111 protein-coding genes (2 of these 111 cut by a window edge) are annotated in these 111829 nt (G+C 68.9%); 44 read left to right on the forward strand and 67 right to left on the reverse strand.

Annotated features, from left to right (window positions below):
• The 5 genes from OHA61_RS12955 to OHA61_RS12975 form a co-directional block, all read right to left on the reverse strand.
• Positions 1 to 396, reverse strand: partial view of an ABC transporter permease gene (locus OHA61_RS12955; RefSeq protein WP_406303193.1) — the 5' portion only. It extends 555 nt beyond the left edge of the window; 396 of the gene's 951 nt are visible here — the first part of the coding sequence; the start codon lies at positions 394 to 396; its stop codon lies off the left edge, out of view.
• The gene (locus OHA61_RS12960; RefSeq protein WP_406307336.1) at positions 389 to 1321 is read right to left on the reverse strand and encodes an ABC transporter permease; all 933 of its coding nucleotides are present in this window, start codon (positions 1319 to 1321) and stop codon (positions 389 to 391) included. Before OHA61_RS12960 ends, OHA61_RS12955 begins: the two co-directional genes overlap by 8 nt.
• Before the next feature lie 171 nt (positions 1322 to 1492).
• Entirely contained in the window at positions 1493 to 3133 is a 1641-nt protein-coding gene (locus tag OHA61_RS12965) for an ABC transporter substrate-binding protein (protein ID WP_406303194.1), read from the reverse strand.
• A gap of 398 nt (positions 3134 to 3531) precedes the next feature.
• Entirely contained in the window at positions 3532 to 5406 is a 1875-nt protein-coding gene (gene typA / locus OHA61_RS12970) for a translational GTPase TypA (RefSeq protein ID WP_406303195.1), read from the reverse strand.
• Positions 5407 to 5691: 285 nt separating this feature from the next.
• Positions 5692 to 8061: an ABC transporter substrate-binding protein gene (locus tag OHA61_RS12975; RefSeq protein ID WP_406303196.1), complete on the reverse strand. Its 2370-nt coding sequence runs from the start codon at positions 8059 to 8061 to the stop codon at positions 5692 to 5694.
• A 322-nt stretch (positions 8062 to 8383) separates the two neighbouring features.
• On the opposite strand from OHA61_RS12975, the gene OHA61_RS12980 reads away from it, so the two are divergent.
• The 5 genes from OHA61_RS12980 to OHA61_RS13000 are packed head-to-tail and all read left to right on the forward strand — an operon-like array spanning position 8384 to position 12608.
• A complete protein-coding gene (locus tag OHA61_RS12980) occupies positions 8384 to 8623 on the forward strand; it encodes a hypothetical protein (protein ID WP_142213889.1) in 240 nt (79 codons plus the stop codon).
• A 9-nt stretch (positions 8624 to 8632) separates the two neighbouring features.
• A complete protein-coding gene (locus OHA61_RS12985; protein WP_406303197.1) occupies positions 8633 to 9454 on the forward strand; it encodes a hypothetical protein in 822 nt (273 codons plus the stop codon).
• Between the two features lie 18 nt (positions 9455 to 9472).
• Positions 9473 to 11401 (forward strand): fumarate reductase/succinate dehydrogenase flavoprotein subunit, encoded by a 1929-nt coding sequence (locus OHA61_RS12990; protein WP_406303198.1) that lies wholly within the window; start codon positions 9473 to 9475, stop codon positions 11399 to 11401.
• Positions 11398 to 12174: a succinate dehydrogenase/fumarate reductase iron-sulfur subunit gene (locus OHA61_RS12995; RefSeq protein WP_406303199.1), complete on the forward strand. Its 777-nt coding sequence runs from the start codon at positions 11398 to 11400 to the stop codon at positions 12172 to 12174. The genes OHA61_RS12990 and OHA61_RS12995 overlap by 4 nt, the downstream gene beginning before the upstream one ends.
• Positions 12175 to 12221: 47 nt before the next feature.
• Positions 12222 to 12608, forward strand: coding sequence for a hypothetical protein (locus tag OHA61_RS13000; RefSeq protein WP_406303200.1), 387 nt, complete (start codon positions 12222 to 12224; stop codon positions 12606 to 12608).
• A gap of 13 nt (positions 12609 to 12621) precedes the next feature.
• Here the strand turns inward: OHA61_RS13000 and OHA61_RS13005 are convergent, their stop codons facing one another.
• The 5 genes from OHA61_RS13005 to OHA61_RS13025 all read right to left on the reverse strand — a co-directional run bounded on the left by OHA61_RS13005 (position 12622) and on the right by OHA61_RS13025 (position 17580).
• Complete coding sequence (locus OHA61_RS13005; protein ID WP_406303201.1) at positions 12622 to 15183, reverse strand: SpoIIE family protein phosphatase; 2562 nt, start codon at positions 15181 to 15183, stop codon at positions 12622 to 12624.
• A gap of 169 nt (positions 15184 to 15352) precedes the next feature.
• Positions 15353 to 15769, reverse strand: coding sequence for an ATP-binding protein (locus OHA61_RS13010; protein ID WP_324986329.1), 417 nt, complete (start codon positions 15767 to 15769; stop codon positions 15353 to 15355).
• A 134-nt stretch (positions 15770 to 15903) separates the two neighbouring features.
• Positions 15904 to 16335 (reverse strand): (deoxy)nucleoside triphosphate pyrophosphohydrolase, encoded by a 432-nt coding sequence (locus OHA61_RS13015; RefSeq protein WP_406303202.1) that lies wholly within the window; start codon positions 16333 to 16335, stop codon positions 15904 to 15906.
• A gap of 35 nt (positions 16336 to 16370) precedes the next feature.
• Positions 16371 to 16550 (reverse strand): SPOR domain-containing protein, encoded by a 180-nt coding sequence (locus OHA61_RS13020; RefSeq protein ID WP_324986323.1) that lies wholly within the window; start codon positions 16548 to 16550, stop codon positions 16371 to 16373.
• A gap of 277 nt (positions 16551 to 16827) precedes the next feature.
• Entirely contained in the window at positions 16828 to 17580 is a 753-nt protein-coding gene (locus tag OHA61_RS13025; protein WP_361907783.1) for a GntR family transcriptional regulator, read from the reverse strand.
• 183 nt (positions 17581 to 17763) lie between these two features.
• Between OHA61_RS13025 and OHA61_RS13030 the strand changes: the two genes are divergently transcribed.
• A complete protein-coding gene (locus OHA61_RS13030; RefSeq protein WP_406307337.1) occupies positions 17764 to 19095 on the forward strand; it encodes a glycoside hydrolase family 18 protein in 1332 nt (443 codons plus the stop codon).
• 34 nt (positions 19096 to 19129) lie between these two features.
• Here OHA61_RS13030 and OHA61_RS13035 read toward each other — a convergent pair whose 3' ends face one another.
• Together OHA61_RS13035 and OHA61_RS13040 are read right to left on the reverse strand one after the other, a co-directional pair.
• Positions 19130 to 19825 (reverse strand): septum formation family protein, encoded by a 696-nt coding sequence (locus tag OHA61_RS13035; protein ID WP_406307338.1) that lies wholly within the window; start codon positions 19823 to 19825, stop codon positions 19130 to 19132.
• A 727-nt stretch (positions 19826 to 20552) separates the two neighbouring features.
• Entirely contained in the window at positions 20553 to 22136 is a 1584-nt protein-coding gene (locus tag OHA61_RS13040) for a S8 family peptidase (protein WP_406303203.1), read from the reverse strand.
• A 190-nt stretch (positions 22137 to 22326) separates the two neighbouring features.
• On the opposite strand from OHA61_RS13040, the gene OHA61_RS13045 reads away from it, so the two are divergent.
• Positions 22327 to 23430 carry a pyridoxal-phosphate dependent enzyme gene (locus OHA61_RS13045; RefSeq protein ID WP_406303204.1) on the forward strand — a complete coding sequence of 368 codons (1104 nt, stop codon included), beginning with the start codon at positions 22327 to 22329 and terminating at the stop codon, positions 23428 to 23430.
• Here OHA61_RS13045 and OHA61_RS13050 read toward each other — a convergent pair.
• On the reverse strand, positions 23415 to 23900 hold the full coding sequence (locus OHA61_RS13050; protein WP_406303205.1) for a cupin domain-containing protein: 486 nt from the start codon (positions 23898 to 23900) through the stop codon (positions 23415 to 23417). The genes OHA61_RS13045 and OHA61_RS13050 overlap by 16 nt on opposite strands.
• Before the next feature lie 55 nt (positions 23901 to 23955).
• On the opposite strand from OHA61_RS13050, the gene OHA61_RS13055 reads away from it, so the two are divergent.
• On the forward strand, positions 23956 to 24639 hold the full coding sequence (locus OHA61_RS13055) for a hypothetical protein (protein ID WP_406303206.1): 684 nt from the start codon (positions 23956 to 23958) through the stop codon (positions 24637 to 24639).
• Positions 24640 to 24651: 12 nt separating this feature from the next.
• On the opposite strand, the gene OHA61_RS13060 is transcribed toward OHA61_RS13055, so the two are convergent.
• On the reverse strand, positions 24652 to 25818 hold the full coding sequence (locus OHA61_RS13060) for a thiolase family protein (RefSeq protein ID WP_406303207.1): 1167 nt from the start codon (positions 25816 to 25818) through the stop codon (positions 24652 to 24654).
• Positions 25819 to 25928: 110 nt separating this feature from the next.
• Positions 25929 to 26888 carry a helix-turn-helix domain-containing protein gene (locus OHA61_RS13065; RefSeq protein ID WP_361907793.1) on the reverse strand — a complete coding sequence of 320 codons (960 nt, stop codon included), beginning with the start codon at positions 26886 to 26888 and terminating at the stop codon, positions 25929 to 25931.
• A gap of 118 nt (positions 26889 to 27006) precedes the next feature.
• On the opposite strand from OHA61_RS13065, the gene OHA61_RS13070 reads away from it, so the two are divergent.
• The 4 genes from OHA61_RS13070 (at position 27007) to OHA61_RS13085 (ending at position 28878) form a co-directional block, all read left to right on the forward strand.
• Entirely contained in the window at positions 27007 to 27303 is a 297-nt protein-coding gene (locus OHA61_RS13070) for a putative quinol monooxygenase (protein ID WP_406303208.1), read from the forward strand.
• A 157-nt stretch (positions 27304 to 27460) separates the two neighbouring features.
• A complete protein-coding gene (locus tag OHA61_RS13075; protein ID WP_406303209.1) occupies positions 27461 to 28000 on the forward strand; it encodes a PaaI family thioesterase in 540 nt (179 codons plus the stop codon).
• An 18-nt stretch (positions 28001 to 28018) separates the two neighbouring features.
• Positions 28019 to 28345, forward strand: coding sequence for a DUF4326 domain-containing protein (locus OHA61_RS13080; RefSeq protein WP_324987509.1), 327 nt, complete (start codon positions 28019 to 28021; stop codon positions 28343 to 28345).
• An 83-nt stretch (positions 28346 to 28428) separates the two neighbouring features.
• Positions 28429 to 28878 carry an SRPBCC family protein gene (locus OHA61_RS13085; RefSeq protein ID WP_324987513.1) on the forward strand — a complete coding sequence of 150 codons (450 nt, stop codon included), beginning with the start codon at positions 28429 to 28431 and terminating at the stop codon, positions 28876 to 28878.
• Positions 28879 to 28979: 101 nt separating this feature from the next.
• On the opposite strand, the gene OHA61_RS13090 is transcribed toward OHA61_RS13085, so the two are convergent.
• The 4 genes from OHA61_RS13090 to ychF form a co-directional block, all read right to left on the reverse strand.
• Positions 28980 to 29234 (reverse strand): Txe/YoeB family addiction module toxin, encoded by a 255-nt coding sequence (locus OHA61_RS13090; protein ID WP_324987517.1) that lies wholly within the window; start codon positions 29232 to 29234, stop codon positions 28980 to 28982.
• Positions 29231 to 29512 (reverse strand): type II toxin-antitoxin system Phd/YefM family antitoxin, encoded by a 282-nt coding sequence (locus tag OHA61_RS13095; RefSeq protein WP_406303210.1) that lies wholly within the window; start codon positions 29510 to 29512, stop codon positions 29231 to 29233. Before OHA61_RS13095 ends, OHA61_RS13090 begins: the two co-directional genes overlap by 4 nt.
• 101 nt (positions 29513 to 29613) lie before the next feature.
• Positions 29614 to 31086 (reverse strand): ATP-binding protein, encoded by a 1473-nt coding sequence (locus tag OHA61_RS13100; RefSeq protein WP_406303211.1) that lies wholly within the window; start codon positions 31084 to 31086, stop codon positions 29614 to 29616.
• Between the two features lie 185 nt (positions 31087 to 31271).
• Positions 31272 to 32360 carry a redox-regulated ATPase YchF gene (gene ychF, locus OHA61_RS13105; protein ID WP_406303212.1) on the reverse strand — a complete coding sequence of 363 codons (1089 nt, stop codon included), beginning with the start codon at positions 32358 to 32360 and terminating at the stop codon, positions 31272 to 31274.
• A gap of 177 nt (positions 32361 to 32537) precedes the next feature.
• On the opposite strand from ychF, the gene OHA61_RS13110 reads away from it, so the two are divergent.
• Positions 32538 to 33119, forward strand: a complete 582-nt coding sequence (locus OHA61_RS13110) for a DUF6542 domain-containing protein (protein WP_406303213.1) — start codon at positions 32538 to 32540, stop codon at positions 33117 to 33119.
• Between the two features lie 50 nt (positions 33120 to 33169).
• On the opposite strand, the gene ppgK is transcribed toward OHA61_RS13110, so the two are convergent.
• Positions 33170 to 33910 (reverse strand): polyphosphate--glucose phosphotransferase, encoded by a 741-nt coding sequence (ppgK, locus tag OHA61_RS13115; RefSeq protein WP_406303214.1) that lies wholly within the window; start codon positions 33908 to 33910, stop codon positions 33170 to 33172.
• A 30-nt stretch (positions 33911 to 33940) separates the two neighbouring features.
• Positions 33941 to 34948 carry a 4-hydroxy-3-methylbut-2-enyl diphosphate reductase gene (locus OHA61_RS13120; protein ID WP_406303215.1) on the reverse strand — a complete coding sequence of 336 codons (1008 nt, stop codon included), beginning with the start codon at positions 34946 to 34948 and terminating at the stop codon, positions 33941 to 33943.
• A gap of 105 nt (positions 34949 to 35053) precedes the next feature.
• Here OHA61_RS13120 and xseA point away from each other — a divergent pair, with 105 nt between their 5' ends.
• From xseA to OHA61_RS13135, 3 genes are all read left to right on the forward strand, one after another.
• Positions 35054 to 36262: an exodeoxyribonuclease VII large subunit gene (xseA, locus tag OHA61_RS13125; RefSeq protein WP_324987538.1), complete on the forward strand. Its 1209-nt coding sequence runs from the start codon at positions 35054 to 35056 to the stop codon at positions 36260 to 36262.
• Positions 36263 to 36291: 29 nt separating this feature from the next.
• A complete protein-coding gene (locus OHA61_RS13130) occupies positions 36292 to 36534 on the forward strand; it encodes an exodeoxyribonuclease VII small subunit (protein WP_361907813.1) in 243 nt (80 codons plus the stop codon).
• 131 nt (positions 36535 to 36665) lie between these two features.
• Positions 36666 to 37256, forward strand: a complete 591-nt coding sequence (locus tag OHA61_RS13135) for a malonic semialdehyde reductase (protein ID WP_406303216.1) — start codon at positions 36666 to 36668, stop codon at positions 37254 to 37256.
• Between the two features lie 62 nt (positions 37257 to 37318).
• Here OHA61_RS13135 and OHA61_RS13140 read toward each other — a convergent pair whose 3' ends face one another.
• Positions 37319 to 37834, reverse strand: a complete 516-nt coding sequence (locus tag OHA61_RS13140; RefSeq protein WP_406307339.1) for a DUF4245 domain-containing protein — start codon at positions 37832 to 37834, stop codon at positions 37319 to 37321.
• A gap of 132 nt (positions 37835 to 37966) precedes the next feature.
• Between OHA61_RS13140 and glpX the strand changes: the two genes are divergently transcribed.
• The gene (gene glpX / locus OHA61_RS13145) at positions 37967 to 38998 is read left to right on the forward strand and encodes a class II fructose-bisphosphatase (protein ID WP_324987550.1); all 1032 of its coding nucleotides are present in this window, start codon (positions 37967 to 37969) and stop codon (positions 38996 to 38998) included.
• A gap of 104 nt (positions 38999 to 39102) precedes the next feature.
• Here the strand turns inward: glpX and OHA61_RS13150 are convergent, their stop codons facing one another.
• Both OHA61_RS13150 and OHA61_RS13155 read right to left on the reverse strand, forming a co-directional pair.
• On the reverse strand, positions 39103 to 39456 hold the full coding sequence (locus OHA61_RS13150) for a WhiB family transcriptional regulator (RefSeq protein WP_324987552.1): 354 nt from the start codon (positions 39454 to 39456) through the stop codon (positions 39103 to 39105).
• A gap of 152 nt (positions 39457 to 39608) precedes the next feature.
• A complete protein-coding gene (locus OHA61_RS13155; RefSeq protein ID WP_406303217.1) occupies positions 39609 to 40268 on the reverse strand; it encodes a DUF1707 domain-containing protein in 660 nt (219 codons plus the stop codon).
• A gap of 228 nt (positions 40269 to 40496) precedes the next feature.
• Here OHA61_RS13155 and OHA61_RS13160 point away from each other — a divergent pair, with 228 nt between their 5' ends.
• Positions 40497 to 42173: a fumarate hydratase gene (locus tag OHA61_RS13160; protein ID WP_406303218.1), complete on the forward strand. Its 1677-nt coding sequence runs from the start codon at positions 40497 to 40499 to the stop codon at positions 42171 to 42173.
• Between the two features lie 162 nt (positions 42174 to 42335).
• On the opposite strand, the gene OHA61_RS13165 is transcribed toward OHA61_RS13160, so the two are convergent.
• Positions 42336 to 43853, reverse strand: coding sequence for a ricin-type beta-trefoil lectin domain protein (locus tag OHA61_RS13165; RefSeq protein ID WP_406303219.1), 1518 nt, complete (start codon positions 43851 to 43853; stop codon positions 42336 to 42338).
• 106 nt (positions 43854 to 43959) lie between these two features.
• Here OHA61_RS13165 and OHA61_RS13170 point away from each other — a divergent pair, with 106 nt between their 5' ends.
• The 4 genes from OHA61_RS13170 (at position 43960) to OHA61_RS13185 (ending at position 49864) form a co-directional block, all read left to right on the forward strand.
• Complete coding sequence (locus OHA61_RS13170; protein WP_406303220.1) at positions 43960 to 45354, forward strand: class II fumarate hydratase; 1395 nt, start codon at positions 43960 to 43962, stop codon at positions 45352 to 45354.
• A 58-nt stretch (positions 45355 to 45412) separates the two neighbouring features.
• A complete protein-coding gene (locus OHA61_RS13175; RefSeq protein ID WP_406303221.1) occupies positions 45413 to 46090 on the forward strand; it encodes a DUF402 domain-containing protein in 678 nt (225 codons plus the stop codon).
• A 351-nt stretch (positions 46091 to 46441) separates the two neighbouring features.
• Positions 46442 to 48292, forward strand: coding sequence for a SpoIIE family protein phosphatase (locus tag OHA61_RS13180; RefSeq protein ID WP_324987566.1), 1851 nt, complete (start codon positions 46442 to 46444; stop codon positions 48290 to 48292).
• 87 nt (positions 48293 to 48379) lie between these two features.
• The gene (locus tag OHA61_RS13185) at positions 48380 to 49864 is read left to right on the forward strand and encodes a catalase (protein ID WP_406303222.1); all 1485 of its coding nucleotides are present in this window, start codon (positions 48380 to 48382) and stop codon (positions 49862 to 49864) included.
• A gap of 67 nt (positions 49865 to 49931) precedes the next feature.
• Here OHA61_RS13185 and OHA61_RS13190 read toward each other — a convergent pair whose 3' ends face one another.
• On the reverse strand, positions 49932 to 52151 hold the full coding sequence (locus OHA61_RS13190) for a transglycosylase domain-containing protein (RefSeq protein WP_406303223.1): 2220 nt from the start codon (positions 52149 to 52151) through the stop codon (positions 49932 to 49934).
• A 249-nt stretch (positions 52152 to 52400) separates the two neighbouring features.
• Between OHA61_RS13190 and OHA61_RS13195 the strand changes: the two genes are divergently transcribed.
• Positions 52401 to 53336, forward strand: a complete 936-nt coding sequence (locus tag OHA61_RS13195) for an SPFH domain-containing protein (protein WP_361907835.1) — start codon at positions 52401 to 52403, stop codon at positions 53334 to 53336.
• Positions 53333 to 53557, forward strand: a complete 225-nt coding sequence (locus OHA61_RS13200) for a hypothetical protein (RefSeq protein ID WP_324987574.1) — start codon at positions 53333 to 53335, stop codon at positions 53555 to 53557. The genes OHA61_RS13195 and OHA61_RS13200 overlap by 4 nt, the downstream gene beginning before the upstream one ends.
• A 151-nt stretch (positions 53558 to 53708) precedes the next feature.
• Here the strand turns inward: OHA61_RS13200 and OHA61_RS13205 are convergent, their stop codons facing one another.
• The 4 genes from OHA61_RS13205 to OHA61_RS13220 all read right to left on the reverse strand — a co-directional run bounded on the left by OHA61_RS13205 (position 53709) and on the right by OHA61_RS13220 (position 56670).
• Entirely contained in the window at positions 53709 to 54140 is a 432-nt protein-coding gene (locus tag OHA61_RS13205; protein WP_324987576.1) for a hypothetical protein, read from the reverse strand.
• Positions 54141 to 54145: 5 nt separating this feature from the next.
• Entirely contained in the window at positions 54146 to 54520 is a 375-nt protein-coding gene (locus OHA61_RS13210; protein ID WP_266487018.1) for a roadblock/LC7 domain-containing protein, read from the reverse strand.
• Between the two features lie 41 nt (positions 54521 to 54561).
• On the reverse strand, positions 54562 to 55497 hold the full coding sequence (locus tag OHA61_RS13215) for a MarR family transcriptional regulator (RefSeq protein WP_406303224.1): 936 nt from the start codon (positions 55495 to 55497) through the stop codon (positions 54562 to 54564).
• 222 nt (positions 55498 to 55719) lie between these two features.
• Positions 55720 to 56670 (reverse strand): hydrogen peroxide-inducible genes activator, encoded by a 951-nt coding sequence (locus tag OHA61_RS13220; RefSeq protein WP_406303225.1) that lies wholly within the window; start codon positions 56668 to 56670, stop codon positions 55720 to 55722.
• Positions 56671 to 56820: 150 nt separating this feature from the next.
• On the opposite strand from OHA61_RS13220, the gene OHA61_RS13225 reads away from it, so the two are divergent.
• Both OHA61_RS13225 and OHA61_RS13230 read left to right on the forward strand, forming a co-directional pair.
• The gene (locus OHA61_RS13225) at positions 56821 to 57375 is read left to right on the forward strand and encodes a peroxiredoxin (protein WP_324987583.1); all 555 of its coding nucleotides are present in this window, start codon (positions 56821 to 56823) and stop codon (positions 57373 to 57375) included.
• 5 nt (positions 57376 to 57380) lie between these two features.
• Positions 57381 to 57914, forward strand: coding sequence for an alkyl hydroperoxide reductase (locus OHA61_RS13230; RefSeq protein ID WP_406307340.1), 534 nt, complete (start codon positions 57381 to 57383; stop codon positions 57912 to 57914).
• Positions 57915 to 57981: 67 nt separating this feature from the next.
• On the opposite strand, the gene OHA61_RS13235 is transcribed toward OHA61_RS13230, so the two are convergent.
• The 6 genes from OHA61_RS13235 to OHA61_RS13260 all read right to left on the reverse strand — a co-directional run bounded on the left by OHA61_RS13235 (position 57982) and on the right by OHA61_RS13260 (position 67809).
• Entirely contained in the window at positions 57982 to 59256 is a 1275-nt protein-coding gene (locus OHA61_RS13235) for a hypothetical protein (protein WP_406303226.1), read from the reverse strand.
• A gap of 14 nt (positions 59257 to 59270) precedes the next feature.
• On the reverse strand, positions 59271 to 62636 hold the full coding sequence (locus OHA61_RS13240; RefSeq protein ID WP_406303227.1) for a PQQ-binding-like beta-propeller repeat protein: 3366 nt from the start codon (positions 62634 to 62636) through the stop codon (positions 59271 to 59273).
• A gap of 211 nt (positions 62637 to 62847) precedes the next feature.
• Positions 62848 to 64212 carry an AI-2E family transporter gene (locus OHA61_RS13245; protein WP_406303228.1) on the reverse strand — a complete coding sequence of 455 codons (1365 nt, stop codon included), beginning with the start codon at positions 64210 to 64212 and terminating at the stop codon, positions 62848 to 62850.
• A 117-nt stretch (positions 64213 to 64329) separates the two neighbouring features.
• A complete protein-coding gene (locus OHA61_RS13250) occupies positions 64330 to 65022 on the reverse strand; it encodes a transglycosylase SLT domain-containing protein (RefSeq protein WP_361910039.1) in 693 nt (230 codons plus the stop codon).
• Positions 65023 to 65428: 406 nt separating this feature from the next.
• Positions 65429 to 66751, reverse strand: a complete 1323-nt coding sequence (locus OHA61_RS13255; RefSeq protein ID WP_406303229.1) for a PhoH family protein — start codon at positions 66749 to 66751, stop codon at positions 65429 to 65431.
• A 296-nt stretch (positions 66752 to 67047) separates the two neighbouring features.
• Positions 67048 to 67809 carry an isoprenyl transferase gene (locus OHA61_RS13260; protein WP_266487006.1) on the reverse strand — a complete coding sequence of 254 codons (762 nt, stop codon included), beginning with the start codon at positions 67807 to 67809 and terminating at the stop codon, positions 67048 to 67050.
• A 237-nt stretch (positions 67810 to 68046) separates the two neighbouring features.
• Between OHA61_RS13260 and mgrA the strand changes: the two genes are divergently transcribed.
• Positions 68047 to 69084, forward strand: coding sequence for an L-glyceraldehyde 3-phosphate reductase (gene mgrA, locus OHA61_RS13265; protein ID WP_324987603.1), 1038 nt, complete (start codon positions 68047 to 68049; stop codon positions 69082 to 69084).
• A 277-nt stretch (positions 69085 to 69361) separates the two neighbouring features.
• Here mgrA and OHA61_RS13270 read toward each other — a convergent pair whose 3' ends face one another.
• Positions 69362 to 69715: a helix-turn-helix domain-containing protein gene (locus OHA61_RS13270; RefSeq protein WP_361910045.1), complete on the reverse strand. Its 354-nt coding sequence runs from the start codon at positions 69713 to 69715 to the stop codon at positions 69362 to 69364.
• A gap of 137 nt (positions 69716 to 69852) precedes the next feature.
• Here OHA61_RS13270 and OHA61_RS13275 point away from each other — a divergent pair, with 137 nt between their 5' ends.
• Entirely contained in the window at positions 69853 to 71007 is a 1155-nt protein-coding gene (locus OHA61_RS13275) for a winged helix DNA-binding domain-containing protein (protein WP_406303230.1), read from the forward strand.
• 27 nt (positions 71008 to 71034) lie between these two features.
• Here OHA61_RS13275 and OHA61_RS13280 read toward each other — a convergent pair whose 3' ends face one another.
• Both OHA61_RS13280 and OHA61_RS13285 read right to left on the reverse strand, forming a co-directional pair.
• On the reverse strand, positions 71035 to 71430 hold the full coding sequence (locus tag OHA61_RS13280) for a cupin domain-containing protein (RefSeq protein WP_266487002.1): 396 nt from the start codon (positions 71428 to 71430) through the stop codon (positions 71035 to 71037).
• Between the two features lie 58 nt (positions 71431 to 71488).
• Positions 71489 to 72298, reverse strand: coding sequence for a prepilin peptidase (locus OHA61_RS13285; protein WP_406303231.1), 810 nt, complete (start codon positions 72296 to 72298; stop codon positions 71489 to 71491).
• Between the two features lie 104 nt (positions 72299 to 72402).
• On the opposite strand from OHA61_RS13285, the gene OHA61_RS13290 reads away from it, so the two are divergent.
• Positions 72403 to 72762, forward strand: a complete 360-nt coding sequence (locus OHA61_RS13290) for a DUF192 domain-containing protein (RefSeq protein WP_389371608.1) — start codon at positions 72403 to 72405, stop codon at positions 72760 to 72762.
• Here OHA61_RS13290 and OHA61_RS13295 read toward each other — a convergent pair.
• The 19 genes from OHA61_RS13295 to OHA61_RS13385 form a co-directional block, all read right to left on the reverse strand.
• A complete protein-coding gene (locus tag OHA61_RS13295) occupies positions 72755 to 73507 on the reverse strand; it encodes a hypothetical protein (protein ID WP_406303232.1) in 753 nt (250 codons plus the stop codon). The genes OHA61_RS13290 and OHA61_RS13295 overlap by 8 nt on opposite strands.
• Positions 73508 to 73602: 95 nt before the next feature.
• The gene (locus tag OHA61_RS13300) at positions 73603 to 74628 is read right to left on the reverse strand and encodes a phosphotransferase family protein (protein WP_406303233.1); all 1026 of its coding nucleotides are present in this window, start codon (positions 74626 to 74628) and stop codon (positions 73603 to 73605) included.
• Complete coding sequence (locus tag OHA61_RS13305) at positions 74625 to 75512, reverse strand: hypothetical protein (RefSeq protein WP_406303234.1); 888 nt, start codon at positions 75510 to 75512, stop codon at positions 74625 to 74627. Before OHA61_RS13305 ends, OHA61_RS13300 begins: the two co-directional genes overlap by 4 nt.
• A 60-nt stretch (positions 75513 to 75572) precedes the next feature.
• Complete coding sequence (locus OHA61_RS13310) at positions 75573 to 76091, reverse strand: hypothetical protein (RefSeq protein WP_406303235.1); 519 nt, start codon at positions 76089 to 76091, stop codon at positions 75573 to 75575.
• Positions 76092 to 76178: 87 nt separating this feature from the next.
• On the reverse strand, positions 76179 to 77786 hold the full coding sequence (locus OHA61_RS13315; RefSeq protein WP_406303236.1) for a polymorphic toxin-type HINT domain-containing protein: 1608 nt from the start codon (positions 77784 to 77786) through the stop codon (positions 76179 to 76181).
• Between the two features lie 148 nt (positions 77787 to 77934).
• Entirely contained in the window at positions 77935 to 78561 is a 627-nt protein-coding gene (locus OHA61_RS13320) for an OmpA family protein (protein ID WP_406303237.1), read from the reverse strand.
• A gap of 3 nt (positions 78562 to 78564) precedes the next feature.
• On the reverse strand, positions 78565 to 79179 hold the full coding sequence (locus OHA61_RS13325; RefSeq protein ID WP_361910073.1) for a hypothetical protein: 615 nt from the start codon (positions 79177 to 79179) through the stop codon (positions 78565 to 78567).
• 31 nt (positions 79180 to 79210) lie between these two features.
• Entirely contained in the window at positions 79211 to 79729 is a 519-nt protein-coding gene (locus tag OHA61_RS13330; RefSeq protein ID WP_406303238.1) for a hypothetical protein, read from the reverse strand.
• Between the two features lie 62 nt (positions 79730 to 79791).
• On the reverse strand, positions 79792 to 80037 hold the full coding sequence (locus tag OHA61_RS13335; protein WP_266486991.1) for a hypothetical protein: 246 nt from the start codon (positions 80035 to 80037) through the stop codon (positions 79792 to 79794).
• A 233-nt stretch (positions 80038 to 80270) separates the two neighbouring features.
• Positions 80271 to 81350: a response regulator gene (locus tag OHA61_RS13340; RefSeq protein ID WP_406303239.1), complete on the reverse strand. Its 1080-nt coding sequence runs from the start codon at positions 81348 to 81350 to the stop codon at positions 80271 to 80273.
• A gap of 14 nt (positions 81351 to 81364) precedes the next feature.
• Complete coding sequence (locus OHA61_RS13345) at positions 81365 to 82711, reverse strand: sensor histidine kinase (RefSeq protein WP_406307341.1); 1347 nt, start codon at positions 82709 to 82711, stop codon at positions 81365 to 81367.
• A 70-nt stretch (positions 82712 to 82781) separates the two neighbouring features.
• Positions 82782 to 83657, reverse strand: a complete 876-nt coding sequence (locus tag OHA61_RS13350; RefSeq protein ID WP_406303240.1) for a DUF5936 domain-containing protein — start codon at positions 83655 to 83657, stop codon at positions 82782 to 82784.
• 8 nt (positions 83658 to 83665) lie between these two features.
• On the reverse strand, positions 83666 to 84604 hold the full coding sequence (locus OHA61_RS13355) for a type II secretion system F family protein (protein ID WP_406303241.1): 939 nt from the start codon (positions 84602 to 84604) through the stop codon (positions 83666 to 83668).
• Positions 84605 to 84621: 17 nt separating this feature from the next.
• Positions 84622 to 85959 carry a CpaF family protein gene (locus OHA61_RS13360; protein WP_406303242.1) on the reverse strand — a complete coding sequence of 446 codons (1338 nt, stop codon included), beginning with the start codon at positions 85957 to 85959 and terminating at the stop codon, positions 84622 to 84624.
• A gap of 29 nt (positions 85960 to 85988) precedes the next feature.
• Positions 85989 to 86351 (reverse strand): TadE/TadG family type IV pilus assembly protein, encoded by a 363-nt coding sequence (locus OHA61_RS13365; RefSeq protein ID WP_406303243.1) that lies wholly within the window; start codon positions 86349 to 86351, stop codon positions 85989 to 85991.
• 4 nt (positions 86352 to 86355) lie between these two features.
• Complete coding sequence (locus OHA61_RS13370; protein ID WP_406303244.1) at positions 86356 to 86769, reverse strand: TadE family protein; 414 nt, start codon at positions 86767 to 86769, stop codon at positions 86356 to 86358.
• Positions 86766 to 88061 (reverse strand): CpaE family protein, encoded by a 1296-nt coding sequence (locus tag OHA61_RS13375; protein ID WP_406303245.1) that lies wholly within the window; start codon positions 88059 to 88061, stop codon positions 86766 to 86768. The genes OHA61_RS13370 and OHA61_RS13375 overlap by 4 nt, the downstream gene beginning before the upstream one ends.
• Positions 88062 to 88068: 7 nt before the next feature.
• Entirely contained in the window at positions 88069 to 88782 is a 714-nt protein-coding gene (gene cpaB, locus OHA61_RS13380; RefSeq protein WP_361910099.1) for a Flp pilus assembly protein CpaB, read from the reverse strand.
• Positions 88783 to 88902: 120 nt separating this feature from the next.
• Positions 88903 to 89781, reverse strand: a complete 879-nt coding sequence (locus tag OHA61_RS13385) for a hypothetical protein (RefSeq protein WP_406303246.1) — start codon at positions 89779 to 89781, stop codon at positions 88903 to 88905.
• Between the two features lie 332 nt (positions 89782 to 90113).
• On the opposite strand from OHA61_RS13385, the gene OHA61_RS13390 reads away from it, so the two are divergent.
• The 6 genes from OHA61_RS13390 to OHA61_RS13415 all read left to right on the forward strand — a co-directional run bounded on the left by OHA61_RS13390 (position 90114) and on the right by OHA61_RS13415 (position 97524).
• Entirely contained in the window at positions 90114 to 91646 is a 1533-nt protein-coding gene (locus tag OHA61_RS13390) for a hypothetical protein (protein WP_406303247.1), read from the forward strand.
• A 28-nt stretch (positions 91647 to 91674) separates the two neighbouring features.
• The gene (locus OHA61_RS13395; RefSeq protein ID WP_406303248.1) at positions 91675 to 92223 is read left to right on the forward strand and encodes a hypothetical protein; all 549 of its coding nucleotides are present in this window, start codon (positions 91675 to 91677) and stop codon (positions 92221 to 92223) included.
• Positions 92220 to 92657, forward strand: coding sequence for a hypothetical protein (locus OHA61_RS13400; protein WP_406303249.1), 438 nt, complete (start codon positions 92220 to 92222; stop codon positions 92655 to 92657). The genes OHA61_RS13395 and OHA61_RS13400 overlap by 4 nt, the downstream gene beginning before the upstream one ends.
• Positions 92658 to 92895: 238 nt before the next feature.
• Complete coding sequence (locus OHA61_RS13405; RefSeq protein WP_406307342.1) at positions 92896 to 94521, forward strand: chitinase; 1626 nt, start codon at positions 92896 to 92898, stop codon at positions 94519 to 94521.
• Positions 94522 to 94592: 71 nt separating this feature from the next.
• Positions 94593 to 95888 carry a PQQ-binding-like beta-propeller repeat protein gene (locus OHA61_RS13410; protein WP_406303250.1) on the forward strand — a complete coding sequence of 432 codons (1296 nt, stop codon included), beginning with the start codon at positions 94593 to 94595 and terminating at the stop codon, positions 95886 to 95888.
• A 307-nt stretch (positions 95889 to 96195) separates the two neighbouring features.
• Positions 96196 to 97524, forward strand: a complete 1329-nt coding sequence (locus OHA61_RS13415; RefSeq protein ID WP_406303251.1) for a M14 family metallopeptidase — start codon at positions 96196 to 96198, stop codon at positions 97522 to 97524.
• Between the two features lie 55 nt (positions 97525 to 97579).
• Here OHA61_RS13415 and OHA61_RS13420 read toward each other — a convergent pair whose 3' ends face one another.
• The 4 genes from OHA61_RS13420 to OHA61_RS13435 form a co-directional block, all read right to left on the reverse strand.
• On the reverse strand, positions 97580 to 99052 hold the full coding sequence (locus tag OHA61_RS13420; RefSeq protein WP_361917360.1) for a gluconate:H+ symporter: 1473 nt from the start codon (positions 99050 to 99052) through the stop codon (positions 97580 to 97582).
• A gap of 111 nt (positions 99053 to 99163) precedes the next feature.
• Positions 99164 to 99574, reverse strand: a complete 411-nt coding sequence (locus tag OHA61_RS13425; protein ID WP_406303252.1) for a RidA family protein — start codon at positions 99572 to 99574, stop codon at positions 99164 to 99166.
• Positions 99571 to 100350 (reverse strand): IclR family transcriptional regulator, encoded by a 780-nt coding sequence (locus OHA61_RS13430; protein ID WP_406303253.1) that lies wholly within the window; start codon positions 100348 to 100350, stop codon positions 99571 to 99573. The genes OHA61_RS13425 and OHA61_RS13430 overlap by 4 nt, the downstream gene beginning before the upstream one ends.
• On the reverse strand, positions 100347 to 101417 hold the full coding sequence (locus tag OHA61_RS13435; protein WP_406307344.1) for a sugar kinase: 1071 nt from the start codon (positions 101415 to 101417) through the stop codon (positions 100347 to 100349). Before OHA61_RS13435 ends, OHA61_RS13430 begins: the two co-directional genes overlap by 4 nt.
• A gap of 146 nt (positions 101418 to 101563) precedes the next feature.
• On the opposite strand from OHA61_RS13435, the gene OHA61_RS13440 reads away from it, so the two are divergent.
• Complete coding sequence (locus tag OHA61_RS13440) at positions 101564 to 102844, forward strand: amino acid deaminase (protein ID WP_406303254.1); 1281 nt, start codon at positions 101564 to 101566, stop codon at positions 102842 to 102844.
• Between the two features lie 8 nt (positions 102845 to 102852).
• Positions 102853 to 104457 (forward strand): amidohydrolase family protein, encoded by a 1605-nt coding sequence (locus OHA61_RS13445; RefSeq protein ID WP_406303255.1) that lies wholly within the window; start codon positions 102853 to 102855, stop codon positions 104455 to 104457.
• 3 nt (positions 104458 to 104460) lie between these two features.
• Here the strand turns inward: OHA61_RS13445 and OHA61_RS13450 are convergent, their stop codons facing one another.
• Together OHA61_RS13450 and OHA61_RS13455 are read right to left on the reverse strand one after the other, a co-directional pair.
• On the reverse strand, positions 104461 to 105090 hold the full coding sequence (locus OHA61_RS13450) for an alpha-ketoglutarate-dependent dioxygenase AlkB (protein WP_406303256.1): 630 nt from the start codon (positions 105088 to 105090) through the stop codon (positions 104461 to 104463).
• A 67-nt stretch (positions 105091 to 105157) separates the two neighbouring features.
• Positions 105158 to 106036: a serine protease gene (locus tag OHA61_RS13455; protein ID WP_389371579.1), complete on the reverse strand. Its 879-nt coding sequence runs from the start codon at positions 106034 to 106036 to the stop codon at positions 105158 to 105160.
• 221 nt (positions 106037 to 106257) lie between these two features.
• Between OHA61_RS13455 and OHA61_RS13460 the strand changes: the two genes are divergently transcribed.
• Complete coding sequence (locus OHA61_RS13460; RefSeq protein ID WP_324977818.1) at positions 106258 to 106497, forward strand: chaplin; 240 nt, start codon at positions 106258 to 106260, stop codon at positions 106495 to 106497.
• Between the two features lie 79 nt (positions 106498 to 106576).
• Here OHA61_RS13460 and OHA61_RS13465 read toward each other — a convergent pair whose 3' ends face one another.
• A complete protein-coding gene (locus tag OHA61_RS13465) occupies positions 106577 to 107077 on the reverse strand; it encodes a DUF5949 family protein (protein WP_406303257.1) in 501 nt (166 codons plus the stop codon).
• 201 nt (positions 107078 to 107278) lie between these two features.
• Between OHA61_RS13465 and OHA61_RS13470 the strand changes: the two genes are divergently transcribed.
• On the forward strand, positions 107279 to 107578 hold the full coding sequence (locus OHA61_RS13470) for a hypothetical protein (protein ID WP_406303258.1): 300 nt from the start codon (positions 107279 to 107281) through the stop codon (positions 107576 to 107578).
• A gap of 142 nt (positions 107579 to 107720) precedes the next feature.
• Positions 107721 to 108011, forward strand: coding sequence for a hypothetical protein (locus OHA61_RS13475; protein WP_406303259.1), 291 nt, complete (start codon positions 107721 to 107723; stop codon positions 108009 to 108011).
• A 61-nt stretch (positions 108012 to 108072) separates the two neighbouring features.
• Here OHA61_RS13475 and OHA61_RS13480 read toward each other — a convergent pair whose 3' ends face one another.
• Entirely contained in the window at positions 108073 to 108312 is a 240-nt protein-coding gene (locus OHA61_RS13480) for a chaplin (protein WP_324977810.1), read from the reverse strand.
• A gap of 233 nt (positions 108313 to 108545) precedes the next feature.
• On the opposite strand from OHA61_RS13480, the gene OHA61_RS13485 reads away from it, so the two are divergent.
• A complete protein-coding gene (locus OHA61_RS13485; RefSeq protein WP_324977808.1) occupies positions 108546 to 108956 on the forward strand; it encodes a rodlin in 411 nt (136 codons plus the stop codon).
• A gap of 87 nt (positions 108957 to 109043) precedes the next feature.
• On the opposite strand, the gene OHA61_RS13490 is transcribed toward OHA61_RS13485, so the two are convergent.
• Positions 109044 to 109679 carry a vitamin K epoxide reductase family protein gene (locus tag OHA61_RS13490; protein ID WP_406307345.1) on the reverse strand — a complete coding sequence of 212 codons (636 nt, stop codon included), beginning with the start codon at positions 109677 to 109679 and terminating at the stop codon, positions 109044 to 109046.
• A 424-nt stretch (positions 109680 to 110103) separates the two neighbouring features.
• On the opposite strand from OHA61_RS13490, the gene OHA61_RS13495 reads away from it, so the two are divergent.
• From OHA61_RS13495 to OHA61_RS13505, 3 genes are all read left to right on the forward strand, one after another.
• A complete protein-coding gene (locus tag OHA61_RS13495) occupies positions 110104 to 110514 on the forward strand; it encodes a rodlin (RefSeq protein ID WP_361914457.1) in 411 nt (136 codons plus the stop codon).
• A 320-nt stretch (positions 110515 to 110834) separates the two neighbouring features.
• Positions 110835 to 111068: a chaplin gene (locus OHA61_RS13500; RefSeq protein ID WP_406303260.1), complete on the forward strand. Its 234-nt coding sequence runs from the start codon at positions 110835 to 110837 to the stop codon at positions 111066 to 111068.
• A 243-nt stretch (positions 111069 to 111311) separates the two neighbouring features.
• Positions 111312 to 111829, forward strand: partial view of a DUF4360 domain-containing protein gene (locus OHA61_RS13505; RefSeq protein ID WP_324976462.1) — the 5' portion only. It continues 133 nt past the right edge of the window; only the first 518 of its 651 coding nucleotides appear in the window; its start codon is at positions 111312 to 111314; its stop codon lies off the right edge, out of view.

Below are 111829 nucleotides of genomic sequence, written 5' to 3' on the forward strand. Positions count from 1 at the left end.
GCCGAAGATGGTGACGATCAGGGTGACGCAGATGCCGACGATGACCGAGGCACGGGTGCCGTAGATCAGGCGGGCGTACACCGAGCGTCCCTGGCCGTCGTAGCCGAGCCAGCCCTCCGAGCCGACGCTGCCGAGCTCCGGCTTGCCGAGGTAGTGGTGCACCAGGTCGCCGACGGTGGGCGAGGAACTGGTGAACCAGCCCGGGAAGGCCGTGATGACCAGCAGGAAGAAGATCAGAACCGATGACACCAGGAAGTAGGGGTTACGGCGCAGATCCGCCCAGGCGTCTCCCCACAGGCTGCGTGCCTTCTCCGGCTTCTGGGGCGCGGGGGCGGCGGAGGGCGGCGCGATGGCGTCCTCGGTCGCGACAGCCGCGGTCTTGGTCACGTCAGGCATAACGGATCCTCGGGTCCAGGACCGCGTACAGCAGGTCGATGAGCAGGCTGGTGACGAGGTAGACGAGCACCAGGATGGTGACGAGGCCGACCAGGGTGGTGCCCTCACGTCGGCTGATCGACTCGTAGATGACGCCGCCGATGCCCTTGACGTTGAAGATGCCTTCGGTGACGACCGCACCGCCCATCAGGGCGCCGATGTCGGTGCCGAGGAAGGTGACGACGGGGATCATCGAGTTGCGCATCAGGTGGACACCGATGATCCGGCGCTTGGGCAGACCCTTGGCCACGGCAGTGCGCATGTAGTCGGCGCGCAGGTTCTCCGCCATCGAGGTGCGGGTGAGCCGGGCGACGTAGGCGAGCGAGAGTCCGCCGAGCACGATGGCCGGCGCGATCAGCTCGGACCACTTCTGCTCGTTGCTCACGTTCGGCGATATCCAGCCCAGCTCGAAGGCGAAGACCAACTTGATGATGAAGCCGAGGACGAAGACCGGAATCGAGATGATCAGCAGAGTGAAGATCAGGATCCCGTTGTCGGCGAGGCGGCCGGCTCGCAGACCGGCGATGACGCCGAGGCCGATGCCGAAGATGAGCTCGAAGGCGAAAGCCAGCGCCGCGAGTTGCAGGGTGATGGGGAACGCGTCGCCCAGCACCTCGGTGACCGGCCGCCCGTTGCGGATCTGGTTACCGAAGTCCAAGTGCAGGACGATATTGGTCATGTAGTTCCAGTACTGCTCCCAGATTGGGAGATCCAGCCCCAGTTCGTGTCTCTTCGCGGCGAGAGTCGCCGGGTCGACGCCCTTGTCGCCGAACAGCCCCGCCACGGGGTCGCCCGGGAGGCTGTAGACCATGAAGAAGATGAGAAAGGTTGTCCCGAGAAAGACCGGGATCATCTGGAGCAGTCGTCGTGCGACATAGCGCCCCATCATGCCTCCGTTGAGATGTGACAGCAGCAGCCGACGAGCCCTCCCACGGCATTCGCACCCCAGTGGGTACACGAATGCCGTGGAAGGGCCCCCCAGCCGCTGCGTAAGAGCCAAGGTGTGGGACTGAGCTGTCGTCAGCCCCGCACCGGCCTGCGGACTACGCTTGGGCGATTACTTCTTGACCTCGACGCCGGTCAGGATGGGGTCACCGTCCTGGCCGTACTTCACGCCGGAGACCTTCTCTGAGTAGCCCGCGTTGACCTTGTAGTACCAGAGCGGGATCGACGGCATGTAGTTGACCAGGTCCTTCTCGATGGCCTGGAACTGCTTCACCGAGTCGTCGAGCGTCGCGGCGCCGTCAGCGGTCGCGATCTTGGCGTCGAGCGCCTTGTTGGAGAATCCGCCCTGGTTGCCCGCCGCGCCCGTACGGAACAGGTCGCTGATGAAGTTGGAGTTGACGGGGTAGTCAAGCACCCAGCCGGAGCGGTAGATCGACTTGACCTGCTGGCTCTTACGAGCGGTCAGGTCGGCCTGGAAGTCCGGCTTGCTGTCACCGGTGCACTTGACGCCGGTCGCCTGGGTGATGCTGTTGCAGACCGCGTCGACCCACTCCTTGTGGCCGCCGTCCGCGTTGAACTGGATGAAGATCTCGTTCTTCGGGACGCCGCCGCCGGCCTTGATGAGCTCCTTGGCCTTGGCGGGGTCGAACTTGGTGACGTCGCCCGCGGCGTTCTCCTGGTAGCCCACGACGCCCTTGGCGACCCAGCCGGTGGCCGGCTCACGGGTACCCTGCAGCACCGTCTTGGTGATGGTGTTGCGGTCGATGGCCATGGACAGACCCTGGATGACCTTCGGGTCGACCGCCTTCGGCTTCTTCCACTGGTCCGCGTAGAACGCGATGGCCAGCGTCTGGATCGCCGAGTACGCCTGGTCGACGGCGCGGTCGCCGAGGTCCTGGCGGTAGACCGGGAGGTCCTTCGGGCCGATCTGGCGCAGGACGTCCACGTTGCCGGACTTCAGGTCCTCGTACGCGGCCTCGAGGGTGGTGTAGTTCTTGAAGACCACACCGCCGTTCTTCGCCTTGTTCGAGCCCTTGTAGGCGTCGTACCGGACGATCTTGATCTGCTTCTTGTGGTCCCAGCTCTCGAACTTGTAGGGACCGTTGCCGACCGGCTTCTCGCCCGCGGCCTTGGGGTCCTTGTAGAAGGACGCCGGCAGCGGCGCGAAGACGATGTAGGCAAGCTTGTGACCGAAGGCCGGAACCGCGGTCTTCAGCTCGATGGTGAAGGTGCTGTCGTCGACGACCTTCAGGCCTTCCATGGCCTGGGCGGTCGGCTTCGCGCCTTCCTTCTCCGGGTGCAGGGCGTCGAAGCCCTTGATGTCCGCGAACCAGGAAGACAGACCCTGGGCGTTGGTGATGTTGGCGTTCCAGTTCCACGCGTCCACGTAGGACTTGGCGGTCACCGGGGTGCCGTCGTGGAAGGTCCAGCCCTTCTTGAGCTTGACGGTCCACTTCTTGGAGTCGGTGGTCTCCACCGACTCGGCGTTGATCATCTCCAGCGAGCCGTCAGCCTTGTAGTCGACCAGAGTCGAGAACAGGCCGGCCATGACCGCGGAGCCGTTGGACTCCATCGTGTCACCGGTGTGCAGGAGCTTCTCCGGCTCACCCAGCTCGATCGAGAAGATCCCGTTCGGGTCAACTCCACCCTTGGCGCTGGAACCACTGTCCTTGTCTCCGCCACCACAGGCGGTTGCTGCCAGGGCGACGACTATTGCACCCGCTACCCACTTGGCGCTCTTGGCACCGCGCATGGGTTCCTCCTCATGAGTCCACTTGTCACTACAAGAGGGGCACGTTCTACGCGCGCTGACACCCCTGACAGCGTGAACGTCAAGTGCCCCGAGTGTGCTCGTGAGTCGGCACTCCCCACAGCGCCTGACCCGTTGACCCGAGCTCAATGGAGCCAACTATTGAGTACGCCCGAGCCATTAACCACACTTTATGGGTCTCGTTTTGACAACATCGCCCGACCCCGAGTGCCCGAAATCCGGACAAACTGAGCACAGACAGACACACGCGAAACGGACCCTTAACACACGTTCCGGAGATCAGCGTCCGTTATCCGGACGATCGAGCCGGAAAATGGAGTTGACGAACGACTCGGCCCCCTCCCTGACGGCGAGGGGGCCGAGTCGTTTGTGACGAAGCGTCAGTTGCGCTTGGCGCGCGAGGCCGTGCGGCCGCGCTCCTTCTGGTCCAGGACGACCTTGCGAATGCGTACGGTCTCCGGGGTCACCTCGATGCACTCGTCCTCGCGGCAGAACTCCAGGGACTGCTCCAGCGACAGCTTCCGGGCCGGCACCACGTTCTCGGTGGTGTCCGCAGAGGCGGCACGCATGTTGGTGAGCTTCTTCTCCTTGGTGATGTTCACGTCCATGTCGTCAGCACGTGAGTTCTCACCGATGATCATGCCCTCGTAGACCTCGGTACCGGCCTCGGTGAAGATGACACCGCGCTCCTGGAGGTTGACCATGGCGAACGGCGTCACCGAACCGGAGCGGTCCGCCACCAGCGAACCGTTGTGACGGGTGCGCAACTCGCCGAACCACGCCTCGTGGCCCTCGAAGATGGAGTGCGCGATGCCGGTGCCACGGGTCTGGGTCAGGAACTCCGTACGGAAGCCGATCAGGCCGCGCGACGGGACGATCCACTCCATGCGGATCCAGCCCGAGCCGTGGTTGGTCATCGTCTCCATGCGGCCCTTGCGGGTCGCCATCAGCTGGGTGATGGCACCGAGGTGCTCCTCGGGAGAGTCGATCGTCATGCGCTCGATCGGCTCGTGCGTCTTGCCGTTGATCTCCTTGGTGACCACCTCGGGCTTGCCGACGGTCAGCTCGAAGCCCTCACGGCGCATCTGCTCGACCAGGATGGCGAGCGCGAGCTCACCACGGCCCTGGACCTCCCAGGCGTCGGGGCGCTCGGTGTCCAGGACGCGGAGCGAGACGTTGCCGATGAGCTCCCTGTCCAGGCGGTCCTTCACCTGGCGGGCGGTGACCTTGTGGCCCTTGCCGCCCTTGCCGACCAGCGGCGAGGTGTTCGTACCGATGGTCATGGAGATGGCGGGCTCGTCGACCGTGATCAGCGGGAGCGCGATCGGGTTCTCGGGGTCGGCCAGAGTCTCGCCGATCATGATGTCCGGGAATCCGGCGACCGCGCAGATGTCGCCCGGGCCCGCCTTCTCGGCCGGCTTACGGGTGAGCGCCTCGGTCATCAACAGCTCGGTGATGCGGACGTTGGACATGCTGCCGTCGCGCTTGATCCAGGCGACGGTCTGGCCCTTGCGCAGCTCGCCCTGCTCGACGCGGCACAGCGCGATACGGCCGAGGAAGTTGTCGGCGTCCAGGTTGGTGACATGGGCCTGGAGCGGCGCGGCCTCGTCGTACTCGGGGGCCGGGACGTGCTCCAGGATGGCGTTGAAGAACGGCTGCAGGCTGTCGCTGTCGGCCGGGACGGTGCCGTCCTCCGGCTTGGTCAGCGAGGCGACGCCGTCACGGGCGCAGGCGTAGACGATCGGGAACTCGATCTGCTCCTCGTCGGCGTCCAGGTCCAGGAACAGGTCGTAGGTCTCGTTGACGACCTCGTCGATCCGCGAGTCCGGGCGGTCCGTCTTGTTGATGCAGAGGATGACGGGCATCCGGGCCTGCAGCGCCTTGCGGAGCACGAAGCGGGTCTGCGGAAGCGGGCCCTCGGAGGCATCGACGAGCAGGACGACCGCGTCGACCATCGACAGACCGCGCTCCACCTCGCCGCCGAAGTCGGCGTGGCCGGGGGTGTCGATGATGTTGATCGTGATCGGGGCCCCGCCGGCCTTGGGGTGGTACTTCACGGCGGTGTTCTTCGCCAGGATCGTGATGCCCTTCTCACGCTCCAGGTCGTTCGAGTCCATCATGCGGTCGTCGAGGTGCTCGGCATCGTGCGCGGCGAAGGCGCCGGCCTGCTTCAGCATGGCGTCGACCAGGGTGGTCTTGCCGTGGTCGACGTGGGCGACGATGGCAACGTTACGGATGTCGTGGCGCGTGGGCATGCTGGCTGGGGCTTCTCTCGATCGTGGGATCAGGCGTTTGATGGTCGTAGCCTCGTCCGCCCGCCGGGCGGACACGCCTCGGCTGGTCCCATGGTACGGGGCCGCCGCGCCGGGGGCTTCCCGGGCCGATCGGGAGAAGGTTCCTGCGTCAGTCGGAGCTCTGTGGGGAGCGGTGAAACCGGGATCTGAAAGCCTGGGTCAAAGGGTGAGACGATCCTGCCCGCCGGCGGCGCCGGCGGGCAAGGAAATTGAGCCAGTTCTGAGGTTGGGGGCTGCTGCTTACCGCTACTTCTTGGTGTTCTTCGGTGCCCCGGCCGTCGGCATCTTGAATCCGATGTCCTGGTAACGGGGAGCGGCGAAGCCGAAGGCCCCGGCGTTGGCCACCAGCGGCCTGGCCGCGACGAGCTCGGGCCGCTGATAGAGCGGAATCGATCCGGCCGCCGCCCAGATCCGGGCGTCGGCCCTGCGCATCAGGTCACGGGCCGTGACCTCGTCCAGCTCGGCGGCCGCCTGGTCGAAGAGCTGGTCGATGTAGTCGGAGCCGACACGGGTGTAGTTCTGCTCCACCAGCAGCGAGCCGTCGGTGGCGGGCTCGGGCTTGGCGTAGATCGGGCGGGCGTCGGTGGCCGGGTAGGCGGTGGCGGGCCAGGAGTACAGCGCCATGTCGTAGTCGCCCGAGGCGATGTGGTCCTTGAAGTAGCTGTCGTCGGAGACCTTGGTGATCTCGCTGTGCACGCCGATACGGTCCAGCATCCGCGCGATCTTGTCTCCGACGGTGCGCAGCGCCTCGGAGCCGGGGCCCGAGGGGAGGACGAAGCGCAGGTTGAGCGGCTTGCCGTTCTTGCCGACGGTGGTGCCTGCGCGGGCGGGGGCGGCGGTGCCGCGCGGGGCGTACGCACCGGCGACCGCGCCCTTGCCCTCCTGGGCGCTCGTCCTGGACCCGGCGGCGTCGTCGTCCAGTGGTTCGGCCCGGCGCTGGACGGCCATGCCCTGGTCGGCGGCGGGCGCGGGGGCGAGGATGTGCGTACCGGCCGAGCCGCTCTCGGGGCCGTGACCGGCGCTGCCGGGCTTGTTGTCGCCGATGATGTACAGCCCCTCGTTCGAGGCGACGTCCTCTTCCTTCTTCTTCGCGGCCGCTTCGTTGGCGGCTTCCTTGGGCGCCTGGTTGGGCCCGGCCTTGGGCGAGGCCTTGAGTGAGGCCTCACCGGGGGCCACGGTGGCGGGGGGCTTCTTCCGGTCGGTTTCGTCCTCGCCGCCCGCCTTGGCCGGGGCGGGCTTCATGCGCGCCCCGGCGGGCGTCCAGCCGGCGTCGGCCAGCAGCGCCTGCGCCTCCGCGGTGTTCTGGTCGCCGAGCGCGCCGCTGTTGTCGCTGTACGCCCGCTGCCCGGCCAGCGCCAGATGACTCCCGGGCGGGGTGGCGGGCAGGCCGAGCGGAGTCAGCACAGCCTCGGCCAGCTCCTCGCGGTCCAGTGCGCGGGCCACGGCCCGGCGTACCCGGTCGTCGGCGAGCGGTCCGGACTCGCCGTTCAGCGCGAGCTGGGTGTAGGCGGGCTCCAGCGACTTGCGCACGACATAGCCGCGCAGGGCCTTCTGCTCGGTGGCGTACTCGCTGATCGACTCGGCTGTCTGCTCGCGGGCAACCCGGGCGGCCTCGGCCTGCTGCTGGTTCGAGCCGTTGGCCTGTGCCCAGGACTTGAGCGCCCCGGACGGAGTGACGGCGGCGCCGGGCCCCTGGCTGAGCTGCTGGCCGGCCGCACCCTTGTTCTTCCGGGCCTGGGCGATGCGGTCCGCCGTGGCGCGGTCGATCTCGGCGAGATCGAGGCTGCCGGCGGCGAGGGCCGCGGCGCGCTTGTCGCGCGGCACGGCGGTCAGCACCAGCTGCTCCAGCTTGGCCCGAGACCCCCACCAGCGCGGGTTGCGTACGAGCGTGGCCGTGCCCGCCTTCGGGTCGAGGCCCTTGAGCTGGAAGGGGCCGGCCGTCGTCCTGAGCGCCATGCGTGCGCCGTCATTGAAGGAGGCCGGGGTCCCGGTCACTTCCTTGGGGTAGAGCGGCGTGAAGAGGGACTTCCAGTCCGCGTACGGCTTCTTGAAGGTGATCTTGACTTCGAGATCGTCGGCGCCACGTTCGATCTTCTCGATCCGCTCGTAGCCGGCGTTGCGGGCCGTCCAGTACGCCGAGTTCTTGCCGCTCAGCGCTCGCCACTGAGAGACGAAGTCGGCCGCGCCGATCTCGCGGCCGTCGCTCCACACCGCCTGCTGGTTGAGCTTGAAGAGGACGACCTGCTTGGGCTCGCGCTTGACGATCTTCGCGGACTCGACGAAGTCGGGATTGCGCTGCGGCCGTCCGCGCCGGTCGAGGGTGAACAGGGCGGGGAGCACGGCACCGGCGATACGGGTCGTGGCGGCGTCCGCGTCGGCCTGGAAGGTGTTGAGCGTGGTGGGCATCGCGTCGATGGCCCAGCGCAGGGTGCCGCCTTCGGCGATCAGGTCACGCCCGGTGGGCGCGATGTCCTGGGCCGCGGCCCTTGCCTCGTCCGTATCGCCGGAGCCGCAGCCCGACAGGACGGGCAGAGCGAGCACCCCACTGGTGAGAAGCGCGACGGAACGGAGCGTCCGGGAGCATGTCCTCCCGCGTGGCGCGTCGACCTCGGGCATGGCTTGTACCTCATCGTCCTGTTTTGCGGAATTTAGGGATGATCACACCGATTCCCGTCCACTGAAGTGGACGAGGCCGGGCAGTCGGTGGCGACACGGCGCGGGTCGCCTCAAGGTCACCCGTGCGGCCTAAGGGGGAATCGGACACGGCACTACCAAAGGGGACAAAATGAGGGGAGTGAGATTCGAGCCACAAGGGGCGCGCTGACACCCCATGCGCCGGGAATCCCCGTACGTCCCCTTCACAAGCGGGGATGTGACGCGCGACACTCGCAGGCGCATGAACGAAGCCACCGCACCCTGCGGAAGTGAGGGCGTAGTCATGTCCCAGCAGGAAGATCTGACGGCGATCCAGCAGCGCCTCGACGAGCTCGTCCAGCGTGTCGGCGATCTGGAACGGACCGTCGATCAGCTGCGTGGCGCCGGCCCGGCCGCGTCCGCCGAGTCGAAGACACCGGAGCGCCCCGAGCTGGTCACCATCCCCGACGTGCCGTACAACCACGCCCTGTGGACGGACTCGGACGACGAGGGCCTGGGCGTCCAGGACCGGCACGCCCCCTAGGAGATCTCGTTGGCCACAGGCACTGAACCACCACAAGTCAATACAGGCGTGCACGGCGCGACGCGCGCCGCCATCAGCCCGCGACATCTGCGGACCGACCGCTGGTGGCTGGCGCCCGCGCTGACCGCCGCCGGGCTGCTCGCCTTCATCGTCTACTCGACTTGGCGCGCGTTCGCCAACGCCGACTACTACGCGGCGCCGTATGTCTCGCCGTTCTACTCCCCCTGTCTGGCGGAGAACTGCGAGACGATGCGGGGCGGCCCCAACTGGGAGATCTTCGGCAGCTGGTGGGGCCTGTCCCCCGCGCTGCTGATCCTGATCTTCCCGCTGGGCTTCCGGCTGACCTGCTACTACTACCGCAAGGCCTACTACCGGGGCTTCTGGGCCTCACCGCCGGCCTGCGCGGTCGCCGAACCGCACAAGAAGTACACCGGCGAGACCCGCTTCCCGCTCATCCTGCAGAACATCCACCGGTACTTCTTCTACGCGGCGCTGCCGGTCGCCGGGATCCTCACGTACGACACCGTGCTCGCCTTCCGCGACGAGCACTACGCGTGGGGACACATGGGTCTGGGCACGGTCGTCCTCCTGATCAACATCGCGCTGATCTGGGCGTACACCCTCTCGTGCCACTCCTGCCGGCACATCATCGGCGGCCGGCTGAAGCACTTCTCCAAACACCCGGTGCGCTATCGCCTGTGGGGCTGGGTCGGCAGGCTCAACGAGCGGCACGCGCTCCTCGCGTGGGCATCGCTGATCAGCGTCGCGCTCGCCGACTTCTACGTCTATCTCGTCGCGTCCGGTGCCTTCGACGATCCGAGGTTCTTCTGATGGGTGGGGCGTTCTGACATGACGCAACTCGAACGGCAGCAGTGGGACGTCGTGGTGGTGGGCGCGGGCGGCGCGGGCCTGCGCGCCGCCATCGAGGCACGCGAGCGGGGCGCCCGCACGGCGGTGATCTGCAAGTCCCTCTTCGGCAAGGCCCACACCGTGATGGCCGAGGGCGGTATCGCCGCCTCCATGGGCAATGTGAACGCCGGGGACAACTGGCAGGTGCACTTCCGCGACACCATGCGCGGCGGAAAGTTCCTCAACCAGTGGCGGATGGCGGAGCTGCACGCGCGCGAAGCGCCCGACCGGGTGTGGGAGCTGGAGACCTGGGGCGCACTCTTCGACCGCACGGCCGACGGAAAGATCTCCCAGCGCAACTTCGGCGGGCACGAGTACCCGCGCCTCGCGCACGTCGGCGACCGGACGGGCCTTGAGCTGATCCGTACCCTCCAGCAGAAGATCGTCTCGCTGCAGCAGGAGGACAAGGCCGAATTCGGGGACTACGAAGCCCGGTTGAAGGTCTTCCAGGAGTGCACGGTCACCCGCGTCCTCAAGGACGGCGACCGCGTGAGCGGCACCTTCTGCTACGAGCGGGAGTCCGGGCGCTTCTTCGTCCTGGAGGCCCCTTCGGTGGTGCTCGCCACCGGCGGGATCGGCAAGTCCTTCAAGGTGACGTCGAACTCCTGGGAGTACACCGGCGACGGGCACGCGCTGGCACTGCTCGCGGGCGCTCCGCTGCTCAACATGGAGTTCGTGCAGTTCCATCCGACCGGGATGGTCTGGCCGCCGTCGGTGAAGGGCATTCTCGTCACCGAGTCGGTGCGCGGCGACGGCGGGGTGCTGCGCAACTCCGAGGGCAAGCGGTTCATGTTCGACTACGTGCCCGACGTCTTCAAGGAGAAGTACGCGCAGTCGGAGGAGGAGGGCGACCGCTGGTACGAGGACCCGGACAACAACCGCCGTCCTCCTGAACTGCTGCCGCGCGACGAGGTGGCCCGTGCCATCAACTCCGAGGTGAAGGCGGGCCGCGGCTCCCCGCACGGCGGCGTGTTCCTGGATGTCTCCACCCGGATGCCGGCCGAGGTCATCAGGCGCCGACTGCCCTCGATGTACCACCAGTTCAAGGAGCTGGCGGATGTCGACATCACGGCCGAGGCCATGGAGGTCGGACCGACCTGCCACTACGTGATGGGCGGCATCGCCGTCGAGTCCGACACCGCGGCGGCGGTCGGGGTGCCCGGCCTGTTCGCGGCGGGCGAGGTCGCGGGCGGAATGCACGGCTCCAACCGGCTCGGCGGCAATTCCCTGTCCGACCTGCTGGTCTTCGGCCGGCGGGCGGGGCTGCACGCGGCCGGGTACGCCGAGGGGCTCAGCGTCCGCCCGGCCGTCGACGAGGCGCAGATCGACGCCGCGGCGGCGGAGGCACTGCGTCCGTTCAGCGCCGAAGGCCCCGACGAGGGCGCACAGCCGGAGAATCCGTACACCCTCCACCAGGAACTCCAGCAGACGATGAACGACCTGGTCGGCATCATCCGGCGCGAGGCGGAGATGGCGCAGGCGCTGGACAAGCTGGCGGATCTGCGGGTACGGGCACGGCGCGCCGGGGTCGAGGGCCACCGGCAGTTCAACCCCGGCTGGCACCTCTCGCTGGACCTGCGGAACATGCTGCTGGTCAGCGAGTGCATCGCGCGGGCGGCACTGGAGAGGACCGAGAGCCGCGGCGGGCACACGCGCGAGGACTGCCCGGCGATGGAGCGCGAGTGGCGGCGGATCAATCTGCTGTGCCGACTCCTCGACCCCACCGGCGGGCTCGCGGCCACCGATCCGGTGAGCGGCCAGATCGCGCTCGTACGCAAGACGACCGAGCCCATCCGTCCCGACCTGCTCGCCCTCTTCGAGAAGGAGGAGCTGGTCAAGTACCTCGCCGAAGAGGAGCTCTACGAGTGAGCAGCTACACAGCGGCCTTCAAGGTCTGGCGGGGCGACCAGGACGGCGGGGGTCTTGAGGACTTCGCCGTCGAGGTGAACGACGGCGAGGTCGTCCTCGACATCATCCACCGCCTCCAGGCCACTCAGGCGTCCGATCTCGCCGTCCGCTGGAACTGCAAGGCGGGCAAGTGCGGTTCGTGCAGCGCGGAGATCAACGGGCGGCCGCGGCTGATGTGCATGACGCGAATGTCGGTCTTCTCGCGCGAGGAGACGATCACGGTGACGCCGTTGCGGGCGTTCCCGGTGGTGCGGGACCTGGTGACGGATGTGTCCTTCAACTACGCGAAGGCACGGGAGATCCCCTCCTTCGAGCCGCCGCCGGGGGTGAAGGCGGGTGAGTACCGCATGCAGCAGATGGACGTGGACCGCTCGCAGGAGTTCCGCAAGTGCATCGAGTGCTTCCTGTGCCAGGACACCTGCCATGTGGTGCGCGACCACGAGGAGAACAAGACGGCGTTCGCCGGTCCGCGCTTTCTGATGCGGGTGGCGGAGCTGGACATGCACCCGCTGGACGCGGCGGCCGAGGCGGGCCTGGACCGCAAGAAGACGGCCCAGGACGAGCACGGGCTGGGCTACTGCAACATCACGAAGTGCTGTACGGAGGTGTGCCCCGAGGGCATCAAGATCACCGACAATGCGCTGATCCCGCTGAAGGAGCGGGCGGTGGACCGGAAGTACGACCCGCTGGTGTGGCTGGGCAACAAGATCACGCGGCGCGGGGCGGCTGACTAGCTCCTGTCCGGTCGCGGAGGCCCATAGGGCGGCATAGCCTCCCAAATGTGACGCGAATAGCCGCCCGGGCCCTCGTGGCCGTGCCGACGGCGGCGTGGTGGCTGGTGGTGCCCGCCGCTCGCTGCGCGCTCGCCGACGATCCGGTCGGCTCCGGCGAGGGGTGGAACACCGGGGCCGGCACGTGGGCCGCGGATCTGGTGCTGCCCATCGCGCTCGCCGCCGCGGCCGGTGCGATCGCCGCGTACAGCTCCGCCAAGCGCCGGAGACGGACCGCGACGCGCACCACACCTCAGGGCGGCCAGGAGGGCTGGGGCCCGCCGCGGCAGGCGCGCGAGAAGCCGGCGGCCGAACCCGACGCCGAGAGCCTCGACGCCGAGACCGGACGGACGCGCTGGTGGTCCTGGCCGCGTCGGCGCAGGCGCAGGACCCGGTGACGGTGGGGCCCTGTCAGAACATGCTCAGCAGCTGTTCGACCGTGGGCTCCGCCGTCGAGTCCCCGTCGGGCAGGGCGAGTTCGAACCAGACCGTCTTGCCGCGCGGCGTCCGGCGCGAGCCCCAGGCCGCGCTCAGCAGCCCGACCAGCTGCAGTCCGCGGCCGCCCTCGTCGGTGTCGCGTGCCCGTCGCCGTCTCGGCTGCACCAGGCCCGCGTCCCACACCTCGCAGACGAGGGTGCGGTCACGCAGCAGCCGCAGCCGTATCTCGCCCTCGCCGTACCGCAGTGCGTTGGTGACCAGCTCGCTCACCAGCAGCTCGACCGTGTCCACGAGCGCCTCGAGGTCCCAGGTGACCAGCTGGGCACGGGCAAGCTCCCGGGCCCGGCCGACCGAGCGGGGCTCCCGGGGCAGCCGCCAGTCGCCGACGGCGTCGACGGGCAGCCCCTGGATCCGGGCCATCAGCAGAGCGATGTCGTCCTCGCCGTGCCGGGTGTCGAGCGTGTTCAGCACATGGTCACAGACGTCTTCGAGGGGGCGTACCGGATCGGTGAGCGCGGCGCGGAAGGCGCGCAGCCCCTCGTCGAGGGGGTGGTCGCGGGATTCGACGAGCCCGTCGGTGTAGAGGGCGAGGAGCGCGTCCTCCGCGAGCTCGACCTCGACCTCCTCGAAGGGCTCGCCGCCCACGCCGAGGGGCATCCCCGGCGGCACGTCGAGCAGCAGTGCCTCCTCGCCCGGTTCGACGAGGACGGGCGGCAGATGACCGGCGTTGGCGAAGGTGCAGCGCCTGGTGACCGGGTCGTAGACGGCGTAGACGCAGGTCGCGAGATAGACCTCGGAGAGGTCTGCGTCGCGGGACTTGTGGGCGACGCGCGAGGCCTGCTGGGCGCCACTGGGGGTGCCGAGCCCGCGGGCGATCTCGTCGAGCGCGGAAAGCACTTCGGCCGGCTCCAGGTCGAGCAGCGCCAAGGTCCGTACGGCCGTGCGCAGTTCACCCATGGCGACCGCGGCCCGCAGTCCGCGGCCCATCACGTCGCCCACGACCAGGGCGGTGCGGTGGCCGGGCAGTTCGATGACGTCGAACCAGTCGCCGCCGACCTCGGTGGCCGTGTTGCCCGGGAGATAGCGGCACGCGATGTCCAGGCCCGCGGCCTCGGGGTCGCCGGGCGGCAGGAGGCTGCGCTGGAGGATCAGTGCCCGCTCGTGCTCCCTGCGATAGAGCCGTGCGTTGTCCATACAGACCGCGGCCCGGGCGGCGAGTTCGACGGCGAGCGCCAAGTCCCGCTCCCCGAAGGGCTCGCTCCCCTTCGTACGGGAGAACTGCACCAGGCCGACGACGGTGTCGTGCGCGACCATCGGAACGGCGAGGGTGGACTGTACGAGGCTGCCGTCCTCGCCCGGGATCGACTGGACGCGGGCGGCGCGCAAGGCCTTGGCGCAGGGCGAGTTGAAGGCATAGCGGTGGACCGCGCCGACGGCGATGGGGGCGCTGCCCTCCGGGCTGCAGCCCGGGGTGGCCAACAGCGGCGCGTCGGACACGGCGCTGGCGAAGGCGACCCGGCGCAACTCGGCGCTCCCGCCGCCGTATCCCTCGGAGTGGGGGGACCCCCATCTGCCGGGAGGCGCCTCGTCGCCGCTCAGGAGCCCTTGGCACAGGTCGACGGAGGCGAGGTCGCAGAAGCCGGGGACGGCGACGTCGAGCAGTTCGCGGGCCGTGGTCTCCAGGTCGAGGGAATTGCCGATGCGGGCGCTCGCCTCGTTGAGGAGGGCGAGATTACGGCGGGCGTTTGCGGCCTCGCGGGCGGCGATATGACGGCGGGTGACATCGGTGCCGATTCCGGCGACTCCGATGGGCCGCCCGGATCCGCTGTGCACGCGGTAGAGGTTGATCGACCAGTGCCTGCGGTCCGTGCTGCCGGGTGCCGCGCCGACGATCTGGAGGTCGATGGCGGATTCGCCGGTCTCCAGCACGCGGCGCAGCGAGGCGGTCATCCGGTCGGCCTCGGCGCGGGAGAGATAGTCGTGGACGGTGCGTCCGCGGTGATCGTCGGACGTGCCGCCGAAGACGGTCGCGAAGCGCTGGTTGGTGCGCTGCACTGTGAGATCCGTACCGAACAGGAGGAACCCAAACGGAGATTGGCCGAAAATCGCCTGCGAAGCCGCAAGATCGGTCTCGATCCGGCGCAGTGCTCGGACGTCGACGACGATACAGAGCGCAGCCCTGTCGCCGCTCTCCGTCTCGCTCGGCATCACATAGACCTCGGCGATGCCGTGCGCGCCCCCCGCCCCCGGCATCCGGAACGGGACGAGGCCCGTCCACTCCTTGCCGTCGAGTATCTCGGCCACATGCCGGTGGCCGCGCGGGCGCAACTCGGCGGGCATGAAGACCTCGACCGGGTCCTTTCCCCTGACCTCGTCTGCGGTGATGCCGAAGAGGTCGATCGCACGCCGACTCCACTGGTCGACCAGCCCGTCGGGGCCGATCGAGAAAGAAGCGACCTTTATGTAGTCATAGATCGAGCCAGGCGGGCTGCTCTGCCACACGACAGTGCTCGCCGTCTCAGGTATTTCGCTCACGCGACCGTCCCCTCCAGCTCACCGCACCGGACCGGTCATGACCGCAGTATTCAGCACTACGGGCCAGACCGGCACGGCGTTCACGATCACAGCACGGTCTCGTTCATTTTCGGCCTACTCCCGGCCAGGTCGGAACCGTGCGTGGCGTGATCGTCGTCCCCCCACTCTTCTAACCAGTCAGCGGGAGCTCGAACCACACCGTCTTGCCCGTTCTCCCGCGCCTTGTGCCCCACCTACGAGCGGAACCAGCCACCAGCTGAAGCCCGCGCCCGCCCTCGTCGTCGGGCAGTGCGCTGCGCTCGGTGGGCGGATCCGGAAGGGGATCGGAGACTTCGACCAGCAGCGACGGGGAGGAGTCGCCCGGTTCGGGCCCGACCAGACGGACCCCGATGGGGCCCGATGCGTACCGCAGGGAATTGGTAACCAGCTCGCTGACCAGCAACACGGTCACATCGCCGATCACCGAATCAAGTTCCCAGGCTCGCAGGGTGTCGCGTACTGCGTGCCGGGCGGCGCGCACGGAGTCGGGCTCCGCAGGGAAGGTCCATTCGACGCATTGACCCTCGGTGTCGATCACGCCGCTCACTTCCCCAGACCGGCAGCAGCCCAGCAGACCCACGTCCTATTTCGGGGGGTTAATCAGCACATACCCGATATTCGGTGGGAGGTATCCCGGTCGGTACGGCAAGGGGCGGACCGTGGTACGAACGGCGTAGGGCCTCAGTCGCGGGAGCCGTCCCGCTCGCTTCCGCCCGGCTCGCCCGCGCGCAGGCGTCGTGCGGCCTCGGCCACGGCGGGCCGGTCCGGGTCGAGCCAGTCGACGGCATCGGTCTCATGGGGGGCGAGCCAGCGCAGCTCGTCATGGTCCTCCAGCGGCCGGGGCTCCCCGGAGAGCAGCCGGGCGGTCCACACCTGGAGGACATAGCCGGGTTTGAGCGGCCACTCTCCCGGGATCCGCTCCAGCGGCTGGGTCTCGACGCCCAGCTCCTCACGCAGCTCGCGCACCAGCGCCTGCTCGGGGCTCTCCCCCGGCTCCAGCTTGCCGCCGGGCAGCTCCCAGCGGCCGGCGAGCTCCTCGGGTGCGCTGCGGCGTGCGGCCAGCAGCCGCCCCTTGTCGCACAGGGCGCCGGCCACCACAACACGATCCTTCATGCGCCGGAGCGTACTGTGCTCCGGCGGATACCGGTCTAGTGCGTCGTCTGGCCTATGCGCTCGACCCAGTAGAGCTGCTTGTGTCCGCGGCCGTCGAGGGTGTCCGCGATCTCCTGGGCCTCGTCCCGGGTCGCGTACTGTCCGACGCGGTAGCGATTGCCGTTGTCGTCCTGCCGAATGACGAGCCAGGGGAGCAGAGCGGGGCTGTCGTTCATCGCGCCCCTCCCCGGGCCGGCCTGCAGGTCTGTAAGGATCGCCAGGAAACCGCAATACGCATATGCCCGAGCCTACGCCTGACCTTTACTCAGCGGATACGCATTTACACAAAGAGATATGAAAGAGGGCGCACCCGGCTGGATACGCCCCCTGCTGGCCGATTCCGGGCCCCCACTGAGCCCGTCCATGCCCTGCGACACCGCGTCATGCCTCGCGACCGGCATCGTCGGCACCGGCACCAGCACCGGACCGGCCGCCGGGCCACGGACCCCTGGGTCACTTCACCGGAAGGTGGTACGCCATCCGGTAGCGGTCCGCCGGGACGACGAGGTCCGCCGTCTCGACCGCACGCCCCGACGCGTAGTACGTCCGCTCGACGACCATCACGACATGGCCCGGTACGCCGCCGAGCGCCAGGAGCTCCTCCGCAAGCCCCGGCCGGGCGCCGACCTCCTCCGCCACGTTGTCCACAACAACGTCGATGGCGGCCATGCGCTCGACGACTCCGCAGCCGCCGAGCGGACCCTCCTCGGGCAGCATCACCGGTGTGCGGCCGGTGACTTCGAGCGGCTCCCAGGAGGTGGAGAGCATCATCGCCTCGCCCGCGTCGCGGAACACATAGCGCGTACGCATCACCCGGTCACCGAGCGGGATGCCGAGGCGGGCGGCGATCTCGGGGCCCGCCGCCTCCTGTTCGCTGCTGGATTCCCAGGTGCCCCGGATACCCTCCTCGGCCTGTTCCTGACGAAAGGGATTGGCTCCGGACGGCGGGCGATAGCCGGAGCGGGCGATCCGGCGGGGGACCGGCCGCTCGCGCACATACGTACCGGAGCCCGAGCGGCCCTCGACCAGACCCTCCGCCATCAGGACCTTGCGCGCCTCCAGGGCGACGGTGTCCGAGACTCCGTACTCCTCACGGATACGAGCCTGCGAGGGAAGCCGGGTGTGCGGCGGCAGCGAGCCGTTGACGATCTTCTGGCGAAGGTCGCTCGCAACGCGCAGATAGGCGGGCTGCTCACCGAATGTCACTGGCCACTCCCAACAGGTTGACAGACAGCAACAGCCTGGCAACCGTCGGTTGATGCCGCAAGCATGGGCCAGAGTTTCACTCGAAGTGATGAGCCGGGTTTGGGCAGGCACTTGCCGCAGGCGTGAACGTCAATTCCGCGCCCACCCTTGACCTCAATGGTCCAGACCAATACGTTCCTGGCCATGCGTCGAAACTGCCGAAGATCCCTTGCCAGGGCGGCCGTTGCCGCCTGCTCCCTCTCCCTCCTCGCCGCGCTCGCGCCCAGCGCCTGGGCCCACGGGAACCACCACGAGCCGTACAAGCGCGTCGGCTACTTCACCCAATGGGGAGTCTACGGCCGGGACTTCCAGGTCAAGGACATGGACACCAGCGGCCAGGCCGCCAAGCTCACCCACATCAACTACGCCTTCGGCAATGTGAGTTCCAACGGCACATGCTTCACCGGCAACGTCCCCGGCGAGGCGGACGCCTGGGCCGACTACGCCCGCCCGCTGGACGCCGCCGACTCGGTGGACGGTGTCGCCGACACCGCGGAGCAGCCGCTCGCGGGCAACTTCAACCAGCTGCGCGAGCTCAAGGCCAAGCATCCCGGTCTCAAAGTGCTGATCTCGCTGGGCGGCTGGAGCTGGTCCACCCACTTCTCCGACGCGGCCCGCACTCCCGCCTCCCGCAAGGCGTTCGTCTCCTCCTGCATCGACCTCTACATCAAGGGCAATCTGCCCGTCGACGGATCGCGCGGTGGAGCCGGCGCGGCGGCCGGGCTCTTCGACGGCGTCGACCTCGACTGGGAGTGGCCCGGCTCGGCGGGCGACACGGACACCGTCTACCGGCCGGAGGACAAGCAGAACTTCACGGCCCTCGTGCACGAATTCCGTACCCAGCTCGACGCGTACGCGACTTCGCAGCGCGGCAAGCGCAAGCACTACGAGCTGTCCGCCTTCGTGCCGACCGCACCCGCCAAGATCGACGCCGGGTTCGAAGTACGCAAGATCATGTGCGACCTGGACTTCGTGAACCTCCAGGGTTACGACTTCCATGTCTCGGGCGAGAAGACGACTGCGCAGCAGTCCGCCCTGTACGCACGCGGCGACTTCAGCGTCGACCAGACCGTCCGCGAGTGGCTGCGCCGGGGCGCGCCCGCCCGCAAGCTGGTGATGGGCATGCCCTTCTACGGTCAGGGCTGGACGGGGGTGACCGGCGGCGGCGACGGCCTGGGCCAGCCGGCGACGGCGCCCGCGCCGGCGACCTGGGCAGCGGGCTACGAGGATTACAAGGCCCTCAAGAAGCTCGCCGAATCGGGCACGTACACCCTCCACCGCGACCGGCGGAACGGGCACGCGTGGCTCTTCGACGGCACCACCCTGTGGACGTACGACGACCCGCAGGTGCTGCGGACCAAGACCTCGTACATCCGTGAACGGGGCCTGGGCGGGGCGATGTTCTGGTCGCTGGACGGGGACACCGCGGACGGCGAGCTGATGACCGCCGTCGACCGCGAGCTCTCACGCCGCTAGCCCGGACGAGTCCGGTGCCTGTGCCCCCAGCGGCTCAGGCGCCGGACTCCTGTGCCGACGGCGTGCTCCCGGACCCGGCCCGCAGCGAGCCGGTGAGCTTGCCGTCGACCGCGGCGTAGGAGCAGGTCACCGTGTGGTCGCCCAGGCGCCAGCTCTGCTTGCTCGGCATGTAGTAGTACATCGACGCGTTGTCGGGCACGGCGGAAGGGTCCGCCACGTAGGCATCGTTCAGCTCCGTACAGCGCTTCTCGGCGATCGGCTCGACCGCGGCCTCACCGGGCCAGGCCCCGGACTGCTCCAGCTTGAACGAGCCGGTCACCTCGCCGTCGTGCGGCTTGGCGCAGTCGACGACCCTGACGCTCGCGGTCTCCTGCTCCAGCTCGGTGCCGGGGACGTTGAAACAGTCCCCCTTGCGCAGATCGAGCGTGCTGCGGGACCGGGCGGCCTCGTTGACGCCCTCCTTGAAACCGTCGAGGGCGTCGCCGATCCCCCCGGTGAGGAGACCTGCCAGCACCAGCGCGGTACTGATTCCGGAGAGGATGCTGCCCGCGATGGCCATGCCCTTGCCGCGGTGGCCGTTCCGCTTGATCTGGGAGAGGGCGATGAGGCCGAGGATCAGTCCGAGCGGGGGTATGCAGCACACTATCCCGACGACGAGGGATGTGATGGCGAGCCCGTTGACGGGGGGATTCGGGGGTCTGGCGGGGGCGTAGGGGGACGGGGGGTACATGGCCACGGGTGGGGCTCCTCGTGCGGGTCTCAGGGTGTGGTGCGAATGGGCGCGGATCTTATGCGACGGGCGGGGGGCGGGGGTTCGGGGGGTGCGGGTGCGGTGGGGCGCGGAGTCCGCTGCGCGGGGCCTGTTCCCCACCCCGCCCCTTCCCGAACTGGGGGCTGCGCCCCCAGCCCCCGGGCTCCAGCGGCTCCGCCGCGGAGAAATGACGCGGGTCCAGGGCCGCCCCTGACCCCAGGGAAAGGCGACGCGGGGCCGACACGCCCCCACACCCCGGCTCCGGCGGCTTCGCCGAGGAGCGAAGTGCGGGAGCGGCACGTTCGGCACCGCACCTCTCGGCGGGCCCGCGCACCGCAGACCGTGAAGCGTTGGTGGTTGCTGCCCAGTGGGTGCCTTCGCGGGCGAACCCCCGCGTACCGCACCTCGGCCTGGGGAGGGGCCGTGCAGGGTCGTCCCCGCAGGCGATTGGCGGCCAACACCGGGTGATCAATGCGGACCCCTGTATGCCGCCGACGCCGAGGAGTCGAGCCCGGAGGGGCCCCGGAACCCGCACCCCGCGGCACCGGCGTACCCCGCGGCACCGGCGCACCCCGGACCGCCAGGCCTGCACCCCACGGCCGCCCGCACCGCGGACGCCAAAGCCCGCGCCGCGGCCCCCGCGCCAACCCCCGCAAAACGAAAGGGGCGGTCGCCTTCGCGGCCGCCCCTCCCTGCTACCCGGTGATCAGAACTGCAGCGCCCACGCGTCGATCTTGCCGACGTCGTACGCCGCGTTGTCGCTCACACGCAGCTTCCACGTGCCGTTCGCGACCTCCGACGACGCGTTCACCGTGTACGTCGTGATCACGTTGTCCGAGCTGCCGCCCGCACCGTACGCCTTCAGGTTGTAGACCGAACCGTCCGGCGCGACCAGGTCGATGCGCAGGTCGCCGATGTACGTGTGCTTGATGTCCACCGGCACGCTCAGGCTCGCCGGCGCGTTGCCGGTGACCCCGCTGACCGTGACCGGCGACTCCACCGTGGAGTTGTCGCTGATCGTGTAGCCCGCGGTGTTCTCGAACTTCGGCCCCGGCGGCTGCGTCGAGCCGCCGCCCACGTACAGCAGGCGGTTCGGCGAGCCCGTGCCCGGGTTGCCCACCACGCCGGCCGTCGCGGCCGTGGTCAGCGCCGAGGAGACCTGCGCCGGGGTCGCCGTCTTGTTCGCCGCGAGGTACAGCGCGGCCGCGCCGGTGACGTGCGGGGTCGCCATCGACGTGCCGGAGATCGTGTTCGTCGCCGTGTCGCTGGAGTTCCAGGCCGACGTGATCGACGAGCCCGGAGCGAAGATGTCCAGGATGCTGCCGTAGTTGGAGAAGCTGGAGCGCGCGTCCGAGCTGGTCGTGGAGCCGACCGTGATGGCCTCGGCCACGCGCGCGGGCGAGTAGTTGGAGGCGTTGGCACCGTCGTTGCCCGCGGCGACCGCGTACGTGACGCCGGAGGCGATCGAGTTGCGTACCGCCGTGTCGAGCGCGGTGTCGACCCCGCCGCCGAGGCTCATGTTGGCGACGGCCGGCTTGACTGCGTGCTGCGTCACCCAGTCGATACCCGCGACGACCTGCTCGGTCGTGCCCGAGCCGGAGTTGTCGAGCACGCGGACGCCGACGATCTTGGCCTTCTTGGCCACGCCGTAGGACGAGCCGGCGACGTTCGCGGCCACGTGGGTGCCGTGGCCGTTGCCGTCCTGCGCGGTGTTGTCGTTGTCGATGGCGTCATAGCCGTACGACGCCCGGCCGCCGAAGTCGGTGTGGGTGATCCGTACGCCGGTGTCGATGATGTACGCGGTCACCCCCTCGCCCGCGGTGTCCGGGTAGGTGTAGCTCTGGTTCAGGGGCAGGGCCTTCTGGTCGATCCGGTCCAGGCCCCAGGAAGGCGGGTTCGGCTGCGTACCGGTCGCCTTGAAGACGCGGTTCTGCACGACGGAGGCGACAGCCGGGTCGGCGGCGAACTTCTTGGCCTGCGCCTCGGAGAGCTGGACGGAGTACCCGTTCAGCGCCGCGTCGTACGTCTTCCTGATCTTCGCGCCGTACTCCGCCGCGAGCGCCTTGCCGGCCTTGGAGCCCGCGTCGGGCGCCGATTCGTCGAGCGTGACGATGTAGCTGCCCGCGATCACTCCGGGCGCGCCCGCGTTCTGGATGACGCCTACGGGAGCCGGCTCGGCTCCGGTGGCTGCGGTGGCCGTGAGGGCGGATGCCACGCCCAGCGAGAGCGCGGCGGCGGCTATGACGCCGCCCGTGGCGAGTCTTCGACGCGAATTACGCATCACAGACATGTGGGGGTCCTCCTCATTGGTGGTGCGTTACCGTGGGGGAAATCGACAGGTGCATGACAAGATGTAACGACTGAATTTCCCCTGCCCTTGTCTCGCCTGCCGAGCCAAAGGTTGGCCGATCCATAGGAATCACACAAGGGTCCGGGACGGTGCGTAACACTGCGCCACACAACTGCCATGCTGGCGACCCATGAGCTCGTACAAATGCCCCGGCTGCGGCACCCGCTCCCCCGTCGAGACGGCCAACTGGCGCTGCCCGAACTGCCGCAGCCCCTGGGACCTCGACTTCACGCCATCGGCGATCATCCTCAAGTCCCTCCCCACCAGGGTCAATTCACTGTGGCGTTACGAGGAGGCACTGCCGCTCGCCGCACCGGCTGTTTCGCTCGGCGAGGGCCGCACCCCGCTGGTCGCACTCACCGAAACCGTCTCCGCCAAGCTCGACTTCCTGATGCCGACGCTCTCCTTCAAGGACCGGGGCGCGGTGATGCTGGCGGAGCTGGCCCGCCGTCTCGCACCCCGCCGGGTGATCGCCGACAGCAGCGGCAACGCGGGCACCGCGATCGCCGCGTACTGCGCACGCGCCGGTCTGGAATGCACGGTGTACGTCCCCGAGGACACCTCCGCCAAGAAGGTCGAGCAGATCGGGGCGCACGGTGCGCACCTCCAACTCGTCCCCGGTGACCGCGAGTCCACGGCGGAGGCGGCCCGCGCGGCAGCGGATGAACCCGGCACGTTCTATGCGAGCCACGTCTACAACCCGTACTTCCTGCACGGCACGAAGACGTACGTCTACGAGCTGTGGGAGGACCTCGGCGGTACGCTCCCGGACGCGATCGTCGTCCCCGTCGGCAATGGCACGTTGCTGCTGGGCGCCGACCTCGCCATCGGCGAACTCCACGCACACGGCCTGATCTCCGAGCGGCCGACCCTCATCGCCGTCCAGGCCGAGGCCGTCTCCCCCCTGGCCGCCGCCTTCCACGCCGGAGCCGACACGCTCCCCGACGAGCCCGCGGCGACCGCCCCGACACTCGCCGAAGGCATCGCGATCCCCCGCCCGCCGCGGGCGAGGCAGATCCTGCGGGCCGTCCGCGCGTCCGGCGGCACCTTCCTCACGGTGACGGAGGACCAGATCCGGGCCGCGCAGCTGGACCTCGCCGCCCGCGGACTGTTCGTCGAGTCCACGGGCGTCGCGTGCTGGGCGGCCGCGGGCACCTGGAGCGAGGGCACGGCCGTCGTCCCGCTCTGCGGCGCGGGCCTGAAGACGGGACTCGCGCCTCAGTCGGTCCAGTAGGTGTCGTGCTTGATGAAGAACTCCGCCTGCCGCTCGGGCGACCACTCGGTGGCGACCTCGGCGACCTTCTCGAAGTACTCCTCGCGCGGAGCGCCCGGCGTGAAGAGCAGCAGCATCGAGGCGAGCGCGTCCGAGTCGTTGCGGAAGGCGTGCAGACCGCCCTGGGGCACGTGGAGGAAGTCGCCCGCGGTGGCGTCGATCCAGCTCTCGCCGTTGTAGAGCCGCACCGTCCCCTCGATGATGAAGAACGACTCCGAGATCGACTTGTGGAAGTGCGTCTTCGGGCCGCCCGCCCGGGGCGCCATGTCCATCCGGTAGAGCCCGAACTCCCCGCCCGTGGAGGCGCCGGTGGCCAGGTAGTGCGTCGTGCTCCCGGTGCGCGAGCGCAGATCCGGTTCGGTGGCGACGGACCGGAACTCCGCGCTGATCTCGCCCTTGCCCTCGATGTATTTCGGGTCGGGGTACGACATGTCCCTCTCCTCCTCCTCGAGCCCCCGCCTGGGGACCGGATCAGCTTAGGGAGCCATGGGGTTGGATGAGGGCGTGAGTGTTCTCGATGTCGCCCGACAGCTGCCCGCCGTCCCCGTCCTGCGGGACCTGTGTCGCTCGATCGCCATGCTGGAGGCGATCCTCAGCCCCGAGTGGGAGCACCGGTTCTACTCCTTCGACGCGCGCTGGTCCGCGACCGAGGAGATGGCTTCGATGCGGAACGGCTCGGGCGACGAGTACGCCATCGTCTTCTCGCCCGCCGGCGCGTTCGTCCGGGGCTTCGCCCACGAGTCCCTGATGAGCCCGTACGCCTCCGACGGACCATGGCCCGGAGTGCTGGACGATGTCCCGGAGGTCTTCCGGGCCTGCGTCCAGGAACCCGCGTTCACCGACGAGGACGGCATGCCCGTCGCGACGGCCTGCCTGTGGCGCGAGCCTGCCGACGAGGGCTGGCGGACGGGGACGATCGACTTCCCGGAGGACTACGAATATGCGGACGGCGCCGGGGAGTTGTTCGCGATACTGACGGCCGGGACCCCTTCGGCGTACCAGGGGTTCGCCGAGGACTACTACGAGGTCCCGGTCGACCTGGCTGCCGTACGCCATGTGTACGCGCTGCGCCCGCTGACCCCGGAAGTGGTCGCGGCGCTCAATCCCCACCTCACACCGGCCGAACTCGGCGGGGACATCGTCTCGATCGGCTACCCGCAGCAGCCCTGACAAGCGCGCCCGTCAAAGCCGTTCGATGATGGTCGCGTTGGCCATTCCTCCCGCCTCGCACATCGTCTGCAGCCCGTACCGCCCGCCCCGGTCCTCCAGGTTGTGCAGCAGTGTCGTCATGATGCGCGCCCCGCTGCCGCCGAGCGGATGCCCGATCGCGATCGCGCCGCCGCGCACATTCAGCCTGTCCGCCTCCACACCGGTCTCCCGCTGCCAGGCCAGCACGACCGAGGCGAAGGCCTCGTTCACCTCGAACACGTCGATGTCACCGATCCCCAGCCCTGCCCTGGCAAGCACCTTCCCGGTCGCCGGCATGATCGCCGTCAGCATCAGCAGCGGATCGTCGCCGACCACGGCGAAGGAGTGGAAGCGGGCCCGCGGGCGCAGCCCCAGCCGCTCCGCCACATCCGCGCCCATGATCAGCAGCGCCGCCGCGCCGTCGTTGACGGGCGAGCTGTTGCCCGCGGTGATCTGCCAGCCGATCTCGGGGAACCGCCGCTCCATGGCCGGGTCGTAGTACGCCGGCTTGAGCCCGCCCAGCGCCTGGGCCGAGGTTTCCGGCCGTACGGACTCGTCCCGCTGCCCGGTCCAGGCGACCTCGCGGTCGAACTCCCCGCGCTCCCACGCGCCCGCCGCCCTGCGGTGCGACTGAAGCGCGAAGGCGTCGAGTTCCTCCCGGGAGAGCTTCCAGCGGGCCGCGATCAGCTCCGCGCTGATCCCCTGCCCGACCAGACCTCCGGGATACCTCTCGCTCAGCCTCGGCCCGAAGGGGTCACTGCCGGGGAGCAGGTTGGACGCCATCGGCACCCGGGACATCGACTCCACCCCGCACGCGATCGCGATGTCGTACGCCCCGCTGATCACTCCTTGCGCCGCGATGTGCGCGGCCTGCTGGGACGAACCGCACTGCCGGTCCACGGTCACGCCCGGCACGCTCTCGGGGAAGCCGGCGGCCAGCACTGCATTGCGGGTGATGTTGAACGACTGGTCACCGACCTGCGTGACGCAGCCGCCGATGACGTCGTCGACGAGTGCGGGATCGATCCCGGCCCGCTCCACCAGCGCCACGAGCGTGCGGGCCAGCAGGTCCACGGGCAGCTCGTCGTGCAGCGCCCCTGACGGCTTGCCCTTGCCGACCGGCGTACGAACCGCCTCGACGATCACCGCGTCCCGGACCACGACAGCCTCCCCAAGCGCTACGAGTTTGAAATTCAAACCCTCCTGCCTCAAGCCTGCCCCGACGGAGGTGGGTTGTCAATTCCAACCGAGGAGTGCGCCCGGTGGGGGCATCAGCGGCCTCGCAGGGCGCCCGCCGTACTGCCCGTGCGCTCGCGCAGCAGGATCCGCAGCGTGTTCGCATGCTCGTAGCCGACCTTGCCGGCGATCGACTCCAGGGAGAGGTCGGTGGTCCGCAGCAGGTGCGAGGCCTGTTCGACGCGCAGGTCCTGGACGAATCGCACGGGAGAGGTGCCCAGTACGCGGCGCACGGTGCGCTGAAGAGTGCGTTCGCTGACGCCGAGCGAGCGCGCCGCGTCGACGACGCTGACCGGCTCGTCCAGATGCTGCCTGGCCCAGCGCTCGAAGGCGGCGACAAGCGGATCGCTCTGGGCCAGCGCGCTCGGAATGGTGTACGCGGACTGCGAGGGGCGCTTGTCGACGACCAGGTAGCGGGCGACGAGGTCGGCCAGGGCCGGACTGCTCATCCGTACGATCGCCAGCGCCAGGTCGACGTGTCCGAAGGCCGCTCCCGCCGTCGTCACCCCGTCCGACGTGGTGACCATCATGGTCTCGTCGATCGTCACGGCCGGATAGCGCTGACGGAAGACCGGCGCCAGCCACCAGCTCGTCGTCGCCTTCCGGCCGTCGAGCACGCCCGACTCGGCCAGCAGGAAGGTTCCCGTACAGGCCGAGGCGAGGGGGGTGCCGCGCTCACGGGTCTCGGCGACCAGGTCCCGTACCGGCGCCGACGCGGAGCCGGAGACGTGGGCGAGCAGCGCGTCCGGCCGCCGCTCGGCGAGCGCGGGCACCAGGAGGAGGTCGGCGCGCTTGGCCTCGGCGGCGGGTTCGGTGGTGACGATGTGCCCCGCGCCGGTGCGCACACGGCGGCGGAAACCGACGGTCTTGACCTGCCACGCGGGCGGCGGGTGGGAAATCTCGCCGCGCATGGCGTTCGCCCCTTGGAGCACGTCGAGGATCGCCGAGAGTCCGGAGTCGAAGACCCCGTCGTAGACCAGCACCGATACATCCATGGCGGAAACCGTATCCGATGCGTCGCTTACGACACTGGGGCGGCGGGAGTGACCGGCATACGTTTGATGGTGTCCCCGACGACGAGGACACCGAAGCCGACCTACGGAGTGACTCACGATGAACATCGGTCTGCTGGCCCGCATCGAGGCCAAGCCCGAGTACGCCGACAAGGTGGAGGCCCTGCTGAAGGACGCGCTCCAGCTCGCCCGCGAGGAGGAGCACACGGTCACCTGGTTCGCCTTCCGGGAGAGCGCCACGACCTTCGGCGTCTTCGACACCTTCGAGACCGAGGAGGGACGGACCGGTCATCTGCAGGGCCGGATCGCGGCGGCGCTGATGCAGGCGGCGGAGACGATGCTGAGCTCCGCCCCCGACATCCGCCCTGTGGACCTGCTCGCGGTCAAGCTTCCCTGACCAGCCCGTACACCCGGTCCGGCGGGCACGGTCCGCCTGTCCGCCGTCCCTCGGCGCCGGGGCGGGACCGCCCCGGCGCCGGACGAGTTCCATGCCCCGAGATTCCCTCCGAGATCCCCTTGCGATCCCCCTGAGATCCCCCTGAGGAGACGTCATCATGACGCGGCTCACGAGCGTGCCCGCCACGGGCGACACCAGCGCGACTCGCTCGCGCACCCACACCTGGGAGCCGCCGAGGAACCTCGCGGAGGCCGGCAACCGCTCCGGCCTGGAGCTCCTCCGTCTCATCCTCGACGGCGAGGTCCCACAGGCCCCCTTCAGCAGCACCGTGGGATTCCGGCTCGTGGAGGCCACCGAGGGCCGCGCGGTCTTCGAGGGCGAGCCCGGACAGCATCTGCTGAACCCGATGGGCAGCGTCCACGGCGGTTTCCTGGCCACGCTGCTCGACTCGGCGCTCGGCAGCGCGGTGATGGCAACCCTCCCGGCGGGGCGCGGCTACTCCACCATCCAGCTGGGAGTGAACCTGGTCCGCCCGGTGTACGCGGACACCCAGCCGCTGCGCTGCGAAGGCACCGTCATCCACGCCGGCCGCACCACCGCGACCGCCGAGGCGCGGGTGACCGGCAAAGACGACGGCAAGCTGTACGCCCACGGCACGACGACCTGCGCGGTCTTCGCGTTGCCGGGCGGCGCCTGAAGCCGGAGGATCCACCCCATGGACCGCACGACAGTCGTCAACCTCAAGGGCCACCGCGACGACCCCGAGTACGCGGACGTGGTCTATGTGGGCCGCGCGATGCACCGCGGCGGCTGGCACCTCGACGCCTCTCCCCTGGCCAGTCCCTTCCGCCCGGGGCCGGACGGCACCCGCGAGGAGGTGGTCGAGAAGTACCGCGCGTATCTGCTCTCGCGCCCCGACCTGCTGGCCCGGCTCCCCGCCCTGCGCGGGCACCGCCTGGGCTGCTGGTGCGTCCCGGAACGCTGCCACGCGGAGGTGCTGGCGGAACTGGCCGATGCGACGGAGCCGGGCGGCGGTCACTGACTGAGCGGGGGCCCGGGTTCGCGTTCTGGTGCGGGGGTCACCGGGGTGGGATATTTGGGGCAGAAGCTCATACAGGAGGCGAAATGTCCACCATCAAGGAGAGCGTAGACATCGCCCGTCCACCCGAGGATGTCTACTCCTACGTGACTGACCCCTCCCACCTCACCGAGTGGCAGGAAAGCGCCGTATCCGTCCAGCCGCTCGGCGACGCCCCGATGGGCGTGGGGTCCCGGATGGTCGTGACCCGGCGCGTCGGGCGCCGGACGTTCCCGATGACCATGGAGGTGACCGAGTTCGACCCTCCCCGCAGCTGGCACATCCACGGTGTTGACGGGCCCGTCAGGGGCGACGTCCACGGCACGATCGAGCCCCTCGGCGACGGCGACCGGTCACGCCTGACGCTCGACCTCGACTTCGAGGCCCACGGGATGGGCAAGCTGCTGGTGCCACTGGTCGTGCGTCCGCAGGCACGGAAGGAGATGCCGAAGAACGAGCAGAAGCTCAAGGGCCTGCTCGAAAGCGGAGCCGCGTAGGGCCCCATGGGCATCCACGGACCCAAGGACATGACAAAGGGGGCGGGCCCGACGGACCCGCCCCCTTCGCGCGCGTCACACCTTGCCGACGCGCTCAGCGATCAGTAGTGATAGCGGGCGGCAAGGATGACGATCTCCTTGTCCGTGACCAAGTAGACGAGGCGGTGCTCGTCGTCGATCCGCCGCGACCAAGCGCCGGACAGGTGGTACTTCAGCGGCTCAGGCTTGCCGATCCCCGAGAAGGGGTCGCGCCTGACGTCCTCGATGAGCTTGTTGATCCGCGCCAACATCTTGCGGTCGTTCTTGAGCCAGGACGTGTAGTCCTCCCAGCCATGATCCTCGAAGACAAGCCTCACGCGGCACCCGCACCGGCGTCCGCCGAGTCGGGATCTACAAGCTCGCGCTCCGCCACATTGATGTTGGCCAGTGCATTCTCATACGCCTTGAGCAGCCGACGGGCATTCGCCGGCGACCGCAGGAGATAGGAGCCTTCACGCAGAGCGGCGTAGTCCTCGGCCGAGACGAGGACAGCGTTCCCGTGCTTGGAAACGATCTCGATTGCTTCGTGATCGTCGTTGACCTTCTTGATCAGCGGAAAGAGAGCCTTGCGGGCTTCGCTCGCGGTTATTGACATGACCTGACCCCCTTCGGCAAGTGGTACTGAATAACGTACCACTCTGGGGGTGAGCGTAGCGGATAGCTGAGAACCCAGCCCCAATCCAGTACGGCAGGAAGTCATCCAACGACGCCCACGTTGCTGCTCCGCGACTGTCGGGGCTGCCATGCCCGTACGAGGTCTTCCGGCCCCCAGTGCGCGGTGAGCGGCAGATCATCGGCCACCCCGCAACGGGAGACCGCGACCAGTGGAGTATCCGGGGCGGTGCCGGGAACGGCGAGCATGTCGCGTACCAGGGCGTCGTACTCATGACGGCCGAAGGGCTGGGCCTCAAGCCACTTGACCGACCCGACGAAGTGCACCTGCCGAGCCACCGGCTCACGGTCTGTACCGATGAGGTCGATCTCAGGGTTGTTCTGACGGTTCCACCAACCACCGACAGCCTCGGTCTCGGGCCACTCGTCGCTGGGCATCAGACGCAGCAAGGACTCGCGGATCAGCGGCTCGACCGCTCGTCCGCGCCAAGTGGTCCACGACCGCTCGATACGTTCCAGCGCCAAGTCACCGCGGCCACGCTCGATGAGCGGGATCGCGCGTGCCAGGAAGGCCAGCCAGAACCGCAGATACGGGTCGGCGATCCGGTAACGCTTGTTCTTGGTGTCCGGCTTGACGGACAGCGGGAGATCAGCGGCCAGGACTCGCTTCGCCTGCAGCGTGGCCAGTAGCGGGGAGAGCGTGCCCGACGGCAGTGCGCCGGCGCCGCCCGCCTGGGCTGCGATGGTGCTGAATGTGCGCTCACCGCTGCCAACCGCTTCCAGTACCGCCCGTGAGTGCGAAGCCTCGGGGAATTCACTCAGCAGGGACAACTCACCGGCCACCAGCAAGGGCGAGAGGGGATTGGCGACCGACGCCTGCAAGAAGGCCGTGCGATTCATACCCGGCCGCCACGACTGCACGATCTCGGGGAATCCGCCAGTGATCAACTGGGCGTCGACGGCCGCCGCGGCGTCGAGTTCGGTCATGGCCTGCACGTCGGCCAGGTTCAGGGGACGGACGGTCATTTTCGCCGCACGGCCGAAAAACGGGCGCCCATACGACTGCAGCGCCTCCATCACCGATGTATCGCTGCCAACCAACAACAGAAGTACGGGCTTGGAAGACAGGTGCCGGTCCCAGACAGTTTGGAGTGCGCCCTCGAATTCCTGATCCTGCTCGACCAGCCAGGGCACCTCGTCAATCACCGCAATGCTGGGAGAGTCATCGGGTACCGCAAGCGCAAGCGAGCGCAGGGCCTGGTTCCAGTCCTGCGGCTGAAGGCCGGCGACCCGCTCCACCCCTGGCAACAGCGACTGCGCGAGGGTCGCGGCAAAGTCGGCACGTTCCGTCACAGGGTTTCGCCCCCGGCTGGCCTGGAACACCACGTACGGCGCTCCCGAGCGATCGCAGAACTCCTGGACCAGCCGTGACTTCCCCACTCGGCGACGGCCCGTCATGATCACAGCCCGCCCTCGTGTGGCGCCAACACCCTCTGCCACTGTCCGGTACTGCTCGGCCAGCAGTTCAAGATCCCCGACCCGACCTTGGAACTCCACGACACGCTCCCGAAAGTAACGTAGATGAATTATTACGTAGATTGAACCTTACTTCACTTCAGGCGGCCTAGTGGATGGCGCGCAAGGGCGGGCGGGTAGGAAAAACGCAGGGGCCCGACTCCGAAAAGTCGGGCCCTACTGACCAGCAGATGTGCCAGGCCGCCAACGTGGCGGTACGTCACCCGCTACACGTTGAAGCGGAACTCCACCACGTCGCCGTCCTGCATCACGTAGTCCTTGCCTTCCATCCGCGCCTTGCCCTTCGCGCGGGCCTCCGCGACCGAGCCCGTCTCCACCAGGTCGGCGAAGGAGATCACCTCGGCCTTGATGAAGCCCTTCTGGAAGTCGGTGTGGATCACACCGGCCGCCTCGGGAGCGGTCGCGCCCTTCTTGATCGTCCAGGCGCGGGTCTCCTTCGGACCCGCCGTCAGATACGTCTGGAGGCCCAGGGTGTCGAAGCCGACACGGCCCAGCGTCGCCAGGCCCGGCTCTTCCTGGCCCATCGACTGGAGCAGTTCCAGCGCCTCGTCGTCATCGAGCTCGATCAGCTCGGACTCGATCTTGGCGTTCAGGAAGATCGCCTCGGCGGGGGCGACCAGCGCGCGCTGCTCGTTCTTGAAGTCCTCGTCGACCAGCTCGTCCTCGTCGACGTTGAAGACGTAGAGGAAGGGCTTGGTGGTCAGCAGGTGCAGCTCGTGCAGCAGGCGGCCCCTCTCCGTGCCGGCGGTGATGCCCGCGGCGAAGAGCGTCGTGCCGGCCTCGAGGATCTTCTGCGCCTCCTCGACCGCGGCCAGGACCGCGACCTTGTCCTTCTGGAGGCGGGACTCCTTCGTCAGGCGCGGCAGCGCCTTCTCGACCGACTGGAGGTCCGCCAGGATCAGCTCGGTGTTGATCGTCTCGATGTCGCCCTTGGGCGAGACCTTGCCGTCGACGTGGACGACGTTCTCGTCCTTGAAGGCGCGGATGACCTGGCAGATCGCGTCGGACTCACGGATGTTCGCGAGGAACTTGTTGCCCAGGCCCTCGCCCTCGCTCGCGCCGCGCACGATGCCCGCGATGTCGACGAAGTCCACGGTCGCCGGGAGGATCCGCTGCGAGCCGAAAATCTCGGCCAGCTTGGCGAGGCGGGCGTCCGGGACGCCGACGACGCCGATGTTCGGCTCGATCGTGGCGAACGGGTAGTTGGCCGCCAGCACGTCGTTCTTGGTCAGGGCGTTGAACAGGGTCGACTTGCCGACATTCGGCAGGCCGACGATTCCGATCGAGAGCGACACGTTGGCGACTTCCTGGAGTGAGGACTGGCTGTCGACCCGGAGGTGGGCCGATCCCCCAGTTTACGGGCGGGTGGGGCCGGGCAGCGACGGTGGCCGGGAGTCGAACTCAACGCCAAGGTCACCCAAAGGGCGTGTCTCATGCCTGATTCCTCCCTGCATGCGACCTACGTTGTTCGGGTGGAGCAGCACAGGACAAGTCACCCTCGGGGCCGACAGCGACCGCAGCCCCCTCTTTCCCCGCAGAGCCCCCTCGCCCCGCAGGGCGCGCTGGCCGATGGCCCCGCCGTGTACCGGGTCGCCACCCGGCCCGCGCGGACCACGCCCCCCGTCGTGCTCGCCCTGCGCAGACTGCCCAATCCCCGGCTGACCGGCATCGGCGGCGGGCTCTTCGGGGCCGCGGCGATGTTTGTGCTCGGCTGCCTGGACGAGCTGCTGTTCGGCGGTGCCGCGGTGGTGTACGGGCTGTTGTTCCTGCCGGTCAGCGCGCTCACCGCGCTGTGGGTGCGGGACGCCGACCTGGTCACCGCGCCGATCAGCGTCCCGATCGCCTTCGCGGTCGGGGTCGTGCCGATCTCCGGCGGGACCGGGGGCATCGGCGGGCAGACGATGGCCGTGATCACCTCGCTCGCGGTGCACGCCGGATGGCTGTACGGCGGGACGCTGGTCGCCGGCCTCATCACGTGCGTACGGAAGGTACGGATGATGAGCCGCCGCCGACGGCACAACAACCGCCCCGGGAGCCCACCCCGCCGCCGGTGATCCGTTCCGGCGTTCGTGGTGCACCCAGGACGGCGGTCCGGGCTCCGGCCCTACCCTCCGGCCGCCGCCATCGCCGCGCCCACGATGCCCGCGTTGTTCTGCAGTTCCGCCGGGACGATCTCCGCCCTGATCCCCTTGATCAGCGGCACGAACTTGTCCGCCTTGCGGCTCACCCCGCCGCCGATGATGAACAGCTCCGGCGAGAACAGCATCTCCACATGCTGCAGATACTTCTGCACCCGGTGCGCCCAGTGGTGCCAGCTCAGGCCCTCGTCGTCCTTGGCCTTCGTCGACGCGTTCTTCTCCGCGTCGTGGCCGTGCAGCTCCAGGTGGCCCAGCTCGGTGTTGGGGACCAGCCGGCCGTCGATGAAGACCGCGCTGCCGATGCCCGTACCGAACGTCAGCAGCATCACCGTGCCCTCGCGGCCGCTGCCTGCGCCGAAGGTCATCTCCGCAATGCCCGCCGCGTCGGCGTCGTTGAGGATCGTCACCGGAAGGCCGCCGAGTCGGTCGCCCAGCAGCTGGGAGGCGTCCACGTCGACCCACCCCTTGTCGACGTTGGCCGCGGTGCGGGTGACTCCGCTCGTGACGACGCCGGGGAAAGTGATGCCGACCGGGCCCGACCAGCCGAAATGGCTCACCACCTCGGCGACGCCGCCCGCCACCGCGTCGGGTGTCGACGGGTGTGGGGTCAGAACTTTGTGGCGCTCCTGCGCCAGGTTGCCGCGCTCAAGGTCCACGGGTGCGCCCTTGATGCCGGATCCGCCGATGTCCACTCCGAACACGTTCATGGACACAACGTTACGGGCAGCCGCTGACAGTCACTCCCCGGACGCCTGCCCGGACGGCCGGCCCGACAGTTCCGCCGCCTCCGCGCGCAGGTCCCTGCGCAGCTCCTTCGGCAGCGAGAAGGTGATCGACTCCTCCGCCGCCTTGACGATCTCGACATCCTCGAAGCCGCGCTGCGACAGCCACTCCAGGACTCCCTCGACCAGCACCTCGGGCACCGAGGCACCGGAGGTGAGGCCGACCGTGGAGACGCCCTCCAGCCAGGCCTCGTCGATCTCGTCGGCGAAGTCCACCAGATGCGCGGCGCGCGCGCCCGCGCCCAGCGCCACCTCGACCAGCCGGACGGAGTTCGAGGAGTTCTTGGAGCCGACCACGATGACCAGGTCCGCCTCCGCGCCCATCTGCTTGACGGCGATCTGGCGGTTCTGCGTGGCGTAGCAGATGTCGTCGCTCGGAGGCGAGATCAGCTGCGGGAACTTCGTCTTGAGGGCGTCGACCGTCTCCATCGTCTCGTCGACCGAGAGCGTGGTCTGGGAGAGCCAGACGACCTTCGACTCGTCCCGTACGGAGACGTTCGCGACGTCCTCGGGGCCGTCCACAAGCGTGATGTGCTCGGGCGCCTCGCCGGAGGTGCCGATGACTTCCTCGTGGCCGTCGTGGCCGATCAGGAGGATGTCGTAGTCCTCGTTTGCGAAGCGGACGGCTTCCTTGTGGACCTTGGTCACCAGCGGGCAGGTCGCGTCGATGGTCGCGAGCCTGCGCTGTGCCGCCTCCTCGTGGACGACCGGCGCCACGCCGTGCGCGGAGAACATGACGATCGACCCCTCGGGGACCTGCGCCGTCTCCTCGACGAAGATCGCGCCCTTCTTCTCCAGGGTCTGTACGACGTACTTGTTGTGGACGATCTCGTGGCGGACGTAGATCGGCGACCCGTACTGCTCAAGGGCCTTCTCGACGGCGATCACGGCACGGTCCACGCCCGCGCAGTAGCCACGGGGAGCGGCGAGCAGGACGCGTCGGGCGGGAGTCGTAGCAGTCATGCCCACCATCGTAAGGCCGCGTCGGAGAGGCAAGAGATCACCCTCCGCGGCACGACCGGGCCTGGGGCGGCGGGGTTGTCGTACGCGGCCGATACGCTCGCCCGTATGGCTCTCAACACGTCCGCGGAAGCTCCTCTGCCGGTCGGCGAGGTGTCACGGCTCATCGGCGGGTGGATCGACCGGCTCGGCGCGGTCTGGGTGGAAGGGCAGATCACCCAGCTCTCGCGGCGCCCCGGCGCCGGCGTCGTCTTCATGACGCTGCGCGATCCCTCGTACGACATCTCGGTGGGCGTCACCTGCTTCCGGCAGGTCTTCGACGCGGTCGCCGACGTGGTGTCGGAGGGTGCGCGCGTCGTGGTGTACGCCAAGCCGGAGTGGTACGCGCCGCGGGGGCAGCTGTCGCTGCGTGCCGTGGAGATAAGGCCGGTCGGGATCGGTGAACTGCTGGCGCGCCTGGAGCAGTTGAAGCGGACCCTGGGCGCGGAGGGGCTGTTCGCCCTCGACCGCAAGAAGGCACTGCCGTTCCTGCCGCACCGGGTGGGTCTGGTGTGCGGTCGGGCGTCCGCGGCCGAGCGTGACGTGCTGGAGGTGGCGCGGCGCAGATGGCCCGCCGTCCGCTTCGAGGTGCGCAATGTCGCGGTGCAGGGTGTGCACGCGGTGGCCCAGGTCGTCCAGGCGGTCAAGGAGCTGGACGAGCTCCGGGACGTGGACGTGATCATCGTGGCGCGGGGCGGCGGCAGCGTGGAGGATCTGCTGCCGTTCTCGGACGAGCAGCTGGTGCGGGCGGTGTCCGAGTGCCGCACACCGGTGGTGTCGGCGATCGGGCACGAGCCGGACTCGCCGCTGCTCGACCTGGTGGCGGACCTGCGGGCCTCCACGCCGACGGACGCGGCGAAGAAGGTCGTCCCGGACGTGGGCGAGGAGATGGACCGGGTGCGCCAGCTGCGCGACCGCGCGCTGCGCACGGTGCGGGGGCTGATCGACCGCGAGGAGCGCGGTCTCGCCCATGCGCTGGCCCGCCCGTCGATGGAGCATCCGCACCGGATGGTGGACCAGCGCGAGGCGGAGGTCGACGCTCTGGTCGCCCGCAGCCGCCGGGTGCTGGGGCATCTCCTGGACCGCGCGGACTCGGAGTTGTCGCACACCCGGGCGCGGGTGCTCTCGCTGTCCCCGGCGGCGACGCTGGAGCGGGGGTACGCGGTGCTGCAGCGCGCGGACGGCGCGGTGGTCCGCTCGCCGGACGAGGTCGCGGCGGGCGACGAGCTGAGGGCGCGGGTCGCCGAGGGCGAGTTCGCGGTACGGGTGTCCGAGTGAGTACGAACGGGGCGAATAGGGTGGGCGGCATGGCAGCCAAGACGGAAGAGAGCACGCTCGGCTACGAGCAGGCGCGGGACGAGCTCATCGAGGTCGTACGCCGCCTGGAGGCGGGTGGCACGACGCTCGAGGAGTCGCTGGCGCTGTGGGAGCGCGGCGAGGAGCTGGCGAAGGTGTGCCGCCACTGGCTGGAGGGCGCCCGCGCGCGGCTCGACGCGGCACTGTCCGAGGGTGAGGCCCCGGGCGCGGCGGCCGGTGACACCGAGGACTGAGCAGGTCAGGGGCCGCCCGGACCGGCCTGTGGTGTGAGTCGGGTCACTGTCGGGCTGTAGTTGAAATTTAATCTACTGGGGTGCGGTTACACCGCCCGTAAACATCTGCACGCCCCGGAAGGTTCACCCCCATGACGCTCGTCCTTGACTCCGCCGCCCAGGACCTCCTGTTCCGCGATGCCCGCACCGCCAACACGTTCACCGACGAGCCGGTGACCGAGGAGCAGGTCCAGGCGATCTACGACCTCGTGAAGTACGGCCCGACCGCGTTCAACCAGAGCCCGCTGCGCGTCGTCCTCGTCCGCTCCGAGGACGCCCGCGAGCGTCTGGTCCAGCACATGTCCGAGGGCAACCGGGCGAAGACCGCGTCCGCCCCGCTGGTCGCGATCCTGGTCGCCGACAACGAGTTCCACGAGGAGCTTCCGGTCCTGTTCCCGCACTTCCCGCAGGCCAAGGACATGTTCTTCGCGGAGCGCCCGGTCCGCGAGCGGGCCGCCGGCTTCAACGCCGCGCTGCAGGCCGCGTACTTCATCGTCGGCGTCCGTGCCGCGGGTCTGGCCGCCGGCCCGATGACCGGCTTCGACTTCGCGGGCGTCCAGAAGGAGTTCCTGGACGATGACCACACCCCGCTGATGATCGTCAACATCGGCAGGCCGGGCGAGGACACCTCGCACCCGCGCTCGCCGCGCCTGGCGTACGACGAGGTCGTCACCACCGTCTGAGCCGCCGCACGCAAAGGCCGCCGCACCCCGTTCCGGGTGCGGCGGCCTTTGCGTGACGTCCGTCAGGTCTTCTTGGACTCCAGCGCGGCGGCGAAGTGTGCCAGCTGCTCGTAGGACGCCGTGCCCGTCACGACCGTCGTCGAGCCCTTGTCCTCGCGCACCAGCGCGTCGTACTTCGGGCCCTCCCAGCGCTGCCATTGCACGCCCGCGATCTGCTGGGTGCGGCCCGTCTTCGTGGCCTGCTGGCTGACCTGCGGGATGTACTTCCCGGCGGGGGCCGTGGACTGCTCCACCGCGACGTACTCGCCGTCCGGGTCCAGGAAGCCGAGGTGCCAGGCATTGCCGTCGGCTCCCCTGTACGAGACGGAGGTCGGCTTCCACTCCTTGGCCAGGCCCTCCGGGGCCGCCACCGGATACGGCGCCGCGCGCCGTGCCGTCAGCAGCTCGACGCGGTAGTCGACCGCCTTGACCGGGTCCGCCTTCTCGTCGTGCGGAATGAATACATAGATCACTGCGACGACGGCGCCGATCACCGCCATCGACAGCACCATGTCGCGCACCGTCTGTCTGCCTCGCATACCTGCCACGCCCCCATCGTCGCATCAAGGGTGCGTGCTCAAACGTGGCCCCCTCTGCTCAATTTGTCGACGTACGGATAGAGTCGCATCACCCTCTTTTCCGGCCGTCGTCGTACAGAAAGGTGCGCTCCGATGACCGAGCACAATCTGCCGCCTCAGCTCGAGGTCTCGCCCGAAGCCCCCGACCGCAACCTCGCCCTGGAGCTCGTCCGCGTCACCGAGGCCGCTGCCATGGCCGCCGGCCGTTGGGTGGGGCGCGGGGACAAGAACGGCGCGGACGGCGCGGCCGTCAGGGCCATGCGGACCCTCGTCTCCACCGTTTCGATGAACGGCGTCGTCGTCATCGGCGAGGGCGAGAAGGACGAAGCCCCGATGCTGTTCAACGGCGAGCGGATCGGCGACGGCACCGGCGCCGAGGTCGACATCGCCGTGGACCCGATCGACGGCACCACCCTGAACGCCAAGGGCATGCCCAACGCCATCGCCGTCCTGGCGGCCGCCGACCGCGGCACCATGTTCGACCCGTCCGCGGTCTTCTACATGGACAAGCTCGTCGTCGGCCCGGAAGCGGCCGACTTCGTCGACATCACCGCCCCGCCGTCGGTCAACATCCGCCGGGTCGCCAAGGCCAAGAGCATGTCCCCCGAGGACGTCACCGTCGTCATCCTGGACCGCCCCCGCCACGAGGGCATCGTCAAGGAGATCCGCGAGACCGGCGCCCGGATCAAGTTCATCTCGGACGGCGATGTCGCGGGCTCGATCATGGCCGTACGCGAAGGCACCGGCGTCGACCTGCTGATGGGCATCGGCGGCACGCCCGAGGGCATCATCTCCGCCTGCGCCATAAAGTGCCTCGGCGGCACGATCCAGGGCAAGCTCTGGCCCAAGGACGACGCCGAGCGGCAGCGCGCGCTCGACGCCGGTCACGACCTGGACCGGGTGCTGCACACGAACGACCTGGTCAGCGGCGAGAACGTGTTCTTCGTCGCCACCGGCATCACGGACGGCGAGCTGCTGCGCGGCGTGCACTACCGCGCGGAGACCGCGACGACGTCCTCGCTCGTGATGCGCTCGAAGTCCGGCACGATCCGGAAGATCGACTCGACGCACCGGCTCTCCAAGCTGCGTGCGTACAGCGCGATCGACTTCGACCGCGCGAAGTAGCGCGAAGCAGTACGCGCGGCAGAGCGGCACACACGGAAGGGGCGCCCCATGTGCGGTGGGGCGCCCCTTCCCGTAGGTGCGCGTCTCCGGCGGTGTCGCCCGGATCAGGCCGCCGACGCCGGCTTCTTGAGCTCGACCTCGCGCCGCCTGCGCCGGGCCAGCACCACACGGCGCTCGGCGGCCGTCAGCCCGCCCCACACTCCGTACGGCTCGGGCTGGAGCAGCGCGTGCTCCCGGCACTCGACCATCACCGGACAGCGGGCGCAGACCCGCTTCGCAGCCTCCTCGCGCGACAGCCGCGCGGCCGTCGGCTCCTTCGACGGGGCGAAGAACAGTCCGGCCTCGTCCCGGCGGCACACCGCCTCCGCGTGCCAGGGTCCGGCCTGATCTTCCCGAGCGGGAATCCGCTGGGGCGGAAGGGCGGCCACCTGCAAGGACTGATGCGGCAGTTGCAGCACGGTCTACTCCTGACGACGGCTTCGCGAGCGAGAGACGATGCAGCACTCCCTACCCGCTGTACGCACTCCTATTCACTGAGTGGCACTGAGTTGCGGGGTACGGAATTGCGGGATGGGCGCTCGCGGCCAAAAAGCGCTCCGGGGCGGAGCCGTCAGCCGAGGTGTTTGCGCAGGCGGTCATGGAGATCGGCGATGAACCGGCCCCGCTTCGGCTTGGCTTCGACATTGCCGAAAACCGAATACCCGTTGACGACCACGACCGGGGCCTCGGGGTCGGCGGCCTCCAGGGTGAGGACGTCGAAGTTGCCGAAGAATCCGGTGCCACTGCCGCGCAGCGAGATGTTCTCGGGCACTCGGATCTCGACATTGCCAAAAATGGCGGTCGCGTTGATCACGGTCAGCCGCTGCCCGAACAGCGCCTCGGTGAGATCGATTTCGACACTGCCGAAGAGCGAGAAGGCGTTGGTCCGGCGGCCGACGCGCCAGCGGCCCTTGCGGGTGGAGCTGGAGAAGACGGCGACCAGGTTCTCGGCCGGTCCGGCGGGCTCGTCGGGTCCGTAGGCGTACGCGGGCGATTCGGGGCGCTCACGGGTCGCGGGCAAGTCCCGTACGAGTGGCTCCAGTTCACCGAGAGTCTTGGCGCGGTAGACGGCGTCGATCCGCTCGGAGTGCTCCTCGGCGTCCAGCCGGCCCTCCGCCAGGGCATCCCTGAGGATGTCCGCGATCCGGTCGCGGTCGGCATCGGAGGCACGGATGGCGTCGCCGGGCTCGGCGGGGGCGACGGGCTTCTGGGAGTGCTTGTCGAGGTCCACGGATTCAGCGTAGCGAAACGCGATAGATCGCGACTAGGGGATGTCCGGGGTCGGGCGCGCCGCCTGCCGCCGGAGTTGTGGCCCCGGATCCCGGCCAGGCCCGTTGCGCGTCCGGGGCGCGGCAAGGCGCCGGGTGAGCCTTACCTCACAGACCGCGGCAGCGAACCGCGTTCTACGCTGGAGGGCGCGCTGCCAATGGAGGCCGCGTCGCTGTCTGCCGAGTGAGGAATGGCCGTAATGCCAGAGTTTGCGTACTCCGATCTGCTCCCGCTGGGAGAGGACGCCACGCCGTACCGGCTCGTGACCGCCGAGGGAGTCTCCACCTTCGAGGCCGACGGCCGTACGTTCCTCAAGGTCGAGCCGGAGGCGCTGCGCACGCTCGCCGCCGAGGCCATGCACGACATCTCGCACTATCTACGGCCCGCCCACCTCGCGCAGCTGCGCCGCATCATCGACGACCCGGAGGCCTCCTCCAACGACAAGTTCGTCGCGCTCGACCTGCTCAAGAACGCCAACATCGCCGCCGCGGGCGTGCTCCCGATGTGCCAGGACACCGGCACGGCGATCGTGATGGGCAAGCGGGGGCAGAACGTCCTGACGCAGGGCGGCGACGAGGAAGCCCTCTCCCACGGCATCTACGACGCGTACACCAAGCTCAACCTGCGCTACTCGCAGATGGCTCCGCTCACCATGTGGGAGGAGAAGAACACCGGCTCCAACCTCCCCGCCCAGATCGAGCTGTACGCCGCCGACGGCGGCGCGTACAAGTTCCTCTTCATGGCAAAGGGCGGCGGCTCCGCCAACAAGTCCTTCCTCTACCAGGAGACCAAGGCGGTCCTGAACGAGGCCTCCATGATGAAGTTCCTGGAGGAGAAGATCCGCTCGCTGGGCACGGCCGCGTGCCCGCCGTACCACCTGGCCATCGTCGTCGGCGGTACGAGCGCCGAGTTCGCCCTGAAGACCGCGAAGTACGCCTCCGCGCACTACCTCGACGAGCTGCCCGCCGAGGGCTCGCCCACCGGTCACGGCTTCCGCGACAAGGCGCTGGAGGAGAAGGTCTTCGAGCTCACCCAGAAGATCGGCATCGGCGCGCAGTTCGGCGGCAAGTACTTCTGCCACGACGTGCGCGTGGTCCGGCTGCCGCGGCACGGTGCCTCGCTGCCCGTCGCGATCGCCGTCTCCTGCTCGGCCGACCGCCAGGCCACCGCGAAGATCACCGCGGAGGGTGTGTTCCTGGAGCAGCTGGAGACCGACCCGGCGCGCTTCCTCCCCGACACGACGGACGAGCACCTCGACGAGGCGGGGGACGTCGTGAAGATCGACCTCAACCGGCCGATGGACGAGGTGCTCGCCGAGCTCACCAAGTACCCGGTCAAGACCCGGCTCTCGCTGACCGGCCCGCTGGTCGTGGCGCGCGACATCGCGCACGCCAAGATCAAGGAGCGCCTCGACGCGGGCGAGGAGATGCCGCAGTACCTGAAGGACCACCCCGTCTACTACGCCGGTCCCGCGAAGACGCCCGAGGGCTATGCGTCCGGCTCGTTCGGGCCGACGACGGCGGGCCGTATGGACTCCTACGTCGAGCAGTTCCAGGCGGCGGGCGGCTCGAAGGTCATGCTCGCCAAGGGCAACCGCTCGAAGCAGGTCACGGACGCGTGCGGAGCGCACGGCGGCTTCTACCTCGGCTCGATCGGCGGGCCCGCGGCGCGGCTGGCGCAGGACTGCATCAAGAAGGTCGAGGTCGTGGAGTACGAGGAGCTGGGGATGGAGGCGGTGTGGCGGATCGAGGTGGAGGACTTCCCGGCGTTCATCGTGGTGGACGACAAGGGGAACGACTTCTTCACTGAGCCCGCGCCGGCGCCGACGTTCACGTCGATCCCGGTGCGGGGTCCGGGGCTGGGGTAACGCCTGCGGCGGGGCTGTTCCCCACCCCGCCCCTTCCCGAGCTGGGGCTCCGCCCCAGACCCCCGTATGCGACCTTCGGCCGCATGTCCTCAAACGCCGGACGGGCTGAACATCAGCCCCGCCGGCGATTGAGGCGCGGGGGTCCGGGGGCAGCGCCCCCGGCTAGCCGAAGCGCTGGTTCGGGCCGCCCGTGCACGGCTGCAGCCGCGCCGCGTCCCGCGCCGCCGCCACCGTCAGGCACAGGCCCGTCGCCGACGCCGGACGGACCGTCCCGGCCGTGCGGACGAACTGCTGGTTCGTGCCGCCGTGGCAGTTCCACACGATCGCCGCCGTACCAGCCGTATAGCTGCCGCCCGGCACGTCCAGGCACCGGTCCTGCGTCAGCTCCGTATGCAGCGATCTGCGCGCCTCGTCGTACCACCACCCCTGGTTGCGTCCGCCGTGGCAGTCCCAGCCCACGACGCCCGTCCCGTTGCGGCTCACCGCACCCGCGACGTCCACGCACGAGCCCGTCGCCTCGTTCCTCAGGGGCCTGTACGCGTCGTCCCAGGCCCCCGCGTACAGCGCGGGCTTTCCGCCGGATGCGGCGTCCGCGCAACTCGCCTCGCGCAGACCCGAGTTGTAGAGCTGGGTCAGGCAGGACGCGAAGGCCGCGTGCCCGCGCACATTGGGGTGGAAGGACTGGCGGACCGAATTGGAGTCGGGCGGGAAGTTGGACAGGTCGATGTACAGTCCGCGGGCCCAGGTGTCCTCCATGCAGACCTCGTGGCCGTGGAAGAGCCGGGAGTTGTCCAGGTAGACCGCACCGGTGGACTGCGCCACCCGGCGCATGCCGCGTTCGAAGGCGGGGACGGCCGTGTTGCGGCCCCAGACGGTGTCGGAGTCGTAGCCCATGCCGCCGCAGATCAGCTTGCCGGGGAAGCCGGGGTTGTCGCGGAAGTCCGGGCCGATGGGGCTCGGGTAGCCCATGACGACCAGTTTGTAGTCGCCGTCGGCGTAGCCGGCGTCGTGCATCACGGTGCGCAGGTCGCGCACCGTCTGCTCGACCTTGGGGACGAGGCCGTCGACGCGGGCCTGCCAGCCCGGTGCGTACTTCGGCTCGCAGGGGCCCTGGATCAGCACATAGCGCGTGACGCAGTCGGTCATCACCGGGCCGAACTGCAGGTCGTCGTTGGCTCCGGCCACCAACAGCACCATCTTGATACGGGTGTTGCGCGCCTTGATCGCGAGGTTGTCGCTCTGGACCAGTTCGTCGGAGTACTGCTTCGAGCCGCCGATCCTGATGTTCCCGGTGTACGCGCCGGAGCAGGAGACGTTGTACGTGACATCCGCCGCGATGCCCGTACGGTGGATGGCGGCGTCGGGGGAACGGTGGCACCAGTTGTCGGGGCCGTTGGTGCCGGGTTCGTAGGTGCCGACGCCCTCGCCGGAGATCTCGCTGTCGCCGAGCGAGATCAGGCCGGTCTTGCGCTCGGCGGGCGGGCGTTCGGCGGGGCTGCCGTAGAGCTTGACGGCCTCGGCCGCGCGGATGGACTCGAGCTCGGGCGGGAGCGGTACGGACAGGGCCACGCGCGTCTCGCCGGCGGCGGCCTGAGCGGTGGTGGTCATTCCGCCAAGTCCGGCCGCCAGTGCGGCTGCGGCCGCGACCGTACAGCGAAGTCTTCGTCTCGTGCGCCTCATTGCGCCTCCCCGGTTTGTCGTTGACTGGGGTATTTACTGGCGGGTAGCGCAGATGGGAATAGGCGGAACAAGACAAGTGCTCATCTTTTCGGGAGGTACGAGAGAGATGACTGACGCGAACCAGTACCGGATCGAGCACGACTCCATGGGTGAGGTGCGGGTTCCCGCGCACGCCAAGTGGCGGGCCCAGACGCAGCGGGCCGTGGAGAACTTCCCCGTCTCCGGCCAGCGCCTGGAGCGCGCCCATATCGAGGCTCTGGCCCGGATCAAGGCGGCCGCCGCCCTGGTCAACGCCGAACTCGGGGTGCTGGACAAGGACATCGCGGGCGCCGTCGCCGACGCTGCCGCCGAGGTCGCGGACGGCCGCTGGGACGAGCACTTCCCGGTGGACGTCTTCCAGACCGGATCCGGGACGTCCTCGAACATGAACGCCAACGAGGTCATCGCCACCCTCGCCACCGAGCGTCTCGGCCGCGAGGTCCACCCCAACGACCATGTGAACGCCTCCCAGTCGTCCAACGACGTCTTCCCCTCCTCCATCCACATCGCCGCGACGGCTGCCGTGACGCGGGATCTGATCCCGGCGCTGGATCATCTGGCCGCCTCGCTGGAGCGCAAGTCCGCCGAGTTCTCGGACGTCGTCAAGTCGGGCCGTACGCATCTGATGGACGCCACCCCGGTCACGCTGGGCCAGGAGTTCGGCGGCTACGCCGCGCAGATCCGCCACGGCGTGGAACGGCTCGAGTCCGCGCTGCCCCGCCTCGCCGAACTCCCCCTGGGCGGTACGGCGGTGGGCACCGGGATCAACACCCCGCCCGGCTTCTCGGCCGAGGTCATCGCGGAGCTCGCCCGCGCCACCGGACTGCCGCTGACCGAGGCCCGCAACCACTTCGAGGCCCAGGGCGCGCGTGACGCGCTCGTCGAGACCTCGGGACAGCTGCGTACCGTCGCCGTCTCGCTCACCAAGATCTCCAACGATCTGCGCTGGATGGCGAGCGGCCCGCGCACCGGACTGGCCGAGATCAACCTCCCCGACCTGCAGCCCGGCTCGTCGATCATGCCCGGCAAGGTCAACCCGGTGATCCCCGAGGCCGTACTGATGGTCGCGGCCCAGGTCACGGGCAATGACACGACCGTCGCCACCGCCGGCGCCGCCGGGAACTTCGAGCTGAACGTGATGCTCCCGGTGATCGCCAAGAACCTGCTGGAGTCGGTCAGGCTGCTCGCGAGCGCCTCCCGGCTGCTGGCGGACCGTACCGTCGACGGCATCACGGCCAATGTCGAGCGGGCCCGCGAGTACGCCGAGTCCTCGCCGTCGGTCGTCACCCCGCTCAACAAGTACATCGGATACGAGGAGGCGGCCAAGGTCGCCAAGAAGTCACTGGCCGAACGCAAGACGATCCGCGAGGTCGTCCTGGAGTCCGGCTATGTGGAGCGTGGAGCGCTCACCGTCGAACAGCTCGACGAGGCTCTCGACGTGCTGCGTATGACGTATCCCTGACATGACGGCCGTGACCTGGGTCGCAGCAGGACCCCGGCCGTCCTCCTAGGATCTGCTCATGACAGGCACTCAACGCATCGCACGCTGGACGCCCGGGGACCACATCCTCTGGCGCTATCGCGGCCATGCCCCGGACCTGTCGGGCGCCGCCGTCCACATCTGCCGCCCCGTGACCGTCGTGGAGGACACCGACGAACTGCTGGCCGTGTGGATGGCGCCGGGCACGGAGTGCGTGAAGCCGGTGCTCGCGGACGGCACGCCGGTTCACCAGGAGCCCCTCGCCACCCGCTACACCGCTCCGCGCACCGTCACCCGCGCCCGCTGGTCCGGCGCCGGCGTGCTGAAGCTGGCGCGGCCCGGGGAGCCGTGGTCGGTGTGGCTCTTCTGGGACCGCGGCTGGCGCTTTCGCAACTGGTACGTCAACCTCGAAGAGCCACGCACGCGTTGGGCGGGCGGTGTCGACTCCGAGGACCACTTCCTGGACATCTCGGTCCACCCGGACCGCAGCTGGCGCTGGCACGACGAGGACGAGTTCGGCCAGGCTCAGCTCGTCGGCCTGATGGACGCGGAGAAGGCGGCGCGGGTACGGGAGGCGGGTGAGGCTGCCGTGGAGGTCATCAGGGCCTGGGGAGCACCGTTCCCGGACGGCTGGGAGCACTGGCGGCCCGACCCTTCCTGGCGGGTTCCCGAGCTGCCCGCGGACTGGGACCGAAGACCCGCACAGCTCACGTCCTGAGTCCGCGGCGGGGGCGAAGAGCGGTGTGGCTGGTTCCGGTACGGGAACACCCCCCGGCACATGCGACCTCGTGAGACTCTTGATGCGCCCCCTGGGGGCAAACGTAGGATCGTCGTCCGCAAGGCTGCGTCGTTTCGGCAACCGTTGAGCGCAGCACACGACCTGACCGTAAGTCATCACGAGGCAGTGCCGAGGGGGTGGAGCTGTGCCGGATGCCCGCCATCCTTTCGACGCCGCCCGCAGAGCGATTGTTTCGCCCGGCGGCTCGGGGGTTATCCCCCGAGGTAGCACAGCACCGCTCCACGAGGTGATCGCATCGCACAACCGGCCCGGACGGACGGAACCCCACGAGTGACGGAGCAGCCCACCTCCCACGAAGGCCGGCAGCCCCTGGCTGCCCGGCCGCACGAACGCACCCGCCCGCGGTCGGAGGCGCCCGGCCCGTCGGCCGTGCCCTCGCCGGCCGGTCCCCCGCAGGACCTGGCGGGGACGGCGCGCCGCGAAGGCGACCGGCTGCGTTTCGTGGGGGCGGCGACGCGCCGCATCGCACGCGGGATAGATCTGGACGAGATCGTCCTCGGGCTGTGCAGGGCGACCGTGCCGACCTTCTCCGACGCGATCCTCGTCTATCTCCGCGACCCGCTGCCGGTGGGCGACGAACGGCCCGTTTCGCCGTTCGTGCTGCGCCTGCGCCGTACCGACAGGCTGCGTTTAGCCGGTGAGGACGCCGATCTCGGCGCCGCTGTGCCGATCGCCGTCCTGGACCCGCAGACCGACCTCTCGCCGACCGCAGAGCTGTGCGAGGTGCGGTCCGGCGGTGCGCTCTCCGAGGTGCTGCGCGGGGTGCGGCCGGTCTTCGGCGACTCCGCGGCGGCCCGGGCCGCGCTGCCCGAGCTGCTGGGCGACGGCCGTACGGTGCCCAGCGGTCATCGCGCGATACTGGCCCCGCTCCGCGGCAGGCGCCGGGTGATCGGCGCCGCCGTCTTCCTGCGCCGTCCCGACCGTCCCGCCTTCGAGCCCAACGACCTTCTGGTCGCGGCCCAGTTGGCGACCCACACCGCGCTCGGCATCGACAAGGCCGTGCTGTACGGACGCGAGGCGTACATCGCCGACGAGCTGCAGCGCACGATGCTGCCGGACTCGCTGCCCCAGCCGACCGGTGTCCGGCTCGCCTCGCGCTATCTGCCGGCCGCCGAGACGGCCCGCGTCGGCGGCGACTGGTACGACGCGATCCCGCTGCCCGGCAGCCGGGTGGCGCTGGTCGTCGGCGATGTCATGGGTCACTCCATGACCTCGGCCGCGATCATGGGCCAGCTGCGGACCACCGCACAGACCCTCGCCGGGCTCGACCTGCCGCCGCAGGAGGTCCTGCACCACCTCGACGAGCAGGCCCAGCGGCTGGGCACCGACCGGATGGCGACCTGCCTGTACGCCGTCTACGACCCCGTCGCACACCGCATCACCATCGCCAACGCCGGCCACCCGCCGCCCATCCTGCTGCACCTGGGCGGGCGGGCCGAGGTGCTGCGCGTACCGCCGGGAGCGCCCATCGGCGTGGGCGGGGTGGACTTCGAGGCCGTGGAGCTGGACGCCCCGGCCGGCGCGACCCTGCTGCTGTACACCGACGGTCTGGTCGAGTCCCGGCTGCGCGATGTGTGGACGGGGATCGAGCAGCTGCGGGAGCGTCTTGCCGCCACCGCCCAGCTGACCGGGCCCGACCACTCGCCGCCGCTGGAGGCCCTGTGCGACGACGTGCTCGACATGCTCGGTCCTGGTGACCGCGACGACGACATCGCGCTGCTCGCGGCCCGCTTCGACGGGATCGCGCCAAGTGATGTCGCGTACTGGTTCCTGGAGCCGGAGGACGCCGCCCCGGGCCGCGCCCGCCGCCTGGCCCGCAGGGCGCTGGCCCGCTGGGGCCTGGAGGAGCTGAGCGATTCGGTGGAGCTGCTGGTCAGCGAGGTCGTGACCAATGCTGTGCGGTATGCGGAGCGGCCGGTGACGCTGCGGCTGTTGCGTACGGACGTACTGCGCTGCGAGGTCGGCGACGACTCCCCGCAGCTGCCAAGACAGCGGCGGGCCCGGGACACCGACGAGGGCGGACGCGGACTGTTCCTGGTGAACCGGCTGGCCAGACGGTGGGGGGCCACCCGGCTGTCGACCGGCAAGGTCGTCTGGTTCGAGCTGCCTACCCGTACGTAGCCAAATTGTGGACTTTGTCCAAGGTTGCCCCTGTCGCAGCCGCGGAGTTGACTGGAGCACACGGCCGAAGCGACCGCAGTCCCCTTTATGGATGGGAGGACGCTCGTGACCGAGACAACCCCCAAGGCTCCGTACACGACGAGCAACTCCGGCATCCCGGTGGAGAGCGACGAGCACTCGCTCACCATCACCGCCGACGGCCCGATCCTGCTCCAGGACCACTACCTCATCGAGAAGATGGCCCAGTTCAACCGGGAACGGGTCCCCGAGCGGGTGGTCCACGCCAAGGGCGCGGGAGCGTACGGGACCTTCGAAGTAACCAATGACGTCAGCCAGTTCACCAAGGCCGACCTGTTCCAGCCGGGCAGGCGCACCGAGATGCTGGCCCGGTTCTCCACGGTCGCGGGTGAGCAGGGCTCCCCCGACACCTGGCGTGACCCCCGCGGCTTCGCGCTCAAGTTCTACACGGAGCACGGCAATTACGATCTGGTCGGCAACAACACGCCGATCTTCTTCGTACGCGACCCGCAGAAGTTCCAGGACTTCATCCGCTCGCAGAAACGCCGCCCGGACAGCGGGCTGCGCGACAACGACATGCAGTGGGACTTCTGGACGCTGTCCCCCGAGTCCGCGCACATGGTGACGTGGCTGATGGGCGACCGCGGCATCCCCAGGAACTACCGCCACATGAACGGCTACAGCTCGCACACCTATCTGTGGGTCAACGCCGGCGGCGACAAGTTCTGGGTGAAGTACCACGTGAAGACCGACCAGGGCATCGACTTCCTCACCCAGGCGGAGGCCGACGATCTGGCCGGCCGTGACGGAGACGTCCACCGCCGCGATCTGTACGACGCGATCGCCTCCGGCAACGCCCCGAGCTGGACCATGAACGTCCAGGTCATGCCCTTCGAGGATGCCCCGGACTACCGCTTCAACCCCTTCGACCTGACCAAGGTGTGGCCGCACGGCGACTACCCCCTGATCGAGGTCGGCCGGATGACGCTCAACAAGAACCCGGAGAACTATTTCGTCCATATCGAGCAGGCCGCCTTCGAGCCCTCGAACCTGGTGCCCGGCATCGGCCCGTCGCCGGACAAGATGCTGCTCGGCCGGCTCTTCTCGTACCCGGACACCCACCGGTACCGCATCGGCCCGAACTACAACCAGCTGCCGCCCAACAGGGCACGCTCGCAGGTGAATTCGTACGCCAAGGACGGCCCCATGCGGTACGACGCCGCGAACACCGCGCGGCCCTACGCCCCGAACTCCTACGGCGGCCCGGCGGCCGATGTAGGGAACTTCGGCGAGCCGGCGGGCTGGGCGACGGAGGCCGGCGAGATGGTGCGCGAGGCGTACACGCTGCACCGCGAGGACGACGACTGGGGCCAGCCAGGCACCATGGTCCGCCAGGTGCTCGACGACGCGGCCCGTGACCGGCTGGTGTCGAATGTCAGCGGGCATCTGCTCGCCGGCGTCTCCAGGCCGGTGGTGGACCGGGCGCTGCAGTACTGGCGCAATATCGACAAGGAGCTGGGCGACCGTATCGCCAGCAAGGTGAACGGCGGCTGAGCCCGCAGCGCACACATGACCGTGCCCGGGGATCGAATGATCCACGGGCACGGTCGTAGGGCAACAGCTACGGCTTGATGACGGGATTGGCGTTCGGCCCGCCGGAGTCGCCGTCACCGGGATCGGTGGGCGGCGTGATGGTCGGCGTGTCCGTCGGTGTCTGGGTCGGCTCGTCCGTCGGGGTCTTGGTGGGCTTGTCCGTCGGAGTCTTGGTCGGCTTCTTCGTCGGAGTCTTGGTCGGCCCCTTGGACGGAGTCTGCGAAGGCGTCTGGGACGGGGTGTCGGTGGGCGTCGGGTCCGGGTCCGCGGTCGCGCCCTCCTCGACCTCCAGGTCGAACTCGGCGGCAGCGGCCTCGTCGTCGAGCGCGCCCGTCGTGTACTGCTGCCAGATCTTCGCCGGGACACCACCACCGTTGGCGCGGCCCTCGTTGACGGTGTCGGTCAGCGTGACCTGCCCGCCCTTGGGGTCCTCGCCGAACAGGGCGACGGCGGTGACCAGTTCGGGGGTGTAGCCCACGAACCAGGCCGAGCGGTTGTTCTCCGAGGTACCGGTCTTCCCCGCCGCCTGGTAGTCGCCGGCCGCGTTGGTGCCCGAGCCGGACTTCACGACGCCCGTCATGGCGGCGGTCGTGGTGTCCGCCGCCTCGCGGCTGACCGCCTGGTCGATTTCGTAAGTCTTGAGAGAGCCGTCGCGGACCTGGTGCTCGGCGGACTTCACGATGATCGGCGTGACGTGCTTGCCGTGGTTGTCGAGAGTCGCGTACACCCCGGCCATGTCCCAGGTGGACGCGCCCATCGTGCCGAGCGACATCGCGGGCTGCTCCGGCCAGCCCTTGCCGTCCTTCATGCCCATGGCGAGCGCGGTCCCCTTCGCCTTGGCCGGGGTGACGTCTACGATCATCTGCGCGAAGACGGAGTTGATCGAGCTGTTCGTCGCCCGCTGGACGCTGACCATGCCGTAGTCCCGGTCGTCCTCGTTCTCCGGGGCGAAGGGGACGTCACTGCCCTCGACGGGCCGCTTGCTCGTGCCGTCGTACTTGGTGTTGAGGCCGATCTTCACGCCGTCCTGGGTCTCGGCACCGTTCTCCAGGGCGGAGGCGAGGACGACGGGCTTGAAGGTCGATGCGGGCTGGTAGTCGCGGCGGGTGGCGTTGGACAGCCAGTGCTCTGTGGCGCCGACGCCGCCGTAGAGCGCTACGACATGACCGGTCTTCGGGTCGACCGAGGTCGCGCCCGCCTGGACGGTCGCGTCGGCCTTGTCCTTCTTGCGGTCGAGCCTCTCCTCGAGCTGCTTGTTCACCGACTTGACCATTTGCTTCTGGCGCTTCTCGTCGATGTTGAGGGTGATCGTCCAGCCGCCGGCCTTGATCTCCTCCTCGCTGATGCCCCGGCGCTCCAGCTCGGCGTTGGCCGCATCGACGAGGTAACCGGTCTGGCCCTCCATGCCGGGGGCCGCCTTGGGGGGCTTGGGCGCGGGGAACTTCAGGCCCGTGCGCTTGCCGGATTCGAGCCAGTCCTCCTCGACCATGTTGTCGAGTACGTAGTTCCAGCGCTCCTTGACCAGCTTCTTGCCGGACTCCGAGGCGACGGCCCAGTCGTACTGGCTGGGGGCCTGGAGGAGAGCGGCGAGATAGGCGCCCTCGGCGACGTTCAGGTTCTTGGCGTCCTTGCGGTAGTACGCCTGGGCCGCGGCCTGGATTCCGTACGCACCGCGACCGTAGTAACTGGTGTTGATGTACCCGGCCAGGATCTCCTTCTTGCCCTTCTTCTGGTCCACCTTGAGCGAGATCACCAGCTCCTTGAGCTTGCGGGTGACCGTCTGATCCTGGTTCAGGTAGTAGTTCTTGACGTACTGCTGGGTGATGGTCGAGCCACCCTGCTTGCCCTTGCCCGTAAGGGTGTTCATCAGGCCACGGGCGGTGCCCTTGAAGTCGACTCCGGAGTCCTTGTAGAAGCTCTTGTTCTCGGCTGCGACGAACGTGTCCTGAACGTCCTTGGGGATGTTGTCGAGCCCGACGATCTCGCGGTTGATCTTGCCGGTGCGGGTGAGGATCTTGCCGTTGCTGAACTTGTAGACGTTGCTCTGCATCTCGGCCTGGGCGTTGGCCTCGGGCACGGGAACCATCAGATAGATCACGAAGAACGCGCCCATCACCAGCAGGCAGAGGCCGAAGAAGGTGCCCAGCAGCTTCCTCCAGGTGAAGAAGCGCCGTATGCCGGTTGGCTTGGCTTTCTTCGCCCGGCGCGCGCCGCGCTGCCGGGCCTGCCGCTCGTCCGCTCGGCCCATCGCTTCGTTGCTCCGCTCGTCGTTTTCTGTGGTCTCGTGGCCGGAACCGGCCCGGAATCAGCTCAGAAAGCTAACACCGCTCGTACAGACAAAGGGCAACCGATCCGGTCTTTTCCGGACGTGAGAATCAGCACCCCGTCTCATGGAACCGACTCATGAGAGGTGCGCAAGGTTGCGAAGACGGTTAAAGTGATATCACTATGCTAAGACGTCGGCGGAGGTCGCCGACGGCACAAACGGGGAGCGAACATGCCTGCCACCAGCACTTCGACCGTGGACGACCTGCCGCAGATGCCGACGCCACAGGTTCGTGAAATTCCGGCCCACAGCATCGGCGGGGGACTCGCCCTGCTGCTGGGGCTGCTCGGCCTCGGCGGCGGAGTGGCACTCATCGTGACCGGCGCCTCCGCCGGCACGGCCGGCACGAAGGCGGCCCTGATAGTCCTCGGGATCGTGATCGCGATCGCCGCGTTCTTCGCGATGTGCGGACTGAACACGGTCGCGCCGGGCGAGGCTCGGGTGGTCCAGCTCTTCGGGCGCTACCGGGGCACGATCCGCACGGACGGACTGCGCTGGGTCAACCCGCTCACCTCGCGGACCAAGATCTCGACGCGGGTGCGGAACCACGAGACCGCCGTCCTGAAGGTCAACGACGCATACGGCAACCCGATCGAACTCGCCGCGGTCGTGGTGTGGAAGGTCGAGGACACCGCCCAGGCGCTGTTCGAGGTCGACGACTTCCTGGAGTTCGTCTCGACGCAGACCGAGGCGGCCGTACGGCACATCGCCATCGAGTACCCCTACGACGCGCACGACGAGGACGGCCTGTCGCTGCGCGGCAACGCGGAAGAGATCACGGAGAAGCTGGCAATCGAGCTGCACGCGCGCGTGGAGGCGGCGGGCGTCCACATCATCGAGTCCCGCTTCACGCACCTCGCGTACGCGCCGGAGATCGCGTCCGCGATGCTGCAGCGCCAGCAGGCGGGCGCGGTGGTCGCGGCACGGCGGCAGATTGTGGACGGCGCGGTCGGCATGGTCGAGGCGGCGCTGGCCAGGATCCAGGAGCAGGACATCGTGGAGCTCGACGCGGAACGAAAGGCGGCGATGGTGTCGAATCTGATGGTGGTGCTGTGCGGTGACCGTGCGCCCCAGCCGGTCCTCAACACGGGCACGCTCTACCAGTGACGCCGCCGCCCGAACGCAAGCAGGTGCTGCTGCGGCTCGACCCGGCGGTGTACGAGGCACTGGCGCGATGGGCGTCGGACGAGCTGCGCAGCGCGAACGCGCAGATCGAGTTCGTGCTGCGCCGCGCCTTGTCGGACGCGGGGCGCCTGCCGGGCGGCGTCGGGCCACTACCGCGACGGGGCCGCCCGCCGGCGGCTGCGCCGCGGGACGAGCCGGAGTAGCTCCCGTCCGCCGGGTGGCGCGGGTCCGCTTTCTTTGCCCCACCCCGCCCCTTCCCCCAGACTCCTGCAGGGCCTTCGGCCGTGTCATCGAAACGCCGGACGGGCTGGATGTGCGGCCGGGCCCCACATCCAGCGCCGAGGGACCGGCGGGTCAGATCCCGCCGAACTCCTTCATCACCCGCCTGGCCTGGGCGAAGAGCATGCCCACGTTCACCGACTTACGGCACACCGCGACCACCACGACGTCCTGGCTCTCGTTCCCGCGGATGAACAGATGGGTCAAGTTGTCGCTGTTCACCAGGATTTCCTGGAAGTAGTGCTGATCGGTATCGACGCCTCTGCGTTCCTTGAAGACGTCCTCGATCATCACAACCGTGCGCCCCTGGAACAGGTCCAGCGTCGCTCCGGCGAGCAGGTCCAGCACCTCCGGCGGGTGACTGTCGACGGTCTCGTACGACAGGAGCATGCCGGTCGCCATGTCGACGACACCGGCCGCCAGACAGTCGGGCGTCTCGGACCTCATGGCCTTCACCAGGGCCATGACTTGCTCCGAGAACCCCTGGGCCATGCGTTTCGTCGCCATGCGTGTTACTTCCCTCCGGACAGGATGGCTCCGATGCGGTTCAGCATCGGCTGGGATTCGAGGTGGAGCCGTTCGACGTCGAGCCCTTCGTCGCCGAGCACCACCATCAGCGCGGTGTCGCCCACCGCGTACACGGCCGCACAGCCCCGGTTTCCGTAGGCGACCGTGCGCCGCAGGGATCCGCGGCCCGTGGCCGCTGCCGTACGCCGGGCAAGGCCGAGGCCGGCCGCGGCGAGCGCGGCGAGGCCGTTCGGTTCGATGGCGTCCTCGGTGTCGGCCGCGATGAGCAGCCCGTCGACGGCCACCACCGCCGTATCGGTAATTCCTGGTATCTGGTCGCGGAGTCCCTTCATTTCCCCGGCCAGAGCATTATGATCCATTCACTGAACCTCTCGCACATGTGCTTGATTTCCCCGGCCCTTCAGGAGTCCGCGACCCCGGAATTCGCTGTCCGGGTACGGCTTCGAAATCGGAAGAGCCCTTTCCAGCTCGTCGCGGAAACGTCCGCGGCGAGAGTCTTCTCCGTAATCCCGCTGGCTCCGGGGGTGCGACGGGGCAGCTCGCCGGTGGCGTCCCCACCGTGCGGGGCGACGGCCGGACGCCGCGGCATCGGAGCCTGCGTCGCCCACACGCGCGGAACGCCGGTCCCCGCGCTGCGCGCGACTCGCTCCAGCAGCCCCTCGGCGAGCATCCGGGAGATCTCGACGGTCACGTGATAGACGCCTCGGCCGATCATGAAGGCGATGTCCCGCGGGGTGCGCCTGCCGTCGGCGAGATAGAGGATCTCCTTCCTGTGGGGCGCCAGGTCCTCGGCCGGGCCGTCGACGCCGCGGCGGACGACGACCCGCTCCCGGTCGGGCAGGACGGCGTGGGGCATCGCGGCGAGAGCGGCGAGTTTCCTGACCGCGTCGTCGAGCAGCCGCAGCGGGTCCTCACCGCGGCCGACCGGGACCAGCGGGCCGCTGTTGGGATCGGCGAGGCAGTCGCCCATGTCTCCCGCGAGGACGGCGAAGACCGCGTCCTGCAGAGCCATCGCCGAAACGACCTGGAGTTCGGCGGCGCCGATGTGCCCGCGCGTCACCAGTTCGGCCACGGGCCTGCGCGACTCCCTGCCCGCCGGGACCAGCTCGGCCCAGTCCGCCTCGCTGATCCGGCCGGAGCGCAGCAGCAGCGTCTCGATTCCGGGGGCGCCGGGGCTCTCGACCGCGACCACGCTGCCCTGCCGGAGATGGAACACGCCGCCCGGCCGGCCGCACACCCGCAGGACCATGGTCGATCCGGCCGCGCGGCACTGGGCCAGCGCGAGAGAGAGCACTCCCTGTCCGGCGCGGTGAAGGGATTCGCGAATGTCCGGCATCACTCCCCCTTGGCAGCCGCGCCCATCGATTCAGCGCACATGAGTTTCAGGGCGCACGAATTTCAGGACACATGAATTTCGCACTGGTGCCTGACTTATGACACCGAGGGGGTATGTGTATCAGCCGCGGAGGCGCATCTTCCGCCAGTCATGCAATATGACCGAAGCTGCAATGTCCCCGCCGGTCAAAGACCGTCGTCGATCAGAAAACCGACCGCCTACTTAAGAGTCAGCTCCTCGTCTCGGGGCGGAGAGCACCCGGACCGGAAGCACCGCCATCGCCTCCCGCAGCGCCTGCGCGAACTCCACGAACTCGCCCTGGCGTGCCGCACCTGCCCGCATCGCCAGGGCGATCCGGCGCGCGGGAGCGGGCTCCGCGAAGTACCCCGTCTGCAGCCGCCCGCCCCGGCCGGTCTCGACATCGACCGCCGTACGCGGCAGCAGGGTCACGCCGAGCCCGCCCGCGACCAGCTGCACGAGCGTCGACAGGCCCGCGGCGGTCGTGGTCACCGGGGCACCCTCGGTGCGTCCGGCCTCACGGCAGATGTCGAGGGCCTGGTCGCGCAGGCAGTGCCCCTCGTCGAGCAGCAGCAGATGCAGCTCGCGCAGTGCCTCGCGCGGGATGTCCTGCCGGCCGCCCAGCCAGTGGTCCTCGGGCGTGACCAGCACAAAGTCCTCGTCGAACAGCGGCAGTTCGGTCACTCCGGGCGCCCCGAGCGGTACGGCGAGCAGCAGCAGATCCAGCCGCCCGGCACCGAGCCCCTCCAGGAGCGAGGAGGTCTGTTCCTCGTGGACCTGGAGATCGAGGTCGGGGTAGCGGTCGTGCACGAGCCTCAGCACATTCGGCAGAAGATAGGGAGCGACGGTCGGGATCACACCGAGCCTGAGGACTCCGGTGAAGGGGGCGCGTACCGCCTCGGCCTCCTCCATCAGCTCACCGACCGCCTCCAGCACCGCCTTTGCGCGCACGGCGAGCCGCTCCCCGGCCGGGGACAGCAGCACCTTGCGGGTCGTACGCTCCAGCAGCTGGACACCCAGTGCCACCTCCAGGGCGGACACGGCTCCCGACAGTGCGGGCTGACTCATCCCGATTGCTGCCGCTGCGTCCCGGAAGTGCAGATGCTCGGCCACGGCCGCGAAGGCGCGCAGCTGCGCGAGGCTCGGCTGTTTCATCCCGTTTGTCCCACCCACTGATAGCTGTCTCCGATCGCGCCGACCGAGTCTAGCTATTTCTGTGATCAATGCACTCTGTGCCAGGATCGGGATCCGTCCAACCCCCCTGGAAGACCCCACAAGGGAAATCCACCTGTGCAAGGAGAGCGCGTGCTCACTGTCGGTGACCAGTTCCCCACGTTCGAACTGACCGCCTGCGTCTCGCTGGAGAGCGGCAAGGAGTTCGAGGAGATCACCCACAAGTCCTACGAGGGCAAGTGGAAAGTGGTCTTCGCGTGGCCCAAGGACTTCACCTTCGTCTGCCCGACCGAGATCGCCGCGTTCGGCAAGCTGAACGACGAGTTCGCCGACCGTGACGCCCAGATCCTCGGCTTCTCCGGCGACTCCGAGTTCGTGCACCACGCCTGGCGCAAGGACCACGCCGACCTGCGTGACCTGCCCTTCCCGATGCTGGCCGACTCCAAGCACGAGCTCATGCGCGACCTCGGCATCGAGGGCGAGGACGGCTTCGCGCAGCGCGCCGTCTTCATCGTCGACCCGAACAACGAGATCCAGTTCACGATGGTGACCGCCGGCTCCGTCGGCCGTAACCCCAAGGAGGTCCTGCGGGTGCTGGACGCCCTGCAGACCGACGAGCTGTGCCCGTGCAACTGGACCAAGGGCGAGAACACCCTCGACCCGGTCGCGCTCCTGTCGGGCGAGTGATCGAGATGTCTCTCGACTCCCTCAAGTCCGCGGTCCCGGACTACGCCAAGGACCTGAAGCTGAACCTCGGTTCGGTCATCGGCAACAGCGAGCTGCCTCAGCAGCAGCTCTGGGGCACCGTCCTGGCCTGCGCGATCGCCTCGCGCTCGCCGAAGGTGCTGCGCGAGCTGGAGCCCGAGGCGAAGTCCAACCTCTCGCCCGAGGCGTACACCGCCGCCAAGTCGGCCGCGGCCGTCATGGCGATGAACAACGTCTTCTACCGCACCCGGCACCTGCTGTCGGACCCGGAGTACGGGACGCTGCGCGCGGGTCTGCGGATGAACATCATCGGCAACCCGGGTGTGGAGAAGGTCGACTTCGAGCTGTGGTCGCTCGCCGTCTCGGCGATCAACGGCTGCGGTCAGTGCCTCGACTCGCACGAGCAGGTGCTCCGTAAGGCCGGTGTGGACCGCGATACGATCCAGGAGGCCTTCAAGATCGCCTCGGTGATCCAGGCGGTCGGTACGACCCTGGACGCGGAAGCCGTCCTGGCCGAGTAGACCGGTGCACGAAAGGCGCCTGCGCCCGGCTTCGCGCCGGGCGCAGGCGCCTTTGTCGTAACGACCGCTATGGCGCGAGAAGTTGGCCTGCCGCCAGCGCCGATGCCACCGTGCCTCCGGCCACCACGGCCGAGGCCGCGAATAGCGGAACCCTTCTCGTCCAGGTGCGCAGAGCCGGGGAGCGCGAGACGCGGTCCAGCAGAGCGTCGCGGCCGCGCAGGACGATCAGGCCGACACCGGTGAGCGTGAGGGCCATACCGGCGCCGAAGGCGGCCACCATCGCCAGCGCGATGCCGACCTTTCCGGTCAGCAGCCCGGTCAGCAGTACAAGAAAGGCCGAGGGCGAGGGCAGCAGACCGCCGGATGCGCCGAGGAGGACGAGACCTCGCCAGGTGAGCAGGGACGCCGCGTCCGGGATCTCGTGGCTATGACCGTGGTCGTGGTCGTGCCCATGCCCATGCCCATGCCCATCCCCGTGGTCGTGGTCGTGGTCGTGATGGTGATGATGCTTGCGCCGACGCAGATGCTTCCGCAGCAGGCTCGCCCCCACCCCCGCCACCACCAGCGCCGCGATCAGCTGCAGCCACCCCGTCAGGGCCGCCATGTCCGGCGTGCTCTTCGCCGCCAGCCACCAGCCGACGGCCAGGACCGCGACCGAAAGCGTGTGCATCACCGCGACGATGCCGCCCAGCCACACCGCGTCGCGCGGTCTGCCACCGGCGCCCACCAGATACCCGGCGGCCAGCGACTTTCCGTGCCCGGGCGCGCAGGCGTGCAGCGCGCCCACGGCCGCCGAGAGGAGCAGCGCCACCGGGAGGGCCGGTCCGCGGTCCAGGAGCGACGCCAGGTCGGTGGTCCAACTGCCGTCGGACGCTGATGAGTTGCTGCTCCCTCTTCCCGCCGATGTGAGGGAAAGTTCCCGCGTGGGCTCCTTCGCCGTGTGCAGTCCCCCGCTGCCCAGATCCGTCACGGAGAGCGTGCGATAGGCGGGATTGATGTCCGTCAGCGCGGTGACCGTCAACGTGATCCGGTCCACCGGCCGCGGGCAGACGAAGTGGAGCGTCATGCCGCCCGCACCCTCGACACGGCACGGGCTGCCGTCCTGGCGTACGACGATGTGCGAGCGCAGATAGCCCGTCACATCGCCGCCGGTCTCCTTATCCAGGACGGCGACATCGTCCTTCTGCGCGGACCAGGCCGCGTCCACCGCCGAGCCCGTCGCCTCGACCCTGACGACGGGCGGTGTGCCGAAGGGGTGCGCCTGCGCCGTCCCCGCGCTGCCGAAGAGCAGCGCGGGGACGGCGGCCAGGACGAGCAGCACCCCGGTGCGGAGTGATCGCACAGTGGCGCTTCCCCTCAGTCCCTGCGTGCGGCCAGCGCGTGGACCGTGCCGTCGTCCGTCAGGGCGACGATCCAGTCACCGCTCACGGCCAGGGCGGAAGCCACACCCGCACCGAGGTTGTACGACGCGATCTGCTTGCCGTCGGCCCGGTCCAGGACGAGCAGTCGCCCGTCCCACGTCCCCACGTACACAAGGGACTCCGTCACCAGCGGGTGCATCGTCGGAGAACCGTCGCCCACCGAACAGCCCATGGCCACCCGCCACTTGTCGTCCAGCGGGCTCTCCCCCGGCAGATAGCCGGACTTGGACTCCCACACCGGCTTCGACGGATCGGCCGCACTCGTGTCATAGGCGCGTACGACACCGTCGCGGCCCGCGACATAGGCGGTCGCGCCCCATACGGCCGGGCTGGTGATCGCGGCGGGACCCGGCTCGCAGACGCTGCGGCCGCCCAGCTTGGACTCCCAGGTGACCGCGCCCGTCTTCGGGTCGTGGCCACGGGTGCCGGAAGCCGTGTTCGTCACCAGCTTCGCCGCGCCGCCCGAGGCCGTCGGGTCGGTCAGGACGGGCGACGAGTGGCTGTCGATGCCGCCCGCGGTGTCCTTCGCCCACAGCTGCTTGCAGCTCGCGAGGTCCATGGCGATGACCGTGTTGCTCGACATGGAGTGCAGATAGGCGGTGTTGGAGCCTGGCTCGCGGATCGCCGTGCTGTGAGCCTGGCCCCAGGAGAACGCCGCCCCGAACCCGCCGGGCAGCAGCCCGCCGGTCTCGGCGTCCCGGCAGCGGATCATGCTCGCGTCCTGGTAGACGGCGACCGTACGGTCGTCCCCGCCCGTGAGTCCGAAGACGCTGACAGGTCCGCCCGCGCGGCCGTAGCGGCGCACGGTGTCGCCGTGGGTCTCCTCGCGGTCGATCGACTGCCAGGCGACAGTGCCGTCCTCGGCGTCGAGCGCGTAGACGCGTCCCACACCGGTCGTCAGATACACCTTGCCGTCGTGGAGCGTCGGCGCCGACTCGGCGTCGCCGTCCAGGTACGTACGCCAGATCTCACGTCCGGAGGCGATGTCGTAGGCGAGCATCATGCTGTGCGGCGAGTCGAAGGCGCGGGACGAGACGATCAGCTTGCCGTCCGCGATCACCGAGCCGTTGAGGTTGAACTGCTCGCCGGTGTGCCGGGCCCACTTGAGGTCGAGCTTCGCGCCCGGCTCGTCGCCGCTCGCGGACCGCCCGGCCTCGTTGCCGCCCTGCCGCAGCCAGTCCTGCCCGGTCTTCGGCTTCGCGAGCTCGGAGTCGCGTACGACCTCGAAGGTGTTCCTCACCTCCGGGAACTTCTTGCCCTGCGTGTCGTAGGCGACCGTCTCGGCGGTGTACGTGCCCTGCCGCAGCCCGGTCACCTTGCCGCTCGCCCGGGTCCAGGCGCCGCGTGCGTCCGGGCAGGGCTCGGGCTCGCCACCGGGAGGCGTGTAGCAGTTCTCGACGCCGGGCCGCGCCGCTCCCTTTCCGAAGCGCACAGTCGCGTAGCTCACCACGTAGCCGCGGCTGTTGCGAACGGTCAGTGTCGCCTTCGCGGGCGTGCGGCCGTCGTCCTCCGCGTACACCTCGACTGGGATACCGGCCCTCGCGCCGTGCACGCTGTTCTGTGCCGGGCTGACCAGCGCGGAGTCGTCGTCGATGTCGAACTGCCGGTGGATGCCGGTCACGTGGCCGGTGTCCTCGTTACGATAGGTGCGCGGATTGTCCGTGATGCCGCTGAAGTCGAGGACTTTGTAGTCGGGGTGGGCGCCGTCGATGCCGTAGGTGCCCTGGTTGTTGATCTCGACCGACCGCTTGAAGGCACCGCGCCGGAACTCGGCCTGCTGGTTGTGGCCTGCCGCGACCATCCGTACGTCGTACTTGGCCAGCTCGTCGATGGTCGGCTGCATGCCGGCGCCGGGTCCCCACTGGGTGAACAGCGAGCGGTGCGCGAAGACGAACACCTGCTTGCCGACCGCGTGCTGGGCCAGGTCCCTGCGCAGCCACTCCAGCTGCGGCTTCAGCCCGCTGGCGTCGTAGTTGTCCTCGAGTACGACGATGTGGCGGCCGTTGCGGTCGAAGCTGTACCACTCGGGGGCGAGGTTGCGGCGGTAGTACTCCAGGCTGCCCGCGTAGCCCTTGGAGGTGGCTGTGCCGCCGAAGTCGTGGTTGCCCATCACGGGGTAGAAGGGGTGGCCGAGCCGCCCCTGCTCCAGTCCCTTGCTGAACAGGTCGTAGCCGCCCTGCCGTCGCGGCTCTTCCGCATAGTCCGTGACGGTCAGGTCTCCGGTCGCGATCTGCATCGTCGCACCGTCGACCTCGGACATCGCCTGCACCTGGCCGGTCCACTGCGGCAGTGCCGTCCGGGCCTCGGCGTCGGTGCGGTTGCCGACCTCGGGGTCGGAGTTCATGACCCACTTCTCGGTGGGGTTCGAGGCGTTGCGGTCCGGTACGAGCGCGAAGTCGATGCCGGTGCCGCCGGTCTCGGGAACCTTGTGGAAGAACTGCGGGATGTAGTCCTTGCGCAGAGCCGGGGTGTATCCGTCGGGCGAGACGATGCTGACGAGGTCGGTCTCGCGCCGCGTCGGATCGGTCTGAAGGGTGTACGAGCCGTCTGCGCGGGTGGTTGCCCAGGCAGCTCCGTCCGTGACATCGACGCCGGGCATGGGCCGCTCGCCGCTGTCCCGCTTGCCGTTGCCGTTGCGGTCCTTGAAGACGGTGCCCTCGACGGTGACGGTGGCCGGTGCCGTGTCGTCGGCGACGGCCGCCTGGGGCGCGAGGAAGGACAGGGCGACGGCGCCCGCGGTCGCCAGCTTGACCCGGCGCCGGGTGCGACCCAGCGCGCGTACCAGGGACGGCAGCCGCCAGGCGGCGAGCAGCAGCACGACACCGGCGGCCGTGACGAGCGCGACGGTGAGCCAGGGGAACGTCGGCAGCGCGTGCGCGCCCTTGGCGTCGACGACCGGTGTGGCGGCGGAGGCGTCGCCCGCGGTGCCGTCGAACTCGACGACGACCTGGGTCAGTCCGCCCTTCTCGATCAGCGCGCTCAGGTCGAGCGCGTCGATGTGGCAGCTCCACGCCAGTTCGATGACGACACCACCGGGGACCCCGCCGTCGTCGCCGGGCACGCCCGAGCCGGTGGCCGGGCAGCCGGCCTGCAGCATCGAGGACGCCCAGGCTCCGGCCCCCGCGGGGGACACCAGGTCGCGGTGCACGATGAGGCGGCCGCTGGTGACGTTGTCGCCGGTGGCGACGACGAGTTCGGCATGCTCGCGGGAGACATGCGCAAGTGCGGGCTGGGCGCCGATGCCCAGCACGAGGAACAGCAGCGCGAGGGCGAGCCCCGCTGCTGTGCGTATGTGTTTCATGGCAGCGGACGCTAGCCACCACTGTTCGGTTTCCGGTCAGTAATGAACGACTTTCATCAGGCTGTTCGGAAGAGTTCAGCGCCCGGTTCACCGTTCGTGCGGTCAGTTGCGCATTACGCACCGGGCACGGGGGCGGCACCGGCGTGCGACGAACCTCTCGACACCGGGCCACCAGGAGTTGCGCCATGTCCGCCGCAGCTGTCGAGCAGTCCTACACCTCCTGCGCCCCCGGAGATACCGGCACCGGAGTAGGGGCGAGGTCGATCGCCGTGGCACCGTGCGGCGGCTGCGCGGCCCGCAGCGCCTGCTCCTTGCTGTACGCGCGCAGATAACCGACCACCGTGTTGGTCACCGCCACCAGCGGCACCGCCACCACCGCGCCGCCGATGCCCGCGGTCAGGCCGCCCGCCGCGACCGCGAGGACGACGGCGAGAGGATGGACCCGCACCGCGCGGCCCAGGATGAACGGCTGCAGCACATGGCCTTCGATCTGCTGGACGGCCAGCACGACGATCAGGACCATCAGCGCGGTGAACACGCCCTGGGTGACGAGCGCGACGACGACCGCCAGCGCGCCCGAGACGACCGCGCCGACGAGCGGGATGAAGGCGAACAGGAAGATGAACACGGCCAGCGGGACGGCCATCGGGACATCGAGGAAGTAGATGCCGAGGCCGATGAAGATCGCGTCGATCAGCGCCACTATCACCGTTCCGCGCACATAGGCGGTCAGTGTGCGCCAGGCCCGCGGACCGGCTCCGGCGACACCCTCGCGGGCCTGTGCAGGGACCAGCTTGAGCACCCACTGCCAGATGCGCTTGCCGTCGTACAGCAGGAAGAGCGTGGAGAACATCGCCAGCAGTATTCCGGTGAGGATCTCCACCATCACCGTCACACCCTGCAGACCGGCCGAGGTGATCTCCTCGGTGTTGGTCCCGATGGTGTCGCTGAGGTTCTTGGCTATGTCGTTGATCTGCTGCTCGGTGACATGGAAGGGGCTGTCGAGCAGCCAGCGCTTGAGCTCCTCGATGCCGTCCCTGACCCGGTCGGAGAGATCGTCGAGGTTGTCCATGACCTGCCAGACCACGAACCAGCCGACCAGGCCCATGACGACGAAGCCGGCGATCGCGGTGACGGCGGTGGCCAGTCCGCGCGGCAGGCCCCATCTCTTCAGCCGGGCCACGGTGGGCTGGAGCAGCGCGGTGACGAGCAGCGCGGCGACGAAGGCGAGGACGACCAGTTGCACGGCGCTGATGACGCGGATCAACACCCACAGCGTGCCTGCCAGTACGAGCAGCCGCCAGCCGGCCTCGGCCGCGACGCGGATGCCCCAGGGGATGGCCGCGACGGGATCGGGCTTCGCGGCTATGGCGGGGGCGTACGAGGGCGGTGGCGGGACGCTTCCCGGAGCCGACGGCGCGGCATCGGGCACGACAACGTCAGGCACAGCGACATCGGACACGACGACATCGGGCACGTCGTCCCTGGCCGCCTCGGTGCGCCGTTCCTCCAGGTGCTCGCCGATCCGGGTCAGAGAGGCGCCCATACCGGCAAGCCATCCTGGCAGTCTTGACATGATCTTCTCTCTTCCCCCCACCACTCCCCCCGGAGCTTTTCGAACCCGACGGTACACGCACGAAGCCCCCCACCGTATGACGGTGAGGGGCTCCGCGAAGTTGAGCGGCGGCCGGATCTAGTACCAGTTGTTGGCCTGCCAGAACGACCACGCGCCGCAGGGGCTGCCGTAGCGCTCGTTCATGTAGTTCAGGCCCCACTTGATCTGGGTGGCCGGGTTGGTCTGCCAGTCGGCGCCGGCCGAGGACATCTTCGAGCCGGGCAGTGCCTGGACGAGACCGTAGGCGCCGGAAGAGGCGTTCTGCGCCTGGTAGTTCCAGCTGGACTCGTGGTCCACGATGTTGCTGAAGCACTGGAACTGGTCACCGGGGACCATCTGCCGTGCGATTGCCTGGACCTCGGAGACGGAGTACGAGCTCTTCGCGGAGAAGCTCGACGCGTCGCGCACGGAGTCGCGGCTGGCGCGCGCGGCCTTCTCCTCGGCCTCGCGCTCCGCCTGCTCCTCGGCGGCTTCCTTCTTCGCCTTGGCGGTCTTGGCGGCCTGGATGCGAGCGGCTTCCTCGGCAGACTTCTTCGCGGCCGCGTCGGCGGCAGCGGCCTGTGCGTCGGCCTGCTGCGTCAGGGACGAGACCTGAATCTGGGCCTGCTGACCCACGGGTATGTCTGCGAGGAGAGTCGCGTCGGCTGCCGTTGCCTCGAGGTTGTCGCCCGAGGGCTGGGCATTGCCCGACGCAACGCCCACGACGGCGCCGACGGTGGTGACCGCAGTGGCAGATGCCACGGCGAATCCCCGGACCGAGATCCGGCTCACACGGTGTCCTTCCAGCAACGCCCGCATAGGTGACCTCGCGGGCGCAATCGTGCCCCTGGCGCTGGCCTCCCCTTGCTTGGGTCACGGGAGGCGCGGGCCCGGTGGGCAACTCCCTTCCGGGAGAAGCCGCATGATGCTCGCGGGCGGCATACGACGGCAGATCTTGAGTTGTGTGGTGCGGTGCACCTGGTGGTGCTGGTGTGCCGTATGCGGGGCCTGACGGAAGCAAGACTCTGCCGGAAGCCGACGCCGCAAGGCAATTCTTCGTTACGTGTGAAAGGTCACACGCCGTTTGGGTCACGGGTTTTACGGAAACCGGCGGACAGCACGACGCCGCCCGGCTACGCTCTTGCGCTTTGCCGGGCGGCGCCAACTGCTGCACTGCCCCAACCTCTTGCATTCCGTACTAGATGTGGCCTTCCTCCAGCATTTCGGTCACAAGCGCGGCAATCTGGGAGCGCTCGGAGCGGGTGAGAGTGACATGCGCGAAGAGCGGATGGCCCTTCAACTTCTCGACGACGGCGACTACTCCGTCATATCGGCCTACGCGCAGATTGTCCCGTTGTGCCACGTCATGCGTGAGAACAACCCGGGAATTGGCCCCGATACGGGACAGAACAGTCAGCAGGACGTTCCGTTCCAGGGACTGGGCCTCGTCGACGATGACGAACGCGTCGTGCAGCGAGCGGCCGCGGATGTGGGTGAGCGGCAGGACCTCGAGCATGCCGCGCCCCAGCACCTCCTCGATGACCTCTCGGCCCGCCACGGCCGAGAGCGTGTCGAAGACGGCCTGCGCCCAGGGGCTCATCTTCTCGGCCTCGGAGCCCGGCAGATAGCCGAGCTCCTGCCCGCCCACGGCGTACAACGGCCGGAAGACCATCACCTTCTGATGCTGTCTGCGCTCCAGGACCGCCTCGAGACCGGCGCACAGGGCCAGCGCCGACTTTCCGGTGCCGGCCCGGCCGCCCAGCGAGACGATGCCGACGTCCGGGTCGAGGAGCAGATCGAGTGCGATGCGCTGCTCGGCGCTGCGGCCGTGGATGCCGAAGGCCTCCCGGTCGCCGCGCACCAGCCGCACATTGCCCTCGGCCGAGACCCGGCCCAGCGCCTTGCCCCGCTCGGACTGCAGGACGAGACCCGTGTGGACGGGCAGTTCGGCCGCCTCGGGGACGTACAGCGTCTCCTCTCCGTACAGCAGGTCCACCTGTTCGGCGGAGAGCGGCAGTTCCGACATACCGGTCCAGCCGGAGTCGGTGATGGCGAGCTCGGCGCGGTACTCCTCGGCGAGCAGGCCGACGGACGAGGCCTTGATACGCAGGGGCAGATCCTTGGAGACGACCGTGACGTCGTACCCCTCGGCCTGGAGGTTGCGTGCTACCGCCAGGATCCGTGAGTCGTTGTCCCCCAATCGGAAGCCGGCCGGAAGGACGCCGGGATCGGAGTGGTTGAGCTCGACACGGAGCGTGCCTCCGAGGTCGCCCATGGGGATGGGGGCGTCGAGACGTCCGAACCGGATCCGGTAGTCGTCCAGCAGGCGCAGCGCCTGGCGGGCGAAGTAACCGAGCTCCGGATGGTGCCTCTTGGCCTCCAGCTCTGTGATGACCACGATCGGGAGCACCACTTCATGCTCGTCGAAGCGGGTCAGAGCGTTCGGGTCGGCCAGCAGGACGCTGGTGTCGAGAACATAGGTGCGCCTGTCGGGCATGCGGCGCTTTGTGCTGGTCACCACGGAAGGACGTACCCCCTCGGATCAGGTCGGGGTGCGACTGCGACGGCGTCGCGGGGGGATGGGGCCGGGCTCGGGCGCCGATGCGCGGGCCGAGCACCGGCCCTCCCCGTCGTCCGTACAGGTGCTGCACGGTCGTCCTGGTGCAAAGGGCCTCCCGGGTGAGCGGACTCCATGCCACTCACTCTGGAAGGGATATTCCCTCGAACATGCGCAGCCATGCCATGGCATATGACGGCGCAAGGATGAACAGGGGGTAACAGCACTCACCCGGGTGTACGTGAGCCGCGGGAATCCCGTCAGGAGCCGTAGCGGCGGTGACGCGCCGCGTAGTCGCGCAGCGCGCGCAGGAAGTCGACCTTGCGGAAGGCCGGCCAGAAGACTTCGCAGAAGTAGTACTCGGAGTGGGCGCTCTGCCAGAGCATGAATCCGGACAGACGCTGCTCGCCGCTGGTGCGGATGACCAGGTCGGGGTCGGGCTGGCCACGGGTGTAGAGGTGCTCGGAGATGTGCTCGACGTCGACGATCTCGGCGAGCTCCTCGAAGCTCGTACCCTTGCTGGCGTGCTCCAGCAGCAGGGAGCGGACGGCGTCCGCGATCTCCTGGCGGCCTCCGTAGCCGACGGCGACGTTCACGAGTATGCCGTCGATGCCTACGGTCGCCTGCTCGGCTTCCTTCAGTACGGACTGGGTGCGGGCGGGCAGCAGGTCGAGCGTGCCCACGTGATGGACGCGCCAGCGGCCGTCGGCGGCCAGGCCGCGGACCGTGTCCTCGATGATGCCGAGCAGCGGGATCAGTTCGTCCTCGGGCCGGTCGAAGTTGTCCGTGGACAGCATCCACAGCGTGACGACCTCGACATCGGTCTCGTGGCACCAGCCCAGGAACTCGGAGATCTTGTCGGCCCCGGCCTTGTGGCCCTGCGCGGCGGTGCCGCCGGACGCCTTGGCCCAGCGACGGTTGCCGTCGAGGATGACGCCGATGTGCTTGGGCACCTGGGCGTGGTCGAGGCGGCCTTCCACCCGGCGTGCGTAGAGCCCGTACACCAGGTCGCGCAAGTTCACTGAGTTCACCTCTCGGTTCTGTCGGGCGCACCGGCCCTTTGTCGGGTCCCCCCACGCCGCAGGGCGTAGGGGGCGTCCCGGGGCTCCGCGGCGCCGGCCGCTGATGTCTCAGTCCCCGGGAGATGCAGCACAGTCCCTGACCCCCGTGTGCGGCAGTCCCCGAAGCCGCCACAGTACTGCGCACGGGCCACGGCGGCCCAGCCCGGTCTGTCACAAGTCCGTGATAAGGAGGGATGCGTGACTGATTCCCCTTTCTACCGAGCCTCCGCGGACCGCTACGAGTCGATGGAGTACCGGCGCAGTGGCCGCTCCGGGCTCAAGCTCCCTGCGATCTCCCTCGGTCTTTGGCACAACTTCGGCGACGACCGTTCCCTGGACTCGCAGCGTGCGATTCTGCGCCGCGCCTTCGATCTGGGTGTGACGCATTTCGATCTGGCGAACAACTACGGGCCGCCGCCCGGTTCGGCCGAGCTGAACTTCGGCAAGATCTTCGCACAGGATTTCTCTGCATACCGCGATGAATTGGTCATTTCGACCAAAGCAGGCTATCTGATGCACCCCGGACCCTACGGCGAGTGGGGTTCGCGGAAGTATCTGCTGTCCTCCCTCGACGCCTCCCTGAAGCGAATGGGTCTGGACTACGTCGACATCTTCTACTCCCACCGCTTCGACCCCAACACTCCGCTCGAGGAGACGATGGGCGCACTGGCCTCCGCCGTCCAGCAGGGCAAGGCGCTGTACGCGGGCGTGTCCTCCTACAACGCGGAGCAGACCGCCGAGGCGGCCGGCCTGCTGAAGGAGATGGGCGTCCCTGCACTCATCCACCAGCCCTCGTACTCCATGATCAACCGCTGGATCGAGGACGACGGCCTGCTCGACACGCTGGAGAGCGCGGGCATGGGCTGCATCTCCTTCGTACCGCTCGCACAGGGTCTGCTCACCGGCAAGTACCTGAAGGGCATCCCGGAGGGCTCGCGGGCCGCGCAGGGCAAGTCCCTGGACCCGAACCTGCTCTCCGACGAGGTCACCCGGCGGCTGCGCGGCCTGAACGACATCGCCGCGTCGCGCGGTCAGTCGCTCGCCCAGCTGGCGCTGTCCTGGGTGCTGCGGGACCCGCGGATGACGTCGGCGCTGATCGGCGCCTCCAGCGTGCAGCAGCTGGAGGAGAATGTCGCGGCGCTGGCCGGACAGCCGCTGAACGCCGAGGAGTTGAAGGAGATCGACACCTTCGCCGTGGACACCGCGGGCACCAATATCTGGGCCGGACGGAGCTGAGGGAGCGCCGGGAAGGCGGAGGAGAACATAAAACGGGCCGGTCCGTGGGGGGGGATACGGACCGGCCCGAGGGGGGGTTTCCACCATAACCCTTCGTAAGCGGTGCCGAGTGCCACGCCATGCCGTAATCACGCTCCGGATATACGGGCACGGTGGAGGATCGCAGGCCCGGGCCCGGAAGCGGCGGCCTGCGGGCCCCGCGCCCGCCCCGGGGCCGTACCCCCCAAGAGGGACCCGGCCGCGGGCGCGCCGTTGACGCCGCAGGTCCTACGGCCCGTCACACAGCCTGCCCCTTGGCCCTGCCGGCGAGGATCTGACCCATGAAGGCGTCGCCCCACTCCCCCAGAGGCAGCAGTGCGGTGTTGAGCGCCTGGCCGAGTTCGGTGAGGGAGTACTCCACCCGGGGCGGAACCTCGCGGTACACCTCGCGATGCACGACACCGTCCGCCTCCAGCTCACGCAGCTGCTGGATCAGCATCTTCTCGCTGACACCGCTCATCTGGCGCTTCAGCTCCCCGAAGCGGTAGGTGCCGTCGTGCAGCGACCACAGGATGAGGGCTTTCCACTTTCCGCCGACGACGTCCACGGCGGCATCGAGCCCGCAGCTGTAGGACGTCTTCACCTTGCCCACGTCAACTCCTCGGATCCGTCCAATACTTACCGATTCGCCAGTACAGCAAGGCACGGGAGTCAAGGGGCCCGCCTTTTCCTCAACGCCCGGGGCAAGGCGGACAGGAACTGGCCTATATGGCTCCTAGAGTCGTCCGCATGACGACACACAGAGTGACGTGGACCGAGGCCTGTGCCCGTCGCCTGGAGCGACAGGGACTGGCCGCACCTGCCCCAAGCTCTCCCGCGGGGATCGCCGCCGCCATGCTCGGGGCGCATGCCCAGGTGCTGTCCGCCGCCGAGCTGTCGCTCGCGCTGCGGCTGGACGGCGGCGCGACCCGGGCCGATGTGCGCGAGGCGCTGTGGAGCGAGGGCAGCCTGGTGAAGACGTACGGGCCGCGCGGCACGGTTCATCTGCTGGCCGCGGCCGATCTTCCGCTGTGGACCGGGGCGCTGTCCGCGATCCCGGCCGGTCCGAGCCCGATGCCGGCGGATATACGGATGACGGCCGAGCAGACCGAGCAGGTCGTCGCGGCCATCGGGGACGCACTCGCCGGCGCAGAGCTGACGATCGACGAGCTGACCGAGGCGATCGTCGCGCGCACCGGCTCCTGGGCCGGCGACCGGGTGATGGACGCCTTCCAGGACAAGTGGCCGCGCTGGCGTCAGGTCATGCACAAGGCCGCGCACCGAGGGGTGCTCCGCTTCGCGCCCAACCGCGGCCGCAAGGCGACGTACACCAGCCCCGGCGTCGCCCCCATGGACGGGCCTGCCGCCTCGGCCGCCCTCGTGGACCGCTATCTGCGCGCCTACGGACCCGCGACCCCGGCGCACTTCGCGAAGTGGCTGGCCGCGCCGAAGGCGTGGGCCGACGGCCTGTTCACCTCCCTCGCGGGCAGGGGGCAGATCGAGGAGGTCGTGTTCGAGGACAGCCCGGCGTGGGTGGCCTCGGGCGATGCCGGGTTCCCCGACGAGCGTCCCCGGGGCGTGCGGCTGCTGCCGTACTTCGACGCGTACACGATCGCCTCGCAGCCGCGCGAACTGCTCTTCCCCGGCGTCGCGTACGAGCGGGCGCTGGCCGGCGGGCAGGCCGGGAACTTCCCCGTGGTGCTCGTCGACGGGACCGTCGCCGGCGTCTGGCACCAGCGCCGGTCCGGGCGGCGGATCGCCGTGACGGTGGAACCGGTCGGGAATGCGCTCAAGACCTCCGCCCGCCGCCGGGAGCTGGAGCTGCAGGCCGAGCGGGTGGGCGAAATCCTTCAGGGGCACGCCGAGTTGACGGTGGGCAGGGTCACGGTCGGCCCTCATGCCTGAGGCGCCGGGCCGGGCTTGGCAGCGCCGTCACGACAGGGCATGTCCGGTGGTGCTGTCGACATGCCCGGGGATCTCGCCCTCGTGCCGGTCGCCCGTGGTGCTCGTACCGGAGGGCTCGAACATCAGGATCGAGCCGCCGGGCGACGAGGGCTTGTGCTCGGTGCCCTTCGGGACGACGAAGGTGTCGCCCTTGCGGAGCTCGACGGTGGACTCGGTGCCGTCGGCGGCACGCAGGGCGACGTCGAAGCGCCCGTCCAGTACGAGGAAGAACTCGTCGGTGTCCTCATGGACGTGCCAGACGTGCTCTCCGGCGGTGTGGGCGATCCGTACGTCGTAGTCGTTCATCCGGGCGACGATGCGGGGGCTGTAGACCTCGTCGAAGGAGGCCAGGGCTTCGGTGAGATTGACCGGCTTGTAGTCCATACGGTCGATACTGCGCGGCGAAGGCGCCGTTGTCCTGCACATATGCGCCGGGCCGGTTCTACGGCATCGCCGCCAGGGCTCCGAGCAGTACCCCCGCCAGCGCGCCCACGATCATGAACGGCCCGAAGGGGATCGCGGTCTTGCGGCTCGCGCGGCGCAGAGCCATCAGCCCGAGCCCGTACAGCGAACCCAGCACAAAGCCCGCGAAGGCTCCGCCGAAGAGGGTCGCCCAGCCGTACCAGCCGAGAACGACGCCGAGCGAGAGGGCGAGCTTGACGTCGCCGAAGCCCATGCCGTTCGGGTGGATCAGAAAGAGCACGAAGTAGGCGGCACCGAGGACGAGCCCGCCCAGCAGCGCCGTGGGCCAGGAGCCGCCGTCGCCGGGGAGCAGCGCGGCGAGCCCGAGGAGGGCCGCGGCTGCGGCGGCGAGCGGGAGGGTCAGCTGGTCGGGCAGGCGGTGGACGGCGCGGTCGACGAGGGCAAGCAGTACGGCGAAGGGCGTGAGCAGCAGCCAGACAGCCAGTTCGGGGCGGGGCCCGGTGGCGGCGGCGAGGGCGGCGCACACGAATGCGGTGGTGAGCGGGACGAACGGCTGGAGGCGGGGGGCGGGCGGCTGGAGGCGGGCGGCGGGCGTGCCTGCGGCTTCCGCTGTGCCTGGTGCTGTACGAGCCGGAACGGCCGTGGCGCAGGCCACGCATCGCGCCCCGCCGATCCACCCCCGCGCGGGCCCGGTGAACGGGTGCCCCTCGGCGCAGGCGTCGCGCCACGCCTCCCCCGGCTCGACGGAGAGCCGGTACTCGGCGCGCGGCAGGAGCAGCCCGGCGCCCGCGCCCCACAGGGCGGCGACGGCGATCAGCATGGCGTACACGGCAGCGAGCGTAGGCCGGGACGGGCGGCAGGTCATGGGCCCTGGGGCCCACTCCTGCCGATCCGGGGCCCACGGGGGGTGTGCCGGCGCTACGGTCTACGACCATGAGTGGACGGCGTCAATGGCGGGGCGGCACAGGGACGTTGACCGTGGCCGGGCACACCGGCGGTGTCCCGGTGGAGATCGCGGCGACATACGGGCCGCGGCGGCGCGGGCTGCTGGGGCGGGACGGGATCGCCGGCGCGATCCTCCTGACACCGTGCAACAGCGTGCACACCTTCCGGATGCGCTTCACCATCGATGTGGCTTACCTGGACAAGGAGTTGAGGGTCGTCCACGTCCACACCATGAAGCCGGGACGGCTCGGCCTGCCGCGCCTTCGGGCACGGCATGTGCTGGAGGCGGAGGCCGGGGCGATGGCGGGATGGGGCCTGGTCCCGGGTGTGCTGGTGACGATCAACTGAGCTTCGCCACCTGGGCGGTGAGCAGGACGCTCGGGATCTGCGGTGTCGCCGGGCCCTCCAGGTTCGCGGTGTAGTACGTCGCGAGCGTGCCGCCGCACCGTACGACCTGGAAGACCAGGGGCACAGGATCGCCCTCGAAGTCGCCGGTGACCTGATAGGCGAACGCGTCGTCGCCGACCTTCGCGACGGGCAGCGGCTTCACGCTCCTGTACGTCGTAGGACCCTCGCCGCCGCTCGCCGTGAAGCCGCTCTTGCAGGCCTCGACGGCGGTACGCAGCCGGCTGAGCACTGTCGCGGCGCCCTGCGTCCCGTGGGCGCTGAGGAACTCGGAGACCGCGGGCCGGTCGTCCGTGGCGCCGGTGAGCTGACGATAGGCGGAGGCCCGGGCCAGGGGTTCCGGCTTGCCGTTGATGACGGCGGTGAGCGGGGCGCACTCGGGCTTGTCGGCGCTCTCCCCCTGGGACGGCGGGGCGCCCAGGGGGCCGGCGCTGAAGCCGGGAACGTCGCCGTTGGCGAGGATGGCCTGCTCCAACTCGGCCTTGGAGAAGTCCTTTTGGGAAGGCGCGGAGGAAGGCGAGGCGGGTGCTTCCGGAGTCGGGTCCTGGGTGGCGGGCCTCGCGGCGGCGGTCTCCTTCTTCGGCTGCTGCGACCTTGCGGCAGTGTCGTCCTCGCCGCCGCAGCCGGCCGTGAGCCCCACGGCAAGGGCAAACGCTGCTGCCGCCACCGCCGTGCGCCGCTGCGTCATCCGTGCCCACCTCGTCCGTTGCCGGGGTCCGGTCGCCGCACGCTAACAGCGCTGTCCGCGCCCCCGCATGGGCCCACGGACCCAAAGGCGGCCTGCTAGGGCCTTCGGTTCGGCGCAGCCCGGAGTCCGGGCCAGCGGTCGAGCATGGCGCGCCGCATGTCCGCGCCGAGCCGCCCGAGACCGCCCAGTGCAGCTGTGCCGCGGCTCATCCCGGCCACCACCCCCAGCCGGTGCACAAGCCGCTCCCGCGCGCTCACCGTCCCCCACTCCCAGTCCTCGTCCATGACCCGGGCCAACTGGTCGACGGTCCCCCGCTCCGCACGCTGAACCAGCGCGTCGCCCCGGATCAGCCACCCCGCACAGGCGTCGACGAGCTCACCCTCGACATCCGTACCGGTCGCCTCCCGCCAGGTCGTGCGGTATGCCGCCTCGGCCTGCGCGAGCAGCGGTTCGGGGGCGGCGGTCACGCACCAGCAGGTGGGGAAGCCGATCCGCAGATACGCCAGTTCCATCAGCGCATTGCCGAGGCAGGCCTGCTCGAAGTCGATGAAGCGAATGCCGTCGTCGGTGTGCAGGTCATTGCCCGGGCACGGGTCGCCGTGCAACAGGGCGGGCGGCCCGTCCAATTCGGCGAGCCTGTCCAGGAGTCGGCCCAGTTCGTCCTCGACACCGGCCGGGATCGGGACGCCGAGCGCGTCGGCGAGTCCCAGAAACGACTCGATGTCCTTCGCGTCCGGCCCGGCCCACGGCGGCAGCTCACCGCCGCCCCCGCCCACACCTGCCGCATGCAGCCGGGCCAGCGCTGTCGCGTACTGGACCTCCCAGCCCGCGCGCGGGGGCCTGTGCTCCACGTACTCCAGCACCAGCACGCGCTCGTCGGCGTCCGCGCCCAACAGCCGTGGCACAACGGGCGGTCGGACCGGTGCGGCGAGCCGCAGCGCGGTCACCTCGCGCGCGTAGCGCTCATCTGCCCCCGCGCCCGCGACGAGCTGCTTGACGACGGCCGTGCCCGCGTCGAGCTCGACGCGCCACACAGCGGACCGCGGGCCGCTCTCCAGCAGCCGGGCGCGTCGCGGCACGCCCAGTTCGTCCCGAAGCCGTGGGCCGAGAGGAACGCTCATGTCTGCTCCCCCGTTTCGGCGTCCGTTTCGGTGTCCGTTTCGTTGTCCGTTTCCGCGTCCGGCCAGGGGACGCGCCGGGGCCGCCGGCTCCGCCACCACTGCGCCTCGCCGTCGGCGGCCATCGGCACCGTATGCGTACGGAAGAGGGCGTCGAGTTGCCCGAGGGCCGTACGGAAAGGCTCCACATACGCCTGCGGAAGCCTCGGCTCAAGGACTTCGAGTTCGTCCCGCTCGGCCAGGTCCTCCTCGTACAGATCCGGACGGTAGCGCCCCGACGGCGCCCAGTCCCGCTCCAGCCTCCGCACCAGCCGCTCCCAGGTCACCAGCCCGATGCGGGCCGCGTCCGCCTCGCTGCCCACCGAACCGTCCGGGACGGCGGCGGTGAAGGCATCGGTCACCGGGAGCTCGATGCGCTCCTCGCGCAGGATCTCCGGCAGCACGGTCACCCGGGCTTCCGGCAGATCGGGCAACGGCGCCTCGACGGCGTCGACGACGTACGGATCCTCGTGCTCGTCCGGTTCGTACAGCCTGGCCCGCGTCCTCAGCCCGCCGGGGGTCACCGCCCAGTACGCGCTCGGCGGGAACGCCTCGGCCGGGTACAGCACCGTCGTCCCCGCCCGCGCCGCGAACCGGCGCGCCAGCTCGGCCTCGTCGAGGATCCCGCACGTCCCCTCGGCGACGTACACATCAAGCAGGAGGCCGAGCCCACCGGCGGGCAGCCGGGTGTAGGCGCACAGCACGGGGGCGTCCCAACTCCGCACCTCCGGGTCCGCCTCCGCGTCGGCCACGTCGACCTCGGCGGGTGCGACGCCCACGGCTCCGGCGAGCGCGGCGACGAGCACGTCGGGCTCCAGCAGGCCCACGGCGAACAGGTCACCCGTCACGGGTGCGTCACGTCGCGGATTTTCTTCAGTCATACGGGGTCTCGGCCCGGAACGGATCAATCACCGGCCGCTTCCTCCGAGGGACACTTCCACGGTCTCGACGCCGGCCTCCTCGCCCGCGTACAGCTCCCGCCAGCGCTGCTCGTCGGCCACATTGCCGATCCTGATGCCGAACGTCCAGGTCGGGTCGAAGAAGAGCGTGTGGCGTCCCTCGAAGTCGAGGGCGAGACACTTGAGGTGGTCGGCGACCTGATACGCCCGCAGCCGCACGCAGCGCACGGTGTCTCTGCCGTCGCCGAAGAGCTGTTCGCCGTACGAGGCGACCACGACCTCGTCCTCGGCCTCCGCGAGCAAGTCGACATCGTCCCAGCTGACCTGAGGCACGCGCGCGACGGCGAGGCGGTCGTACTGCCCTGCCGATCGGAGCCTCAGCAGTCCGCTGTCCAGCCTCAGCCAGACGACCAGGGGCTGCGGCCGGAACTCGGGGACCTCCCCGTCCCGGTCGATCCAGCCCGGGACGAGGACGTCATACACCTGGTGGTCCCTGAGCGCCTCGTCGACCGTGCCCCAGCCACCCATTGCCCACACACCTTTCGCTCCGCCGAAGCCCGCTCGCCCCAGGCCGCCGAGGACCCCACCGCCCAGGACCCACCGCCCAGGACGGCCCTAACCTGCCTTCGGCGGCACCCTCTTGGTGATCTGGATCGCCGTGTCGAGCCCGGTTCCGCTCTCGAGCGCCGTCCAGAAGTCGCCGTTCTCCCGGAGGACGATGGTCACGCCCTTGCCACGGTAGATCATTCCCTCGGGCTCGCCCTTCTTCAACGTGCCCTTTCCGACCAGTTCGAAAGTGCCGTCCTTGATGGCGTTCTGGATGTCCTGGCGGAAGCGCGGACCGTCCTCCTTCAGCTTCTTGTACGTGGTCCCCAGGGCGTCCTCGATGAGCTTCTTGTGGCGCTGGAAGTGGCTCCTGAACTTGCTCGGATCGCCTTCGCCCACCGTGGGGTTCCTGGCCTCGGCGATCTCGTCCGCCGACAGGCAGTCGCCGTCGTTGTTGTGCACGAGGGCACTCTCGGCACCGACCCCGACGTAGTAAGTGTGGATCCCCTCGACCGTCAGGTCGTGGGTGGTCTGACGCTGGGTATAGCGGGAAACCGCGGCGACCTTCAGAGTCCGGCCGGACGGCATTCTCAGCCCGTCGCCCGGAACGATTTCTCCGGCAACCGCCCAACGGCCCCGGCCGGTCAGCCAGAAGGGGTGGGTGTCCGTCGCGGTCAGCACGGCGGCACCGCCGCTCGTCGTCACCTTGAGGCGGGTGAAGGCCTTGTCGTCGTACGTCGTGATGGTGTCGGTCACCCGGCGTACCGTGGTCAGCCCGCCGACCGGATCGGTGACGATGACCTTCGCGCCGACGGACACGCTCTCGATCGGGATCCGCCGGCCGTCGGCCAGCAGGACGGGAGTGCCGGGCGGGAAACTGTGGACGGGACACGAGGTCGGCTTGTCCTTGTCCTTCGGTTTGTCCTTCTTCTCCGCGTCGAGCTTCCTCTTGGCATCGGCGAGCTTCTTCTCCGCCTCGCTCACCCGCTTGCGGTTCTTGATGAGCCCCTTGAGCCCGTCGTACAGATCCCCACCGTGCTTCTTGAGCTTCCTGACGAGCTCGACGGCCTTCTTCCACTTCCAGGGCGCCCCGTACTTCGCGGCAAGCTTCCCGACGGCGCCGCCGATCAGACTGAGCAGCACATTGACGAGCGTCTCGGTGCAGGCGCCCATGTCGCCCTTGGTGATGCAGTCGAGCGCATCGGTGATCCCGAGCTCATCGGCAAGAATCTTCGCGAGCTCTTTGGCGGCCTCGATGGCCTTGTCCTGATCGGACTTCTCGGCGGCCTGGGCGTCCTGGAGCTCTTTGAGGGCCTTTTCGTAGTCGATCTGGGACTGGGGCTTCCGGCCGCCGCCGGGGTCGTCGTCGGACCCGTCGGAGCCGTCGTCGGCTGCAGGCTGGTCGTCGGTGGCCTGCGGGTCTCCCCCACCATCAACGCCACAACTTCCGCCGACCGCCTGGCAGATCTTGTTCCCGATGGTCTTGCCCACCTCGGGCACACCACCGGTCGCCACCAGCGCGCCAATGATGGCGATCACCACCACGACCAGACCGATGTACTCCACCGCGGTCTGGCCCGACTGCGACTTCCGCAGCCCGAGCGCCCTGGCATCGGTGTGCGGCAACAGCGCACCCATCCGCCGGCGAAGCTGACGCACTACCCCCATACGCGACATGCACTCGACGCTAAGGCGCGGTCCATGCGCAGTCGTGGGCCCCAGGACCCAAAGTCGGGCTCATCTCGGCCGACACATGAAGTAGGCCCCGCTGCAAGGAGATTGCGGCGGAGCCCACTGAGCTTCGTACGGAGAACGGCCCGGGAGTCTAGGAGGCCGTGCCTCGCGGGAAGGAGACCTCCACACGCCGGTTCTTCCGGCGGTTCTCTTCGGAGTTGTTCTCAGCGATCGGGAACTGTTCACCGTATCCCCGGATCTCGTAGCTGATGCCTACGGCGGCGAGTTCCTGCGAAAGCACACCGTGTACCGCGGCGGCGCGCTGCCTGGACAGCACGTCACCGTGCTCGGCCGAGCCCAGGTCGTCCGTGAAGCCGAACACCCGCACCTTCCTGGCGTTCTGCTTCTTGATCTCCTCGGCAATATCCTTGATACGGGCGTTGGCATCGCTGCTCAGCTTCGCGCTGTCCTTACCGAAGAGGACCTCGGCCTGCAGGCTGAACTTGACCTCGGAATTCGAGTCCTCGCGCTGCTCATTGCCCGCCTCGTCGCCGACGACCTGCTTGATCTCCAGAACCTTGGCAGCGGCGAGCGTAGCGCCGTCGACCATCTTGAGGTCGGGGTCGCTTACGTCGATCCTCCCCTCGTACACGGAAGTCGCCTTGGGGCGCGGTCCGTCGTCAGCTCCCGCCGACGGAACGGCAATTACGGTCAGAGCAAGGGCAATGGAACCGATGAACACGGCCCTGCCACGCGCGAATCCAGTACTGACCAGCATGCGTCACTCGCTTCCGAGCCGGAGCGTCACGGACTGGAAGGTCGGCAGCGAGAACGTCATCTGGTTCACGGTCTCAGGGGGCGCCGGGAACTGCATGAAGACCGGAGTCGACGACTTGGCCTTGACACTGCTGACTGTGGTGACCAGCGGCCGGTTTTCGGTGTCACGCAGGACGTAGTAGCGCTTCTTCTCCTTGGCGTCCACCAGGGTGGCTCCGGCCAATGAGCCACCGCCGACCGCCGAATTGACCTCGAGTTCGGAACCGGACCAGTCGGATGTGTGATTGAAGTTATTGTCCGTGGTGTTCCGCATGTTCCCCTGGATCGTCACAAACCCGCCGGCGTCGCGCACGGCGGCGGTGATGTCCAGCTCCATCCCGTCTTCCCCCTTGAGCGTCGTCAGGACCTTGCCCGGTCCTGGGTTCGCGCTTCCGGGATTCCCCTTGTCACCCTGATCGACCGCGCCTCCGTTGTCAGGATTGGACGACTGGCCGGCATTGGAGGTCTTGTCAGGTTTGTCACCGTCGCTGCCGCACGCGGCCAGCGTGAAGGTCAGCGCCACCGCCGCGGTGACGGCCGCCGCCGCCCTGCGCGCCCCTGAGATCTGCCGCATGCTCATGACTGCAATTCCTCTGATAGTTGTCACTCGGTCAGTTCGGGTCGATCAGACGGACGGTGAAGAGATCAGCCAGGTCCGGCACGCTACCGAGGTCGTCCGGATCGATCAACGAGCCCAGGCCGTCGCAATCCAGCTTCGCTCCGCTGAGCGAACATTTCGGCACGACAACGCCCCTGGCCTTTGCCTCGCCCTTCTCGTCCGCCGTACCCGGGATCACCGAATCACCGATGGTTTTCTTCGTTTCGACTCCGACCGTGAAACCCCAGTACTCCCCGTAGTACGGCTGGCAACTGGTCCTGTCCGAGTCATTCTTCTGCGCGTACTCATCGGCGGCTTGACACGCCGCGCCGGGACCGAAGCCGCGTCCGAGAATGAGGTCTGCCCAGTCGTCGGGCAGCTTCGGCCCGCGCAGTGCTTCGACGATCTGATCCCGCGCATCCCGGGCTGCGGCCAGCGCGGCGGCATCGGCAGCACCCTGGGCGCCATTTCGCTGGTCGGCGGACTCCCCGACCACGAAATACGCAAACGCGAGGAAGAGCAGGCCCGCCACCACCGTGATGTAGATGGGGAAAGCCTGCCCTGCCTCGCGTTGCCTGCTGTGCAATCCGACGATCAGCCCGACTTGCCGGAGGTGCCGATCACGTCCTTGATCTTGTTGCCGATCTCCTTGCCGATGTCCCCCTTCATGGTCACCACGATCGCGATGATCGCAATGACCGCCACCAGCATGCCGATGTATTCGACCGAGGTCTGACCCTTGTCGGCCCTGCGGTTCATCCGCTCGATCGCCGTGTTCTTCCAGCCGCTCACGCGAAGCTGCGTCGCAACCGCAGCCTTGAGCGCGATGTCCTTCGACATGATGTTCCCCTCCGGGTCCGGCCGGCCGCACACCGGCCGGTTCGCACGTCTCTTGTGTGCCTTCCGCGCAACCGGCTTCCTCCTGGCCGGTGCCGCTTCCGACGCGAGAAACGTACGACGGACGGGTGGTCCCCGCAGAGGGTCCCAGGGCCCAATCCGAGGCCCAAAGAGAGGGATGGGCCTTTCCGTTCTGACTGTGGGCCCGGCGGCCCGCACCGCACATCGCCGTGCCGTCAGCCATGGCCGGCCGCCCCCCTCGGCATGCCGCCACCGCTGTGGCCATGTGCTGTGCCGAGCCATACCGCGATGGCTTCGCTCCGGCTGGTGCTGTGCAACTTGGCGAAGATGCGGTTGATGTGGTTCTTGACCGTCTTCTCGCTGATGAAGCAGGTGGCGGCGATCTGCTGATTGGTCATGCCCGACGCGATCAGATCCATCACCTCCACCTCCCGCGAGCTAAGGCCGAACCCTGTCCTGGACCCGGCGCGTTGAGTCGGCTTCCGTGGAGTTGCCGCCTGCCGCGCCTCCAACGACTGTCCCATGTTTGGTTGCATACGCGAAGCGCCGTGCTGCGGCTGCAATGAGTTTGATACATAGGAGCCGTCCTGGTGCCCGAAGTTGGACGTCTGGCGCGGATCGGTTTGCGATGCAGAACCATGTGCAGTCGCACCCTGATGTCCCAGCCCTCCCGGAAGCTGCGGAGGCTCGGACGGCGCGCGCTCGCCCCGCACATGGGCGAGCAGCGCGTTGGCGGCGGTGACCGTGAAGTGGGCCCGGCCCTGCCTGATATCCCGTACCGCGTCGACGAGTTGGTCCGCGGTGAACTCTCCGTGGACCAGATAGCCGCCCGCGCCCAGGCGCAGCGCCTCGTGCACGATCTCGCTCTCTCGGCTGTACGTCAGCATCATCACCGGGGCGATCCGCACCAGATGCGGAAGCGCGGAGATGCCGTCGACGCCCGGCATCCTGACATCGAGCAGAACCACGTCAGGACGGTGTTGCTGGGCGGCCTCACAGGCCTGGCGTCCGTCTGCTGCCTCGGCGACGACCGCGATGTCCTCGCGGCCGGAGAGCAGCGCATGGAGCCCGGCCCGTACGACGGGGTTGTCGTCGGCGACCACGATCCGCAGCGGAGTCGGCCTCACCGGAGCGGGGAGGGCGGGGAACCCTCCGGATGCCGCGGCCGGCGGGGGAAGCGGTACCTGGGCAGGTGTGTGCTCAGAGCGGATGGGTGTGCTGTGCGACGACGTGTGCTGGGACACGTGCGACGACGGCAGTTGTTGTCCTGGTGAGTACGACGAATCGTCCGGCATGATGCGGCCTCCTTTCAGTGGGTGGGGGGAATGCTGTCGGTGGGGACTGGCTGGTGCGTCAGCGGTGGGTGTGTGTCGGCGGGCAAGCCATGGGGTAGCAAGGCGTTGACGGGGATTTCGAGGCGGACTTCGGTTCCCTTGGTCGCCCGTCCGCGTCCGATGCGAATGCGGGCGCCGATTCCGGCAGCGCGCTCGACCATGCCGACGAGTCCGAAGTGGCCCGCCTTTCTGAGGTCGTCGAGCGACGTGCCCGGCGGCAGACCGCGCCCGTCGTCGTAGACGCTGATGCGCAGCGCTCTGTCGACGACACCCACGGACACGTCGATGTAGGTGGGCCGGGCATGGCGGTGGGCGTTCTCCATCGCCTCGGACGCGATGGTCAACAGGTGCCGCGCGACGGCATGCGGGACTTCGGGTACGGGCAGTTCGCCGAGGGTGTGCCAGGTGGCCCCCATCCCGGTCCGCCGGGCGAAGTCCTCGGTGCGGGCGGCGAGTTCCGCGGCCACGTCGACGCCTGCGGCTTCGATATCGGTCTGGCGGCGCAGGTCGGAGAGCAGTTCACGGGATTCGGCTGCCGCGCGGCGGGCGGATCTGGCGACCACTTCCGCCTGGTGCCTGACGGTGAGTGGATCCATACGGTCGGCGGAGGAGGCCAGACCGTCCGCGGCCATCGCCACACCGTGCAGGGTCTTGGCGACGGAATCGTGCATCTCACGTGCCAGACGGGCACGTTCACCCTGGACGGCCTCGGTCACCGCGAGCCGCGAGCGTACGTCGCTGAGTGCCTGCGTCGCCGTACCGAAGCGGAGCATCAGCTGGCGCAGGCTGACCCCGACGGCGCCGAGCACGGCACACAGGCCGGGCAGAAGTGTGGAGCCGGCGATCGAGACCTGGAGCTCGGCATTTGCGGCGTAGGCGGCGAAGATGATCAGGATGGTCAGTGAGGCGAAGACGCCTGCGCCGCGCCATCCGTAGACAAGGCCGGCCAGTAGCGGCGTACAGATGGTGACGTAGCTCAGTGGGCTGGCAGGGGTGGCGGTGATCAGCAGCAGCGCACCGAAGAAGGCGTCAATGCCTAACAGCCAGGGATGCCGCAGCAGCAGCGGGCCGAAGCGCTCCCAGTCGCGGAAGAGTACGTACGAGCCCATGAAGGTGGCCAGGATCGCGACGCCGACGAGGACGGTCGGCCAGCCGGATGCCGCGCCGGCGACGGCGAAGGGGGTGGCCAGTGCGATCATCGCCAGCCGGAATCCGAAGACCTGGCGGCACATGGCCTGGAGCGCACTCAGCTGAATCCTGAGCGCGGGCTCGGCGGGAACGTCATCGCCGGAGGCGACGCCGAGCAGGCCGTGCGCCGTCATGGCGCCGGCCGGTCCGGTCGACACCTGGTGCAGTGCCATGGAACTCTCCCCCTTCCCCGGGATCCCCTGCTCATCCGCCGAGGCTCATGCCCGAGCCGAGGAACATGCCTGCCCCGATGAGCAGGATGGTGGCCGGGACCATGAGCATGGTCACGATGCCCGTTGCCTGAGGGACGGCTTTGGATGCCCGGCGACGGGCATTCTGGGCGTCCGTACGGCGCATGTCGTTGGCGATGGCTATCAGGGTGTCGACGATGGGCGCACCGAGTTCCTCGCCCTGCTGCAGGGCGGTGACGAACTGGGCGACCTGTTCGGAAGCGTTGCGCTTGCGCAGCTGCTCGAAGGCGTCGCGGCGGCTCATCCCCATGTCCATCTGACGCAGCGTGATCTTGAGCTCGTCGGCCCAGGGGCCCCGGTAGCGCTCCGCCACCCGGTCGAGGGCCTGGCGGAAGCCGAGACCCGCGGAGACGACGACCGCCAGCACGTCGAGGAAGTCCGGCAGCGTTCGTTCGATGGCGGCCTTGCGCGCGCGGGTGGCCGCCCAGATCCCCACCTCCGCCCACCAGATGCCGAACGCCACGAACAGCAGGGCGAGGAAGGGGTGCGCATTGATGAGCAGGGCGAACGCCCCGAGCGCGCCGATGAAGCCGTAGACCGCGCGGCGGGCGGCATAGCGGTCCACGGTCAGGCCACCGGGGTTGCCCGCCATGTCGAGCCGCATGCGCAGCTTGTTGACTTGCTTGGGGCCCATCATGCGAAGCACCGCGGGCGCGTAGCGCATGCCGAGGCGGTCGATGCCGCTGCCCACGGCGCTGGTGCGGGTGGAGCCCACTTCGAGGGCGAGTGCCAGGTCCGAGGGCAGTTTGGCGTCGGCTCGGTAGAGCCTGATCCCGTACAACATGCCGGTGACGGACAGTCCGGCGGCGAGTGCGAGCAGCAGTTCCATGACGTCCCTCAGACTTCGATCTTGGCCAGTCGGCGGACGAGGAAGAAGCCGACGAGGTAGAGCCCGAGAGCGATCAGGACGACCGCCTGTCCCAGGGTGTTCCCGGTGATCTTGTCCAGTGCGCCTTCCCACACGCTGTCCATGAGCATCAGCATCGCCAGGCCCATCCCGGGGACGATGTACGCGGTCAGCGTCACCTGCGACAGCTGGGTTCTGACCTCGCGGCGGGTCTCCTTGCGCTCTTCCAGCGTCTCCGTGAGGTTTCGCAGGGAGCTGACGATGGCGCCGCCGGAGCGGTTCGACAGGACGAGGGTGGTGACGAGGACGACCAGTTCGCGGGAGGGCAGCCGGTCCGCCAGCTCGCCGAGAGCGTCGTCGATGGAGTGCCCGAGGGCGAGGGCGTTGGCGACCTTGGCCAGTTCGTCTCCGGCCGGTTCTTCCAGCTCCTCGGCGGCCAGACTGATCGCCATCCGCAGGGCGAGTCCGGCCTGGGTGGCGTTCGCGATGATGCGGGAGAGTTCGGGCAGCTGGTTGATGAATTTCTCGATGCGCTTCTGGCGCTGCCAGTTGAGGAACGCGAACGCGGACCAGAGCGCGATCACTCCCGCGATCGGGCCGAAGAAGGAGGCGAGTACCGAGCTGGCGAGGAGCCAGAAGCCGGCAACGGCGGCGACCATGTAGACGAAGAACTCACCAGGGGTGAGATCGAGACCTGTGGCGGCGAGACGTTGCTCGATCTTCTTGCCGAAGCGGGTCTGCTTGAGTCTGCGGTCGACGCCCCTGAAGCGCCGTCGCCGCCCGGGAGTGGTGATCTGCTGCGTCGATGACAGGCGATGCTCGAGCGCCGCGCGCTGGGCCCTGCCCGAGGCGTACGTATGGACGCCCGCGATGAGGAGCGCACTGAAGAGCAGCGTGGCGCCGATCGTCAGCTGATCCAGTCGATTCATTTCCTGGCACCTACTCGCTACTTGGCTTCTCTGGAGGCGAGTTGTTCGTCGGACTGTGCGATACCGAAGGCTTGTGGGACGGGCTGGCCGGTCATGTAGAAGCGGTCGGCGACGCGGCGGGGCAGCGGGTAGTACTCGAACTGCCCGTAGATCTTGCCGTCGGCTCCCATCGGCCGGGACAGGAAACGGCACACAGAGACGATCTTGAAAGGCTCGCGCCCGTGCGAGTCGAGGACCGCGATCTCGGTGATCTTCCTGGAGCCGTCGGCATGGCGGGTGAGCTGCACGATGACATCGACGGCGGAGTTGATCTGGTCCTGCAGGGCCGCGAAGGGGACCTCCACCTCGGACATCGAGGCGAGGGTCTGCAGTCGCATCAGCGCGTCCTCGGCGCTGTTGGCGTGGACGGTCGCGAGTGAGCCGTCGTGACCGGTGGACATTGCCTGGAGCATGTCAAGCGTTTCACCGCCACGGACCTCACCGACGATGATGCGGTCCGGGCGCATACGCAGCGAGTTGCGTACCAGATCGCGAATGGTGATCCGTCCCTTGCCCTCGACGTTCGGAGGGCGGGACTCCAGCCGGATCACATGCGACTGCTGCAGCTGCAGCTCGGCCGAGTCCTCGATGGTGATCACGCGCTCGCCTTCCGGGATCAGTCCGGAGAGGGCGTTGAGAAGGGTCGTCTTTCCGGTGCCGGTGGCGCCGGACACGATGATGTTCATCTTGGACTGCACCAACGCAGAGAGCAGATAGAGCATGGGCTCGTCGAGCGATTCCAGGCCGATCAGCTCGCGCAGTGTGAAGGCCCGGGGAAAGCGGCGGATGGTGAGAATGGCGCCCGTCAGCGACAGCGGAGGAATGATCACGTTGACGCGCTCGCCGCTGGGGAGCCGGGCGTCGACCATCGGATTCGACTCGTCCACCCGGCGGTTGACCGTGGAGACGATGCGCTCGATGGTCTGCATCAACTGGTCGTTGGAGGCAAAGCGCATCGGCAGTTGCTCGACGCGGCCGCCACGCTCCACGAAGATCTGGTCCGGGCCGTTGACCATGATCTCGGAGACGGACGCGTCCTCCAACAGGGGTTCGAGGATGCCGAGCCCGAGCGCTTCGTCGACGACGCGCCGGATCAGCTGGGCACGCTCGACGGTGGAGAGAACTGGGCCTTCCCGGCTGATGATGTGGCCCAGTACGCGCTCCAGGCGGACGCGGCGCTCCACCGCGGCCAGCGCCGACATCTCCGCGAGGTCGATCTCCTGAAGCAGCTTCGCCCGGTAGGTCGCGACGAGATGACCGTCTTCACGGTTCCCGCCGCTCTCCTCGGGGGCGCCTCGGCGCTCCAGAAGGCTCATCGGTTCTCCAACTCTTGTCCTCGGCCGGTCTATTCGTCGGTGCGTGGCATGGTGGACGTACGCTTCACCGGGTCGAAGCTGAACCCCGGGATGACCGAGGGAATGTCGACGGTGGCCGTCGCCCTGGCGTCCTCGGCAGAACCGCTCATGTCAACCCGCGTGCCCGACTTGATGAGATCGCTGACGGCCGCCTCACCGGCCGCCTTGGCGGCGCCATCGTCGTTGCTCTGGGAGCTGATGCGCGCAGCGGTACGGGCGGCCGTGCCCGCCTGCTGCATGGCGTAGGCGGCCAGACCGAACTGGACCAGGCAGATCCCGATGAGAATCAGGATCGGCAGGAATCCGATGTACTCGACCGCGGTCGCGCCCTTGTCGTCTCTGCGCCTGGTCATCGGTTCAGTCCTCCTCCAGCGGCGAACTGGCCTTGCCGGTCACCGTGCCGAACGAGTAGTCGGTCAGGCCGGGTATGAGGACGGGCACCTTCACACCGACGCTCGCCCGCATCGACCTGTGCCCGAGGTCCACGATGCAGCCGGCGCTGAAGTCGTAGTCCGGATCGGCCACCCCCAGGCGTGCGCCCTCCTGGCACCGCGCGTCCTGATCCGGCCGTAAATAGGACACGGCCGCGTCGTGTGCGGCCCGGTCGGCGCCGTTGCCCGCCAAGGTGTAGGCGTAACCGAAGAGCACGGCCTGCCAGAGCAGTACACACGTCAGGAGAATGATCGGCAGCATGCCGACGAATTCGACCGCGATCTGGCCCCTGTCGCGTTCGCCGTCCGGACGGCACAAGAGCTTCCATCTGTATCTCATCCCCCTGCCCCCCACTTCCCGTCCTTCGGTGTTTCTCCCCGTGTGCGGCGTCCGAAGGCGAATGACCCACGGTCGTTCGCCGTGCGTCCGCCCTTGCTGCTGGTCCTGCCCTCGTTCTCCGCCGTTGTCACCAGGCCGAGCTCTCCGGCCAGGCCCCACAGCGCCTGCTTGACAGTGCTCTTGGCCTCCAGGTCCTGCATGCGCCCGGCGTCGACAGCGCCCTGGAGCTCCTTGAAGTTCGACGGGACGGCGATCCGCGCCACCCGGGTGCCGGTGATCCGCTCGATCAGCGGCGGCTGGATTTCCGTATTGCGCATGTGGCGGTTGACCACGGTGACCGTCTCCTCGGCCTTGCGGATCTGAAGCCGGTCCCAGAGCCGGACCATGCGCTTGGCTCCGCGCACCGCCACCACGTCCGGGGTGGTCACCAGAACTGCCTTTTCCGCCATCTCGATGGCGGTGGCGTTGGCGCTGCTCATCTGCGAACCACAGTCGATGACGACGACCTGGTAGCGCTGGCGCAGTGCGCTGACGACCTGCCGCGCCACCCGGTCCGTGACCTCCTCACCGCGCTCTCCCTCGCCCGGAGCGAGCAGCAGACCGAGGCCGCTTTCATGATGGAAGACCACGTCCTGGAGCACCCGGGGCGAGATGTCCTGGATACCCGCGAGATCCACGATCGAGCGTCGGAACTGCACGTCCAGATACGAGGCGATGTCACCCGCCTGCAAATCCATGTCCACCAGCGCCGTGTGCTGACCGGAGGCCTGTGCGGCCAGGGCCAGTTGGATCGCGGTCAGCGTGGTGCCCACGCCGCCTTTGCCGCCCGCGACGGCCACGACCGTGCCGCCGGGACCGGAGAAGACCTCCGTGCCCTGGCCGAGGTGGCGGCGGACTCCGACGGACCAGCCGGCCGCCGCCTGGACCCGGGTGACCAGCTCCTCGTAACTCAGCGGCAGCCCGATCAGACCCCGCGCACCCGAGTCCATGGCGGCCGAGAACAGCCCGGGGCTGGCGTCGGAGGTGATGAGCACGACGCCGACCGCCGGGAAACGCAGAGCCACTTCCCGGATGACCTCGAGCGCCGGTACCGGTCCGATCCGCTCGTGGACCAGGACGACTTCCGGCAGCTCGTCGATCGACTCTCCGGCCAGCCGGGCCAGGGTGTCGAGGAGGGTGGTCGAGTCGCCCACCGGGCTGGCCGGCTCCGCGTCGGGGAGCTGGCTGAGCAGGGTGGTGATGGACCGTGCTGCGTCGGCGTCGCCGACCGCCGGGATGATTCGCGTGGTCATGCAGCCCTCACTTGTTCTTGTCTTCGTCGAGGGTGTACGTGCTGTCCCCCGGGCGCAGTGTGGTGGGGCTGGAGTTGCCGAGGAGAGCCAGCCGGACGTGTTCGGCGAAGGACTCCGCGTAGGCGAGGCGCTGGGCGTCCGTTGTGTTGAGGGCGAAGGTGATGGGCACGGCCTGGGTGAGTCCGCTGCCCCGGTCGTTCTTGTCCGGCTGCAGCGCGGTGATCCGGCCGACGTCGATGACCTTGGCGTTGGGCACGATGATGCGCGACTGGTCCGTCTCGCCCTCTTTCTTGCCGGCGAAGGTGGCGAAGATATTGACCAGAGAGCCAGGTGTGATCTTTCCTGCCACGCCCGTGGCCGCGTCGATCATGATGGCGATCTCCTGCTCGCCATTGCCGACCGCGGGCTTCTTCACCATCATGTCGTCCTGCAGCAGCGAGCCTTTCTTGAGCTGCGTGACGGCGATCTTTCCCTTGACCACGGACAGATCGGTGACGGCATTCTGCGACAGCCAGCGCTTGGGCATCGAAATCTTCTCGAACTGCCCCGGATCCAGGGACGTGTAGGGCGCCACATCGGTCTTGATCCGGTACGCCGTGACCTCGGGCCCCACCTTTGAATTCACATCACTGATGACGGACAGAACACCGGCGAACACACCGAAGGCGCAGAGAACCGACAGGAGCAGAAGTATGACGCCACGGCGCTGACGTGAATTCATGGGCGGGACAACCTCGTTCAGGAGCGTTGAGGAGCGGACAGAGTCGGAACTGTGCACGTACCTGAGCTGCTGCGGCTGGGCCGGTGAGGTGGAACCTCCGGGGAGCGGCCCGAAGGCCGGTTACGAACCCTGACGCATCGGGGCCCCGTGGTTCAGGACACCGGTCGTGTGCGTTTGGTTCTCGGGCGGGGCGAGCGGTGCGGAGCAGAAGCCGCAGCGATCACCTATGAGTTCTCTTCCGCACCAGGTGCACACCTCTCGCCGTACGGACGAAACCAGCTGGTAGAGCACGGAGATATCAGGCAGATAGGCAGCGAATTCAACCAGTCTGGACGTGCCCCACCAGCGAGGGGAGTCAACAGGGAGCGCGGTTTCCCCCAGGCCCTGCACCTGCCAGGCGGGAGCGAGTGTCGAGCCCACCCACTCGCTCTGCAACTGGCCTTTCGCAACCAGCAGTTGCGTGCCGAACTCGGGACCGGAGAGCTGACCGGAGCCAATTTTGATCAGTTGAGGATTCGGGCTCGCCAGCACACCGAACTGGGAACCGGGGACCCAGGACTTGGCGTGGGACTTCAGGCTCACCGGAACGCGGTCCAGCCTGGTCACGGAATTCAGCAGCGCGCCCGCATAGATGTAATGGGAGAGCAGCCGGGCGGCGGATGCCACCACTCCGGCGCTGAAGTCACAGATCGACAACTGCCGTAACTGGCGCACGAGTACAGCCACACCCAGGGGTGGCAGATCCAGCTTCAGACAAGCGATCCGGTCGCTCTCCAGGACCGACCGGACCGTGTGCAGTCGGCGCTCATGGGCCAAGGGGATGGTCGAGGGATACAACGCGATCACATAGCCGTGCTGCTCCAGCAGGACACTCATGTCGGCGAGCGCGGCGTCCAGGGGCTGGGCGTCGGGTGGGTGGAGCAGAGCCGCGGTGGGCGTCTGATGGTCGGTGGGCGGCAGCACCAGATCGGCGCTGGTGACAGCTATCGCGGTGGGCACGCTGGTTCCCCGTTCAGCCCCGGACGCCGGGGGCCCGGCGACCGCAGATACCTACTGCTCCGTGCTTCTGCCCCAGCACTTTAACGGCGTCCTACGAGGCAGAGAACACCTTTGAGATCTCTGGGCCACAACTCGCACACGCTCCGCACAGGCGAAAACGGGCGAAGGCGTCAGAGGTTAACTCTCGTTTCAGGGCGGTGAATTCGCCAGGAGCTCTGGTCCGCTTTGGGTCCGCGTTGGGTCTCCGGGCCCAAGCCAGCCCGGTGCCCCCCTTCGTACGCTCCACTTCCGATTCCTTGTACGAGAGGCACGGCCACCGAGGGGGACGGCGGATGAGCCGGATGAGAGGACGCCGGGCGCCCAACCCGGCGCGCGACAGGGGCACCACAGCCGTCGAGTACATCGGAATGCTGGTTGTCCTCATCACCGTCATCGCCGCGGTGACGACGCTCGGCGTGGGCCGGATGATCGGCGAGAAGATCATCTGCGTCATCTCCGGCGGCCCGTGCAGCACCGGGGAAAACCCCCGCGCCACCCCCAAAACCGACGCCGACTACGAACCCCCTCTCTGCCAGATCTCCTCCATCACCGACAAGGCCGGCGCCAAGGCCAAAGTCCTCTTCATCGAATGGGGCGAGGAGTACGGCTTCCAGCAGCAGACCTTCAAGGCCAACTCCGACGTCAACGGCGACGGCGCCGTCGACGACCGTGACCAGCGGGTCATGATGACCTTCACCGATGCCGCGTCCGTCGCCCTCAAGAAGGACTGGAAGCCCGGGGCCAAGGTCGGCAGGTTCGGCTCCGACAAGGTCGAGCTCGGGGCCGGGATCAAGGTCACCAACGGGGACACCTGGGTCTTCGACAGTGAGGCGGACGCCGCGGCCTTCCGGGACGATCTGGAGTCGCTCAAGACGTACGAGCTCGCCAACCGGCACGCCAACTCGCAGGGCGGCGGGCTCGGCAGCGGCATCCTCTACCTCTTCGGCAAGGGGCCCCTGGCCGAGGAGGAGAAGCTGCGCAAGCGCATCGAGGACAAGCTCGGCAACCGCCACATCAGTTACGGCAAGGTCGCCCTCGAAACCTCCGCCGCGGGCGGGCTGAAGATTTCCGCCGGGGACGAGAAGAAACTGAGCGCGACCCTCGGAGGCTCGTTCAAGTTCACGCCCGAGGCGACGTGGACCGACAACGACTTCAACGGCACCAAGTCGTACACGTACAGCGCGTCGATCGAGTACGGGACCAAGGTCGGGTACGAGGCCGGGCCGCTGAGCGGAGAGGCGTCCGCGTCGACCACGCAGACCGGGACCATCACCGTCACCCATGACAAGGCAACCGGCAAGCTGGTGCGCATCGACATGACCCGGACCGTCGAGAAGGGTTCGACCAAGGACGGGGTCAAGGTCGGTGGCGACAACGGCAAGTCCGGCAAGGACAAGCGCGGCGGCAGCGCCGGGGCGAAGGGCAGCGATGCGGACACCGGGATCGAGGTCGTCACCAACTCGCTCGCCTTTCCGCCGGAGCCCGAGGGCGATGCCGGGCGGAAGATCGCGCAGGACTGGCTGGACGGGAGCGGGCAGTATGGCGCGCCCTTCGCCTACATGTTCAACGACCACGCTCCGACCCGGCGGCCGGGTGCCGACGACCCCTTCGGGCAGTTGCTCTTCGACGAGGGGCTGTCCAGCAGGACGACCTACACCGGAAAGACCGAGGCGGCCGAGTACGGCTTCGAGCTGAACCTGGGGCTGAGCCTCGGTTTCTCGGTCTCCACCGAGAAGAAGGAGGAGACCCTCAATGCCGCCGAGTTCCTGGGCGCACCCCATGGGAATGGCCGCGACTATGTGCCGTACAGCTACTGCGCGAACTGACCGGCCGAGGGACGAGGGAGGATCCACGGTGAAGAGGAAGACACCCCCCAGGGCCGGCGCCTGGCTGACAGCGGCCGTCCTGCTGGCCGCCGGATGCGGTACGGACACGGCCGGGCAGGCGCCCGAAGGGTGGGGCACACTGCGCACGCCCGCCGTCACCGTCGCCCATCCGCCCGCGTTTGTACCGCAGAGCGACGCCCGGCGCAGCAAGCACAACGCGGCCGCGGCCACCCTCACCGCGGGCGGCAGGGCCGTCGGCATGATGACCGTTCAGCTGGACTTCACCGAGGCCGACTCCGCCGAGGAGGCCGCGATCGCCGCGGAGGCGGGCATCGCGCTGGGTTCGAAGCTCCAGGGGCAGCGGGAGATCCGGGTCAGGGGGCCGAAGGGCGAGGAGGAGGCGCGCCGCGTCGACTTCGAGTTCACGCAGCAGGGGACGCGGATCAGGGGTGTGATCGTGGCCGGTCTGGACGCGCGGGACACGGCGTACGCGGTACGGATCGACGCGGCCGAAGGGCGGCTCGCGGACGGCGATCTGAAGCGGATCATCGACTCGATCACGGTCATGAAGCGATGACGCGATACGGCTACCAGAGGGCGCACCCCGAGCGGCGCGGAGCGGCGCTGCTCGCGCTCGTACGGGCCTGGGCGGCCGGTGTCGTCGTCCTCCTCTTCAGCGAGTATCTGCAGGCCACGCTCGTCTACGAGCTGCTGGCGACGGGAGCGCGCACGGAGAGTTTCGGCGGCCGGCTGCTGCTGATCCATCTCCCGAACGCGCTCTGTGTCGCGCTGGCCGCCTGGGCGGCTGCGCGGATCCACCGTGAGCCGTTCCGGGAGTCGCTGCCGGGGCATCTGACGGCGATGTTCGCGGTGCCGGTCGTGGCGCAGGCGCTCAACATGGCCGTGCAGTGGCGGGAGTTGGCGGCGGAGGGGGTGCTGCTGTCCAACGCGGTGCTGGTGGTGGGGTGCGTTGCGGGGTATGCCGCGGACCGGCTGCAGGAGGAGACCTGAGCGCGTGGCCGTGCGGCACGGGGGTGTGTATACGAATCGCTGCCACAGGTCTTGACAACCCGATTGGTCTGGACCAGCTTGTACGCCCAGCGGTGGCCACCGTTCCGTAACCCCTCCACACCCCCAACTCCCCCACCGGAGGCAGCAAGTGGACCGCACCTCACGCTCTCGGAGACGCCCCTCCCGAAGATGGCTCGGCACCGTGCTCGCACTCGCTGTCGGGACCGGTCTCACCCTCATGGGCATCACGGGGACCGCGCAGGCCGCCGACGTCAATGTCGCCAAGAACGCCAGCTTCGAGTCCGGGCTCGCCAACTGGACCTGTTCCGCGGGCAGCGGGAGCAATGTCTCCTCGCCCGTCCACGGCGGCGCCTTCGCGCTCAAGGGGACTCCCGCCGGGCAGGACAACGCCAAGTGCACCCAGACCGTGGCGGTGAAGCCCAGCTCGGCCTACACGCTCAGCGCGTGGGTGCAGGGCGCCTACACCTACCTCGGCGCAAGCGGGACCGGCACGACGGACGTGTCCACCTGGACGCCGGACTCGGCCGGCTGGAAGCAGCTGTCCACCACCTTCACGACCGGCGCGAGCACCACCTCCGTGACGGTCTACACGCACGGCTGGTACGGGCAGGCCCCCTATTACGCCGACGATGTGAGCGTCTTCGGCCCGGACGGCGGCGGTGGCGGCGACCCCGATCCGGTCGTGCCCGCGACCCCGGCCGGCCTCGCGGTGGGCTCCGTGACCTCGTCCTCCGTGGCACTGTCCTGGAACGCGGTGACGGGCGCGACGGGTTACAACCTCTACCAGAACGGCACCAAGGTGCAGTCGGCCGGCGGCGCCTCGGCGACCGCGACGGGGCTGAGTGCCTCCACCTCGTACCAGTTCCAGGTGACCGCGACCAACGCGGCCGGTGAGTCCGCGAAGTCCGCGGCGGTGACCGGCACCACTTCCGCATCGGGCGGCGGCGGAGGCGGCACGGTGCCCAAGCACGCGGTGACCGGCTACTGGCAGAACTTCAACAACGGCGCCACCGTCCAGAAGATCAGCGATGTGCCCGCCAACTACGACATCATCGCGGTCTCCTTCGCCGACGCGACCGGCACACCCGGGGGTGTCACCTTCAATCTCGACTCGGCCGGGCTCGGCGGCTACACCGTCGACCAGTTCAAGGCCGACATCAAGGCCAAGCAGGCGGCCGGCAAGTCCGTGATCATCTCGATCGGCGGCCAGAACGGCACCGTCACCATCAATGACTCCGCCTCGGCGACGAACTTCGCCAACTCCGTCTACTCGATGATGCAGACATACGGCTTCGACGGCGTCGACATCGACCTGGAGAACGGCCTCAACTCCACCTATATGACCCAGGCGCTCAGGTCGCTCTCCTCGAAGGCGGGCTCCAAGCTCGTCATCACGATGGCGCCGCAGACCATCGACATGCAGTCGACGTCGAACGAGTACTTCAAGACGGCGCTCAACATCAAGGACATCCTGACCGTCGTCAACATGCAGTACTACAACAGCGGTTCCATGCTCGGCTGCGACGGCAAGGTCTACTCGCAGGGCTCGGTCGACTTCCTCACCGCGCTCGCCTGCATCCAGCTGGAGGGCGGCCTCACCCCGGCCCAGGTCGGGCTCGGTCTGCCCGCTTCGACCAGCGGCGCGGGCAGCGGCTATGTGTCGCCGACGATCGTGAACAACGCGCTGGACTGCCTCGCCCGGGGCACGAACTGCGGATCGTTCAAGCCGTCGAAGACCTACCCGTCGCTGCGCGGCGCGATGACCTGGTCCACCAACTGGGACGCGAAGTCCGGCAACGCCTGGTCGAACGCGGTCGGCCCGCACGTGCACGGCCTCCCGTAACCAACACCCCTCAGGCAGCAGCGCCGCCGCTCCCCCGGTGGCGCTGCTGTGCGTTGTTGTACGTTGCGTCCGTGAACGCGACGGGGGACGTATCGGGTATCAGCCGCCGCACCGTGCTGCGCGGCTCCCTGGGAGTGCTCGGCCTGGCGGGCGCGGGCGCCCTCGCCGGCGCGTGCACCGCGGATGAGGAGGCCGGGCCGAGGAAGCGGGACGCGGCCTGGACCTTCGACGGCAGCGTCTACGGCGGGCTCACGGTCGACGGCGGCACGGTCTATGTCCCCACCACCGGACCCGATCTGCTGTACGCCCTGGACGCCAGGACCGGCGACACCCGCTGGAGCGCGAAGGGCGGCAACTCGACCGGCACCGAACCCGACATGGTCGCGGTGGCGGGCGGCACGGTCTTCCGGGTCAGCCAGGACGGCCTTGTCCACGCCTACCGCGCGTCCGACGGCAAGCGGCTGTGGCGGGCCGGGCCGCTGGTTCAGGAGGGCGAGCCCGACCGGCCGTTCGTGCTCGGCAGTGTGCTGTGCGTACAGCTGCGCGCGCGGAGCGACGAGGACGGCCGGGTGCTGGAGCCGGGAGTGCTGTGCGGCATCGACACGGCAAGCGGCCGGGTCCTGTGGCGCACGGACATGTCCTGGCTCTTCACGCCCGACCCGGAGCGTGGCGTTCTCTTCCGGAGCACGCCGGACGGCGTGGCGGCCTGCGATCCCGCGACGGGCCGCGAACGCTGGCGCGTGCCGGGCGCCCGGGGCGCCGGGGCCCCGGCCTTCGCGCTGGGGCCCGACACCGTCCATCTTGTCGCGGGCCCCAAGGGCAACACCCGCCTGTACGCCTACGACGCGACCGGCGGCGCCCCGCGGTGGGACGTCCCGGCCCTGGACGGCACGATCAGCGCCGCCCCGGACGGCAGGGCCGTCTACCTCCACGACGGCCGCGGCCGGCTGCACGCGCACAGCGCCGCCGACGGCCGCCGGACCTGGACGGCGACGACGGCACCGTACGCGCGGGACGAGGTCGTTCCGTACGGCGGCACGATCCTGCTCTCGTCCGGCGACAGCTACCACGGCGAGGACGGCAGGCAACTGGGGGACGACCGCCCCGGCTATGTCCTCGCCCACTCCGCCCGGACGGGCAGGACACTGTGGCGCCGGAACCGCGAACAGCCGTCGTGGACACTTCCGGTCCCGGCCGGGCGCCTCGCCCTCGTCGGCCATGACACCGCCTGGTGGGCGTACGACATCGCCACCGGCGAGCCGCGGTGGCGGCTCGCGTGCGACGGGGCGCCGGCCGACGACCCGGTGGTGCGGGACGGAGTGCTCTACGGCCCGAACACCGAGGGCGTCCGGGCCGTACGCGTCTAGAACCGGCCCGGTCTCAGAAGAACTCCGACCACGGCTGGTCGGCGATCTGCTTGACACACAGCACCTTTGCGCCTGCCGCGGGGGCAACGAACGTCCCCCCGCTGCCCCGTGCCGCTACCGCGAACCCGCCGCGCGGGTGTGCAAGATGAACGGTGTCCCACGCGCCCTGGCCGAGCCGGCCACCCCACTCGTTTGGCCGAAGTTCACCCCTTGACCGGGTCATGCCAGGGCCTCACCATGTGCGCACACACCCGCACGACATGCGTCGCAACTGATCAACCCCCCACCTCCACACCCAGGAGACAGCATGCGACTTCGCATCCGCGGCAAAAGGGCCGCGGCCCTCGCCGCCCTGCTGGCAGTGGCACTTGCCGCGCCAATTACCGCGAACGGCACCGCCACCGCATCGGCGCCGCCCCCCGTCTCGACGGACGAGGACATCCGCCAGTACGAAATCGACATCCACGCCGACAAGGTCACCCGCACGGCGCTCGCCAGGACGGGCGTGACCATCGACGACTCCGACGGCAATGTGGTGATCGTCTCCGCCGACCCGACGGAGGCCGCGAAGCTCAAGTCCCTCGGCTACAAGCTGCGGGACGTCGGCAAAGTCCCCGACCGCCGCGACGGGACGGCCGTCCGTCCGATGGACTTCCCCGGGGCCGACTCCAAGTACCACAACTACGCCGAGATGAGCACCGAGCTCAACCAGCGCGTCGCGCAGTATCCGTCGATCATGAGCAAGCGCGTCATCGGCAAGTCGTACCAGGGCAGGGACATCGTCGCCATCAAGATCAGCGACAATGTCGGCACCGACGAGGCCGAGCCCGAAGTGCTCTTCACGCACCATCAGCACGCGCGCGAGCACCTCACCGTCGAGATGGCGCTGTATCTGGTGCGCGAACTCGGCGCGGGCTACGGCAGCGACTCGCGGATCACCAACGCCGTCAACGGCCGCGAGATCTGGATCGTGCCCGACCTCAACCCGGACGGCGGCGAGTACGACATCGCCACCGGCTCGTACCGCAGCTGGCGCAAGAACCGCCAGCCCAACTCCGGTTCCTCGTACGTCGGTACCGACCTCAACCGCAACTGGGCCTACAAGTGGGGCTGCTGCGGCGGTTCCTCCGGCAGCAAGTCGTCCGACACCTACCGTGGCTCGGCCGCCGAGTCTGCGCCCGAGGTCAAGGTCGTCTCCGATTTCGTACGCAGCCGGATCGTAGGCGGCAAGCAGCAGATCAAGGCCGGCATCGACTTCCACACGTACAGCGAGCTGGTGCTCTGGCCGTACGGCTACACCTACAGCGACACCGGGCCCGGGCTCACCCAGGACGACCGGGACGCGCATGCCGCCGTCGGCAAGAAGATGGCAGCGAGCAACGGCTACACGCCCGAGCAGTCCAGCGATCTGTACATCACGGACGGCACGATCGACGACTGGCTGTGGGGCAGCCAGAAGATCTTCAGCTACACGTTCGAGATGTATCCGTCCTCGGGCGGCGGCGGCTTCTACCCGCCCGACGAGGTGATCGAACGCGAGACGAGCCGCAACCGGGACGCGGTGCTGCAGCTGCTGGAGAACTCCGACTGCATGTACCGCTCGATCGGCAAGGAGCAGCAGTACTGCACGAGTTGATACGCGACCGAGGGGCGCCCCGGGGAGTCCGGGGCGCCCTTTCGTGTCCGTACCGCTACAGCGCCAGACTGAGCGCGGCCGTGACGGCGAAGCCCGCGAGCGACAGGACCGACTCCAGGACGGTCCAGGACTTCAGCGTGTCGCGCTCCGAGATCCCGAAGTATTTCGCCACGATCCAAAAGCCCCCGTCGTTGACGTGCGAGGCGAAGATCGAGCCGGCCGAGATCGCCATGATGACCAGCGCCAGGAATGCCTGCGAGTGGTGGCCGTTCTCGACGAGCGGCAGCACGATGCCTGCCGTGGTGACGATCGCGACCGTCGCCGAACCCTGCGCGACGCGCAGTACCAGCGCGATGAGATAGGCGAGCACGATGACGGGCAGGCCGATGTCGTTGAAGGCGTCGGAGAGCGCCTGGGCGACGCCGCTGGCCTTCAGTACGGCTCCGAAGATGCCGCCCGCGCCGACGACGAGCAGGATGTTGCCGACGGGCTTGAGCGAGGAGGTCGACACGCTCCCCAGGGACTTGCGGGACCAGCCGCGGCGCAGGCCCAGCAGGTAGTACGCCATCAGCAGCGCGATCGTGAGGGCGACGAAGGGGCTGCCGAAGAACTCGACGACCGAGCGGGCGGTCGAGGGATCCAGCGCGATGGACGAGAAGGTGGCGGCGAGGATCAGGACCAGCGGCGTACCGATGATGGTGAGGACCGTGCCGAGGGAGACCGGGTGCTCCTGCGGGGTGCGGCCCGCGGCCGTCTGCTCGGCGACGACGGCGGCCTTCGCCTCTTCCCCGGCATCCACCATGTCCTGCGGAACCTCGACGAAGAGGCGGTTGCCGATCCAGGCGGCGTACCCCCAGGCGGCGAGGACCGCCGGGAGGCCGACGGCTGCGCCCATCAGGATGACCCAGCCGAGCGAGACATGGAGCAGACCGGCGGCGGCGACCGGGCCGGGGTGCGGCGGCAGGAAGGCGTGGGCCATCGACAGACCGGCCAGCAGGGGCATCGCGTACAAGAGGATGGACCTGCCGGAGCGCTTGGCGGCCGCGTAGACGATCGGCGCGAGGACGAAGACGCCGACGTCGAAGAAGACGGGTATGCCGAAGATCAGGCCGGTGAGGCCCATGGCGAGCGGGGCGCGCTTCTCGCCGAAGAGCTGCAGCAGACGGGAGCTCAGCACCTCGGCGCCGCCGGACACTTCGAGTATCGCGCCGAGCATGGTGCCGAGACCGATGATGATCGCCACGTGCCCGAGGATGCCGCCCATGCCGGACTCGATGACCGAGACCGCGGTGGACTTCTGGACGGTGCCGAAGAGTTCGGTGACGGAGAGTCCCGCGGCGAGGCCGACGGCTATGGAGACGGCGAGCAGCGCGACGAACGGCTGCAGCCTGACCTTGATGATGAGGAAGAGGAGCAGCGCGATACCGAGGGCGGCGACGGTCAGCAGACCGGCGGTGCCGTCGACGAGGAGGAGGAGTCCTCCGGTGTGGGGCGGGGGTGGTGGGGGTGCGTCAGCCGCGATCAGCATGGGAGTTCTCCTGTTTTCGGCAAGGGAGGACCGCGGGACGGCGCTTGGGGGAAGAGCGCCGCCCCGTGCAGTGGGGGGTTGGACAAGATCAGCCGAAGTTCGTTGGCGGATTCAGCCGAGGACGGCCAGGGCGTCGATCTCGATGAGGAGGCCGGCGGGCAGGCCGACGTACACCGTCGTACGGGCGGAGGCGGGGGCCTTGAGGTCCTGCTCGGCGAAGTACGCGTTGTAGATCTCGTTCATCTCGGCGAAGTGCGCCGTGTCCGTCAGGTAGACGCGCATCATCATCACGTCGTCCCAGCTCGCGCCGCCCTCTTCGAGGACCGCCTTGACGTTGGCGAGGGTCTGAAGGGTCTGTTCACGCAGGGTCGGGCCCGCGGGGGTGGGCGCCTGCCCCTCGACGGCGGGCAGGAAGCCGACCTGCCCTGCGACCTGGAGGATGTTGCCCTTCCTGACGCCGTGGGAGAACTTCGCGGGCGGGGCGGTGTGGGTGGCGGGGGTGATCGCGGTCTTCTCACTCATGGAGCCTCCTCGGGTGGGACGGTTGTTGAGTCGGGCGCAGCACCTGAGTACTCCCGGCTGATGGCGTCGGCGGTGCGGCGCACCAGCGGGAGAAGGGTGAGGAGTTCCTCTGCGGTGACGACGACATTCGGCGCCGAGACCGACATGGCGGCGACGACACGCTTGTCCGCACCTCGGATGGAGGCCCCGATGCAGTTGATGGACTCCTCGTGGCCTCCGAGGTCGCAGGCCCATCCCTGTTCGCGTACGACGGCGAGCTCCTTGAGGAACGCGGCGGCGTTCGGGATCGAACGGGATGTGTACATGGGGTAGTCGAGCTTCTCCGCGAGGGTGCGGCGCTCGGGCTCGGGAAGGTCGGCGAGGAGCAGTTTCGCCACCGCGGCGACGGTGATCGCGACGGGCTTGCCGATCCGCGAGTACATCCGGACGGGATAGCGGCTCTCGACCTTGTCGATGTAGAGGACCTCGCCGTCCTCGTACACGGCGAGGTGGACGGTGTGCCCGATCTGCTCGTTGAGGGAGACGAGATGGGGGTGGGCGATCTCGCGTACGTCGAGGTTCTCGACGGCTTCCTGGGCGAGGGCGAAGAGGCGGGCGCCGAGGCGGTAGCGCTGGTCCTCCTGGCGGTAGACGAGTCCGTGCTCGTGGAGCGTACGCAGCAGCCGCAGGGCGGTGGACTTGTGCACGCCGAGGCGTTCGGCGACCTGTCCGAGGTCGGCGGGTCCCTGGGCGAGCAAGGGGAGGATGCTCAGCGCGCGGTCGACGGTCTGGCTCATGGGATACGTACCTCCTGCGGGTACTGCGAGTCCTGCGGTCCCTGCTCGGCGGCCGCGGTCCAGCCGGGGCCGAGTCGCAGTCTCCCCCAGTCACGGTCGTCGAGTGCGACAAGCCGGTCGGCACACGCGCGCGGGGGCGGGGTGGCGAGGTCCCCGGCGACGGTGAGGGTGGCGGCGGCCATGAGATGCCCGTGCCGCAGCCGGTCGCGTACGGGGAGCCCGCGGAGGGTGGCGGAGAGAAAACCGGCGGCGAAGGCGTCCCCGGCGCCGACGTGCGCGACGACCTCGACGCGGGGCGCGGGCGATTGTTCAGTCCGTCCGGCGTTTGAGGACGCCACCGCGCCCTCCCCGCCCCGCTTCACCACGACCACCTCCGGCTCCGGCAGCGCCGCCCGGATCGCGTCCGCGCCCCGCACCCCCCACGCCGCCTCCGCCTCGTCCTCGCCGACGAAGACGATGTCCGCGCCCCGCGCGAGATCGAGCAGCACACACGCACCGGCGTGCGCGTCCCACAGGCCGGGACGGTAGTTGACGTCGAACGAGACCAGCGGACGCCCCGCGCGCCGCGCCGTCAGGTCACGCATCAGCGCAAGACAGTCCGCCGACAGCGCCGCCGTGATCCCGGACAGATGCAGGATCCGCCCCGCCCACACGTCCTCGTAGCGCACGGTCGACGGCGACATCGCGGACGCCGCGGACCCCGCCCGGTAGTAGAGGACTTCGTGAGCGTCCGACGCGCGGTCGCCCGCCGTACGGAAGTAGACCCCCGTCGGCCGCAGCGGATCCCGCTGCACCGCCGACGTGTCGACGCCGTACGACGCCATCGCCGCGAGAAGGTACCCGCCGAAGCCGTCCGCGCCCACCCGGCCGACCCACTTCGCGCTGTGGCCGGACGCCGCGAGAGAGCACGCCACATTGGACTCGGCTCCGCCGATGCCGCGTACGAAGGACGGCACATCGGCGAGGCGGCCCGGCGCCGTGGGCAGAAACGTGACCATGGACTCGCCGAGGCAGACGATGTCCACGGGGCCCGGGTCCACCGAGCCGGGGGCCACGGGTCCGGGCACGTCGGGGGTCACGATCCCTCAGACTCCTCATGAGTTGGCCGTCGGGCACACCATTGACCGGGCGTTGGCTCGGATGTTAGACAGCCATAAGCGAGATGCGCAATGGTCGTTGCATATATTGCAACACCGTCACCCAGGGAGGACCCATGGCAGGCGACACCACTGTCGGACGACTCGCCGACGAACCCGCCGACCACCGCTTCAAGGCACTCCCCCCGGACGCGGAAGCCGCCCACCTCACCGTCGGCGCCCTCGCCGCCGAGCGCCGCAACCTCTTCACCGGCGGCTTCACCACCCCCGTTCTCGCCCTCTCCGCCGAGTCCGTCGAGCACAACCTCGCTCTTCTGGAGACCTACTCCGAGCGCCACGGCCTCGCCTTCGCCCCGCACGGCAAGACCTCCATGTCCCCCCAGCTCTTCGACCGCCAGCTCGCGTACGGCGCCTGGGGCATCACCGCCGCCGTCCCCCACCAGGCCCGCGTCTACCGCGCCTACGGCATCCAGCGGATCTTCCTCGCCAATGAGGTCGTCGACCCGGCGGCCCTGCGCTGGCTCGCGCACGAGCTGGACGCCGACCCCGGTTTCCGCTTCATCTGCTACGTCGACTCCGTACGCGGCGTGGAGCTGATGGACGAGGCGCTCCAGGGCATCTCCCGCCCCCTGGACGTCGTCGTCGAACTCGGCGCCGGCGAGGGCGCCCGCACCGGAGCCCGTACGGAAGCAGACTGCGCCGCCGTCGCCGATGCCGTGGCAGCCGCGCGGACCCTGCGCCTCGTCGGGGTCGCGGGCTACGAGGGCGAGGTCCCCCAGGCCGACGACGACCGCGTACACGCCTGGCTGCGCCGTCTCACCGCACTCGCCACCGATTTCGACAAGGCCGGCCGCTTCGAGGGAGCCGACGAGATCGTCGTCAGCGCGGGCGGCAGCGCCTGGTTCGACGCGGTCGCCGACGTCTTCACCGAGATCCCCGAACTCTCGCTCCCCGTACTGAAGTTGCTCCGCTCGGGCGCGTACGTCTCGCACGACGACGGCCACTACCGCCATCTCACCCCCTTCAACCGCGTCCCCGAGGAGGGCGCCCTCCAGCCCGCCTTCCGTCTCTGGGCCCAGGTCGTCTCCCGCCCGACACCGGAGCAGGCCTTCGTCAACGCGGGCAAGCGGGACGCCGCGTACGACCTCGACCTCCCCGAGGCCCAGGTCGTCCGCAAGGCCCGCACCGGCGAGATCCGCCAGGCCGCCGGTATCACCGTGAGCGGCCTGTCCGACCAGCACGGCTGGCTGCGCACCAGCCCGGAGGCGGACCTGGAGGTCGGTGACTGGGTCGGCATGGGCCTGTCCCACCCGTGCACTTCCTTCGACAAGTGGCAGCTGATCCCGCTGGTCGAGGCCGACGGCACCGTCACCGACTACATCCGCACCTTCTTCTGAGAGGGCCCATGGACCTCGTCATCCGCGGCGTCCGCGTCATCGACGGCTCCGGCGGACCCTCGTACCGCGCCGATGTCGGCCTGGACGGCGGACGTATCGGTGCCATACGCCGCGAGGGCGACCGGGCGCTGTCCGCCGCGCGCACCCTCGACGCGCACGGACTCGCCCTGTCCCCCGGCTTCATCGACATGCACGCGCACAGCGATCTCGCCCTGCTGCGCGACCCGGCGCACGAGGCGAAGGCCGCGCAGGGCGTCACCCTCGAAGTCCTCGGCCAGGACGGACTCTCCTACGCCCCCGTCGACGACACGACGCTCACCGAGGTCCGCAAGGCCATCACCGGCTGGAACGGCGGTGCGCCCGGTGACACCTCCGTCGACTTCGACTGGCGTACGGTGGGCGAGTATCTGGACCGCCTGGACCGGGGCATCGCGGTCAACGCCGCGTATCTCGTCCCGCAGGGCACCGTCCGGATGTACGCGGTGGGCTGGGACGACCGCCCGGCGACCCCCGACGAGCTGACCCGTATGAAGCAACTCGTCGCCGAGGGCCTCGAACAGGGCGCGGTCGGCATGTCCTCGGGCCTGACCTACACACCGGGCATGTACGCGGACGGCGCCGAACTGACCGAGCTGTGCCGGGTGGTGGCGCGCTACGGCGGCTACTACTGCCCGCACCACCGCTCGTACGGCGCCGGGGCGCTTCAGGCCTACGAGGAGATGGTGGACCTCGCCCGCGAGGCCGGCTGCGCCCTCCATCTCGCGCACGCCACCATGAACTTCGGGGTGAACAAGGGCAAGGCGCCCGATCTGCTTGCCCTGCTGGACAAGGCTCTGGCCGCCGGAGCCGACATCAGCCTCGACACCTACCCCTACACCCCCGGCTGCACCACGCTCGTCGCGATGCTGCCGAGCTGGGCGGGCGAGGGCGGCCCCGAGGCGGTCCTGGCCCGCCTGAAGGACGAGGAGAGCGCGGAGAGGATCCGTCACCACCTGGAGGAGACCGGCTCGGACGGCTGTCACGGTGTGCCCATCGAGTGGGACACCATAGAGATCTCCGGCGTGAGCGACCCGGGGCTTGCGAGCTGCGTCGGCAAGACCGTCCAGGAGTCCGCCGAGGCCCGGGGCGAGGCTCCCTGGGCAACCGCCCGCCGTCTCCTGATCGACGACCGTCTCGGCTCGACGATCCTCCAGCACGTCGGCCACGAGGAGAACGTCCGGCAGATCATGCGCCACCGCGTACACACCGGCGGCAGCGACGGCATCCTGCAGGGCCACAAGCCGCACCCGCGGGCGTACGGCACCTTCCCGCACTATCTCGGCCGGTACGCACGGGAGTTGGGCATCCTCCCCCTGGAGGAGACCGTCGCTCACCTCACCTCCCGCCCGGCCGCCCGGCTGCGCCTGCCGGACCGCGGCCTGGTCCGCGAGGGCTACCGGGCCGACCTGGTGCTGTTCGACCCGGACACGGTCGCCGCGGGCTCGACTTTCGAAGCCCCTCGTACGCTGCCGGCCGGCATCCCGTATGTGCTGATCGACGGCCGTTTCGTGATCGAGGACGGCTCGCGTACGGACGTACTGGCGGGCCGGTCCGTGCGCAGGACGCCCGCCTGAGCCTCAGCCGACGCCCTGCGGGCGGAACTGGATGCTGATGCGCGGTCCCACCGAGCGGGCCGTCTTCGGCACGGCATGCTCCCAGGTCCGCTGGCAGGACCCGCCCATCACGATCAGATCGCCGTGCCCGAGCGGCCTGCGCATGGGGAGCCGGTCGCCGCTGCGCGGCCGGAGCACAAGATCGCGCGGGGCGCCGACGGACACTATGGCGACCATGGTGTCCTCGTGGGAGCCGCGCCCGTGGGTGTCCCCGTGCCAGGCGACGCTGTCGCGGCCGTCGCGGTAGTAGCAGAGCCCGGCGGTGGTGAACGGTTCGCCGAGCTCCGGTCCGTAGTGCGCGGAGAGTACGGTGAGGGCCTCGTCCAGCACGGGGTGCGGGAGCCGGTCGCCCTCGCGGTAGTGGGCGAGCAGCCGCGGCACGTCCACCACGTGCTCGTACATCTGCCGCCGCTCTGCGCGCCACGGCACCGAGGAGACCAGCTCCTCGAAGAGGGCGTCCGCCCCGCCGAGCCAGCCGGGCAGCAGGTCGATCCATGCCCCGTCACCGAGCACGGTCCGCCGGACGTCCTTCAGCGGACCGAGGCGTATCTCGTCGGTCTGGTCGAAGAGCGAACCCTGGAGGTGTGCTGCCATACCTCCAGGGTAGCCCTTCATTCGAACATACGAACGGATTTCGTTCGGCGGGCGTCGAGGACAGGGCCTACGGCTTGGGCAGCACGCAGCCCGCCCGGCCCAGGTCGATCTTGTTGTCGAGCCCGACGCAGGGGACTATCCCGTATGTCTCCTGCCCGTAGTTGATCCCCTCGCGCACCGTGACCCGGCCGTTCTCGTCGACCTCGCAGGGGTTGTTGTCGGTGCAGCGCTGGCCGTCCTCGTTGCCGGTGTTGTTGACGGCGACGACCTTGCCGGTGGCGTTGTCGACGACCGGCGAGCCCGAGGTGCCGCCGATGGTGTTGCAGCTGGAGGTGTAGCGGACCGAGTCCTTCCAGGTCCACTCACCCTCTTTGAGGCGGTAGGCGAAGCCGTCGATGTTGCAGCTGTAGATCCGCTTCCAGTAGCCGGAGACGACCTTGATGGCCGTGCCCTGCACCGGGTGCGCGGCGTTCAGTTCAAGCGCCTTGATGCCGTAGCGGCTCTCTATCTGCTGGTAGGTGCTGGTGAGTTGGTACAGCGAGATGTCGGTGTCCGTCATCGTCGCGTACGCGATCTTGCTCGCCCGCAGCGTGCCGACTCTGCTGCCCGCGGAGTTGAGCAGTGAGAAGCTGCGGCTGGACCGCTGATCGACGATGACCTCGCCCGCAGCCGGGAAGCCGCTCTCTATGCAGTGCCCGTTGGAGAGCACGAGGGCGGGGTCGTCGGGCTCCGAGGCCGGCATCCGTACCACCGATCCGGAGCAGTTGCTGAGCGCCACCGTCCCGGCGAAGTCGACCGCTTTGGCGGTGACATGAGCCGCGGGCCGGGCTGATGCGGCGATCGTGCCGGCCGGCGCCGTGTCCGCGGTGGTGACCGCGATCGCGGGCGCCGCGCCCGCCCCGAGGAGTGCCAGGGCCAGGAACGTGCCGACGAGAGGCTTCTTCATGTGGGGGTCCCCTCTTGCGACTTCTGTGACCGAAGTGGGTCTTCGGTTTGTCATGCGCATTGTTAGGGGATCCGGGTCGGCCGACAAGGGACTGATTCCGGTCAGGTGCCGTCCATGGCGAGGACTTTCACATTTCATCCGTTACCGGCCATGCGTTACGGCGTTGAAACCGTGACGGCCGCAGGCCCTGCGGCCGAGCTCTCATCTTGCAAGGAGAACTGATGTCGCGTATCGCGAAGGCAGCCGCTGTTGTCGCCGGCACGGGTGCGATCCTGGCCGGCGGTGCCGGTATGGCCGCCGCTGACGCCGGAGCACTCGGCGCCGCCACCAACTCCCCCGGTATCGCCTCGGGCAACGCCGTCCAGGCGCCCGTCCACGTCCCGGTCAACGTGTGCAACAACACGGCGGACGTCGTCGGGCTGCTCAACCCGGCCTTCGGCGGCCTGTGCGCGATCGGCTGAACGCAGCCCCGAAGCACTGCGGCCTCCCCCTTGTCGAAAGGGGGAGGCCGCGGTCGTACGTCGGCGTCCGGCCGTCCGGTCAGCGGCGCAGCCGGCTCACCGGCAACAGGATGTGCGCCGCGCTGGTGAGGGTGTCCTCGTCACCGAGGAAGGCCTGAAGCATCTCCTCGGTGACGGGCCGGCCAGGGACCGCCTCGGGCCAGGGGCGGCTGGCCACCATGAAGTGCGCGTGGCCGCGCTGCTCGGCGGCATCGAGCCACTCCTGCGGGGCGCGGCACTGGGCGCTCAGATAGGGCATGTTGAGGATGGCGTACCCGCCCTGGACGAGCAGCCGGATCGGGGAGTTGTTCGCGTGCGTGGCGTCGTGCACGCTCCCGCCCGGTGTGAGCCCGAGCTCGTCGATCACGGCGAGGAGGGCCGACTCAGCCGCCTCGGCGCCTTCCTTGCCGTCGCCGAGGGAGTAGGCGATCAGATAGGGCATGTCGTGGCCCTCTTCGGGATCCCCGGTCCACGCGAGCACGGAAAGGGTGCCCAAATGGCCGCGCTGGACGGTGTTCTGGGAAGGGGAAGCAGTGGTCATGGATCGGCACCCTAATGCCCTGCCGACCAGGGAAAGTAAGCCGTTCACCTGGATGGCGCAGCCGGAGCCACCAGGTGCCGCATCGTGCGGCGGGCGCGCGACTCACCGGTATGTGCGACGGGGTCGAAAGACCGTTCCTCCCGTCCCCCCCATGCCCCACCCCGGCAGTGACTTCGCCCGCGGGCGCGCGTTGGCGGTCGTATGGCAAGGACCAACACCTCTGCCCGATGGCAGCGCGTCCAGACGCTCTCGGCCCCGAGCCCGGCGAGTCCGCCCGCCGGGAACAGCCCCATCTATGAACAGCTCGCCCGGGAGTGGGCCGCGGCCGGCCGTACCCTGCCGGGCAGGCCCGACGTGGAGTGGACCCGCCTCTCCCGCTATCCGCCGCCGGGGAGCGAAGCCGACATCCTCCCCGGTCCCCCGCCGCCGCGCCGGGGCTGGCTCCACGAGCCTCACCCGGCTTCCAACAGCTTTGCCGCACAAGGCGGTTCGGCCCACTGACGGGTGATACGAGAATCTCCGCGCCCTCGCGGTGGTGTGGCGTCGGGCAAGGCCCCCGGAGCCAGGGTTTCTCCTGCGGACAGGACTCGTTACGCATGTCGACGACGGCGAGAAACGCCGTCGGAGAAAGGAATGCGAAGAGATGAAGTACTTGAGGGTTGCCGCGATCGTTGCCGGCTCCGTAGCGGCGATGGGGGCCGCGTCTCCCGCGATGGCCGCGACGACGCCGTCCATGCCTCCCATGAGCCTCAACGGAGGTCTTACCCAGGCCCTCAGCCAGGCGCCGCTGCTGGACGGAAGCGGGTCCGTGGTGAGCGATGTCGCCGACACCGCAGCCGACGTGAACGGCGTCAAGGGCGACGCCCCGCAGCAGGCCATGAGGACGGCCGGTGAGCTCACCCCCATGCTGGGCGGCGTCGAACTGGGTGGCTGAACGCGCAAGGGTGGCGCTACCGGTTCGAACCGGTAGCGCCACCCTTGCGCGTGGAGCGAGGTCAGCCGTTCGCGCAGAGGTTGCCGAAGGCCGGGTTCAGCAGGCCGATCGCGTCGATCGTGTTACCGCAGACGGTGACCGGCACGTGCGCCGGGACCTGGAGCGCGTTGCCCGACAGCACGCCCGGCGAGCCCGAGGTGACACCCTCCGCACCGGCGTCGGCGAACGCGGCGCCGGCCGCGGAACCAGCGGCGAGACCTGCGGTGGCCAGGATCAGGGCGGCCTTCTTGGCAGTCTTCATGGGAAATAGCACCTTCTGTTCGATGTTCTGCCCAACATTAGGGCTCACTCAAATCGAAACGGATTACCCATAGAGATGACACGGCCGACACCACCGATGCCCCTATTCGGCCCAATATCCCTACGAGCACTCAACATGGGGCCAATTGAGTGAACCGCAAGAACTAATTCTCAAAGGTGCTAGTTGTCCAGGGAGCTCCACTGGCGGGCATCCACGAGACTTAAGGACAGAACATGCTCAAGAAGGTTATGGCGACTGCGGCGGTCACCCTCTCCGTGGCGGCCGCGGGCGCGGCGATGGCTCCGCAGGCTATGGCCATCGGGAACGACACCGGTACGACGTCGGAAAGCGGCACCAACTCCTCGCAGGTCTATGGCAACGCGGAGACCTGGGGTGACATGAGCCCGCAGATGGGCCTCGTCCAGGGCTCGCTCAACAAGCCCTGCGTCGGCCTGCCGGCCAAGGCCGATGTCGGCTCGCTCGTCGGCGTCGTCCCGGTCTCCGTGCAGGACATCCCGATCCTGTCGAGCCCGCAGACCCAGCAGTGCACCGAGAACGCGACCCAGGCCAAGGGCGACGAGTCGCTCTCCCACATCCTCGACGACATCTCGGCCCTGTCCGGCAACGGCTCCGCCGACAGCTGACACTCGCCCCTCGGGGCATGAGCCAGCAAGCAAGACCCCGGCACCTCTTGCAGGTTGCCGGGGTCTTCGCTGTCGGTACGGATCCTCTCAGCTGGTCCAGAAGTCCCACCAGCGGGTCAGGACGAGCATCCCGATGATGCCGATCCAGAGCACCGGCGGCAGCCAGTGGAACTCCAGCAGTCCCTTGCGCAGCCCCTCCGGCACCCTGATGATCCGGTGCTCGATGTTGTGCAGCGTGACGTAGCAGAACATCACGATGGTGGCGATCCAGGCCAGCGAGCACCACAGGCACAGCGCGTTGATCTCGTACAGCGACTGGTACTGCAGCCACGTACAGAACCCCACCCCGAACAGGCACCCGGCGTTGAGACCCAGCCAGTACCAGCGCCGGTAGCGCGCCCCCGCCAGCAGCGCCACACCGATCGCGATCACCATCGAGTACGCCACAAGACCCAGCATCGGATTCGGGAACCCGAACGCAGAGGCCTGCTCGCTCTTCATGATGTTCCCGCAGGACACCACCGGATTCAGACTGCACCCCGGCGTGAAACCCGGATCCTCCAGCAGCTTGAACTTGTCGATCGTGATCACCCACGACGCCAGCAGACCCGCCGCACCCGTGATCACCAGAAGCCAGGAGAAGGCACGACTGCCGCCGATCGTGTCCCCGCGAGTCCTTCGGCTTCTCCGCCGCCCGACGGACACCGGCTTGTCCTCTGTCATTGTCATGTAGTTTTCACCGCTTCGATTGCGTGCTGGACACCCTCATTGTGCCCCAATTCGGGATTGCTCCGATCGTCGAGAATTCATTCGGCAAACGGGTGAATGCGGGTCCGGACGGCTCTCCCGAGGTGATGGAATGGCCGTGCAGACCGTGCATGGGATCTGCTCCGGTTGCAGGCCTCCAGCCGGCGACGCATTGCGTCGTGGGGCAGTCGTGTCTCCTGTTGGCATGGCGCAGCCGGGTGCCCGCGACGATCTGCTCCCGTCGGCGGAGGGCCTTCTGACAGGCCCTCCGCCGATATTGCATTCCGGGCCGCATTTCAAATCGTTGCGACATTCGGGTGAATGCGCGGAACCAAACCCGCCGGGCGCAGTTGATCAGTCTGCTCCACGATCGATCGATCAAAGCGAAAAGGGACGAAAAGTGATCAAGAAGATTCTGGCGACTGCGGCCGTCACCGCTTCGATGGTGGGCGTCGGTGCCTCGATGGCTCCTCAGGCCATGGCCATCGGCAACGACGGGGGCACCACGTCGACCAGCGGCGAAGGCGCCTCGCAGGAGTTCGGCAACTCCGTCACCAACGGCGACATGAGCCCGCAGATGGGCCTCGCCCAGGGCTCGCTCAACAAGCCCTGCGTCGGCCTGCCGGCCAAGGCCGACGTCGGCTCGCTCGTCGGCGTCGTCCCGATCTCCGCGCAGGACATCCCGATCCTGTCGAGCCCGCAGACCCAGCAGTGCACCGAGAACGCGACCCAGGCCAAGGGCGACGAGGCCCTGTCCCACATCCTCGACGACATCTCGGCCCTGTCCGGCAACGGCTCCGCCGACAGCTGACACTCGCTGCGACACGTGCACCCCCCGGGCATCGAGCGTTCGGGGGGTGCGCTCTTTCAGGGCGTCAAATGTTCCGGTGAATGAGAAAATGACGCCCCGCGAAGCGGCAAAAGCGTTAACGCAAAGAAACTACTCGACAGTTGAATAAACTGCCGCGAGGCATCCGAGTGACTTCTCGAACTGGCGGCCATATTGAGGTTTCTTTGCGGGAATCCAATCGTTACCAGTCCATGCGGCGGTGCCCATGAACAGGAAACTGACAGCGCAACGCGCGAAGGTCGCGCCTGCGTACGGGCACCACTGCTGAAAGGATCACACAGATGAAGCACATGAAGGCTGCAGCCGTCGTAGCGGGCGTCATCATGGCCGTGGGCGGCGCCGCCCCCGCCATGGCGGACGCGGGTGCGGAGGGCGCTGCCGTCGGTTCCCCCGGCGTCCTGTCCGGCAACGTGATTCAGGTTCCGCTTCACGTTCCCGTGATCGCCTGCGGCAACACGGCGACGCTGATCGGCCTGCTCAACCCGACCATGGGCAACGCCTGCGGCATCGGCTGACATTCACGCACCGAGCGGCCCCGAGGAGCGCGAGAGCGCACCTCGGGGCCGCCTTTGCGTGCGGCCGACGGCGGGTGCGGCTGGCCGATTACGGCCCTAGCCAGCTGTTCCGCCGGTACCTACCATTCAGGTCGATCCGGCTCTTCGAGAAGTGCCAAGAAATGTTTGAAGAGTTGACATGTCCATGGTTAGTCATGGCCTGTTCCGGGATGAACCCCTCACATTTCCCCCGATGGGAGAAGCATGTCCCGAGCACTTTTCGCGGGCGGCGCGACAGCGGCAATTCTCGCTTCGCTGCTGGCCGCTCAGAACGCTTCCGCGGTCAACCGCACGCCCCCTGACAAAATCACGATCGACATCGCAACGGTCAATGGATCGGGCTGTCGCCCGGGGTCCGCCGCGGTGGCCGTGTCCGAGGACAACACCGCCTTCACTGTGACGTACAGCGAGTACCTCGCGAAAGTGGGCGTGGGCGCCAGCCCGACCGACTTCCGCAAGAACTGCCAGCTCAACCTGGTCGTCCATGTCCCGCAGGGCTTCACATACGCGGTGGCAAGCGCCGACTACCGGGGCTTCGCGAGCCTTCAGTCCGGCGCCACGGCAATGCAGAAGGCGTCGTACTACTTCCAGGGATCGCCGGATACGGCGGCCAGAAATCACCCCTTCAAGGGGCCACTGGACGACAACTGGCAGGCATCGGACTCCACGGAATGGGGTCAGTTGGTGTGGGCGCCGTGCGGAGTGAAGCGCAACTTCAACAT

This window comes from Streptomyces sp. NBC_00885, from assembly GCF_045207475.1.
Classification (GTDB): Bacteria; Actinomycetota; Actinomycetes; order Streptomycetales; family Streptomycetaceae; genus Streptomyces.

Coding starts and splice junctions, on each gene's coding strand:
- OHA61_RS12960 (WP_406307336.1), bottom strand. CDS start 1,321: ATGGGGCGCTATGTCGCACGACGACTGCTCCAGATGATCCCGGTCTTT.
- OHA61_RS12965 (WP_406303194.1), bottom strand. CDS start 3,133: ATGCGCGGTGCCAAGAGCGCCAAGTGGGTAGCGGGTGCAATAGTCGTC.
- typA (WP_406303195.1), bottom strand. CDS start 5,406: ATGCCCACGCGCCACGACATCCGTAACGTTGCCATCGTCGCCCACGTC.
- OHA61_RS12975 (WP_406303196.1), bottom strand. CDS start 8,061: ATGCCCGAGGTCGACGCGCCACGCGGGAGGACATGCTCCCGGACGCTC.
- OHA61_RS12980 (WP_142213889.1), top strand. CDS start 8,384: ATGTCCCAGCAGGAAGATCTGACGGCGATCCAGCAGCGCCTCGACGAG.
- OHA61_RS12990 (WP_406303198.1), top strand. CDS start 9,473: ATGACGCAACTCGAACGGCAGCAGTGGGACGTCGTGGTGGTGGGCGCG.
- OHA61_RS13015 (WP_406303202.1), bottom strand. CDS start 16,335: ATGAAGGATCGTGTTGTGGTGGCCGGCGCCCTGTGCGACAAGGGGCGG.
- OHA61_RS13020 (WP_324986323.1), bottom strand. CDS start 16,550: ATGAACGACAGCCCCGCTCTGCTCCCCTGGCTCGTCATTCGGCAGGAC.
- OHA61_RS13030 (WP_406307337.1), top strand. CDS start 17,764: ATGCGTCGAAACTGCCGAAGATCCCTTGCCAGGGCGGCCGTTGCCGCC.
- OHA61_RS13035 (WP_406307338.1), bottom strand. CDS start 19,825: ATGTACCCCCCGTCCCCCTACGCCCCCGCCAGACCCCCGAATCCCCCC.
- OHA61_RS13040 (WP_406303203.1), bottom strand. CDS start 22,136: ATGTCTGTGATGCGTAATTCGCGTCGAAGACTCGCCACGGGCGGCGTC.
- OHA61_RS13045 (WP_406303204.1), top strand. CDS start 22,327: ATGAGCTCGTACAAATGCCCCGGCTGCGGCACCCGCTCCCCCGTCGAG.
- OHA61_RS13050 (WP_406303205.1), bottom strand. CDS start 23,900: ATGTCGTACCCCGACCCGAAATACATCGAGGGCAAGGGCGAGATCAGC.
- OHA61_RS13055 (WP_406303206.1), top strand. CDS start 23,956: ATGGGGTTGGATGAGGGCGTGAGTGTTCTCGATGTCGCCCGACAGCTG.
- OHA61_RS13065 (WP_361907793.1), bottom strand. CDS start 26,888: ATGGATGTATCGGTGCTGGTCTACGACGGGGTCTTCGACTCCGGACTC.
- OHA61_RS13070 (WP_406303208.1), top strand. CDS start 27,007: ATGAACATCGGTCTGCTGGCCCGCATCGAGGCCAAGCCCGAGTACGCC.
- OHA61_RS13075 (WP_406303209.1), top strand. CDS start 27,461: ATGACGCGGCTCACGAGCGTGCCCGCCACGGGCGACACCAGCGCGACT.
- OHA61_RS13080 (WP_324987509.1), top strand. CDS start 28,019: ATGGACCGCACGACAGTCGTCAACCTCAAGGGCCACCGCGACGACCCC.
- OHA61_RS13085 (WP_324987513.1), top strand. CDS start 28,429: ATGTCCACCATCAAGGAGAGCGTAGACATCGCCCGTCCACCCGAGGAT.
- OHA61_RS13095 (WP_406303210.1), bottom strand. CDS start 29,512: ATGTCAATAACCGCGAGCGAAGCCCGCAAGGCTCTCTTTCCGCTGATC.
- ppgK (WP_406303214.1), bottom strand. CDS start 33,910: ATGAACGTGTTCGGAGTGGACATCGGCGGATCCGGCATCAAGGGCGCA.
- OHA61_RS13120 (WP_406303215.1), bottom strand. CDS start 34,948: ATGACTGCTACGACTCCCGCCCGACGCGTCCTGCTCGCCGCTCCCCGT.
- xseA (WP_324987538.1), top strand. CDS start 35,054: ATGGCTCTCAACACGTCCGCGGAAGCTCCTCTGCCGGTCGGCGAGGTG.
- OHA61_RS13130 (WP_361907813.1), top strand. CDS start 36,292: ATGGCAGCCAAGACGGAAGAGAGCACGCTCGGCTACGAGCAGGCGCGG.
- OHA61_RS13135 (WP_406303216.1), top strand. CDS start 36,666: ATGACGCTCGTCCTTGACTCCGCCGCCCAGGACCTCCTGTTCCGCGAT.
- OHA61_RS13140 (WP_406307339.1), bottom strand. CDS start 37,834: ATGCGAGGCAGACAGACGGTGCGCGACATGGTGCTGTCGATGGCGGTG.
- glpX (WP_324987550.1), top strand. CDS start 37,967: ATGACCGAGCACAATCTGCCGCCTCAGCTCGAGGTCTCGCCCGAAGCC.
- OHA61_RS13160 (WP_406303218.1), top strand. CDS start 40,497: ATGGCCGTAATGCCAGAGTTTGCGTACTCCGATCTGCTCCCGCTGGGA.
- OHA61_RS13165 (WP_406303219.1), bottom strand. CDS start 43,853: ATGAGGCGCACGAGACGAAGACTTCGCTGTACGGTCGCGGCCGCAGCC.
- OHA61_RS13170 (WP_406303220.1), top strand. CDS start 43,960: ATGACTGACGCGAACCAGTACCGGATCGAGCACGACTCCATGGGTGAG.
- OHA61_RS13175 (WP_406303221.1), top strand. CDS start 45,413: ATGACAGGCACTCAACGCATCGCACGCTGGACGCCCGGGGACCACATC.
- OHA61_RS13185 (WP_406303222.1), top strand. CDS start 48,380: ATGGATGGGAGGACGCTCGTGACCGAGACAACCCCCAAGGCTCCGTAC.
- OHA61_RS13190 (WP_406303223.1), bottom strand. CDS start 52,151: ATGGGCCGAGCGGACGAGCGGCAGGCCCGGCAGCGCGGCGCGCGCCGG.
- OHA61_RS13195 (WP_361907835.1), top strand. CDS start 52,401: ATGCCTGCCACCAGCACTTCGACCGTGGACGACCTGCCGCAGATGCCG.
- OHA61_RS13205 (WP_324987576.1), bottom strand. CDS start 54,140: ATGGCGACGAAACGCATGGCCCAGGGGTTCTCGGAGCAAGTCATGGCC.
- OHA61_RS13210 (WP_266487018.1), bottom strand. CDS start 54,520: ATGGATCATAATGCTCTGGCCGGGGAAATGAAGGGACTCCGCGACCAG.
- OHA61_RS13215 (WP_406303224.1), bottom strand. CDS start 55,497: ATGCCGGACATTCGCGAATCCCTTCACCGCGCCGGACAGGGAGTGCTC.
- OHA61_RS13220 (WP_406303225.1), bottom strand. CDS start 56,670: ATGAAACAGCCGAGCCTCGCGCAGCTGCGCGCCTTCGCGGCCGTGGCC.
- OHA61_RS13230 (WP_406307340.1), top strand. CDS start 57,381: ATGTCTCTCGACTCCCTCAAGTCCGCGGTCCCGGACTACGCCAAGGAC.
- OHA61_RS13240 (WP_406303227.1), bottom strand. CDS start 62,636: ATGAAACACATACGCACAGCAGCGGGGCTCGCCCTCGCGCTGCTGTTC.
- OHA61_RS13245 (WP_406303228.1), bottom strand. CDS start 64,212: ATGTCAAGACTGCCAGGATGGCTTGCCGGTATGGGCGCCTCTCTGACC.
- OHA61_RS13275 (WP_406303230.1), top strand. CDS start 69,853: ATGACGACACACAGAGTGACGTGGACCGAGGCCTGTGCCCGTCGCCTG.
- OHA61_RS13280 (WP_266487002.1), bottom strand. CDS start 71,430: ATGGACTACAAGCCGGTCAATCTCACCGAAGCCCTGGCCTCCTTCGAC.
- OHA61_RS13290 (WP_389371608.1), top strand. CDS start 72,403: ATGAGTGGACGGCGTCAATGGCGGGGCGGCACAGGGACGTTGACCGTG.
- OHA61_RS13295 (WP_406303232.1), bottom strand. CDS start 73,507: ATGACGCAGCGGCGCACGGCGGTGGCGGCAGCAGCGTTTGCCCTTGCC.
- OHA61_RS13300 (WP_406303233.1), bottom strand. CDS start 74,628: ATGAGCGTTCCTCTCGGCCCACGGCTTCGGGACGAACTGGGCGTGCCG.
- OHA61_RS13310 (WP_406303235.1), bottom strand. CDS start 76,091: ATGGGTGGCTGGGGCACGGTCGACGAGGCGCTCAGGGACCACCAGGTG.
- OHA61_RS13315 (WP_406303236.1), bottom strand. CDS start 77,786: ATGTCGCGTATGGGGGTAGTGCGTCAGCTTCGCCGGCGGATGGGTGCG.
- OHA61_RS13320 (WP_406303237.1), bottom strand. CDS start 78,561: ATGCTGGTCAGTACTGGATTCGCGCGTGGCAGGGCCGTGTTCATCGGT.
- OHA61_RS13325 (WP_361910073.1), bottom strand. CDS start 79,179: ATGAGCATGCGGCAGATCTCAGGGGCGCGCAGGGCGGCGGCGGCCGTC.
- OHA61_RS13335 (WP_266486991.1), bottom strand. CDS start 80,037: ATGTCGAAGGACATCGCGCTCAAGGCTGCGGTTGCGACGCAGCTTCGC.
- OHA61_RS13340 (WP_406303239.1), bottom strand. CDS start 81,350: ATGCCGGACGATTCGTCGTACTCACCAGGACAACAACTGCCGTCGTCG.
- OHA61_RS13345 (WP_406307341.1), bottom strand. CDS start 82,711: ATGACGGCGCACGGCCTGCTCGGCGTCGCCTCCGGCGATGACGTTCCC.
- OHA61_RS13350 (WP_406303240.1), bottom strand. CDS start 83,657: ATGGAACTGCTGCTCGCACTCGCCGCCGGACTGTCCGTCACCGGCATG.
- OHA61_RS13355 (WP_406303241.1), bottom strand. CDS start 84,604: ATGAATCGACTGGATCAGCTGACGATCGGCGCCACGCTGCTCTTCAGT.
- OHA61_RS13360 (WP_406303242.1), bottom strand. CDS start 85,959: ATGAGCCTTCTGGAGCGCCGAGGCGCCCCCGAGGAGAGCGGCGGGAAC.
- OHA61_RS13365 (WP_406303243.1), bottom strand. CDS start 86,351: ATGACCAGGCGCAGAGACGACAAGGGCGCGACCGCGGTCGAGTACATC.
- OHA61_RS13370 (WP_406303244.1), bottom strand. CDS start 86,769: ATGAGATACAGATGGAAGCTCTTGTGCCGTCCGGACGGCGAACGCGAC.
- OHA61_RS13375 (WP_406303245.1), bottom strand. CDS start 88,061: ATGACCACGCGAATCATCCCGGCGGTCGGCGACGCCGACGCAGCACGG.
- cpaB (WP_361910099.1), bottom strand. CDS start 88,782: ATGAATTCACGTCAGCGCCGTGGCGTCATACTTCTGCTCCTGTCGGTT.
- OHA61_RS13390 (WP_406303247.1), top strand. CDS start 90,114: ATGAGCCGGATGAGAGGACGCCGGGCGCCCAACCCGGCGCGCGACAGG.
- OHA61_RS13400 (WP_406303249.1), top strand. CDS start 92,220: ATGACGCGATACGGCTACCAGAGGGCGCACCCCGAGCGGCGCGGAGCG.
- OHA61_RS13405 (WP_406307342.1), top strand. CDS start 92,896: ATGGGCATCACGGGGACCGCGCAGGCCGCCGACGTCAATGTCGCCAAG.
- OHA61_RS13415 (WP_406303251.1), top strand. CDS start 96,196: ATGCGACTTCGCATCCGCGGCAAAAGGGCCGCGGCCCTCGCCGCCCTG.
- OHA61_RS13420 (WP_361917360.1), bottom strand. CDS start 99,052: ATGCTGATCGCGGCTGACGCACCCCCACCACCCCCGCCCCACACCGGA.
- OHA61_RS13425 (WP_406303252.1), bottom strand. CDS start 99,574: ATGAGTGAGAAGACCGCGATCACCCCCGCCACCCACACCGCCCCGCCC.
- OHA61_RS13430 (WP_406303253.1), bottom strand. CDS start 100,350: ATGAGCCAGACCGTCGACCGCGCGCTGAGCATCCTCCCCTTGCTCGCC.
- OHA61_RS13440 (WP_406303254.1), top strand. CDS start 101,564: ATGGCAGGCGACACCACTGTCGGACGACTCGCCGACGAACCCGCCGAC.
- OHA61_RS13445 (WP_406303255.1), top strand. CDS start 102,853: ATGGACCTCGTCATCCGCGGCGTCCGCGTCATCGACGGCTCCGGCGGA.
- OHA61_RS13450 (WP_406303256.1), bottom strand. CDS start 105,090: ATGGCAGCACACCTCCAGGGTTCGCTCTTCGACCAGACCGACGAGATA.
- OHA61_RS13455 (WP_389371579.1), bottom strand. CDS start 106,036: ATGAAGAAGCCTCTCGTCGGCACGTTCCTGGCCCTGGCACTCCTCGGG.
- OHA61_RS13460 (WP_324977818.1), top strand. CDS start 106,258: ATGTCGCGTATCGCGAAGGCAGCCGCTGTTGTCGCCGGCACGGGTGCG.
- OHA61_RS13465 (WP_406303257.1), bottom strand. CDS start 107,077: ATGACCACTGCTTCCCCTTCCCAGAACACCGTCCAGCGCGGCCATTTG.
- OHA61_RS13470 (WP_406303258.1), top strand. CDS start 107,279: ATGGCAAGGACCAACACCTCTGCCCGATGGCAGCGCGTCCAGACGCTC.
- OHA61_RS13475 (WP_406303259.1), top strand. CDS start 107,721: ATGAAGTACTTGAGGGTTGCCGCGATCGTTGCCGGCTCCGTAGCGGCG.
- OHA61_RS13480 (WP_324977810.1), bottom strand. CDS start 108,312: ATGAAGACTGCCAAGAAGGCCGCCCTGATCCTGGCCACCGCAGGTCTC.
- OHA61_RS13485 (WP_324977808.1), top strand. CDS start 108,546: ATGCTCAAGAAGGTTATGGCGACTGCGGCGGTCACCCTCTCCGTGGCG.
- OHA61_RS13490 (WP_406307345.1), bottom strand. CDS start 109,679: ATGACAGAGGACAAGCCGGTGTCCGTCGGGCGGCGGAGAAGCCGAAGG.
- OHA61_RS13500 (WP_406303260.1), top strand. CDS start 110,835: ATGAAGCACATGAAGGCTGCAGCCGTCGTAGCGGGCGTCATCATGGCC.